The following is a 110,690-nucleotide window of genomic DNA, read 5'->3' as shown; positions in this document are numbered from 1 at the left end:
CACGGGCGCGCCTCCTTCTCGCGCGCCGCCCACCAGTCGCGGAACGAGCGCTCCGGGATCTCCGGCAGCTCCCGGCTGTCGGTCCAGGCCCGCCCGGGTCCCGGCAGCCGGCGCGGTCGCAGCCGGCGGGCGCGGGCGAGCAGCCGCTCCCCCGCACGCAGTGCGCCCGGGCGGTCGAGGAGGATCCGGGCGGCCCGCATGGCGGCCCGTTCCGCGGTGTGGCCGTCGGCGGGGCGGATCCGGACCCGGATGCCCTCGCGGGTCACCGGGCCGCCCTGGACCACGCGTTCGCGGAGGTGGACCAGTACCTCGGGGATGTCGATGGCGACCGGGCAGACCTCGTAGCAGGCCCCGCAGAGGGTGGAGGCGTAGGGCAGGGTGGCGTCGATCTCGCTCCCGGTGCCCCGGAGCTGGGGGCTGAGGATGGCGCCGATCGGGCCGGGGTAGACGGAGCCGTAGGCGTGGCCGCCGGCGCGCTCGTACACCGGGCAGACGTTGAGGCAGGCGGAGCAGCGGATGCACCGCAGGGCCTGGCGGCCCACCTCGTCGGCGAGGGTGTCGGTGCGGCCGTTGTCGAGGAGGACGAGGTGGAAGACGGAGGGGCCGTCGCCGTCGGCCCCTTTCGACGGCCCCAGGCCGGTCCACATGGTCGTGTACGGGTTCATCCGCTCGGCCGTCGAGGAACGCGGCAGCGTCTGGAGGAAGATCTCCAGGTCCCGGAAGGTCGGGACCACCTTCTCGATGCCGACGACGGAGATCAGGGTCTCGGGCAGTGTCAGGCACATCCGGCCGTTGCCCTCGGACTCGAAGACGACCAGGGTGCCGGTCTCGGCGACCATGAAGTTGGCGCCGGACACGGCGACTTTGGCGCGCAGGAACTTCTCGCGCAGGTGCAGCCGGGCCGCTTCGGCGAGCTCGCGCGGGTCGTCGCCCAGTCCCTCGGGGGCCGGACGGCCCCAGGCGCCCATCTCCGCGGCGAAGATGTCGCGGATCTCGCCGCGGTTGCGGTGGATGGCCGGGACCAGGATGTGGGAGGGCCGGTCGTGGCCGAGCTGGACGATGAGTTCGGCGAGGTCGGTCTCGTACGCGGCGATCCCGGCCGCCTCCAGGGCCTCGTTGAGGCCGATCTCCTGGGTGGCCATGGACTTGACCTTGACGACTTCCCGTTCCCCGGTGGCCCTGACCAGGTCCGTCACGATGCGGTTGGCCTCGTCGGCGTCGGCCGCCCAGTGGACGGTGCCGCCGGCGGCGGTGACGGAGGCCTCGAGTTGGAGCAGGTAGCGGTCGAGGTGCGCCAGCGTGTGGTCCTTGACCGCTTTGCCGGCCGCGCGCAGCCGGTCCCAGTCCTCCAGTTCGGCGACGGCCCGCGCCCGCTTGTCGCGGATGGTGTGCGTGGCGTGGCGGAGGTTGGCGCGCAGCACCTCGTCCCCCACGGCCTCGCGGGCCGCGTCGGGAAAGGGCGGCATGCCCAGGTACGTGCCCGTCATGTGAGGGGGTCCTCTTCCGTCGAGGCCAGGATCTCGGCGAGGTGCAGGGCCCGCAGCGGGGCGCCCTGGCGGCGCAGGATGCCGTCCAGGTGGGCGAGGCAGGAGTTGTCGGCCCCGCACAGCACCTCGGCGCCCGTGGACAGCGCGTGGGCGGTCTTGTCGGTGCCCATCGCGGCGGATACGTCGGGGTTCTTGACGGCGAAGGTCCCGCCGAAGCCGCAGCACTCCTCGGCGCCGGACAGTTCGCGCAGTTCCAGGCCGCGTACGGCGGCCAGCAGCCGCCGGGGCCGGTCTCCGAGTCCGAGGCCCCGCAGGCCGTGGCAGGAGGGGTGGTAGGTGACGGTGTGCGGGAAGTACGCGCCCACGTCCGTCACGCCGAGGACGTCGACGAGGAACTCGGTGAGCTCGTACACGCGCGGTACGAGGTCTTCGGCCAGCGCGGCCAGGGCCGGGCCCCGCCCCTCGGCCTCGGCGGCGCGCCCGATGCGCGGGTAGTGGGCGCGGACCATGGCGGCGCAGGAGCCCGAGGGGGTGACCACGTACGCGTGGCCGGCGAAGGCCTCGGCGGTGCGCCGGACCAGTGGTTCGGCCTCGCGCCGGTAGCCGGTGTTGTACTGCGGCTGCCCGCAGCAGCTCTGCGCCGCGGGGAAGTCCACGGTGACCCCGAGCCGCTCCAGGAGGCGGACGACGGCGATGCCCGTGCGCGGGTAGAGCGCGTCGTTGACGCAGGTGACGAACAGGGCGGCGCGCATGACGGGCAGAATAGCCCGGTGAAGAAGTTCTCAGTGATCGGCATAGGCGCGGGCGACCCGGACCACCTGACCCTCCAGGCGGTCAAGGCGATCGGCGCGGCGGACGCATTCCTCATCCTGGAGAAGGGCGAGGAGAAGGCGGATCTGACCGGGCTGCGGCGCGCGATGCTCGACGCGCACGCCCGCCCCGGACACCGGCTGGTGGAGGGCCGCGATCCCGACCGCGACCGGACGCCCTCCGACTACACCCCCACGGTGGACGGCTGGCGCAGCGCGCGGGCCGAGCTCTTCGAGCGGTTCATCGCCGAGGACCTGGCAGAGGGGGAGACCGGCGCGTTCCTCGTGTGGGGCGACCCCTCGCTCTACGACTCCACCCTCGCGATCCTCGACGAGGTGCTGGAGAAGGGCCGGGTCGCCTTCGAGCACGAGGTGGTGCCCGGCATCAGCAGCATCTCCTCGCTGCTGGCCCGCCACCGCACCAACCTCAACCGGGTGGGCCGTCCGGTCCAGATCACCACCGGGCGCCGGCTCGCGGAGGGCTGGCCGGCCGATGTGGACGACGTGGTGGTGATGCTGGACGCCCGGCACGCCTTCACGGCCCACCTCGACCAGGACCTGTACATCTACTGGGGTGCGTACGTGGGCACCCCCGACGAGATCCTGGTCTCGGGAAAGCTGGCGGAGGTCGCCGGCCGGATCGAGGAGCTGCGCACCGAGGCCCGTGCCCGCAAGGGCTGGATCATGGACACGTACCTGCTCCGGCGCGGCTAGGCCGCTGTGCCCGCCTGCCTTCGCTAGCGGAGGTAGGCGGGCAGTACCTCGGCGAGCCGTTCGTACTCCTCGGCCCGGTTGTAGATCTGCCCGCTCACCCGGATCCCGCCGCCGCCCGGCCAGGGCCAGATCAGGACCCGGATCCGCTGCTCGGCCGCGATCCGCTCGCGCAGTGCCTGGGCGGCGTCCGGGGTCTCGGCCATCCCGGGCGGCAGCCGCAGCGTTCGCAGGGCGAGGCCCTCGGTGTGCGGGAGCGCGGCGATCCCGGGGATCTCGCCGAGCAGGGTCGCGCCGTAGGCGGCCAGGGCGCTGTTGTGGGCCCGCACCTTGGCGGCGTCGAGCTCTTCCAGCAGGTCGAGCCCGTACGGGGCGGCGAGCCAGCCGGTGTAGTCGAAGGTGGCGCGGTTCTCCACGGAGCGCGGGAAGCCGTAGTGCGCCTCCCAGGAGGGCACCGGCGGCCGGACCCGGTCGCGGTGGTGCGCGGCGACGGACAGCAGCGCGGTTCCGGACGGGGCGTAGGCCCATTTGTGGAGGTTGCCGAACCAGAAGTCGGCGCCTCCGCCCAGCGGGTCGGGGATCATGCCGGGGGCGTGGGCGCCGTCCACGATGGTGGTGATGCCCCGCTCGGCGAGTTCGGCGAGCAGCCGGGGCGAGGCGATGAGCCGCGCGGTGGGCGAGCTGATGTGGTCGAGTACGGCGACCCGGGTCCGCGGGGTGACCCCGGCCAGCACGGTCTCCCGTACGGCGTCCTCGTCGGGGAGGTCGGTGCCCAGCGCCACGGTGGTGAGCGGGGCGCGCCGGGCGGCGGCCGCGACGACCGTGCCGTAGCCGTGGTCGGTGACCAGGATCTCGTCGCCGGCGGCGAACTCCACGGCGTCGAGGGCCACGTTGGCGGCCTCGGTGGCGTTCGACACGAAGGCGAGCCCGTCCGGGTCCGCGCCGAGCCGGGCGGCGATCCGGGTCCGGGCCTCGACGAGCCGGTCGGCGGCGCCGAGGAAGAAGGCGTCGGGGTCGGCGTGCGCCTGGACCCGGAGGGCGGCCTGCGCCTCTTGCACGGGCAGGGGCACCGCGCCGAAGGACCCGTGGTTCAGGTGGCTGACCTCGGGCGTGAGCCGGAACAGCTCCCGCCCGCCCGGGAATTCGGCGGGGCGGCGTACGGACCCGCCGCGTGAGGCGGCCGCGGCCTGCCCGGCGGCGTCTGCGGGGTCGACGCGGTCGGTGCGGTCGGTCGGCTCGGCGGGGTGCGTCACGTAGGGCCTCCGTGGGGTGCGGCTCGGCTGTCGGCCCGATCATGCCCCGCCGCCGACCGGAGCGACAGCCCCTCCTTCGGCCATCGACGCGCCCAGGTCCGCGAGCCAGGCCGTCCAGGTCGGCCATGACGGGCGGGTCCAGGAGGGCCGGGTCCACGTGGTGCGGAGCTGGTGGGGCACCCCCGAGGGGAGCAGGAGGCGCAGGAGGCCCTCGTGGTTCACGTGACCGCTCAAGCCGCCCCTACCACCAGCCCTTCAGGACGACGGCCGCGGTCGAGGAACATGTCCTGCGGCTGCGGCGGGAGCACGAATCGGACCGCTGCGGCTGGCCGCCCGCACCGGCATCGCGCCCTCGACCGCCCACCGGATCCTGATCCGGCACGGCCTGCCGCCACTCGCGGCCCAGGCCCCTGCGGACTCAGTTCCGGCCGCTGGTGGCCGCGTAGTACTGGAGGTCCTGGACCGCCACCGCGCGGTCCACCCGGTAGCGCAGCTCCACCCGGGCCCCGGCCCCGCCGTCGCGCACCACGGTCGCGGACCCGGCGCCCGGGCTCAGGGGCAGCAGCTCGGAGTGGATCCCGGCCGGGGCCGCGTGCGTGCCCCGCGCCGCCCCCACGGCCGTACGGATGCTCGCGGGCTCGGTCAGGAAGCTCAGCACCTCCACCGTGTCCCGGGCCGCGGCGCTGCCGCCCCGCAGCGACATCACGAGGGACTGCCCGCCGCTCGGGGCGGCGGCGGCGAACTGGGTGCGCGAGCTCAGGTACAGCGTGTCCCGGACGATCTTCGGCCAGCCGCCCGTCTTGAACCGGGTGAGGTAGTACGAGGAAAGGTCCAGGTAGGCGTGGCCGTTGTGCAGGGAGGGCGCGAACTGGCTGCCCTCGCTGTAGTCGTTCCAGGTGGTGAGCTGGACCCAGTCGGCCCCGTCCTCGATGGCACGGTTCCACGTGGCGCGCAGGGTCGCGGTGTTGCCCGCCTCGTCGTAGATGCCCTGGTTGGGCCGGGCGTCCTGGACCGATACGGGCTGCATCCAGATCTTGCCGGCGGCGTGGGCGCGCCGAACGTCGCGCGTGGAGCTCTCCTGGCCGACGTAGCTGCGGCTGCCCCACTCGGAGAATCCGTGGCTGATGGGCTCGAACTCGGCGCTGTGCGCGCCGAAGTCGAGGAAGAGCGGGACGAAGGCGGTGCGGATGCCGTGCCGGGACCTCAGGTCGTCGATGACCCGGGTCCACCAGGCGACGCTCTTCTCCTCCGCCTTGAACGGCGAGACGACCAGCCGCCCGTCGGGGAGCCGGTGGGCGGACGGGGCCCTGCCGAGGTCCGCGAGGAGGTCGGCGAGCACGCGCGGGTCGTCGGTGCCGAGGGAGGTCATGTCCGGCATCAGCATGACCTTGAAGGCCGGGTCCACCGAACGGGCGGCGTCCATCAGGAGCTTGCAGCGTTCGAGGTTCTTCCCGGAGAGGGAGAGCAGGTCGAGGGTGAATCCGTCGATGCCGGCGGCGCGGGCGGTGCGGACCTCCTGCTGGAGGTTGGCGAGTTCCCAGTCCCCGGCCTTGGGCGCGACGGGCGGCGGCCGGTCGCGCAGCAGGCCGCCGTAGCGCCGGTGCTTGCCGTTCTCGCCGTCGGGCTTCAGGTAGTTGCGGGTGTAGTAGTCGGCGTCGGCGCTCGCGTTGTCGAGGGAGAGCGGGTACGGGGTGAAGTAGTGGGCGAAGACCAGCTTCTTGCCGGCGGCTCCGGAGCGCAGGGCGGCCGGCTGGGGCAGGTCGAACGGCAGGGCTCCGGTGGGGCGGGCCGCTCCGTCCGTACCGGACCCCTGGGTCTTCGGGTCGGAGGCCTTCCCGTCCGGGCTCTGCGGGGCGGTGGTGGCCGGGCCGGTGGCGGCGGGGCCGGCGGCGACGGGCGCGGGGCTGTCGCCCGGGCTGCCGGGCGGGAGGCCGACCGGGCCCGGTGCCGAGGGGGCCCGCGCGCCGGCGACGGTGCGGGGTTCCCAGGCGATCCCCGTCGCGGCGCAGACGCCCACCAGGAGGAAGGCGGCCAGGAGGAGGCTCAGTAGGGGTCTTCGACGCCGGAAGCCCGCACGGTGCCGGTGCGACGCGGGTCTCGCGCCCCGCCCTGCCCGACGCCGGTCCGCACTCATCCTGGCCCCTCCCCCGCATATGCCCGCGCCATGCCCGCAGCTCGGGCCGCACAGCAGCAGTACAGCGGATTCCGGGCCCCCGGACAACCGTTCCCCGGGGGGCGGGACGGGGGCGGCGGGGCTACCGGAGCCCCGCCCGCGACGGGCGCTCGGCCGACGGACTCCGTGGCCTGCGCCTCCCCCTGAGCCCCATCGGGATACGGGCTGCGCCCGCACCTGCTTCCAGAGGCGATACCGATTGGACAAAGGCATGTGACCTGTACAACTGCTGCGATCACCGGGCGCCCCGGGCATTTCACCGGAATGGGGAATTCCCCTGGCCTTCCGACGAAAGTGGCGCATAATCATCTTCATGCGGCTTGAAACAACCCTCTTGCCGCGGATGGTCACGCATGTTGGGGGGCATCGTGCCGATGAGGGATTCCAGAGGCGCCGGTACGTTCCCGGCGACCTCCGCAGAGCTGTCCCGTCTCTTCACCGCCGTGCGGCGGGGCAAGGTGCTGACCGTCACCGGACGGTTCCGCGAGCCCCGGAGCCTGTTGGTGCGGGAGATCGGGCAACGGCTCGCGTCCAATTTCTACGACGGCGTGGCCGTGGTGTCCATGGACCAGCGGTTCGGGGTGCACGACCTGACCGCCGCGCTGGGCTGCGTACCGGGCATGCCCTTCCTGCCGTGCGGGACGTCGAACGCGGCGTCGTGGCTGGCCGAGCGCGACATGCTGCTCGTCCTCGACGGCTGCGAGCATCTCGCGTCCGAAGCCCTGGACTGGCTGCGCGAGCTGCTCGCCGTGGCCCCCGGGCTGCGGATCCTGGCCGCCGGGCGCGACCCGCTGGCCTTCGCACCGGAACACGTGCACCCGCTCTGACCGGGCGCGGAAACGGGTCCGCCCCGGTCGGCGACTGCCGACCGGGGCGACCCGTGCAAGCGGTGGGCCTCAGCCCTGCGGGACATCAGCCCCGGCGGACCTCAGCCCCGGCGACTTCAGCCGAGGATCGCGAGCGCCGCGTTCAGCGTCGCGGACGGCCGCATGATGGCCGAGGCCTTGGCGGCGTCGGGCCGGTAGTAGCCGCCGATCTCCGCCGGGGCGCCCTGGACGGCGATGAGCTCGCCGACGATCTTCTCCTCGGACTCGGCCAGCGTCTTGGCGAGCGGGTCGAACGCCGCGGCCAGCTTCGGGTCCTCGGTCTGGCGCGACAGCTCCTGCGCCCAGTACAGCGCGAGGTAGAAGTGGCTGCCGCGGTTGTCGATGCCACCGAGCTTGCGGCTCGGCGACTTGTCCTCGTTGAGGAAGGTGCCCGTCGCCCGGTCCAGGGTGTCGGCCAGCACCTGGGCGCGGGCGTTGCCGGTGGTGGTGGCGAGGTGCTCGAAGGAGACGGCCAGCGCGAGGAACTCACCGAGGGAGTCCCAGCGCAGGTAGTTCTCCTTGACGAGCTGCTGGACGTGCTTCGGGGCGGAGCCGCCGGCGCCGGTCTCGAAGAGGCCGCCGCCGTTCATCAGCGGGACGACCGAGAGCATCTTGGCGCTGGTGCCCAGCTCCAGGATCGGGAACAGGTCGGTCAGGTAGTCGCGCAGCACGTTGCCGGTCACCGAGATGGTGTCCTCGCCGCGGCGGATGCGCTCCAAGGAGTACGCGGTGGCCTCGACCGGCGACAGGATCTTGATGGTCAGACCGTCGGTGTCGTGGTCACCCAGGTACGTCTTGACCTTGGCGATCAGCTGCGCGTCGTGCGCACGGCCCTCGTCGAGCCAGAAGACGGCCGGGACGCCGGTGGCGCGGGCGCGGGTGACGGCGAGCTTGACCCAGTCCTGGATCGGCGCGTCCTTGGTCTGGCAGGCGCGGAAGATGTCGCCGGCGGCGACCTCCTGCTCCAGGACCGTGGCACCCGAGGCGTCGACGACGCGGACGGTGCCGGCGGCGGCCAGCTCGAAGGTCTTGTCGTGGCTGCCGTACTCCTCGGCCTTCTGGGCCATGAGGCCGACGTTCGGCACCGAGCCCATCGTGGACGGGTTGTACGCGCCGTGCGCGCGGCAGTCGTCGATGACGACCTGGTAGACACCGGCGTAGCTGCTGTCCGGGAGGACCGCGAGGGTGTCGGCCTCGGCGCCGTCCGGGCCCCACATGTGGCCGGAGGTGCGGATCATGGCCGGCATCGAGGCGTCGACGATGACGTCGGACGGAACGTGCAGGTTGGTGATGCCCTTGTCGGAGTCGACCATCGCGAGGGCCGGGCCCTCGGCGATCTCGGCGTCGAAGGAGGCCTTGATCGCGTCGGCCTCGGGCAGGGCGCCCAGGCCGTTCAGGATGGTGCCGAGGCCGTCGTTCGGGGACAGGCCGGCGGCCGCCAGGGTCTCGCCGTAGCGGGCGAAGGTCTTCGGGAAGAAGGCGCGGACCACGTGGCCGAAGATGATCGGGTCGGAGACCTTCATCATCGTGGCCTTGAGGTGCACGGAGAACAGGACGTCCTCGGCCTTGGCGCGCTCGATCTGGTCGTTCAGGAAGGTGCGCAGCGCGTCGACGTGCAGGACGGACGCGTCCACGACCTCGCCCGCGAGGACCGGTACGGAGTCGCGCAACACCGTGACGGCGCCGTCGGCGTCGACGTGCTCGATGCGCAGCGTGCCGGCCTCGGCGATCACGGCGGACTTCTCGGTGGAGCGGAAGTCGTTCTCGCCCATGGTGGCGACGTTCGTCTTCGACTCGGCGGTCCAGGCGCCCATGCGGTGCGGGTGCGCCTTGGCGTAGTTCTTGACCGAGGCGGGGGCGCGGCGGTCGGAGTTGCCCTCGCGCAGGACCGGGTTGACGGCGCTGCCCTTGATCTTGTCGTAACGGGCGCGGTTCTCGCGCTCCTCGTCGCTCTTCGGGTCGTCCGGGTAGTCCGGAAGCGCGTAGCCCTGGCCCTGGAGCTCGGCGACCGCGGCCTTGAGCTGCGGGATCGACGCCGAGACGTTGGGCAGCTTGATGATGTTCGCGCCCGGGGTCTTCGCCAGTTCACCGAGCTCGGCGAGGGCGTCCGCGATCCGCTGGCCCTCTTCCAGGTACTCGGGGAAGCTGGCGATGATGCGACCTGCCAGGGAGATGTCACGGGTCTCGACATTCACACCGGCCGTCGACGCGTACGCCTGGATGACAGGCAGGAACGAATACGTCGCGAGGGCCGGGGCCTCGTCAGTGTGCGTGTAGATGATGGTCGAGTCAGTCACCGGATGCTCCGCTCCACAGTCTGCGTCTCTCGTCTGCAACATTGCTCGACATCAAGATATCTCGTGATCGGGCTGGTCTGGACAGCCCCCGGGGGCAACCCCGTGCGAGACGCGCGTCACGCTCGCCGGCCCGGGCCGCCCGTGCCGCCCGGAAACGGCGAAAGCGCCGCCACCGGCTGCTTTCAGCCAGGGCGACGCTCAGGCGCTACCGGTTACGGACCCGCTCAGGCGTGGACGGCCTTCGGGCTCGGGCCGTACTGGTTCGGGTTCGGCTGACCCTCGGAGGCCCAGAAGACGATCAGCACGATCCAGCCGAGGATCGGGATGAGGTAGAGCAGCAGCCACCAGCCGGACTTGTCGGTGTCGTGCAGCCGGCGGGCGGCGACACCCAGCATCGGCAGGAGGACCGCGAGGGAGTACAGGCCGGAGACGATGCCGCCCGCACCCAGCACGCTGTCGAGGATCCCGACGACGATCGAGACCGCGAAGTTGATCAGCACGAACATCCAGAACTCCTGGCGGCGCGCGCGGCCGGAGAACACGACGTACTTCTTCAGAACGTCAAGGTAATAGTTCATGGGTCCCCCCAGAGGACGGTCCGTCGGCCCGTCCTGATGGAGCAAGCCGGGGCAGAACTTATGCCCCGCTTACGTCGCGGTCAAGCCACTTCACTGGGCAGCAAAATGGTTACTTTTCAGCACTCGGCGGCCTAAACACATGGGTACCGACGACAACTTGAGCCCCATCGATGCCAAATATTCACCGAACGTGACGAAATGAACTGACGGAAGTCTTACGGCAGGCGTGGGAGACCCCGCCCGCCGCCCGGATTCCGTAGCGTCCCGGCCATGCGCGTACTCGTCACCGGCGGATCCGGGTTCATCGGCTCCCACATCGTTACCACTCTGCGCCTTCGCGGCCACGACCCCCTCGTCCTGGACCTCGTCCCCCCGCCGGACGGCGGCGAGTTCGTACGGGCCGACGTCCGCGACCCCGAAGCCGTGCGCACCGCCCTGCGCGGGGTGGACTCCGTCTGCCACCAGGCCGCGATGGTCGGCCTCGGCAAGGACTTCGCGGACGCCCCCGCGTACGTCTCCCACAACGACCTCGGCACGGCGGTGCTGCTGGCCGCGATGGCCGACGGCGGGGTCCGGGACCTGGTCCTCGCCGGCTCGATGGTGGTCTACGGGGAGGGCCGGTACGAGTGCCCGCGCCACGGCGTGGTCCGCCCGGGTCCGCGGCGCGCCGCGGACCTGGCCGCCGGCCGCTTCGAACCGCGCTGCCCCGACTGCGACTCGGAGCTGGCGCCGGGGCTGGTCGCGGAGGACGCGCCGACGGATCCGCGCAACGTGTACGCGACCACGAAGCTGGCCCAGGAGCACCTGGCGGCCTCCTGGGCACGGTGCGCGGACGGGCGGGCGGTGTCGTTGCGCTACCACAACGTGTACGGCCCGGGGATGCCGCGCGACACCCCGTACGCGGGGGTGGCTTCCTTCTTCCGCTCCTCGCTGGCGCGCGGCGAGGCCCCGCAGGTGTACGAGGACGGCGGCCAGCGGCGGGACTTCGTCCACGTGACGGACGTCGCGGAGGCCAACGCCCTGGCCCTGGAGGCCTCGACGCCGCTCGGCGCGTGCACCGCGTACAACACCGGCAGCGGAACCCCGCACACCGTGGGCGAGATGGCCACCGCCCTGGCCACGGCCCACGGCGGCCCCGCCCCCGTCGTCACCGGCGAGTTCCGCCTGGGCGACGTCCGCCACATCACGGCCGACTCCCACCGCCTCCGCACGGACCTGGGCTGGCACCCCGACGTCGACTTCGCGAAGGGCATGACGGACTTCGCGCACGCCTGAAGCAGCCCCGGCGGCGTCGTGAGGCACGGGGGTCCGGGGCAGCGCCCCGGGCCCCTGGCCGGCCCGGCCTCAGGCCGACAGCGGCAGGGTCACCTCGAAGCGGCACCCGCCGGGAACGTTCCGCACCGCCGCCCGCCCCGCGTGCGCCTCCACGATGCCCCGTACGATCGCCAGCCCCAGCCCCGCCCCGGCCGGAGGCGCCGGCACCGACGCCGCCCCCGCCGGAGGCGTCCGCGCCGGGGTGCCCCGCCACCCCGTGTCGAAGACCCGCGGCAGGTCCTCGGCCGGGATCCCGCCGCAGCCGTCCGTCACGGAGACCACCACCGCGCCCCCGCCCGCCCGGACGGAGGCCGCGATCGCCACCGTGCCGTCCGCCGGCGTGTGCCGGATCGCGTTGATCAGCAGGTTGGCCAGGACCCGCGTCATCTCCTTGCCGTCCACCTCCACCGGCACCCGGTCCACCGCTCCGCCGTCGAGCCGCACCCCGCGCTCCCGCGCCAGCGGGTGCACCCCGGACAGCGCGTCGCCGACCAGGTCGTACACGGACATCCGGCTCGGGCTCAGCGCCAGCGCCCCCGCATGGATGCGGGACAGTTCGAAGAGGTCCCCGACCATGGAGTTCAGCCGGTCCACCTCGGTGCGGATCTGCCGGTGGTACCGCGCCGGATCCTCCGCCATGCCGTCCTCCAGCGCTTCGGACATCGCCCGTAGCCCCGCCAGCGGCGTCCGCAGATCGTGTGAGATCCAGGCCACCAGCTCGCGCCGCGAGGTCTCCAACGCCCGCTCCCGCTCCCGGGATACCGCCAGCTTCTCGCTCGTCGCCGCCAACTCCCTCGACAGGGAGGCCAGTTCGGCGGTCGCCAGTCCGGGTGGCGCCGCGAAGCTGCCGCCGTCGCCGAACTCCCGCGCGGCACGAGACAGTTCCCGGCTCCTGGCCACCACCCACCGGCCCAGCAGCAGCGCCACGGCCAGTGAGACCACCGCCGCCATCGCCACGACCAGGGTGACCACCCCGAGGTCGTGCCGGGAGAGGAACATCGCCTGGGCCACGGCGAGCGTTCCGGCCAGCATGGCGGTGACCGTCACGGCGGCGATCACCGCCAGGGACACCGCCACCGACCGGTGCCGCACCAGCCTCAGCACGACCGCGCCGAGCGCCCCCGCGCACACCGCCCCGCCGAACGCGAACAGCGCGATGAGCAGTATGTCCTTCATGCCGCCGCCACCTCGCCCGCTTCGAAGCGGTAGCCGACGCCCCACACCGTCTGGATCAGCTTCGGGCGCCCCGGGTCCTCCTCGACCTTCGCGCGCAGGCGGCGTACGTGCACCGTCACCGTCGACAGGTCCCCGAAGTCCCAGCCCCACACCTCGCGCATCAGCTCCTCCCGCCCGTGTGCCTGCCCGGGATGCCGGAGGAAGTGGGCGAGCAGGTCGAACTCACGGACCGTGAGCGCCAGTTCGCGCCCGTCCTTGGCGGCCCGGTGGGTGGCCGGATCGAGCGTGATCCCGGCCCCCGTGAGCCGGGGCTCCGCCGCGCCCGCCCCCGTGGCGGCCGCGGCCCCGGCAGCGGCCGCGCGCCGCAGCACGGAGGTGACCCGCAGGACCAGCTCGCGCGGGCTGAACGGTTTCGTGACGTAGTCGTCGGCGCCCAGCTCCAGCCCCGCGATCCGGTCGTCCTCGTCGCCCCGCGCGGTCAGCATGATCACGGGCACCGGGCTCGTCGCACGGAGCCTGCGGCACACCTCCAGCCCGTCCAGACCCGGCAGCATGAGGTCCAGTACGACCAGGTCCGGCCGGATCAGCCCGGCGCGGGTGAGGGCCGCCGGGCCGTCGGCGACGCTCTCCACCGTGTAGCCGGCCCGCCTCAGGTAGCCGGTGACGACCTCCGACACCGTCGGGTCGTCGTCGACGACCAGGATCCGCGCGGGCGCCGGTTCCGCACCGCCGCCCGCGCCCGGGCCCGCGCCACCGCTGCTGCTCACGCCGTCACCGCTCATACCGGCCAGCTTCCCACCCACGGGCGCCCGCCCCGGCCCCGGACCGCGTCCGTGGGGGCGACGTCCGCGTTTCGTAAGAAGTCCACGGCCCTTTTGCGAGGCCCCGGTTCCTACGGTGAAACCGTGAGCGAAACCGTGACGGTAGACGTCGTACTCCCCTGTCTGAACGAAGCCGAGGCCCTGCCCTGGGTCCTCGCGCGCATCCCGGCCGGCTGGCGGGCCCTGGTCGTGGACAACGGTTCCACCGACGGCTCCGCCGAGCTCGCGCGGACGCTTGGCGCGACCGTGGTCACCGAGTCCCGGCGCGGCTTCGGCGCCGCCTGCCATGCCGGGCTGCTCGCCGCGGAGGCGGAGGTCGTCTGCTTCTGCGACTGCGACGCCTCGATGGACCCCGGGCTGCTGTCCGGCTTGGTGGCGTCCGTCGCCGCGGGCGAGGCCGATATGGTGCTCGGCCGACGCCGTCCGCAGGGCCGCGGCGCCTGGCCCGCGCACGCCCGGGCCGGGAACCTGGCGCTGGCCCGGCTGCTGCGCCGGCGGACCGGGCTGCGGCTGCGCGATCTGGGACCGATGCGGGCCGCGCGGCGGGAGGCCCTGCTCGCGCTGGGCCTGTCGGACCGGCGCTCCGGCTACCCGCTGCAGATGGTGGTCCGGGCCGCGGACGCGGGCTGGCGGATCCGGGAGGTGGACGTGCCCTACCTGCCGCGCTCGGGGAAGTCGAAGGTGACGGGCACCTGGCGGGGCACCTGGCAGGCGGTGCGCGACATGAGCCGGGTGCTGGCCCAGCCGCCCGGCGATCAGCCGCCCGGCGATCAGCCGCCCGGCGATCAGGCGGCCGGCCGGGCCGGTGCGGACGCACCCTCCGGCGGTGCGCGATGAGCCCGACCACGCTGCTGGTGATCGCGAAGGAGCCGGTCCCGGGGCGGGTCAAGACCCGGCTCACCCCGCCCTTCACCCCGGCCGAGGCCGCCGCACTGGCCGAGGCCGCGCTCGCCGACACCCTCGCCGCCGTGGCCGCGGCACCCGCCCGGCGCCGGGTCCTGGTCCTGGAGGGCCGGCCCGGCCCGTGGCTGCCGCCCGGCTTCGAAGTGGTCCCGCAGTGCGCCGGGAGCCTGGACCTGCGGCTCGCCGCCGCGTTCGCGGCCTGCACCGGGCCGGCGCTGCTGATCGGCATGGACACCCCGCAGGTCACGCCGGAGCTGCTGGACGTCGACTGGTCGGCGTACGGGGCCTGGTTCGGGCCCGCCGTCGACGGCGGGTTCTGGGCGCTCGGACTGGCCGTTCCGGACCCGGCGCTGCTGCGCGGCGTACCGATGTCCGTCCCCGAGACGGGTGCGGTCCAGTACGAACGGCTGCGCGCGGCCGGGCTGCGCACCGGCCGGCTCCCCCTCCTGCGTGACGTCGACACCGCCGAGGACGCCCGCCTGGTCGCCGCCGGCGCCCCGGCGGGCGCCTTCGCCGCGCGCCTGGCGGGCATCAGCCGGCCGGTCCTGCGATGACCACGCTCACCTCGGGCGGGGCCCGGGCCGCCGGCCCGGTCACCGCCTGGTCGGCCGATCCGTACACGGTGGCCCTGCGCCGCGGCCGGGGGCCGCTCTACCTGCGGCGGGGCGACGGATGGCTGCTCCCCCTGGACGTGGAGCGCTGGTGCGAGGCTCCGGACGGCGCCGACCGGACGGTGCTGGGCCGCTGCCGGGGCGCCGTCCTCGACATCGGCTGCGGCCCCGGCCGGCTGGTGGCCGCGCTCGCTGCCCGGGGGCACCGGGCCCTGGGCATCGACGTCAGCCCGGAGGCCGTGGCCCGGACCGCCCGCGCGGGCGGCACGGCCCTGCACCGGTCGGTCTTCGACTCCCTTCCGGCGGAAGGCCGTTGGGACACGGCGCTGCTCATCGACGGGAACATCGGCATCGGCGGGGACCCCGCCGCGCTCCTGCGCCGGACGGCCGAGGTGCTCGCGGTGACCGGCTCGCTGATCGTGGAGTGCGCGCAGGCGGAGGCCGGGGCCGACGTGGACGAGCGCTGCGAGGTCCGGGTCGCCGACGGCAGCGGCGGCCTCGGGTCGCCGTTCCCCTGGGCCCGCGTCGGCCCGGCTGCCCTGGCCCGGCACGCGGCGGCCGCGGACTGGGCCCCGGCCGGCCACTGGACCGCGGCGGGCCGGTCCTTCACGGTACTGACGCGCGGGGCCGCGGCCCCGTAGCCGGGGGCGGCGGCCGCGCCCCCGGCTACGGGACGCCGTCAGTGCAGGCCGCCGTACGCGGCCATGACGATCTCCGTGCCGCGGTTGTCCTCCTGCCGGTCCCGGTCGGCCATCTGGTTCATGACGTAGGCCACCGTCATCCGCGCGTCGGGATCGCTCACGACGAGCGAGCCGCCCCAGCCGCCCCAGCCGAAGGTGTTGCCGAACTTCCCGAAGCCCGCCGTCCAGGACATCGGCGTCCCCAGAACGCGGTCCTCACCGCCGAACACCTCCTGCCACGCGGGCTCGCACCCGCGGGGGGACAGCAGGCGGACACCACCGGAGGCTCCCCGGTTCGCCAGTACCGACTGGACCAGGGCGACGGAGCGGGCGTTGCCGAAGCCGTTCACCGCGGGGATCTGCGCACGGCGCCAGGCCGGGGAGTTGACGTCCCTGACCCGGACGGCGACGCCCCCGCTCTCCCGGCGCGCGCCGTCCGGTCCGGACGGCGCGCGGGCGGCGTACGCGTCGGTCGATGGCGGCGGCGCGATGAGCGGTGCGACGCGGTGATCGTGCTCCGCGGAGAGCCCGATGTGGAAGTCCGCGCCCAGCGGCCCGGCCACCTCCTCCGCGAAGAACTCGCCGAGAGTGCGGCCGGTGACGCGGTGGACGATCTCCCCGACGAGGAACCCGAAGGTGAGCGCGTGATAGCCGGCGGCCGTTCCCGGTTCCCACGCGGGCGCCTGCGCGGCCAGCCCCGCCGTCACGCCCTCCCAGTCGTAGAGCTCCTCGACCGCCTTCAGCCCGGCCGGATCCGGCAGCCCGGCGGTGTGCGCCAGCACGTGCCGTACCAGCACGCCCTCCTTGCCCGCCGCGGCGAACTCGGGCCAGTAGGCGGCGACCGGCGCGGACAGGTCGAGCCGGCCCCGGTCGGCCAGGATCAGCGCGCACAGGGCCGTCATGTTCTTGGTCGTCGAGTTCACGCCGGTGAGGGTGTCGCGCTCCCACCGCACGGAACGGCCCGCGTCGGCGTACCCGCCCCAGAGGTCGACCACCGGCTCGCCGTCGACGTAGACGGCCGCCGAGGCACCCACGTCCCCGTTGGCCAGCAACCCGGCGAGTGCCTCGTGGACCGCGCCGAACCGCGGCTCGCAATATCCCTTAATGTCGTTCATGGACGTAAGCCTCGGGCAACGCCACGGCTTGCCGCCCGACAGTTCCCGCACGGGATGTGTCGGGTGGGCACGGAAGGACGGACAGCGTGCTGGAGCGGCTGAACCAGGCGTTGGAGCAGCTGGAGTCCCGCCTCGACCAGGACATCGACATGGCCGAGGTGGCCAGGACCGCCGCGGTGTCGGAGTACCACTTCCGGCGGCTGTTCTCCGCGCTCGCCGGGATGCCGCTCCCGGTCTACGTACGGCGCCGGCGGATGACGCTCGCCGGTGCGGAGGTGCTGGCCGGCGAGCTGACGCTGCTCGATGTCGCGGTGCGGTACGGGTACGGCTCCGGCGAGGCGTTCGCCAGGGCGTTCCGGTCGGTGCACGGCATCGGGCCGGGCGAGGCGCGGCGCACGGGCGCGGTGCTCACGGCGCAGCCCCGCATGTCCTTCCGTGTCGTCGTCGAGGGAAGTACGTCCATGCGGTACCGGATCGTGGAGAAGGAATCCTTCCGCGTCGTCGGCAGGACGGCCCGGGTCCCGCTCGTGCACGAGGGGCTCAACGCGGCTGCCACCGCCCACGTGGCGAGCCTGGACGAACAGGCGGTCGTACGGATGAAGGAGCTGGCCGGGCGGGAGCCGGAGGGCGTCTTCTCGGCGGTGGTGCACCTGACCGACAGCCGGGAGGAGGGCGCCGAGGTGGACTACTGGGTCGGCGTGGCGGCCGGCCCCGAGACGGCCGTCGAGGAACTCGACGCCCTCGACGTGCCGGCCGGGACCTGGGCGGTCTTCGACAACCACGGGCCCTATCCGGGCTCCCTCCAGGAGCTGTGGCGAGACGTGTTCACCCAGTGGTTCCCCTCGAACCCGTACGTGAGCCGGCCGGGTCCGGAGCTCCTGTTGACGCGGCCGGTGGAGATCGGCGCGGAGACCGGCTCCCAGCTGTGGGTCCCGGTCGAGCGGGGCGGCGGGAGCGCCGGCTGAGTCACTCGTCGCCGCGCGTCACGGTGCCTTCCGAAGAAGGGTGCCGTGAGCGCCGCCACCGCTCCACGACCGCCGCCGTCCCGGCGGCCACCGCCACCGCGGCGAGCACCAGGGCCAGGTTCCGCGCGTACGGCAGCGGCAGGGCCGACGGGTTCGGCGGCGTCCCCGGTCGCAGCAGCAGGGGCAGGGTGACCAGTACGAGCGCGCCCGCCGTCAGCAGGGCTCCCCGTACGAGGCCCCGCGCGGGCACGGCGGCGACCGCGAGGCCGGCCGCCAGGACGAGGGGCGCGATGATCCCGTCGTGCAGGACGACGGCCCCGCCCATCCACACCAGTACGTCGAGGGGGTCGGGCAGGTCCGCCAGCAGCCGGCCGCCGATGGCGATCAGCAGCAGCCCGGCGCCGCCGAGGAGCAGGCGCACGCTCTTCACAGCACCTCCAGCAGGGTGACCCATTTGGTCTGCAGGACTCCGGGCCGGTTCGGCGCGATGACGCGCGCCGGGTAGCCGTGGTCGGCGGTGAGGACCTGGCCGTTCAGTTCCAGCGCGAGCAGGGTCAGCGGGTCCCCGGCGTAGTCCCGGCCCATCTCCATCACCCGGTAGGCGCCGCCCGTTTCCAGCGAGGTGACCCTCAGGCCGGCCCCGGCCGGGGCGCCGGCCCGCGCCATCAGGTCGCGGATCCGGACGCCGCTCCAGCGCGCTTCCACGCTCCAGCCCTCCACGCACGCGATCGGCAGCCTCGCCCGCGCCCGCGGCATAGCCCGGAGTTGATCGAGCGTCAGGGTGTAGGGGACGGGGCCCCGCACCTCCAGCCGCCATTCCCGTACCGCCCGCTCGGTGACCCCGGCGGCCGCGGCCGTGCGGTTGACCGGGAGCCCCTGCGGTCCGTGGTCGGGGTGCCGGGGCGCGAGCAGGTCGAGCCGCTTCAGCGGGGTGAAGGACTGTCCGACGGTGGTGAGGGTGACGGCTCCGACGGCCGCGCCGACACCGAGCATCAGGGAGCGCCGGTCCGGGCCGTCCTGGACGGGCAGTTGCAGCGTTCCGGGTGACCGACGGCTCCAATGGGCTTGGATTTCCGGTGCCTTGACGGCGAGGTGCAGGAGCAGCGAACCGGTCACCACCCAGGCGAGCGCGAAGTGCGTCTGGATGAAGCCGAACGGCCACGGATACCACTCGGCGATGTTGAGGAGCCCGGTGAAGACCTGGAGGACGGCCGAGGCCACGAGCACCGCCACCGACAGCCGTTCCAGGCCGTGCCGGACACCGCGCACCGGGGGCCGGACGAACAGTCTCGGGTAGACCGTCCACAGTTTCGCCAGCAGCAGCACGATCGCCGCGAGGCCGGTGGCGATGTGCAGGCCCTGGCTGAGCCGGTAGCCCCAGACCGGGCGGCCGGGTAGCGAATCCGCGGCCCAGCCGGGCGGGTGCTGGAGGTAGTGGCTGATCAGGCCGGTCAGGAAGCAGACCGCGAAGGCCGCGCCGAGCCAGCGGCCGATGGCGGTGGCGGTGCGGGCGTCGTGCAGCCGGCCGCTGAAGGAGGGCGGCCGGAACGGGAAGCGGCGGGCGGGCTCCGGCGAACCGGGAGGCGGGGGCGGGGGTGGGGGCGGAGGCAGGGACGGGGGCGGAGGTGGAGGTGGAGGCGGCGCGGACGGCGGTGCGGGCGGGGGCGCGGGCGGAGTCATGCCCTCCATGAGAGCGCCCCCGGGCCCCGCACGGGCGGCCCGACACCTTACGAATCGCGGACGCCGGGCCGGGTCGCCCGCCCGGCGACGCCCCGCGCTGCCAGGCTGGCCCGTATGGACCACCCCCGCGCCCGGACCCTCCTCACCGTGCTGCTGCTCGCCGCGCTGACCGCCGTTCTCGTGCCCGCCGTCCGCGAGGAGGGCTACTTCGCCGACCCCGCGCGGCTCACCTGGTGGTACGCGGCCGCCTGGGCACTGTTCGGCGCGGCCGCCTGGTCGCTGCGGCGGGTGCCGGAGCGGTACGTGGTCCCGCTCGTGCTGGCGGGTGCGCTGGCCGTCTGCACTGCGGGACTCTCCGGGCCACCGCTGACCAGCACCGATTCCTTCCGCTACGCCTGGGACGGGCGGGTGCAGGCCGCCGGGATCTCCCCGTACGACCACGCCCCGGCCGATCCTGCGCTGCGCGCCCTGCGCGACGACTGGCTGTTCCCCCGCGGCGGGGCCGCCTGCGCCGGGCCCGACCGGGTGGCCATCGAGCCGGGGGTGTGCACCCGCATCAACCGGCCCACCGTGCACACCGTCTACCCGCCCGTCGCGGAGGGCTGGTTCGGGCTGGTCCACGCCCTGTCCCCGCCGGACGTGCGGCACAAGGCCCTGCAGACCGCGGGGGCCCTGTCGGCGCTCGCCGTCACCGGGGCGCTGCTGCTGATCCAGCGCCGGCGGGGCGCGCGCCTGCGTACCGCCGTGTACTGGGCCTGGTGTCCGGCGGTGGCGGTGGAGGCGGTGAACAACGCGCACGTCGACGTGCTCGCCGTGCTCCTGTCGGTGGCGGCGCTGGGGGTGGTGGTGCGCCGACGCCCGCTCGGCGGCGCCCTGTTCGGGCTGGCGATCGCCGCGAAGCTGCTGCCCGCCGTGCTGCTGCCGGGCGCGCTGGCCGGCGTACGGCGGTGGCGGGACGCGGCGGCGGTGCTGCTGCCCGCGGCCGCGGTCGTGGGCCTGGCGTACCTGCCGTACGTGCTGGTCTCGCGCGCCTCGGTCTTCGGCTACCTGGGCGGCTACGCCGAGGAGGAGGGGTACGAGGACCCGGGCGCGGGTAACCGCTACGCGCTGCTGCGCCTGGTGCTTCCGGACTCCTGGTCGGTGCCCGCGGTCGCGGTCGGGATGCTGGCGGTGACGGCGTACGTCTGGCGGCGCGGCGATCCGCAACAGCCGTGGAGTGCCGGACTGTTGGTGACGGGAACGGCGTTCCTGCTGATGACCCCGGGGTACTCCTGGTACGCGCTGCTGCTGATCGCGCTGGTGGCGCTGGACGGCCGCGCCGAGTGGCTGGGGGTGGCGCTCGCGGGGGCGGCGGCGTACGTCTCGGTGCGCGCGCTGGGCGGGGCGACGATCCCGGTGGCGTACGGGCTGGCGGGGGCGGCCGTGCTCGTGGGGTGGGTGCTGCGGCGGCGGGCGGCGGCCCGGGAAGGGAGGGGAGTTCGCCCCGGACCGCCGCCTCGCGCTCCTCGGAGCGGTCAGCCGATGTGGAAGGGGTCCCCGTAGACCTTCCAGCTCAGGGGGGTGTTGAGGTTGAGGTTGCCCTTCTTGAGCCACACCCGCTGGGCCGTGTCGACGCGGCTGGTGTCGCTGTGCGCCTCCTCCTGCTTCATCGCCCAGACCCGGGCGTCGAGGAAGGCGTGCAGCCAGGCGGTCTCGTTGCCGCCCTGGGCCGGGGGCTTGGCCTTGGCGAGGGCGCGCTTGCGGATGTTGCGGAAGCTGGTGGAGTCGGTGCCGTCGCCGTGCATGACGATGGCGTCGTAGTAGATGAACTGGCCGAGGACGCCGACTCCGTCGGACTTGCCCCGGCTCACGGACGGGTTGAAGTAGACGCGGTCGCGCTCGCGGTTCTGGGCCTTCTTGAAGTCGGAGTCGGCGGCCGCCTTCACCCAGTCCCTGGTGAAGTGGGGGTCGAGGCCGGCGTGTGAATCGCTGCCGTCGACCTTCCGCAGGGCGGGGAGGTACTTGGCGAGCACGTTGCCCGGCTTGATCTGCGTGTAGTACTCGACCAGTTCGAGCATGTCGTGGGTGCCGGAACAGAAGCCGATGATGCCGGCCGTGTAGCCGCGGCCGTCGCCTATGTCCTCGATGTACTTGTACTGGGCCTTCCAGTCCAGCGAGGAGTTCTCCGCACTGGAGACGATCTGCATGGCGATGTCCTTCTTCGCCGGGTCGTCGAGGCCGACGGCGGCGGCCGACGGCCGCGCGGAGGCCGGTGTCGCGGTGGGGGCGGCCACGGTCGCGTGGGCGGTGACGGGCGCGGCGAGAAGGGCGGCGCCGAGCAGGGTACTTACGGCCAGTCGCTTGCGGTGGGGGGTGAACACGTTGCCTCCATGAGGGAGTTGATGCTCGGGCGACTTCGTTAGGAAACTTTACTACCAGAAGTCCCGCCACCTCAAGGCCCCGTCGAGACGGCCGGGCTGCGGATCCACCCGCGCCGGTCCGACGCCGCCGACGCCCTGCCGGCCGCCCCCGCCCGGGATCGACGCGGCGGTCCTCTCCCCCGGGCACCACCCCGGCGTCGCCATCCCCGCCACCCCCGCCGCCCTCAGGCTCGTCGGGCCGGCACACCGGCCGCCGAAGTGCCCGCCCTCGCCCTGGAAGAGGGAGCCCGGCTGCTCACGGAGGCGGCAGGAACGACGGGCGGCGCCGGAGCCGGCCGTACCGACCCCGTGCTCGGCGGCGGCTCCGCGCCGCACGGGTTCCGCGTGGGCGCCGGTGGCCGGGGACTTCCGGTACCCGGCGAGGCCGACGGCGAACTGTTGCGCTGCTTCAGCGAGTTGATGGACGCGCGGGCCGAAATCACCGCCAGCCGGGCCTTCTTCCGGCCCCGGGCCGCCGCCTGGGAGGAGCGGTTCGCCTATCAGACCCGGCCTGCGAGGCCGCCGTCGCCCGGATGCGGCTGCGCCCCGGGCAGTGTGCGCCGGCCCTGGTCGGAGCCGGCGGCACGGTGATTCGCGTCGACCTCACGCACGCCAGGCTCGCGGCCGCCGCCCGCGCGGGCCACGGCGGCCCGGCGCGACTGCTGCCCACCGACTCGGGCGGCTCCCGCTGCCGGGCCGGCGCCGTCCGCGGCATCTTCGCCGCCGGGCTGCCGGACCACTTGCCGCGTCCCGTAGCGGCCCTGCGGGAGGGGGCCCGTGTCACCGCCCCCGGCGGTGAACTGCTGCTCTTCCACCCCTCCGGCCGTGCGGAGCGCGCGGCCCGCCACGGTCGCACCGTCGGCCCTGGCGACCCCGGCGCCCCGGCGCCCCGGCGCCCCGCCGGCCGAACCGAACCTCCGCCCGGCCCTCGAAGCGGCGGGCCGTCACGTGGCCCCGTACGAGGACGTCCCCGCCCACTTCCTGACCCGCGCCACCCGCCGACTCCGCCCGGGCGGGGCTCCGCTCAGCCCTCGGCGCGGCCGGCGGTGCGAGCCGCCAGGCGGTCCCGCAGGCCCCGCTTCACGTCCGGCCACTCCGGGCGCGTGATGCTGTACACCGCCGTATCGCGGATCCAGCCGTCGCGCATGACCATGTGGTGCCGCAGGACGCCCTCGTGCTGCGCGCCGATCCGGGTGATGGCCGCCCGCGACTTCGCGTTCCGCACGTCGGTGAGCAGCTCGACGCGGTTCATCCCCAGCGCCTCGAAGGCGTGCGTCAGCATCAGCAGCTTCGCCTCCGCGTTCGCACCGTTCCCCTGCCAGGACGCGGCGAGGAAGGTCCAGCCGATCTCCAGCCGCCGGTTCGCGGTGTTGATCACCATCAGCCGGGTGGACCCGATGACCCGCCCCGTCGCCGCGTCCACCGTCGCGTACGGGATCTGCGTGCCCGCCGTCCGCGCCGCGACCGCGTCCTCGATGAAGCCCCGGACATCGTCCGGGTGCGGGACGGCCGTCACCGCGAGCTCCCAGAGACTGCCGTCGCGGACGGCCGCGCACAGGCCGTCGTGGTGGCGGATCTCCAGCGGCTCCAGCCGCACCCGCTCCCCGGCCAGCTCCGCCGTCGCCGCCGCGTCCGCGTCCGCCTCTTGCATGTCCGACCCGCCCGTTCCTCGTGGTTGCGCGCCAACACGCGGACCCTATCGGCGTGGCCCGGCACCCTCATCCGGTTTTCCGCCGCCCGGGCAGGACGCCGTCAGAGCCAGCCGTTGCGCCGGAAGCCCCGGTGGATGACGAAGCACGCGACGGCCATCACGCCGAGCACGAAGGGATACCCGTAGGTCCACTTCAGTTCGGGCATGTGCTCGAAGTTCATGCCGTAGACCCCGCAGACCATCGTCGGGACGGCGATGATGGCCGCCCACGCCGTGATCTTGCGCATGTCCTCGTTCTGGGCGACGGTCACCTGCGCGAGATGGGCTTGCAGTATCGAGTCGAGGAGGGCGTCGTACGCCCCGATCTGGTCGGTGGCGCGGGTCAGATGGTCGGCGACGTCCCGGAAGTACGTGCGCATGTCCGCCGGGATGACCGGAATCGGCTGCGTGCTCAGCTGCTGGAGCGGGCGGCCCAGCGGTGCCACCGCCCGGCGCATTTCCAGCAGTTCGCGCTTGAGCTGGTAGATCCGGCCGGCGTCCCCGCGGCCGCCGTGCTCGCTGAACACCATGGTCTCGACGGCGTCTATGTCGTTCTGCACCGCGTCCGTGACCGCCACGTACTCGTCGACGACGTGGTCGGCCAGGGCGTGCAGGACGGCGACCGGTCCCTTGGCCAGGTGCTCGGGGAACGCCTCCAGCTCCTCGCGGACCGCCCCGAGGGTGCCCCGGCCGCCGTGCCGGATGGTGATGACGAAGTCGTTGCCGGCGAAGGCCATGAGTTCGCCGGTCTCCACCACCTCGCTGGTCGCGGTCAGTTCCTCGTGCTCCACGTACCGCACGGTCTTGAACACGGCGAAGAGGGTCTCGTCGTAGCGCTCGATCTTGGGCCGATGGTGGGACTGGACCACGTCCCCGACGGCGAGCGGGTGCAGGCCCAGCAGCTCGGCGAGTCCGGCGAACTCCTCCTGCGAGGGCTCGTGCAGGCCGACCCAGACGAAGCCCTCGCCGGTCTTGCGGACCCGGCGCAGCGCCTCGCCGACATCGGCGTGGCCGTGGCCGTCCTGGCGCACGCCGTCCCGGTAGACGATGCAGTTGACGACGGCGCTGCCGAGCGGGGAGCGGACCGGGTGACTGAGGTCGACCGCCCGCCGGTAACTGCGGCGCACGGCCCGGCGCAGGTTGCTGAACATGGACAACGGACGTACTCCCCTTCGGCGGATCAGCGGCCAGTGTGCCACCGCCGCGCGACTGCGGAACCCCTCACCCCGGGGCAGACCGGGGCGACGGCGCCCCGTAGGCCCTTTGGGACCGCGGGACCCGCTAGGCCCGCTAGGTCCTGGCCCCTGGGCCCGCTAGGCCCGGTCGATGAAGACGCTCGTGGACTTGACCCGCGCCGTCGCCCGCGCCCCCACCTCCAGGCCGAGTTCCTCCACCGCCTCCCGCGTCAGCAGCGACACGACGCGGTGCGGTCCGGCCTGGATCTCCACCTGCGCGTCGACCGTGCCCAGCTTCACACCGGTCACGATGCCGGGGAAGGCGTTGCGCGCCGAGGTGGACGGGGCCCCCTCGCCGTCGCCGCCCTCCTGCGCGACCTCCACGCAGAACGCGGCCAGGTCCGGCCCGTCGACCATCCGCCGGGTACCGTCCCGACGCGTCGGGAACCTCTCCGCGTCGGCCCACCGCCGGGCCGTGTCTACGCTGACGCCGAGCAGCCGGGCCGCCTGGCCGATCGTGTAGGACTCCATGCCCGCAGCCTAAGCCCTCCCCCGACCGGTCCTCGCAGGCCAAGGGCCCCGTCGCGGCTCCCGGCACGTTCCCGGCAAGGCCCCGGCCCCCGGCCCGGCCGGCCGCCGCCCGGCTCCGATCGGGGCAAGACCCCGCAGGGCTCCGGCCGTCAGTCGAGCGCCCCCGCGGCCGCCCGCGCGACCGCCTCCGCCACCATCGACAGCGCGGGCGAGTCGAGCTTCCACTGCTGCCAGTACAGCGGTATGTCCAGGGTCCGCCCGGGCGCGATCACCACCAGTTCCCCCGCCTCCAGCAACGGGTCGGCGTGCACCATCGGCAGCATCGCCCAGCCCAGCCCGGCGACCGCCGCGTCGCAGAACCCCTCCGACGTCGGCAGGTGGTGGCGGACCTCCGACGCCTTGGCGGCCGCGTCACCCGTCAGCAGCCGCACGAACTCGTCCTGGAGCAGGTCCAGCCGGTCGAACACGACCACCGGCGCCACCCTCAGGTCCCGCTCCACCTCACCCCGCAGGTGCCGCGCCGCGAACCCCGGGCTCGCCACCGGCAGGTACCGCACGAGACCCAGCCTGCGCACCGTGCACCCCGCCACGGGCACCGGCTGCGAGGTGACCGCCGCCATCACGCGCCCGTCCCGCAGCAGTTCGGTCGCGTGCGCCTCGTCCTCCCGGTGCAGCTCGAAGCAGACCGGCGGGTCCTGCGGCACCCCGGTCAACGCCGGCAGGAACCACGTGGCCAGCGAGTCCGCGTTGACCGCGATCGGCAGCCGTACCGGGCCCAGCCCCTCGGCCATGCCCAGCTCGGCCCGCGCGTCGCGCTCCAGCCGGACGAGCTGCCGCGCGAACCGCACGACGACCTCACCGGACTCGGTCGCCCGCACCGGCTTGGTCCGCATCAGCAGCACCCGACCGGTGCGCTGTTCCAGGGCCTTGACGCGCTGGCTGACAGCGGACGGGGTCACGTGCAAGGCGGCGGCCGCCGCGTCGAAGGTGCCCTCGTCGATCACCGCGAGCAGCGTCCGTACCTGGTCGGCAGGCAGCTCATCCATCACAGTGGCTAATGCTACGTAAGAATCTTTAGCTGTACTCCTCGACCCGCCGCTGCCTACGGTCGATGACATGACACACGGCATCATCCCGGCGGCCCTCGCGGGCTTCGGAACCGGGCTTTCCCTCATCGTGGCCATCGGCGCCCAGAACGCCTTCGTCCTGCGCCAGGGCGTACGCCGCCACTCGGTCTTCGCCGTGGTCGCCATCTGCGCCCTCTCGGACGCGGCCCTCATCGCCCTGGGCGTGGCCGGAGTCGGCGCGTTCGTCACCGCCTGGCCGCCGGCCCTCACCCTCGTCGGCCTCGTCGGCGGGGCCTTCCTGATCGGCTACGGAGTCCTCGCCGCCCGCCGGGTGCTGCGCCCCGATCCGGGCGCCGTCCTCGCCGCGCACGGCGGCGGCAAGGGCGCCGGCTCCGCCCGGCGTGCCGTGCTGACCTGCCTGGCCATGACCTGGCTCAACCCCCACGTGTACCTCGACACCGTGCTGCTGCTCGGGTCCATCGCCGCCGGCCGCGGCGACCTCCGCTGGGCCTTCGGCGCCGGGGCGATCCTGGCGAGCCTCACCTGGTTCGGCGCGCTCGGCTACGGCGCCCGGCTGCTCAGCGGCCCGCTCGGCCGACCCTCGGCCTGGCGGGCACTGGACGCACTCGTCGCGGCGACCATGGTCACGATGGGCGGCCTTCTCCTCGCCCGCGCCTGACCCCGGACGCCCCCGGCGCGTCGAGCGTCGCGGGCACCCCGGGCACTCCGGGCACCCCGGGCACCCCGGGCACCCCGGGCACCCCGGGCATCCCTGGCGTCCCTGGACCGCGCAGGACCGGAAGGGCCGGCAGCCCGGTGCCGGACCGCCGCTCGTGGCGCTGCTGGATGGCCCGCTCGGCGCGGTCGCTGCGGACGGTGAACTCGCTGGACATGAGGGTCTCCTTCCATCGGACACCAGACCCACTCCGCGCATCTGGTCTGCCACCGTCCACCGAGGTCCACCCCATGGACGCTCCCCGAGTGGGTACGGATCACCGTGCCCCGCCACCTCGCCGCCCTTCCCGGAGCCCGCCCCCGCCCCGTACGCCATCTCCCCGTACCACCAGGAGCCCCCGTGCCGGATCAGTCCCCGCCCCCGCCGCCGCGACCCGCGGCCCCGTACACCGACTCGGTCCGCGCCTACTACGCCGCCCAGCCGTCCCCCCTCGTGGCCGCCACCGGGATCGTGCTGGACCCGCGCGGGCGGGTGCTGGTCCTCACCACCTCGTACAAGGCGGAGCTGGAGCTCCCGGGCGGGGGCGTGGAGGACACCGAGACCCCGGAGGAGGGGCTGGCGCTCGAGCTGAAGGAGGAGCTGGACCTGAGCGTGCCGGTCGGGCGGCTGCTCGCCGTGGACTCCCGACCGCCGGGGCCCCTCGGCCGCTCCCTCGTCGTCCACGTGCACCTCGTCGGCCCGCTCACGCCCGAGGAGACCTCCGCGATCTCCTTCCCGGACGGGGAGGTCACCGAGGCGCAGTGGCTCACGCCGGAGGAGGCCTACGCGGCCCTGGACACCCGGGAGACGTCCCGCCTGCGCGCCGCCCTGGCCGCCCTGCACTCCGGGTCCCTCGCCCACCTGATCGAAGGGGTCCCGCAGCCCGGCTCCCCGGCCGGCTTCGACCCGGCGCGCCGGGCGGAGCTGGAACACGCGGGCGCCTACGACACCGCCGGCCACCGCGCCGCCCGCCCCAAGGCCCTCACGGCGGCGAGCGTGCTGTTCACCGACTCCGCGGGCGGGGTCCTGCTGGTGCGGCCCGCGTACGGCGATCCCGACCACTGGAACCTGCCCGGCGGCGGCATCGACAGCGACCTCGGCGAGATCCCGCGCGCCGCCGCCCGCCGGGAGGTCCTCGAGGAGCTCGGCCTCGACCTCGCCCCGGGCAGGCTGCTCGCCGTCAACTGGTCCCACCGGTCCGGCTATCCGGCCCGGGTCCGCTTCCTCTACGACGGCGGCACCCTCGACGCCGCGGCCCTGGCCCGGATCCGCCTGCCCGAGACGGAGCTCCTCGAATGGCGTGCGGTCACCCCGGCCGAACTGCGCCGGTTCGCCAAGCCGGCGCTCCGCCGCCAGATCGAGGCCTGCCTCACGGCCCGCACCACACCGGCCGGCCCCCTCGAACTGCATGCCGGCCGACCGGTGGCGCAGGGCTAGCCCGTCTCCATCGGGTCAGGACCCGGCGGCGGCCGGGAACTTCGATTCGAAGTCGAGTCGAGGTGATGGACGTTCCACGCCGGCGAACCGCTCCACCACACTTCCGTCCGCGCGCCGGATCGAGCCCCGTGGCCTCCAAGTCGACGACCACGTACTCGACACCGCGCGGATCCACGCCCCTCCGGGAGGATCGCGGGCCACAGCACTCCGGCGTTTCGGCCATCGCTTCCGGCCGCAAGACCCGTAGCCCCCAAGGGTGGGTGCGCCGTACACGAGGTGTCTTCCGAGCTCATGTACGGAATCCATCTCGGCTCAAATACGTGTGTTCGACGGTGCGACCGCAGTCGTTGACCGGGGTGAACCGGCTCCGGGGATCGGGGACATGACCATGGGGGACACGACCGGCAGCGAGGACCTGACACACGAGGACGTCCCGCCCGACGTCCCACGGGACGTCTCGGACGGCCAGGTCGCCGAGTCGGGCACCTTCACGGAACTCATGGACGTGGGCGCGTGCGTGGGCAGTGTCACGCCCGGCACCACGACCGAAGCGAAGACCGGAGATCTCTCATGAGCCGCCCCGCCGACCAGCAGACCGAGCAGACCGGGCCCGCGAACGCCTCGGCCCTGATCCACGACGGTCACGGCCGCTACCTGCTGCACCTGCGCGACGATCTGCCCGGAATCTGGGAGCCGGGGGCATGGTCCCTGCTGGGCGGCGGACGCGAGCCGGGGGACGTCTCGCTCGAGGGGACGGTCCGCCGCGAACTGCGGGAGGAGGCAGGCCTGGAGCTGCCCGTCCTCCGGCCCTTCGCCGTGGAGGCGGCCACGGGCACCGACGGCACGGCCGTACCGATCCACGTCTTCGAAGGCGAGTGGAGCGGCGACCCGGCCGAGCTCCACCTCACCGAGGGCGTCATGCTCGCCTGGTTCCACCCGTCCACGATGCCCCGCCTGCGGCTCAGCCCCTCCACGCTGGCCCTCGTACGCCGCCATGCGGCGGTACGGACACCCCCGCCGGCCCCGCCCGCCCCGCCGGAGGGGCGCCCCGAACCCGGCGCGGGCAGCGGCAGCGTCCTGAACATCGTCGGCGTCCACCTCTACCTGGAGCGCGACGGCCGGGTGCTGCTGGGCCTGCGCCACCCCGACTCCCCGTACGCGGGATCCACCCACCACTTCCTCGCCGGGCACTGCGAACAGGAGTCGGCCGTGACCTGCGTGATCCGCGAGGCGCGTGAGGAAGCCGGGCTGGTCATCGACCCGCGGGACGTGGAGCTGGTCCACCTCGTGCACCTCGTGGACGAGGCAGGCGGACAGCCCCGGATCCAGTTGTTCTTCCGGGCCCGGCGGTGGCGGGGCGCACCCGAGGTGCGCGAGCCCGACCGGTGTCTCTCCTGGGGCTGGTGGCCCGCCGACGACCTCCCCGGCCCGCTGGTCCCCTACGCCCGGGCCGCCGTCGAAGGCATCCTGGCCGGCCGGCCCTACACGGAACTCGGCTGGACCTGATCCGCACACCCCGCGCCCGGCCCCCTTCGCCCCCACCACCCTCCCGAGGAGCCCGCATGGCCGATCCCCACCCGGTCCCCGCCGCGACCGGGCCCGAGCGCTACAGACTCCCGGTCGACGTACACCTCCTCCTGGTGCGGGGCGGACCGAACGGACGGGAGGAGGTGCTGCTGTCCCGGCGCGCGGGCACCGTGTATGCCACGGGGTTGTGGCACGCGCCGTCCGGCCATCTCGACGGACCGCACGAGGACGTCGTCACCGCGGTGATCCGCGAGGCGGCCGAGGAGACCGGCGTACGGATCGAGCCGGCCGCGGTGCGGCTGGCCGTGACCGTCCACCACCGAGGCCCCCGGGGCAAGGCCCGCATCGGCCTGTTCTTCGAGGCCCTCACCTGGCAGGGCATCCCGGAAGTGCGGGAGCCGGACGTCTGCGACGCCATGGGCTGGTACCCCCTCGACGCGCTGCCGGAGCCGATGGTCGCCTACTGCCACGCCGCCCTCGACGCCTACCGGGCGGGCCTGCCGGGTGCCGTGCACTTCCAGGAGCCCGGCGACCCGGTCCGGCACAGCGCGGACGTTCCCGACCGGATCCGCCGGCTGCCCGGTCCCGCCCGGACCGCTGGGACACCGACCCGAAGGGAAGTCCCACACCCGTGAAGCCCATGAAGCCGACGCCGAGCGCCCAGGCCTGGCACGACCACTACGCCGCCGGTCGGGACTTCCGGCCCCTGTCCGACACCGAGGAGGCGGTCCTCCGCGAGCACCTGTCCCGGCCGGACGGCGCCGGGGAGGGCCGGGCTCTGGAGGTGGCCTGCGGAACCGGACAGGTCGCCCGCCTCCTCGCCGGTCTCGGGTACCGGGTCGACGCGGTCGACTTCGCCGAGGCCGCCCTCGAACGCGCCGCCGCCGCCTCGACGGCCGGGATCGCCTACCACTGCCTCGACGTCACCGCCGGGCAGCTCACCACGCTCGCGACCCGCGCCGGCGGACCGTACGACCTGATCACCGTCCGCCGGGCCCTGGCCCACCTCCCCGACCGCACCCGCATCGTCGCCGAGCTCGCCGCCCTGCTCTCCCCCGCCGGGACCCTGTGCGTGATCACCCCCCACGCCTCCCGACAGCCGGCCACCCTGCGCGACATCAGCCTGGACGACGCGGAGATCTCCCGGCTCGCCCACGGCTGGGAGCACACGACCCGCAGGGAGGCCGGCGGCTCCACCGTCCTCCTGCTCCGAGGCCCCGAGCCCACCGGGCCAACCGGGCCGACCGGGCAGGCGCGGCACCCCGTCTGACGGGAGGAGCTCTCCGCGCCCTGACCGCCGTGGGGCGCACCCTCGCCTTCTGGTCGGCCGGCCGGCTACTTCGGCTCGGTCGCGAGCTGGATCAGGTTGCCGCAGGTGTCGTCGAAAACGGCGGTCATGACGGGGCCCATCTCCAGAGGCTCCTGGGTGAAGCGGACGCCGAGGCCGCGCAGGCGCTCGTACTCCGCCCTCACGTCGTCGACGGCGAACTGGGCGAGCGGGATGCCGTCCTCGACGAGCGCGTCGCGGTAGGTCTTGGCGGCCGGGTGGCCCGCGGGCTCCAGGAGGAGTTCGGTGCCGCCGGGCTCCTCGGGCGAGACCACGGTCAGCCACCGGTCCGGCCCGCCCAGCGGGACGTCGTGCTTCTTCACGAACCCGAGGATCTCCGTGTAGAAGTGCAGGGCCTTGGTTTGGTCGTCTACGAAGATGCTGGTCAGGTGGATCTTCATGGGGTGCTCTCTTCCGGTCCGGACGGGTCGGGCGTGCGCCATCGCTCGGCGATCTGCCGCAGCGGGGCCGTGTTCAGGTCGTGGAACTTGTACCGGCCCTCCCGCCTGGTCTCTACGAGTCCGGCGGCTTCCAGCACGGCGAGGTGCTGGGAGACGCCCTGGCGCGAGATGCCGAGCTGGTGCTTCATCGTCAGCCGCGAGCAGATCTCGAACAGCGTCTGCCCGGACTGCTCGGCGAGCTCGTCGAGGATCGTGCGGCGGGTCGGGTCGGCCAAAGCTCTGAAGAGTTCGTCGGCCACCACCACAGGATAGGCAAGCAAACACTTGCCTATCAACCCGAGACACCGAACCCGCGCTCGGCCGGCCCGGCCCACTGGACGCCGATGGCGGCCAGATGGGGGACCTGCGACGGGTCCAGGTCGTCGCGGTAGGCGAAGGGCTCGCCCTCGGCCGGCCGGCGGGCCGAGCGGGCGCGGACCGTCGCCCACGGCCAGGCCGCGAGGGCGTCGTGCAGCGCGGTGGCGGCCGCTACGCCGGCCTTTGGAGCATCTCCCTGCCACCGGCGGCGGCATCCCGCTGATCCGTCCGCGGCGACCGTGTCGGGTGGCGGGGGTGCGCGTGAGGTCGGGTGAATCCTTTTCGGGGCTCCCCTCCTCTTGTCCCCGTACCGGCCGAACGGGCCGGAGGAACACAGGAGGAGACACCCATGATGGTCACCAGCGTCGTAGTGATCGGAGCCCTGCTGATGGGCGCCTGCACCTGGCACCTGATCCGGCGCTACAAGAGCCGAATCTGACCAGGGCCTGGCGCGGAACGCCTTCCGGGAGTGAGTAACCCATGAACCAACGCTTCACCTGGCCGGACGAGCGGCTGATCAAGGCCGCTCAGAACGGCGACGTCCCGTCGCTCACCACCGTCGTGATGGAATCGCAGCCCCACGTGCGCAAGTTCGCGCTGTCGCTGTGCGCCTCACCGCAGGACGCGGAGGACGCGGCGCAGGAGGCGCTGATCATCCTCTACCGGAAGATCGGCACCCTGCGGGCCACCGGCGCCCTCGCCTCGTGGATGTTCCGGATCGTGCGCAACGAATGCCTCCGGCAGTTGCGGACGCTCGGCTCGCGGAGCGACGGGGCGCCGGCCCGCCCGGCGTCCGCGGAACCGTCCGCCGAGGACGCCGTGCTGCACAGGCTGGAGGCGGAGCGGATCGCGGCCGCGGTCAGCGCCCTCCCCCGCGACCAGCGGCAGGTCCTGATCCTCCGGGACGTCCAGGGCCTGCCCGGCAAGGCCGTTGCCGATTCGCTCGGCCTGAGCACCGCCGCGATGAAATCGCGGCTGCACCGGGCGCGCGCGGCACTGCGTGACGCACTCGCCGCGATGGACCGACCAGTCGAAGGAGACCCACGAGCGTGAACACCACGAAGAACTTCGCCAGTACCTCCGTCCCGCGCCACCTGGCGCGCGGTGCCATCGGCTTCGGACTGATCATCGGCGCGATCGCCCTGGTGCCCGCCGTGGGCCCGGTCAGCCTGCTGGCGGCCCCGTTGGCCCTCGTCGCCTTCCGCGGCTGCCCCACGTGCTGGATGGTCGGCCTGGCGCAGACCATCTCCCGCGGCCGCCTGGAACGCCGGTGCGTGGACGGCGTCTGCACCCTCACCACGGCACACCCGGCGAAGAACTCGCATGCACCCGTACCGGGTTGAATCAGGATTCTCGCCCTACCGCCGACGCGTCGCGTGCAAGGATGTCGGCCGTGACCAGATCGTCCTCCTCGCCCGTGGCCGAGGGCACGCCCCACCCCTCCGGCATGGGCGCCCGTGCGGCCGCCGTGCTCGTGTTCGGATCGTCGGCCGCCGTCCTGGTGGTGGAGATCGTCGCCCTGCGGCTACTGGCTCCCTACCTCGGCCTCACCCTCGAAACCAGCACCCTGGTGATCGGCATCGCCCTCACCGCGATCGCCGTCGGCTCCTGGCTGGGCGGGCGCCTCGCCGACCAGGTCAATCCACGCCGGCTCATCGGCCCCTCGCTCGGGGTGTCGGGAGCCGTCGTGGCGCTCACCCCGGCCGTGCTGCGCACCACGGCCGAGTGGGCACCGGAGATGCTCTTCCTGATCGCGTCGCTGACCATCCTCGTGCCGGGCGCGCTGCTCTCGGCGGTGACGCCGATCGTGACCAAGCTGCGTCTCACCAGCCTCGCCGAGACCGGAACGGTCGTCGGCCGACTGTCCGGCGTCGGCACCGTCGGCGCCATCGTCGGCACCGTCCTCACCGGCTTCGTCCTCATCGCGCGCTTGCCGGTCAGCGGCATTCTGATCGGCCTGGGAACACTGCTGGTGGTCGGCTCGGCGCTGGTCGAGTGGCGGACGCGCGGCTGGAGCAGCGCCCCCGTCCTCGCACTCGTGGTCGTTGCCGGCGGCCTCGCCACGACGGTGGCGCCCGGCGCCTGCGACACGGAGACCAGGTACCACTGCGCCCGGGTGGTCGCGGACCCCGACCGGGGCAGCGGCCGCACGCTCGTTCTGGACGGCCTGCGTCACTCCTACGTCGACGTCGACGACCCGAGCTTCCTCAAGTTCGCGTACGTGCGCGCCATCGCGTCCGTAGTCGATTCCTCCTTTCCCAAAGGTGAGGCGCTCGCCGCCCACCACGTGGGCGGCGGTGGCCTCACCTTTCCCCGCTACCTCGCGGCCACGCGACCCGGGACGCGCAGCCTCGTGTCCGAGATCGACGGCGGGGTCGTGCGCATCGACCGCGACCAACTGGGCCTGAGGCCGGAAGGCGGTATCGACGTACGCGTCGAGGACGGCAGGATCGGCCTGCGGCGACTGGCGGACGGCAGTCGTGACCTCGTCGTCGGCGACGCCTTCGGGGGCGTCAGCGTGCCGTGGCACCTCACGACGGTGGAAGCGATGAAGGACGTACGGCGGGTGCTCAACGAAAACGGCCTGTACGTGGCCAACCTGATCGACCACGGCGGTCTGGCCTTCGCCCGTGCCGAGGTGGCCACCCTCAGCGAAAGCTTCGAACACGTGGCCCTCGTCGGCGAGCCCGCCGACATCGGGCTCGACCCGAAGGTCGCCCCCAAGGGCGGCAATCTGGTGGTACTCGCCTCCAACCGGCCGGTCGACGCCGTGGCGACCCAGGAAGCGCTGGACGCCCGGCAACCCGGCTGGAAGATCACCACCGGGGAGGGCCTCACCTCCTGGATCGGCGGTGCTCGACCGCTCACGGACGACCACGCACCCGTCGACCAGCTCCTCGAGGCCTACGGACCCCAGAGCGGCCGGTAACCCCAGACGCACGAAAGGCCGTTCCCTCATTCCATGAGAGAACGGCCTCCGACCTGCGTTTCCGCACAGTCGGGACGACAGGATTTGAACCTGCGACCCCTTGACCCCCAGTCAAGTGCGCTACCAAGCTGCGCCACGTCCCGATGCCCGTTGACCTGGGGTTTCCCCTGGTTGAACGCGCAGGAGAACGATACCGCACTTCCGGTGGTGGTCGCGCGCACCTTGCCCGTCCGCGGCGGGGTGCGAGGTGGCGGTTGACCTCAACCGCGCTTGAGGTTGCACGATCGGCTCATGACACGGACAGCAGCCGCGGACACCCGGTTCCGCTACGAAGACCTGCGGGCGCTCATGGCCCTCATGACCGGTGCCGAGAAGCACGGTCCCGCCGCCACCTCCACGCTCGACGCCCTGTGGGTGCTCTACGACCGGGTCCTGCGGGTCGAGCCCGCCGGCGCCGGGGATCCGGGGCGGGACAGGTTCCTGCTCTCGAAGGGGCACGGGCCGATGGCCTACTACGCCGTCCTCGCCGCCAAGGGGTTCTTCCCCGTCGGCTGGCTCAGCGGGTTCGGCGCGTACGACTCGCCCCTCGGGCACCACCCGGACCGCACCTTGATCCCCGGCGTGGAGATCGGCAGCGGCTCCCTCGGGCACGGGCTGCCGCTCGCCGTCGGGAGCACTCTCGGACTGCGGGCCCAGGGGCTCGCCGACCCTGCCGTGTGGGTGCTCATCGGGGACGCCGAACTGGACGAGGGAAGCAACCACGAGGCGATCGCGTACGCCGGCTCGGCCGGTCTGGAGCGGTTGCACACGATCGTGATCGACAACGACTCCGCGACCCACGGCTGGCAGGGCGGTATCGCCTCCCGCTTCGAAGCGGCCGGCTGGTCGGCGGTCACCGTGGACGGCCGCGACCACGCGGCGCTGCACGCGGCGTACACCGCACCTCATCCGGGCCGGCCGCACGCCGTGGTCGCCCGGGTCGAGAAGAAGCACTGAAAAAGCTCTGAAAAGCAGTTCAGAAAAGGCAGTTCTGCAAAGGCAGTAGCGACCTCCGAGGGGGAGACATGGACACCATGCGCGAACGGTTCGTTTCGGTCACATCGCGGGCACTCGACGAGGACCCCCGGCTGGCCCTCGTGCTGGCCGAGATCACCATGGACGGCTTCCGGCCCGCCCGGGACCGCCATCCGGACCGGGTGATCAACGTCGGCATCCGGGAGCAGCTGCTGGTCGGCGTCGGCGGCGGCCTGGCCCTCACGGGGCTGCGGCCCGTGGTGCACACCTTCGCCAGCTTCCTCGTGGAGCGGCCCTTCGAGCAGGTCAAGCTCGACTTCGGGCACCAGGGCACGGGCGGGGTGCTCGTCAGCGCGAGCGCGAGCTACGACTGGCCGGCCGGCGGGTTCACCCACATGGCGCCGGGTGACGTGGCCCTGCTGGACACCCTGGACGGCTGGACCGTGCACGTCCCGGGCCACCCGGACGAGGCCGAGGCACTGCTCCGCCACGCGTTCGCCGCCGAGGACGACAAGGTCTACGTACGGCTCTCCGAGCAGTCGAACACGGCGGCCCGCCCCGTCACCGGCTTGGGCTTCCAGACCGTACGGGAGGGACGTGCGGGCGTCGTCGTGGCCGTCGGGCCGCTGCTCGACAACGTCCTCGCCGCGACCGAGGGCATGGACGTGGGCGTGCTGTACGCGCCGACCGTACGGCCCTTCGACGACGCTGCGCTGCGCGCCGCCGTCGGGCACGGCCCGGCCGACGTGGTGCTGGTCGAGCCGTATCTCGCCGGGACCTCCACGGCTGCCGCGAGCCAGGCACTCGAAGCGGTCCCGCACCGGGTGCTCGGCCTCGGTGTCGGCCGCGCCGAGCTGCGCCGCTACGGCACGGCCGACGAGCACACGGCGGCCCACGGACTCGACCCCGCCGCGCTGCGCGCACGGATCGCCGCCTTCAGTCCGCGGTGACCGGCCCCTTCGGCCCGGGGCGGCCCAGTTCCGGATGGGCCTCCGCCAGGCGCTTGGGGGCCGCCTGGCGCCAGGAGTCGGTCAGGATCGAGCGCAGCTCCGCCGCGTCCTCCAGCGCCGCCAGCCGGACGCGGAGCCACGCGTAGTTGTCGTCGTGGCCGGGCCGTATGAAGAACTTCTCCGGCTCCGCCGCGATCAGCTCCTCGCGGTCCTCCTGGGGACACTTCACCCCGATCGAGGTGTCGTCGTCGGCGAGCGCCGCGAAGATCCTGCCGCTCTTGCCGCTCTTCCCGTTCGTTCCGTTCGTTCCGTTCGTACCGCCCACCCTGAAGGTGGGCATGCCCCAGGCCAGTTTCTCGCTGCTGTCCGGGAGCGACAGCGCGATCCTCCGGACGTCGTCCGCCGTCATGGCCATCCCCCGGCTCCTCTCCGGTCCACTCCAGTCCGCTCCGATCCGACCGTAGCCCCGGGCACTGACAATCACCCGCGGGCCGCGAGGTCCTCCCGTTCGTGCACCAGCTCCACCAGCTCCGCCGCCAGCGCCTTCACGGCCGCGAGCCCCGCCAGCCCCCACCGCCTCGGCACCACGTCCACCGCGCACACCGTCCCCAGCACGATCCCGCGCCGGTCGGTCAGCGGCGCGCCCGCGTAGGAGCGCACCCCGCTCTCGTCCACGACGGCGTTGCCCGCGAAGCGCGCGAAGTCCCGTACGTCCTCCAGCACCAGCGCGCGCCGCCGTACCACCACGTGCGGGCAGTACCCGTGGTCGCGGGGGAGCGCCCGCGCCGGGTAGCCGCTCGCCGGGGCGTCGGCGGCGTGGTGCAGGCCGGCGAAGAACTGCCGCTCCTCGCTGATGAAGTTGATGCCGGCGTACGGCGCCGCGAGTTCGTCCGCGACCCGCCGGGCGAACGCGTCCAGCTCACTGTCCACCCGCTCCCCCAGGCCCAGTTCACGCAGTCTCAGCACGCGCGCGGGCGCCTCCCTGTCCACCGGGGTGAGCAGCAGGTGTCCGGTCGATTCGTAGTAGGTCATGGTGTCTCCCCCACATCACGTCACTCCGCGCGCTGCGCGGACCTCATAGACATCACGTACGTCGGATACGTCGGGTACGTCGCGCGGGCCGCCCGCTTCGGGTGCCGCGCGTCGAGCAAGTGGTGGACCAGGGCGGCCAGCACCCCCGTCGCGGAACTCCGCAGGCGTGCGTCGCAGCGCACGACGGGCACGTCCGGGCCGAGCCCCACCGCTTCCCGCACCTCGTCGGCGGTGTAGCGGTGCCCGCCCTCGAATTCGTTGACGGCGACGATGAAGCCGATCCCCCGCCGCTCGAAGAAGTCCACGGCGGGGAAGCAGTCGGCGAGGCGGCGCGTGTCGGCGAGCACCACCGCCCCCAGCGCGCCCGCGCACAACTCCTCCCAGAGGAACCAGAAGCGCTGCTGGCCGGGGGTGCCGAAGAGGTAGAGCACGTGCCGCTCGTCCAGGGTGATCCGGCCGAAGTCCAGCGCCACGGTGGTGGTCGTCTTCGCCTCGACCCCGTCCAGCGGGTCGGCGGTCTCGCTCAGCCCGCTCAGCAGTTCCTCCGTGCTCAGCGGCTCGATCTCGCTCACCGCGCCCACGAAGGTGGTCTTGCCCGCCCCGAAACCGCCCGCGACCAGGATCTTCAAGGTCGCGGAGGGTCCGCGGGCGGCTGGTTCAGAGCCGTTTGCGCAGGCCATCGAGCACCGCCCTGAGCAGGGACTGGTCGTCGTCGGCGAAGGAGCCGCCGGTGGGGAAGCAGGGCGCCCGCACGGTCACGGCGCCGTGTTCCATCAGATCGCCGAGGACGACCTTGACCACCACCGCCGGCAGCCTCAGGTGCCCCGCCACTTCGGCGACGGTGACCGCTGCCGAGCCGGCGCACAGCCGGAGCGCGAGGGCGTGCTCGGCGCCGAGCGGCGCACGCGGGCGCACGCCGGTCGCCGTCACCAGCGACAGCAGGTCGAGGGCGACGGACGGCCGTGTCCGCCCGCCGCTCGCGGTGTACGGGCGGATCACCCGGCCCGCCGAATCGTCCAGCCACGGCGTGTCACGCGGTCCCCCCGGTGCCGTTGCCCCCCTCGCGCGGGCCCTCATCGCTCCGCGTCGGCGGCGGGGTGCCTCGGCGGGGCCGCCAGGTACGGGCGCACGCTCTTGACCAGCATGGCCATCTCGTAGCCGAGCACGCCCGCGTCGGCCTCGCGGTCGGCCAGTACGGCCAGGCAGGTGCCCGATCCGGCCGCCGAGACGAAGACGAGGGCGGTGTCGAGCTCGACCACGACCTGCCGTACTTCGGCACCCTCCGCGAACCGGGAACCGGCGCTGCGGCCCAGCGAATACAGCCCGGAGGCGAGGGCCGCCAGGTGGTCGGCGGCGTCGGCGTCGAGTCCGTGTACGCAGGTGACGAGCCCGTCCGCGGTCAGCAGGACCGCGCTGCGCGTGTACGGCACCCGCTGGACCAGGCCGCTGAGCAGCCAGTCGAGGTCCGAGAGCCGACTGGTCGTGGTCGCCACTTCGCCGCCCATGGGGGTGCGCTCCTTAGCTGTCGGGTGAGAGGCCGGGGTCACGTCTGGTGCTCCGACTGGGCGAGGCCGAAGCCCCGTTGGAAGGCGGCCATCAGGCCGGGGTCGTGCACGGGCCGCTCCGCGCCCTCGGCGCCGCCGGGCCGGGGTGCGGGGGCCTCGCGCAGCTGCGGCGCGAGGTGTTCCTGGGCCCGCCGGCGGGGCAGTGGCGGCCGTTCTCCGCCGTCCCGGGCGGCCGGCACGGGCAGCGGCGACACGACGGGTGCCACCACGGTCTCCGCCGGTGCGGCGAACGCGGGTGTGGCGAACGCCGGTGCCGCGAACGCCGGTGCCGCGACCGCAGGTGCCACGACCGCAGGCCCCGTACGAGGCACCGTGCCCGGTGCGCCGGCGTCCCGGCCCGGCAACCCCGGCGGGGCGCCGGAGGGCTCCGGCCCGGGCAGGGGCACCCGCACCGGCTCCAGCCGTGGCGCGCCCGCCCCGTCGCCGGTGCCCCAGGAGGTGGCCCGGGAGCCGCCCAGGGCGTCGGCGGCGCCCGGGGCTTCGGCCCCCAGCAGCTCCTGGGGCAGGACCAGTACGGCGAGCACGCCGCCGTAGATGTTCGACTTGAGTTCGACGGCGATCCCGTGCCGGCGGGCCAGCGCCGAGACGACGAACAGGCCGATCCGCCCGTCGGCCAGCAGTTGCCGGACGCTGATCTGGTCGGGGTCGCCGAGCAGGGCGTTCATCCGGTGCGCTTCCTCGGGCGGCATGCCCAGGCCCCGGTCCTCCACCTCGACCGCGATCCCGGCGGTGACCCGTTCCGCGCGCACCACGACATCGGTGTCGGGGGCGGAGAACACGGTGGCGTTCTCGACGAGTTCGGCCAGCAGGTGCACGACGTCGGCCACGGCGTGGCCGCGTACGGAGCCGCCCGCGGGGGGCACCACCTTGACCCGGGTGTACTGCTCGACCTCCGCGACCGAGGAGCGCAATACCTCGCTCAGGTCGACGGGCCGCGTCCACTGGCGGCGCGAAGCGGCTCCGCCGAGCACCGCGAGGTTCTCCGCGTGGCGCCGGATCCGGGTGGCGAGGTGGTCGACGTGGAAGAGCTCCTTGAGCAGGTCCGGGTCCTCGACCGTGTCCTCCAGGTCGTCCAGCAGCGAGATCTCGCGGTGTACGAGGGACTGGAGGCGGCGCGCGAGGTTGACGAAGACCTCGACCTTGCGGTCGCTGTCGGAGGGTGGGACGGGGCCGCCGAGGCGGACCAGGGTCGCGTGGGCCTGTTCGCGGGCGCCGCGCAGTTCCTGGGAGAGCAGCCAGAACTCGTCGACTCCCGCCGTCTCGGAGCCGAAGGACGGCGCGGCCGGTCCGCCGCGGACCGGGCGGGCGGGCAGTTCGCCGCGCTCCAGCCGGTCGGCGGTGGTGTGCAGTTCCTGGCGGCCCCGGAGGCTGGACCGGCGCAGCGCCTCACACCGGTCGCGCACGGTCTTGGCCGCGCGCTGGGCCCCGAGCAGGGCGGCCGCGAGGGCGCCCGCGAAGAGCAGGGCGCAGCCGCTGAGCACCGGCCACAGCCGGGGGTCGCGGGCGCCCGCACCGCCGCCGAGCTGGAGCGCGAAGATCACCGCGGCGGCGCCGCTGAGCCCGGCGGCGAGCGTGGGCAGCAGGGCGGCGCGGATCAACTGGGGCCGTATCTGCCGGCCGGGACCGGTGACGGCATGTCTCGACGGGGAGTGGCGGGCGGCGCGGAGTCCGGACATCGGCGTCCTCGGTATGTGGGGCCCGGCCCCCGGACTTCCCGGGATCCGGTGTTGATCACCGGTTACCCACGCTAGACCGCATGCTCGGCCCCAGGACGGCCAGTTGGGGAACTTCGCCCGGGTGCTTCCCGCTCCCGATGGAGCGCTCGCACGACAGCCCGAATGCGCCGGGAGCGCACACGCCCCGGCGCGCCACGGGCACGCGCCACCTCGCGGAGCCCCCGCCCCCCACCTCGCCCCTCTCCTGCCCCACCGACGGCGTCCCGCCCCGCGACCCCTGCACCGGGGCCTCCTCGCACGCGGACTGCCCCGGCGGCCTGGTCTCCGGTGGTGGGGCGCTGTGCCTGGACGTGCGGCGCGGACACGAGCGGCAGCTTCCGAGACATCCGCGGCACAGCGGAGCGGGCCCTCCCGCATCAGGAGGGCCCGCTCCGCCACGGTTCCGGCCGGGGAGCCTTAGGAGCCCACCGCCTCCGGCTCCTCACGGGTCGCGGCTGCCGGCCGCACGGCCGCGGCGGGGCGCACTGCCGTGAGCGGCGGGGGCGAACCGGCGGCCACGAAGGGGCGCCACCACGGTGCGCTCGGCGCGTCGGCCGCGCCCGGCTCGAACGGCTGCCCCGGCACCGGCAGGGCGATCGCCGCCCCGGCCACGTCCGCGGCGGTCACCGTGCCCTCGCCCGGCTCGTCCCACGGGTGCGGGGCCAGGTTGAAGGTGCCCCAGTGGATCGGCAGCATCGTGCCGCGCGCGGCGCCGCCCTGGAGGTCGAGGTGGGCGCGCACGCCCTCCTCGGGCGTCATGTGGATGTCGGTCCAGAACTCCGAGTACGCCCCGATCTGGATCATCGTGGCGTCGAAGGGGCCGTGTGCCGCACCGATCTCCTTGAAGCCGGGGAAGTAGCCGGTGTCCCCGCTGTGGTAGATCCGGTGCGCGTCGCCCGCGACGACCCAGGACGCCCACAGGGTGAACTGCTGGTTGCGCAGGCCGCGCCCGCAGAAGTGCTGGGCCGGGGTGGCGGTGAGCGAGAGCCCGGCGACCTTGGTGGTCTCGTTCCAGTCGAGCTCGCGCAGCCGGTCGGCCGGGACGCCCCAGCGCTCCAGGTGCGCGCCGACGCCCAGCGGGACGGCGAAGACCGTGTCCGTGCCGGCCAGGGCCTTGATCGTCGGCAGGTCGAGGTGGTCGTAGTGGTCGTGCGAGATCACCACCACGTCCACCTCGCCCAGCGAGGCCAGCGGTACGGGCACCGGGTGCAGGCGCTTGGGCCCGGCGAAGGGGAAGGGGGAGCAGCGGTCGCCCCAGACCGGGTCGAACAGCACCCGGCGCCCGTCGATCTCGGCGAGCACGCTGGAGTGGCCCATCCAGGTCAGCCGCAGGCCGCTGACCGGGGGCTTCGACAGCTCCGCGAGGGTCGTCGGGTAGACCGGGATGGGGGCGCCCGGGCTGCGCCGGAGCCGCTGCTCCTTGTGGAAGTAGATCTTGGCGAACTCCGCCATGGACCCGGAGGGCCTGGTCCGGGTCCCGGCCGGGTTCTGGAAGACCCCGTCGGCGAAGTTCGGCGAACGCCGGATCCGGTCCAGCCGGGCGCCGGAGGGGTCCGCGCCGAAGGCTTCGGGCCGCAGTGCGCGCAGCCGTGGACGCAAGGGACGGGAGCCGGTCAAGGCGCCTCCAGTGTGGGGGTTCGGGCGGGGCGTTCTCATGGATACCACCATCCCAACGCGCGATACTCCCCGAGGATTCCGTTACGCGCCTCCGAACGCGCCCCGGCCCCCTCCCCGCCCGCCCCGACCGGCCCCTACAGCGGCAGCAGGTCCGGCCGCTTCGCCTCCACGTGGTCCCCGGAGGACTCCCCGCGCAGCCGTCGGCCGATCCACGGCACCAGGTGCTCGCGCGCCCAGTGGATGTTGTCGCGGGTGGTGTCCACCGACCCGCGCGGGCGCATCGGGGGCCAGGGCTGGTCCGGATCGGCGGGCGTGTCGAGGCCGAGCACCTGTGCGGCGCGCAGGGCGACCCGGGTGTGTCCCTCGGGCGAGAGGTGCAGCCGGTCGTCGTCCCAGGCCCGCCGGTCCTGTATGGATTTCAGCGACCAGAGGTCGAGCACGGGGCATTCGTACCGGTCGGCGATCGACCGCACGTGCGCGCTGAACGTCGCGATCTTGCCCCGCATGTGCTTGAGGACCGGCACGTCTCGCGTGTCGAAGCCGGTGGTGATCACGACCAGGCCGACGGATCCGGTGAGGTCGCGCACGGCCGCCTCGTACCGTTCGGCCACGTCGTCCGGATCGCTGCCGGGCCGGATGATGTCGTTGCCGCCGGCGCAGAAGGTGACCAGGTCCGGCGCGAGCTCCTTCGCCCTGGGGACCTGCTCGGTCACGATCTGGTCCAGCAGCCGGCCCCGTACGGCCAGGTTCGCGTAGCGGAACCCGCCGGAATCGGCGTACGCGCCGGAGCCGCCCGGCTCGCCGGAGCCGCCGGATTCCTCGTGCCGCTCTTCGCGCCGATCGGCCAGGAGGACGGCCAGCCGGTCCGCCCAGCCGAGGAAACCGTCTCCCGGTCCCGGGTCCCCCACGCCCTCGGTGAAGCTGTCTCCGAGCGCCGCGTACGAGCCGATGGTCTTCGTCTTGGATGTCGTCGTCGCTGCCACGGGACCCCATACTTCACCGCGGATCATGACCTACGCGACCGTAGCCAGCACCTTACGGACCGTGATCTTCGCCACCCGCCGTGCGAGGAATAACGCGGGGCCCTCCTCGGTGCGCCGATGGTCTCGGGTTTCCGGGAGGCCGTAACAGCATGCGCCAGGCAGGCTGGTCCCATGGGGTCACACCCTCGCCCGCCCGTTCGACCAGGACCGTTCCCGCGAACGGGAGTGGCCGGTCACGGCGCGCTCCTGTTCGCACTGGCCAAGTGCGCGCCCTTCGCGATCGCGCTGGGCGTGCTGGCCATCGAGCTCTCGCCCGCACACGATCTGGTCACCGGCCCGGTCCTCACCACGACGCCGGCGCTGGCCGCGCTGACGATGGGCCCGGGGGGCACGCTGTCCGCGGCAGCCCTCGCCGCGGGGGTGAACGCGACCTCCGCGACGTACAACCAGTCGTGGGGAACCCAGACCCAGCTGATCATCGGCAACTTCCTGGGGATCATCGTGGTCTCCGTGGCCGGCGTCATCCTGAGCAAGGCGGTGCGCGCGCGCAGGCAAAACGAACTCGACCAGGTCCGCCGGATCGCGGTCGCGGCTCAGGAGGTCGTCCTGCGGCCCGTCCCCGAGCTCCTGGGCCCGGTACGGGCGGCCAGCATGTGCCTCGCGGCCGGGACGGGAGCGCAGGTGGGCGGAGATCTGTACGAGGCCGTGCAGACGCGCTACGGCGTCCGCCTGATCGTGGGGGACGTGCGGGGGAAGGGGCTGTCGGCCATACGCGCGGTCGCGGTCGCGCTGGGCGCGTTCCGGGAGGCCGTCCACTACGAGGTCGAACTGCAGGAGGTCATGAACCATTGCGCGGCCGCGCTGCGGCGAGAAGCCGCCGTGCCGGGTACCTACTCTCAGGCGGAACTTCCCGAAGTCCTCCTGGAGGGATTCACCACCGCGCTCATCGCCCAGGTGCCGGACGAGCACGTGGTGCACCTGGTCAGCCGCGGCCATCCCCCTCCGTTGGCGCTGCGCCAGGGCACGGTCCAGGCCCTGATGCCCGCCTCGCCCATGCCGCCGCTCGGTCTCGAAGACCTCGTCGACGGCCCTCCCGCCGGACCTGAGAGCTACCCGTTCCTGCCCGGCGACCGGCTGCTGCTCTACACCGACGGCGTGATCGAAGCCCGCAACCGTGCCAACGACTTCTTCCCTCTGCCGGAGGCCATGGGGCGGATACCCGTGGACACCTCCCCGCAGGAGTTCCTGGACGAACTGCACCGGGCCTTGATCCGCCACACCGAGGGCCTCTTGACGGACGACGTGGCGATGATCCTCATAGACCGGCGCGCATGACGCGGCAAGAGGCACGGGCGGCACGGGCACCCCTTGAACTCCCGATTGCGGAAACGTAACGTAACTTACCGACCACTCGCTAGGTTTTCGTGGCGGCGACCGCGCTGGTGCGGGAGGGCGGCGAACCCACGGAGCGGGACGGAAGAGGTGTGATGGCTCCGTTCGAGCTGCCTTTCGAGTGGGCCGACGAGGAGGAGCATCTGGTCGGCCACCTCTCGAACCTCGTACGCGTGGACACGTCCAACCCTCCCGGGAACGAGATCGCGGTCGCCCGGTACCTCTCCCGGGAACTGCACCTCAGCGGGATCGGGCACACCGTGCTGGAGTCCGCGCCCGGGCGGGCCAATCTGGTCGCCCGGCTGCCGGGCTCGGGCGACGAGCCGCCGCTCATGCTGCTCGGACACGCGGATGTGGTGGGTGCCCAGGCCGAGAACTGGAGCCGGCCTCCCTTCTCGGGTGAGGTGACGGACGGCCGCGTCTGGGGCCGGGGCTCGCTGGACATGAAGGGGCAGATCGCAGCGAGCCTGCTCATCATGCAGCTGCTGGCAGCGCACCGAGTGCCGCTGCGCCGTGACGTACTGATGGTCGTCACGGCCGACGAGGAAGCGGGGAGCGGACTGGGGGCCTACTGGCTGTGGGAGCACCACCGTTCGCTCGTGGAGGCGGACGTGGCGTTCAACGAGGGCGGCGGACAGCGCTTCCTCACGCCCGGCGGTCCCGTCTACACGGTGCAGGTCGCGGAGAAGGGCAGCGCCAGGATGCGGATCACCGCGACCGGCGAGGGCGGCCACGCTTCCCTCCCCCGCCCCGACGCGGCGGTCTTCCGTCTGGCTGAAGCCCTGGTGCGGCTCCGTGACTTCGCGGCCCCGTCGATCCTGCAGCCCACCTCACGCCGGATGCTCCACACACTGGCGGAACTCCACCCGGGCGACGTTGGAGAGGAAATCCGGCGCCTGGTGCAGGAAAAGACCTGGGAAGGAGCCCGCAGTCTGCCCATCGACCCCCTGCTGCGCGAGTTCGTCGTCGCCGGGCTGCACAACACGGCGACCCCGACCCTGCTGTCCGGCGGGCGGCGCCTGAACGTCGTGCCGACCGAGGCGTCCGTCGTGCTCGATGGGCGCCTGCTGCCCGGCGAACGCCCCGAGGAATGGGCGGCCCAGGTGCAGGCGGCGGTAGGCGGCGGAGTCGAAGTCAGCCTGCTGCAGGGGCGCGTGAGTGCCGGAGTGCATGACGATCCAGAACTCCTGAGAGTGCTGGACCTCGTGGTAGGCGGGCCAGGAGGCCGGTGCGCGGGTCCTTCCGTACATCAACTCCGCTTCCACGGACGCCCGCGCGTTTCCCGAAACGAAGGTCATCGGATTCTTCCCGTCGGCGAGCGACGCCGACATCATGCGGTTGATCCATGGAGTCGACGAGCACGCCCGGGTGAGCGACGTGATGTTCGGCGGGCGGTGCCTGCTCGAAGCTGTCGTCAGACTCGCCACCTGAGCCTTCGCCGACGGCCGGTAGTTACGGGCGAACACCGCCCCGGTCCTCGCCGTCACCGGCGCGGGACCGCCGCCGATAGGCCCCGGGCGGGGCGCCGAAGTGCCGCTTGAAGGCCTTCGCGAACGCGAATTCCGAGGTGTAGCCGGCCTGCCCGGCCACGGCGCTCAGCGAGTCGGCCGTCTCGCGCAGCATCCGCGCCGCGATGGCCATCCGCCACGTCGTCAGGTAGCCGAGCGGCGGCTCGCCGACCACCGCGGCGAACCGCCGGGCGAACGCGGCGCGCGACAGCCCGGCCCGGCTCCCCAGGGATTCGACGGTCCACGGATGCGCCGGGTCGTCGTGGATCGCCTTCAGCGCCGGGGCGATCAACGGGTCGCTCAGTGCCGAGGCCCAGCCGTGCGTCTGCTCCCCGGGCAACTCGGCGTACCAGGACCGCAGGATGTACAGAAGCAGCAGATCGACGAGGGCCGTGACCACTGAGTCCGAACCCGGCTGAGGCCGGTGGATCTCGGCGCAGAGCTGGTCGACCGCCGAGCGCAGCGCCGGATGGCGACCGGGGCCGGCCGGGAGGTGGATGACCTCCGGGAGTTCGCCGAGCAGCGGATGCGGCCGGTCGACGTCGAGGTGGTAGGCCCCGCACACCAGCACGCTGCGCGCGCCGCCGCCCTCGACGGTGAAACACCCGATCGGTGAGGAGGTGTCGACGCGGTCGGGTTCGAAGGCGACCGGCTCGCTGGTGACCGCGTCACAGAGGGCGTGATCGGTGCCGCGCCGCAGGAACACGACGTCGCCGGGGCCCAGGGCTATCGGATCGCCGCCGACCGGCAGGAGAAGACAGCGCCCTTCGACGACGACGTGAAATCCGGCTCCGGCGATGGGCTGGAAGCGCACGCCCCACGGCGCCCGCGCGTCGGTGCGGACGACAGAGGGACGCCCGGTGCGCAGGGCCGCGAGCGTGTCGCTGAGTATGTCCATGCACGCACCCTAACGCGCCCCCGCCAAGACGATCAGACATGGAATCGAGACTTCGGGCCATTCGCCGTCTCGCCGGCGACACGTAGCGTCCTCGCCATGAACAACACAGCAGACACCCGGAGTGTCGTCGTCATAGGTGGTACCTCCGGCATCGGATTCGCCGTTGCGCAGGCCGCAGCGGCTCTGGGCTCGAACGTGGTCGTCGCCTCCAGCAGCCGGGCCCGGGTCGACCTGGCGGTGAAGAAGCTCGGCGGCCCGGCCGAAGGCGTCTTGCTGGACGTCGCCGACGAGGCCGCGCTCGCCGCCTTCTTCGACCGGATCGGCGCGTTCGACCACCTCGTCTACACGGCCGGCGAGTCCCTGCTGCTGAAGCCGCTCGCCGACCTCACCGCCGAGGAGTCCCGAGCGTTCTTCGAGCGCCGCTTCTGGGGTGCCCTGCTCGCCGCGAAGTACGCGACGCCGAAGCTCCGTCCCGGCGGCTCGATCACCTTCACCTCCGGCGCCTTCGCCACCCGGCCCGTCCCCGGAGCCGCGCTCGGCGCGAGCATCACGGCAGCCGTCGAGGGCCTGACGCGAGCCCTGGCCCTGGAACTCGCCCCATTGCGGGTCAACGCGGTCCGCCTCGGTGCGATCCGCACCGAGCTCTGGGACAGCACCGTGCCCGAGCCGGAGGCCTTCCTCCAAGCGCACGGCAGCGGTCTTCCCGTGCAGCGCGTCGGCAGCCCCGAGGAGGCCGCGGCGGCCTACCTCTACCTCCTGAGCAACGGCTTCGCGACCGGTACGGTGCTCACCCTCGACGGCGGAGCCGCACTGGCCTGACACCGATTGCCGCCGGACCGGCCGTTCCGGTCCGACAGCCTCGGGCTGTCGCGGGGTTCCGTCGGCGGCATCCGCTCGTTCTTCGATGACGCCGGCGTACTGCCCTGGTGAGGCCGGGACCCCCCTCCGGTCCCGACCCCACGGCTCAGACGAGCAACCGGGTCTCGGCGCTCGGCAGTTTGCTCCACCAGTGGCCGTAGCGCCGGTAGACCTCCGGTTCGCGGTCGGCCAGGAAGGCCGTCAGCGCCCGGGCCTCGCCGGCGAGCCCCTCCCAGACCTCGTCCGGCAGGGGGTGGAAGGCTGTCGCCTCGATCCCGCCGTCGGCCCCGGCCGGGCGCCACACCCCGGCGACGCGGCCGTCGACCAGCAGGGTCGCCAAGGTGTCGCCGTTCATGCGCGCGACGAGCTTGCGGTACTGCGGCGGCACGATGCGGCTCCGGTCGGCGTAGGCCAGCAGCACGCTGTCCCACATGGCCATCAGCCGGGGCGGGGCCGGCGCGTCCGCCTGCGGACGCGGCGCGCCCTGGACGTCGAACAGTTCCTCGCCGTCCGGCCCGGTCAGCCGCTCGAGCCGTCCGGAGTGCTCCAGCGCGCGCAGGGCCTGGCGGACCCTGCCCCGCTGGACCAGGGAGAACTGCGCCACGTCCGCCGCCGACGCCGGCCCGAATCCCTCCAGGTAGCGCAGTACGAGCGTCCGCAGGGACTCCTCCGCCGCCTCCGGGTCCGCCGGTACGGTGCGCGGCCGGCTCGGGGGCGCGACGTAGGAGGGGCGCTCCCCGAACGACCAGGGCGCGGCGGTGGGCGCGTGCTGCAGGGGTGCGTACTGCCGCAGCCCCCACCACGCTCCGGGCCTCGGCGGCGCTCCCAGCCGGTGTCCGAGCCAGGCCTCGCACTCCGCCGTCGTACGGGGCCGGTCGGCGAAGTCCAGCAGCTCCGGCACCAGGACGTCGGCGTCCTCGGCCGTCAGCCCCGAGTCCGTGAAACGGGTCCCGAGCCTGGCGGCCCGTACGGAGGGCTGCACCGCCTCCCGGAAGGGCCGGTAGTCCTCCGCGTGCACGGCGTGCAGGGTCAGCCGCATCAACGTCGACTTGACGACCTCGCGCCCCGCGAAGGCGGCGTCGAGGTCTGCCGGGTCGAAGCCGGCGAGCCGGTTCCACAGCGCGAGATAGGGCGAGGCCGCGTGCTGCGCCTGCAGGGCGACCACCCTGCGGACCGCGTCCCCTACGTCCATCACCTCACGCCGCAGGAGCAACTGCCGTGCGAGCGTGGAGCGGTTGAGCTCCCCTGCGCTGACCTGCATGCCGTGACCGCCCGTCCCCCGTCGAAACGGGCAGCCTAACCGGCACCTCCGACAGTGCCCCGGATTCAGATGGTGACGCCCTTCGACCGGAGGTAGGCCAGCGGGTCGATGTCCGAGCCGTACGAGGGGCCGGTGCGGATCTCGAAGTGCAGGTGCGGGCCGGTCGAGTTGCCCGTGGAGCCGGAGAGGCCGATGGTCTGGCCGCCGGTGACGCTCTGGCCGGACGAGACGGACAGCTGGGAGAGGTGCGCGTACTGGCTGTACTTGCCGTCGGCGTGCCGGATGACGACCTCGTTGCCGTACGAGCCGCTCCACCCGGCGGAGACGACGGTGCCGGCGCCGACCGCCTTGACGGTGGTGCCGGTGCTCGCGGAGAAGTCGACACCGGTGTGGTAGCCGCTGGACCACATGGCGCCGGAGGCCCTGTACGCGGTGGACGGGCCGCCGCCGACCGGGGCGACGAAGCCGGTCGACGTGGAGCCGCCCTGCTGCTTGGCGGGAACCTTGGCGGCGGGCGCCTTGGCGGCGGGCGCGGCGACCTCATCGGAGGAATCCGATGAATCCGACGAATCGCCAGAAGTGGAAGAACCGGAAGAAGCGGACTTCTTCGCCGGCTTCGGCGATGCGGCCGGCGCGGACTCGGCCGCCGCCGCCGGAGCCTTCGCACCGAGGGTGAGCTTCAGGCCCGGGTGGATCAGCGACGGGTCGGTGCCGACGGCCTCGCGGTTGTCCGCGTAGAGCTGCTCCCAGCCACCGGTGAGGTGCTGACGCTCGGCGATCTTGGAGAGGTAGTCGCCCGGCACCACGGTGTAGACGGTGGGGACGCCCTGCGCGGCGGCGGGAGCCGCCTGGAGGGCGGGCGCGGCCTGCGGGGCCTGCACCGGAGCGGCGGCGGTCGCGGCGGCCGGGGCCCCCGCGGCGTGGGCGCCGGTGGCGCCGAGCAGCGGAAGCGCGAGGGCCGCGCCACCGGTGCCCGCGGCGGCGAACCCGCGGGATATCGAGCGGGACTTGGGACGGCGGTGCTTACCCGTTCCGGACATGGCGAATTCCTCTCCGACGCCTGCGAGGTGAGCTGTCGGGTTCGGACTGGAGATGTCCGGCCGTGCACGTGCCGTTGAACGGCACGTGCACGGCTTCACCCCGAGCTGTCCCGTTGTAAAGATCCCGAAGGAACTCCGGAACAGCGGCTTACCTGGTTCCCCCGCTCCTGCCGCGCGCGTGAATAGTCGGGTGCGGTTTCCGGACGGCGGCAGGATTAGGCGGTCCATCCGGATCGATCGCGAAGGTAATCGAGCCTGCCCGCACGGAACAAGTCCCGAATTCCCCAATGGATTCCCGGGGATGATGGACCGACGGAATTCCGGTCACCCTCCGTCCATTCCCCACCCCCAACAGCCGTCCCGACAGGGGAATTCGCCATTCGCGATCAGGCACTCACGGTCACCGTATGATCTGGCTCACGGGGAGGTGTCCGATCTCGCCTCTCGCTATGGCAAGTTGTCAGCAAGTGGCGTAATTCGGACACGCGCGGCGACGACCGCACGGACGATACGGACGACACGGAGGAGCCCCTGTGACCCAGCAGATACCCCAGAGCCCCCACACCGGTCCAATACCGGTGGAACCGGCACTGACCGGCGTGCGCAACTTCCGTGACGTGGGCGGGTTGCCGACCGTGGACGGCCGAAGGGTCAAGTCGGGACGACTGTTCCGAAGCGGACATCTGGCGCATGCCACCGAAAGCGACGCGGAATTCCTCGGATCGCTGGGACTGCACACCGTCTTCGACTTCCGCAACGGCGCCGACCACGCGCTGGAGGGTCCGGACGTGGAGCTGCCCGGTGTGCGCAACGTCGGCATTCCGCTGTCGGATCCGGCCGACGGCGGGGAGTTCTGGAAGATGGTCCGCGAAGGGGACCTGGCGCAGCTCCGCGAGATCCTCGGCGAGGGCAAGGCCGCCGCGCGGATGTCGCGTTCGTACCGGACGATGATCCGGACCCGTACGGCCGAGCACAGCCGGGTCGTGCACGCGCTCGCCGAGGACAGCGTCCCGGCCCTCATGCACTGCGCCGCCGGGAAGGACCGGGCAGGCCTGTCGATCGCCGTCACCCTGCTCGCGCTGGGCGTCGAGCGGGAGGCGATCGTCGCGGACTACCTGGAGTCGAACGCCCCGCACAACCGCTACCGGGTCCGCCGGGGCAGCGACTCGCCCGAGGCCCGCGCCCCCGAGGTGATGGAGCTGCTCGCCCCGCTCTTCGACGCCCGCGCCACATATCTGACCACGGCCTTCGACGCGATCGACGAGGAGTGGGGCGGGGTGGAGCGCTACCTCGCCGACGGCCTCGGACTCACGCCCGAGACCCTCGGCCGGCTCCGCTACCGGCTGCTGGACTGACGCCCCACGAGGCGGGCCGCCGCCCGCTGAACCGACGGGCGGTTCAGCGGTTGGCGACGGCCTGCCTCACCAGTGTCCGGCCGAAGTCCCACATCAGCGCGCCGCCCCCGTGGGCCTCGTCCATGACCGCACGGAAGGCGCCGACGAACCGGTCGACGTCCGCCTCGTCCACGATCAGCGGCGGGATCAGCTTGATCACTTCCAGGTGATCGCCGGAGACCTGCGTGAGGATCCGGTGCTTCTGCAACAGCGGCACCACGACCATCTGCGCGAACAGCCCCTTGCGCGCCGCCTGCAGCATGCTCCAGCGGCTCCGCAGGCCCAGCGAGGACGGCCGGCCGAACTCGATGCCGATCATCAGCCCGCGCCCCCGTACCGCGTGGAGCAGTTCGTACTCGTCCACGAGCGCGGCGAGCCGCCCGCGCAGCAGGTCGCCCATCGAGCGGGCGTTGGCCACCACCCGCTCGTCCTCCATGACGGAGAGGACGGCGAGCCCGGCCGCCATCGCCTGCGCGTTGGAGCCGAAGCTGGCGGAGTGGACGAGCACCCGGTCCATGGAGGAGTAGACCTTCTTGAAGATCCAGTCCTTGCCCAGGGTCGCACCGACGGGCACGTAGCCGCCGGACAGGGCCTTGGCCACGCAGACCAGGTCCGGTTCGACTCCGGCCTCGTGCTGGTAGGCGTAGAAGTCGCCGGTCCGTCCGAGGCCGGTCTGCACCTCGTCCGCGATCAGCAGCGCCCCGTACCGGTGCAGCAGCTCCTGCGCGGCGAGCAGGAACCCGGGCGGGGCGGCGAGCACCCCCTTGCCCTGGATCGGCTCCACGACGAAGGCCGCGACGTCCCCCTTCTTCAGCTCCCGCTCCAGCGCGGCCAGGTCCCCGAGCGCGATCCCGGTGTCCGGCAGCAGCGGCGCGAAGCCGTCGCGGAAGCCGGCCTCGCCGTTGACCGAGAGCGAGCCCGTGGTGAGCCCGTGGAAGGCGTGGTCGCAGTAGAGGACCCTGGGGCGCCCGGTGGCGTACCGGGCGAACTTCAGGGCGGTCTCCACGGCCTCGGTGCCGCTGTTGCCGAAGAAGACCCGGTCCAGGTGCGGACTGTGGGAGAGCAGCTTCTCCGCCAGCAGCCCGGGCAGCGGCTGGCAGTCGAAGCGGGTGAGGTCCGCGAGCTGGGCGTCCAGCACGTCGTGCAGGGCCTGCCTGACCACCGGGTGGTGGCGGCCGAGGCCCATCACCCCGAAGCCGGCCAGCATGTCGAGGTAGTCGTTCCCCTCGGCATCCCAGAAGTGGGCTCCCTCGGCCCGCACGTAGACCTTGTCGAAGCCGATGGTGTGCAGCATCCGGGGCAGCTGGTGGTTGAGGTGGCGGGCGTGCAGTTCGTACCGCTCGCCGCCCCGCTCGGCGAGCAGGGCGGCGAGGTCGAAGCCGGTCATGCCGGCTTGCCCCGGTTCCCGCCCACGGTCTCGCGGGCCGCCCGCAGCGACTCCTTCAACGAGCCCATGGTGGCCAGGACGGCCGTGGGCTCGTAGCCGCAGTGCGCCATGCAGTTCGCGCAGCGCGGGTCCTTGCCGCGGCCGTACTTGCTCCAGTCGGTGTCCTCGATCAGTTCCCGGTACGAGGGCACGTACCCGTCGCTCATCAGATAGCAGGGGCGCTGCCAGCCGAAGAGCGAGTAGTTCGGAATGGCCCAGGCGGTGCAGGGGAAATCGGCTTTGCCTTCCAGGAAGTCCAGGAAGAGCGGGGAGTGGTTGAGCCGCCAGCGCCGCCGGTTGCCGCCCGAGAAAGCCTTCTTGAACAGTTCGCGAGTCTGTTCGACGCCGAGGAAGTGCTCCTGGTCGGGGGCCCTTTCGTAGGCGTAGGCAGGCGAGATCATCATCTCGTCGACCTGGAGATCGTCATTGAGGTAGTTGAGGACCTCGATGATGGTCTGCGGGGTGTCGGTGTTGAAGAAGGTGGAGTTGGTCGTCACCCGGAATCCGCGCCGCTTCGCCTCCTTGATGGCCGCGACCGCCTCGTCGAAGACGCCTTCCTTCGCCACCGACTCGTCGTGGCGCTCGCGCAGTCCGTCGATGTGGACGGCGAAGGCGAAGTACGGGGAGGGCGTGAACTTCTCGATCTTCTTGCGGAGCAGCATCGCGTTGGTGCAGAGGAAGACGTACTTCCGCTTCGCCACCAACTGGCGCACGATCTCGTCGATCTGCGGGTGCATCAAGGGCTCTCCGCCCGCGATGGACACCATCGGCGCGCCCGATTCCATCACGGCGCCCACCGCCTGGGCCACGGGCATGCGCTGCTTGAGCACCCCGGCCGGGTGCTGGATCTTCCCGCACCCCTCGCAGGCCAGGTTGCAGGCGTAGAGCGGTTCCAGCTCGACGATCAGCGGGAACTTCTCACGCTTGCGGAGCTTCTGTTCGAGCAGGTACGTCCCGACCCTGATGGTCTGTCGCAGTGGCATGGCCATCTGGCTCACCTCCTGGGGAGCAGCAAAGAACGGTGCCATTCATAAAACGCGGGCAGTACGGCACGCAGTACGCGAAAGGCCGATATTCCCCCGCGAACGGTGCCGATGCGGACGAGCTCATGCTCCGGAGCGTCCACGATCACCCGGACGGCCGCAACCGGACGGTCCGCGGCCCCCGGGGCGCTCCCGCCGCGGGTCGCCGCCCAGAGGGTGGCGGCTGATTCCATGTCGACTCCGATGGCGCCGCCGGCGCGCAGCCGGGCGCGCTCCTGGCCCCGGACGACGTGGTCGGATCCGGTCAGTGCACCGAGGTGTACGGTCCGGCCGGGTACGGCCCGGGCCAGCGCCTCGGCGAGCAGGGCGGTACCGGCGCAGGCGACCGTGCCGCGCGGGTCCCGGGTCTCCTCGGCGACGATCAGGTCGCCGGGGCTCATGCCGGGCAGCAGCCCGGCGCAGAATCCGGTGGCGAGCACCGCCGCGCCGTGCAGCTGCGGCTCGGCCAGCTTCCGGCCGACGGCGCGCTCGGCCGCGCGCGGGCCCATGCCGGTGCGCAGCACCTCGTACCGCTCGGGCGCGCCCCGCTCTCGGCCGCCGCGGTACGAGGTGCTGCGCAGGGCCGTCCGCTCGATGCGCAGCGCGCAGGCGACGAGCAGCGGCGGCGGGTCCGCGGCCGGGCCGCCGGACATCACGCCTCCCCGGCGGAGGGGGCCGTGTGCCGGCGGGCGGCCGGATCCGCGTACCGCCCGCCCGGGCCGAACGGTTCTCCGTGCAGGTAGCGGCCGAGGGCGGTGAGCGGGAACACCTGGCGGTACAAGTGGTAGTTGATGGAGAAGTCCCAGGGGAATCCGGTGCCGGTGAAGTACGGCTCGTCCCAGGTGCCGTCGGAGTGCTGCGTGGAGACGAGGTAGCCGATGCCCCGCTCCACGGACGGCGCGTCGCGCTCCCCCGCCGACAGCAGGGCCATCAGCGCCCACGCCGTCTGCGAGGCGGTGGAGGCGCCCTTCCCCGCCCAGGACGGGTCCTGGTAGGAGCGCTGGTCCTCGCCCCATCCCCCGTCCTCGTTCTGTACGGATTCCAGCCAGACCACGGCCCGCCGGATCGCGGGGTGCGAGGGGGCGAAGCCGGCGGCGGTCAGGGCCGGGACCACCGAGCCGGTGCCGTAGACGTAGTTGGTGCCCCAGCGGCCGAACCAGCCGCCGTTCGGGTCCTGTTCGGCGAGGAGCCAGTCGATGCCGCGCCGGGTGCGCGCGTCGCCCGCCCGGCCTTCGACGGCGAGCATCTCCACGACGTGGGCGGTGACGTCGGCCGAGGGCGGGTCGATGACCTCGCCGAAGTCGCAGAAGGGCAGCTTGTTGGGGAAGGGGCTGGTGTTGTCGGCGTCGAAGGCGCCCCAGGCCCCGTTCTTCGACTGCATGCCGAGGTTCCAGGACACGCCCCGGGCGATGGCCCCCTCCACCCGTGCCGGGTCGGGATGCTTGACGCGGCGCAGGGCGAGGACGACCTCGGCGGTGTCGTCGATGTCGGGGTAGTTGTCGTTGTGGAACTCGAACGCCCAGCCGCCCGGGGCCAGTCCGGGCCGGCGCACGGCCCAGTCCCCGCTGCGCACGATCTCCTCGCCGAGCATCCAGTCGGCGGCCTTGACCAGGGCGGGGTGGTCGGGGCGCAGTCCCGCGTCGGCCAGCGCGATGGCCGCGAGGCAGGTGTCCCACACCGGGGACTGGCAGGCCTCGATCATGCGGGCGCCGTCCGCGCGCCAGACGGCGAACCGGTCCAGGGACTCCAGTCCGGCGCGCATCACAGGGTGCCGGAGGTCGTAGCCGAGCAGGTGCAGGGCGATGACGGAGTACACGGCGGGCGGCTGGATCCCGCCCCAGCAGCCGTCGTTCTCCTGCCGTTCCACGATCCAGCGGCCGGCGCTCGCCATCGCCGCCGCGCGCAGCCGGCGCGGGGCGAACCGCCGGTAGACGTGCAGGGCCTTGTCCATCCGCTGGAAGGCGCCGTCCCAACTGGCCAGCGGCGCCAGCTTCTTGACGGGGTACGGGGTCCGCGCGTCGGTGTGCAGCTCGTCCAGGGCGAAGGGGGCCGGGCGGACCGGGCGCAGGGCGGAGACCACGGTGAGGGGGACGATCGTCTGGCGGGCCCAGCAGCCGAAGTCGTAGATGTTCAGCGGCACCCAGGGCGGCAGGAACAAGAGTTCGGGCGGGAGTTCGGGCAGGTGGTCCCAGCTCCACCAGCCGAACAGCGCGAGCCAGATGCGGGTGAACACCCGGGCGCCCGCGAGTCCCCCGTGGGCCCGGATCCAGGCCGAGGCGCGGGCCATGTGCGGGGCGTCGGGCGCGTCTCCGGCGAGGCGCAGGGCCACGTAGGCCTCGATGGTGGCGGAGAGGTCGCAGGGGCCGCCGTGGAAGGTGGCCCAGGTGCCGTCGTCCCGCTGCTCTCCGCGGATGAACAGGGCCGCGGCCCGGGTGGTGGGCTCGTCCCGGATCCCGAGGAACTGGCGCAGCAGCAGGTCCTCGGCGTCCATGGTGACGTTGGTCTCCAGGTCGCCCTTCCACCAGCCGGCCTCGTCCTGCCGCTCCAGCAGGTCCCGGACCGCCCGCTCGATGGCCTCGCGGACCCCGCGCAGCCCGGCGGGGCCGGGGTCCGGGCCGGCGCCCGGGACCGGGCCCGGCGGCCCGGCGGTCCCGGTGTCGTTCGGGTCGGCGCCGCAGGCATGGGCGCCGCCGTTGGTCGTCGCAGTCATGGCTTCCCCTTTGCGTGCAGTGTTCTCTGCTGTCCTCCGCTGTACTGGGGGCCGCCGTCGGCCGGTACTACTGGCAAGCAGTACCGGCCGGCGACTCGCGATTCATATGCGCGTACGGGTGGCGATCACCTCTTGCGCACGACGACGAAGTCGGCGAGCGCCACGAGCTGGTCGCGCACGCGCTGGTCCATGTCCACGTCGTCGAGGGCCTTGATGGCGATCTCGTACTGGCGGCGCGCCTCGTCGGCGGTCCACCGGCGGCCGCCGGCCGCCTCGATGAGCGCGGCGCGGGCCGCGAACTCCTCCTCGGAGAAGTTCTCGAAGTCGTTGCTCTTGGCGTCGGCGGCGAGCAGCTCGGCGAGTTCCTCGCAGGCCGGTCCGCCCGCGGCGAGCGCGGCGACGACGGGCAGCGACTTCTTGCGCTGGCGCAGGTCGCTCCACGTCTGCTTGCCGGTGGACTCCGGGTCGCCCCAGATGCCGAGGAGGTCGTCGACGGCCTGGAAGGCGAGGCCGAGGTGGTAGCCGTACTCCTCCAGCTTGTCGGCCGTCCGGTCGTCCGCGCCGCCGAGCACGGCGCCGATGGAGACCGCGCAGGCGAGCAGGGCGCCGGTCTTGTTGCCCTCCATCTCCAGGCACTCTTCGACGGTGACGCTCTCGCGGTGCTCGTAGGAGATGTCCTGGGCCTGGCCGTCGATGAGCTTGCGGCTCGCGGTGGTCAGGCGGCGCGCCGCGCGGCCGGCCTCGACCGTGCCGAGCTCCAGCAGCACCTCGTTGGCCAGGGCGAACAGCGCGTCGCCGACCAGGATGGCGAGGGCGGGTCCGTGGACCTTCCACACGGTGTCGCGGTGGCGGCGCTGCTCGTCGCCGTCCATCAGGTCGTCGTGCAGCAGGGAGAAGTTGTGGACGAGCTCGACCGCGACGGCGCCGGGGATGCCGACCTCGGCGGCGGCGCCGGCGGCCTCCGCCGAGAGCAGGGCGAGGGCGGGGCGGACGGCCTTGCCGCCGTCGCCGTCAGCCGGGTTGCCCTGGGCGTCGATCCAGCCGAAGTGGTAGGCGGCGACGGTGTCCATGGGCGCGGCGAGCCGGTCCACGGCGGCGCGGAGCACGGGCGTCGAGAGCGTACGGCCTCGTTCGAGGAGGGCGCGCGTGTCCGCCTTCTCCCCGCCGGCCGGGCCCGCACTGGCGTCCGTGTTCTCGACGGCCGGATTCCCCGGGTTCACTGGCTCTCCTCTGGTTCCTGTACGTACGGCGGTGCTTGGTGCCGCGGTGCTCTGTGCTGCGGTGCTCTGTGCTGCGGTGCTCTGTGCCGAGTCGCGTGGTGCTGCGGTGCCGGTGATGGTCATACCGCCTCCTGCAAGGGGTGTTCGCGGTGGCGGCCCAGCGGGACGAGCGCGGCACAGGCCGCGCCGAGTCCGCTGCGGACGGCGCTCTCCATGGTCGCGGGCCAACCCGTCGCGGTCCACGCACCGGCGAGGTAGAGCCCCGGCGTGTCGGTCCGGGTGCCGGGCCGCAGCCGTCCGACGCCGGGGGTCGGGGCGAAGGTCGCGGTGCGCTCCCGGGTGACGAAGAAGTCGCGCACCTTGGCTCCGCGCGCGGCGGGCAGCAGCCGTTCCAGCTCGGGCAGGTACTTGGCGCGCAGGACCGAGACGGGTTCGTCGATGTCGTCGTGGGCGACCGACTGGGACAGCGCCAGGTACTGGCCGCCGTCGGGGAGGCCGGAGGAGTCGGTGCGGTCGAAGACCCACTGCACCGGTGATCCCAGGGCGGCGAAGAACGGCTGCTTGAGCACCTTGCGGTCGTAGACGACGTGCACGTTGAGGATCGGCGCGGTGCCGATGTCGAGCAGCTTGTCGGGGTCGGCGAGCGCCCCGGCGGGCAGCAGTCCGTGCGCCTCGCGCTGCGGGACGGCGAGGACGACCGTGCCGGCGTCGAACGAGCCGCCTTCGGTGCTCACCCGCCAATCACCCTCCGGGGTACGGGAGATGTCCGTGACCCGGGTGCGCAGTTCGGTGCGCACCCCGGCGGCGTCCAGCGCCTTGCGGGCGAGGGTGTCGTGCAGGTCGCCGAGCGGTACCCGGGCCCAGCCGATGTCGGCCGCGCCCTTCTCGGAGAGCAGGCCGGTCTTGAAGACCATGGCGGCCAGGCCCAGCGAGGACTGCGCGGCGGTGGCGTTGAGCGTGGCGATGCCGACGAGGTCCCACAGCGCCTCGATGGTGCGCGGGGACTGGCCGTACCGGCCGAGCCAGGTCGCGAAGTCCACGCCGTCGAGCGCCGGGTCGGCGGGGTCGAGGCGGCGCAGCGCGAGGGCGGCGCGCCCGACGGACGCCCGCTCGGCGAGCGAGAGGTGCGGGTAGCGGGCGAGGGAGCCGGCCAGGTGCAGCGGTACGGGCAGGGCGCTGCGCCGCAGCCGGCCGAGCCGGGGGCCGCCGGGGTGGGCGACGTCGAGCACGGGTACGTCGAGCCGGTCCTGCAGGGGCGCCAGGTCCGTGCCGTCGACGCGGTCGAGGAACCACCGGTAGGCGGTGCAGCAGCGCAGGTAGACGTGCTGGCCGTTGTCCACGGTCAGTTCCCCGCGCTTGAAGGAGAACGCCAGGCCGCCGAGGCGGGGCCGGCCCTCCAGCAGGGTCACCCGCAGGCCCGCGTCGGCGAGTTCCAGCGCGGTGGTGACGCCGGCGAGCCCGCCGCCGACGACCACGGCGTGGTGCTCGGTCATGCACCCTCCTCTGTCGCTCCCACAGACGCCGCCCGGCGCCGCGGGGTTGCTCCCGCCGGCCCCGCCGGCACGGCCCGCCGGCCCGCCGTCATCAGAGCCGCCTCCTGGTGCTCTGGCGCGCGATGGTCCGCGCGTCCAGGCCGGAGAGGCCGCGGACGGCCACGTACGCCTTCTCGTGCGGCGGCAGCGAGACCCGGCCGCGGAGCACGGCCTCGGGCTCGCGCTCGATGCGGTCGAGCAGGCGCCGGTAGATGCCGGCCATGGCCGCGACGCAGGCGCCGCTGCGCCGGTCGAGCAGCGGCAGCAGCCGGTAGCCCTCCACGAACAGGGCGCGGGCCCGCCGGACTTCGTGGTGGACGAGCCCGGCGAAGTCCGCGCCGCTGGGCATCCGGTCGCTGTGGAAGCCGTCGGAACAGCCGAACTTGGCGAGGTCCTCGGCGGGCAGGTAGGTGCGCCCGTTGCCCGCGTCCTCGCGAACGTCCCGGAGGATGTTGGTGAGTTGCAGGGCGAGGCCGAGGGTGTCGGCGTACTCGCCGGCCCGTGCGGCGTCGTGCGCGCCGAGCCCGGCGGGTCCGGCGTTCCCGCCGGAGTGCGCGGTTCCGAAGACGCCGAGCGAGAGCCGGCCGATGGCCCCGGCCACGCAGCGGCAGTAGGCCTTGAGGTCGTCCCAGGTCTCGTACGTCTCGCCGCGGACGTCCATGAGGACGCCGTCGATGAGTTCGTCGAGCCCTTCGAGCGGGATCGGGAAGCGGCGCGAGGCGTGTGCGAGGGCGACCGCGACCGGGTCGGTGTCGTCCTCGTCGATCTCCTCGGCACGGATCCGGCCGAGCAGGGTGCGGGTCTCCTCGAGCCGGATCAGTTTGACCTCGTGCGGCAGCGTGCCGTCGCCGATGTCGTCGACCCGCCGGGAGAAGGCGTACAGCGCGGACATCGCCTGCCGCTTGTCCGCGGGCAACAGCCGGATGCCGTACGCGAAGTTGCGCGCCTGCGAGCCGGTCACCGCCTCGCAGTAGCCGTAGGCCGCCGCGATCAGTGAAGACGTCGCGGCCGGTGCGGACATCGCTGTCGGCACGGACGGCGCACCCGGTGCGGAAGCGTGTGTGGGGCCCTCCACGGTCGGGCTCACCCCTTTCTCGGCGCTGAGCGCAGGACGGCGGCCACTTCGCGGAGCAAGCCGCTCTTGGTGGCCTTGGGCGGGCCGGGAAGGACGTCGAAGCCGGCGGCGGTGACGGCTCGCAGGGCGGCGCGTCCGCCTCCCACGAAGCCCGCGAGCAGCAGCCGGAGCCTTCCGTGGACGCTGCCCACGAGGGGCGTGCCTTCGTCGAGGAGCTCCCGGGCCCGTTCGGTCTCGAAGGCGACGAGGGCGCGTACGGACGCGCCCGCGGTCGGGGCCTTCAGGTCGGTCTCCGTGACGTGGAAGCGGCGCATGTCCTCGCCCGGGAGGTAGATCCGGTCCCGGGCGAGGTCCTCGGCGACGTCCTGGAGGTGTTCGGCGATCTGCAGGGCGGTGCAGACGGCGTCGGAGCGGCGGATCCGCTCGGGGGTGCTGGTGCCGGTGAGGTCGAGCACGAGCCGGCCCACCGGGTTGGCGGAGAGCTCGCAGTAGCCGACGAGGTCGCCGTACGTCGCGTAGCGCGCGACCCGCTGGTCCTGGCGGTTGGCTTCGATGAGCCCGAGAAACGATTCGGGGGTGAGCCCGTGGGCGCGTACGACGGGCTGGAGGGCCAGCATCAGGGGATGGCGCGGCGGCCCGTCGGTGCCGCCGAAGACGCGCCGGAGGTCGGCTTCGAGGGCGTCGAGCATGGCGGGCCGGTCGTCGGCGGCGGCGGGGTCGAGTCCGAGCAGCACGGCGTCGTGGCCGCCCGGGGCGAGGTCGCCGTCGCCGATGTCGTCGACCAGGCGGGCGTACCCGTAGACCGCCATCAGGCCGTCGCGCCAGGCGCGGGGCAGGAAGGCGGGGGCGACGGGGAAGTTCTCGGAGCGCGCCTTGCCGAGGGTGGCGGCGCCCGGGTGGGCGGGGAAGGGGCCGGAGGCGTCGGGCAGCGCGTGCGGCCGGGGGCTGGTGCCGTGCCCCGGGGTCACCGCCCGCCGCCCGCGGCGGGGACGGCCGTCGTGCCTGGGGGCCGGAGAATTCCCGTAGCCATTGCCGTCACATCTCCCGTTCTACACTGCCAACCCAATACATCCTATTTCGGACACGCCGCCGCGTTTTCCCCGGGGCGTCCTGGGCTATTCGCCTTTGGGGGAATCGCCCCCTCTTGCCCGCGATTGGGGCCCGGCCCAGCTTACGCTGTACAACGCCGCCGGGGCTCGACGGGTATTCGCTCCACCGCACAATGTCGCCCGCGCGCCACCCCGGCGAAAAGAAGGCCGCGAAGTGCGCCCGGCAGCCGTACGGCATGCGACGGCCCCCGCCGCCGGACGCGGTGGGGGCCGTCGGCGGAAATCCGTCAGCCGGTCGCCTTCTCGTACGCCGCGACGACCTCGTCGGTGGGGCCGTCCATCAGGAGTTCGCCCCGTTCCAGCCACAGCACCCGGTCACAGGTGTCGCGGATGGAGTTGTTGTTGTGGCTCACCAGAAAAACGGTGCCGGCCTTCTTGCGCAGTTCGCGGATGCGCGCCTCGGAACGCACCTGGAACTTCCGGTCACCGGTGGCCAGCGCCTCGTCGATCATCAGGACGTCGTGGTCCTTCGACGCGGCGATGGAGAAACGCAGACGGGCGGCCATGCCCGAGGAGTACGTGCGCATCGGCAGGGAGATGAAATCGCCCTTCTCGTTGATGCCCGAGAAGTCGACGATGTCCTGGTAGCGCTCCCTGATCTGCTCGCGGGTCATACCCATCGCGAGGCCGCCGAGGACCACGTTGCGCTCGCCGGTGAGGTCGTTCATCAGCGCCGCGTTGACACCCAGCAGCGAGGGCTGGCCGTCGGTGTAGACCTTGCCGGACTCGCAGGGCAGCAGGCCCGCGATGGCGCGCAGCAGGGTGGACTTGCCGGAGCCGTTGGAGCCGATGACACCGATGGCCTCGCCCCGGTACGCGGTGAAGGTGACCCCGCGCACGGCGTGGACCCGGCGGACGCCCGGTGCGTCGCCGCCCCGGCGGACTATCTTGCTGAGCGCCGCCGTGGCGCTGCCCTTGCCGGAGCTGCCGGTGTTGACCCGGTAGACGATGTGCACGTCGTCGGCGATGACGGTGGGGACGTGCCCCTGGTTGTTCTCAGCCACGGCCGTAACGCTCCTCAGCCTTCCAGAAGTACACGAATCCGCCGAGTCCGATCAGGACCGCCCACGCGACGGCGAAGGCCCAGACGTGGGGCGGAAGGTTCTCCCGGCCGTACCCGTCGATGAGCGCGAAGCGGATCAGGTCCATGTAGATGGCGGCCGGATTCCACTGCAGCGCGTCCGCGATCCAGGTGGGCTTGCCCTTGAGCATCTCGCTGATCGAGAACATGACGCCCGAGGCGTACATCCACGTACGCGTGACGAACGGCATGAGCTGCGCGAGGTCGGGGGTCTTGGAACCCATCCGGGCGAAGATCAGCGCGAGACCGGTGTTGAAGGCGAACTGGAGGACCAGCGCCGGGAGCACCAGCAGCCAGGAGAGGCTCGGGTAGTTGCCGAAGCCGACCGTGACCACGAACACGACGATCATCGAGAACATCAGCTGCTGGAGCTGCTGCAGCGAGAAGGAGATCGGCAGTGAAGCGCGCGGGAAGTGCAGGGCGCGGACCAGGCCGATGTTGGACGGGATGGCCCTGACACCCGCCATCAGCGAGCTCTGCGTGAAGGTGAAGACGAAGACGCCGATCACCAGGAACGGGATGTAGTCCTTCTCGTCGATGCCTCGGCCTGCGTCGAGGATCAGCCCGAAGATCAGGTAGTAGACCAGCGCGTTCAGCAGCGGGGTCGCCACCTGCCAGATCTGGCCGAGCTTCGCCTGGCTGTACTGGGCCATCAGCTTGGCCCGGGAGAACGCGATGATGAAGTGGCGCCGGTCCCAGAGCTGGCGCACGTACGCGACCAGGCCCGGCCGGGCTCCGCTGACGGACAGGCCGTACTTCCTGGCGAGCTCCGCGGGGCTCAGCCCGGCGTCTTCGGACGGCCGCTTGCTCGTGGCAAGGGCTCCGTCCCGGGTTGTGTCACTCACAAGATGAAACTTTCCGTCTTCATGATGCGGCAGAAGGTGGCATCGGGCCTGAGTCGATCGGTTCGTGATCGCGCCATGGTCTCAGACCCGGACGTGTCAGATGACAGGCGGTCTGCCCAGCCGGGTCAGCCGCCAGACCGTACGCCATCTCATGGGGCGCCGGGGACCGCAGGAGGTGGTCCAGCCCTCCTTGAACCCGCCGAACCAGGCCTTGAGCGCGGGCCCCGAGGGCTTGCGCAGGAGCGTCAGCAGGAGCCAGACGCCCACGTAGACCGGGACCAGCGGGGCGGGCAGGTTGCGGCGGGCGAGCCACACCCGGTTGCGAGCCACCATACGGTGGTAGACCGCGTGCCGGGAGGGGGCCGTGGCGGGGTGCAGGAGCACCATGTCGGCCCGGTAGTCGATCAGCCACCCGGCGTCGAGCGCCCGCCAGGCCAGATCGGTCTCCTCGTGCGCGTAGAAGAACAGCCCCGGCAGGTCTCCGACCTGCTCGAACACCTTCGTGCGGACGGCGTTGGCGCCGCCCAGGAAGGTGGTGACGCGCGAGGAGCGCATCGGGTCGGCGGCCCGCAGCCTGGGGACGTGCCGGCGCTGGGTCTCGCCGGTCTGCGGATCGGCGATCCGGAAGCTGACGATGCCCAGCTCGGGGTCCTCGGAGAAGGCCTGCCGGCACAGCTCGGCGGTGTCGGTGCGCTCCAGGAGTCCGTCGTCGTCCAGGAAGAGCAGGACGTCCACGTCGAACCCGTCCGAGCCCGTGCCGCCCGCGGTGCGGAACGCGTCGATGCCGACGTTGCGGCCGCCCGGGATGCCCAGGTTCTCGGGCAGCTCGACGGTGCGCACGCCCGCCGCCGGGTCCGCCAGGCCGGGGAGCCGTACGCCCTGGCCCACGACGACCACCTCGACCGGGGCCCCGTCCTGGCGGGCCACGGAGTCGAGGAGCGCCTTGAGGTCGTCCGGGCGGTTGCCCATGGTGATGATGACGGCGCCCAGCCGCAGCGGCGCCGTCACTTGAGCCTGCTGGAGGCCAGGACCGACACCAGGTGGAGCACGGTCTGCAGCAGTGCGATGCCGGCGAGCACCGCGACGCCGAGGCGGGAGAAGTAGAGGTCGCCGCGGACCTGGTCCAGGACGGCCAGCACCAGGATGAGCAGCGAGGCCTCGATGCCGAGGACCAGGCGGTGGAACTTGAGCGCGGCGGCGGCCCGGCGGGCGAGCGCCATCCCGGACGAGCGCGGCGTGGCCGCCGCGTCCTGGACCACGGGCTTCCCGGCCTGGTGGCGGGCGACGCCGACCAGGTCGGTCTCGGCCTTGATCAGGATCGCGCCGAGCGCCGCGAGGGTGCCCAGGAAGGCCCACAGCCAGTCGATGCGCCCGGTGCCCCACAGGTCGGAGGCGCGCAGGCCGAAGCCGACGAGCACCGCCGCGTCGCACAGGTAGGCGCCGACCCGGTCCAGGTAGACCCCGGACAGCGAGAACTGCTTCTTCCAGCGGGCGACCTCGCCGTCGACGCAGTCGAGCAGCAGGTACATCTGGACCGCGACCACGCCGAGGACGGCGCCCCATACGCCGGGCACCAGCAGGGCCGGGGCGGCGAGGACGCCCGCGAGGGTCATCACGTAGGTCAGCTGGTTCGGCGTGACCTTGGTGGTGACCAGGAGGCGGGTGATGCGCAGGGAGATCTCGCGCATGTAGAGGCGCCCGCCCCAGTGCTCGCCGCTGACCCGGTCCTTGACGCCCGCCGGGTGAACGACGGGCCGGAGTTCAGCTACGGATGGTCTTGGCATAGTCGGCGTAAGCGTCCCTGATCTCGGCTGCGGACAAGTTGAGGTGTTCCAGGATCGTGAAACGTCCCGGACGGGTCTGGGGGGCGTACTCGACGGCCGCGACGAACTCGTCCACGCTGAACCCGATCTCCTCGGGCAGCACGGGCAGGCCGTGCCTGCGCAGTACCTCGACGAAGAGCCCGGACTTCTCGGCGGCGCCGCGCAGGTGCATGGCGAAGGCCGCGCCGATGCCGACCTGCTCGCCGTGGAGCGCGGAGCGTCCCGGGTGGAGCAGGTCGAAGGCGTGGCTGATCTCGTGGCAGGCGCCGGACGCCGGGCGGGTGTCCCCGCTGATCGACATGGCGATGCCGGTGAGGACCAGCGCTTCGGAGAGCACGGTGAGGAACTCGTCGTCGCCGCAGCCACCGGGGTGGCGCAGCACGGACTCGCCGGCGGTACGGGCCATGGCGGCGGCCAGGCCGTCCACGGGCTCGCCGTTGATCTCGTGCGAAAGCTCCCAGTCGGCGATCGCCGAGATGTTGGAGATCGCGTCGCCGATTCCGGAGCGGACGAACCGCACCGGGGCGTCGCGGATCACGTCGAGGTCGATCACCATGGCGATCGGCGTCGGGACTCCGTAGGATCCCCGGCCGTTGTCGTTGTCCAGCGTGGCGACCGGCGAGCAGATACCGTCGTGCGCCAGGTTGGTGGCGACGGCCACCATGGGCAGTCCGACCCGCGCCGCGGCGTACTTCGCCACGTCGATGATCTTGCCACCGCCCAGGCCCACGACCGCGTCGTAGCGGCGACCCTTTATGTCGTCGGCCAGCTTGACCGCGGAGTCGATGGTGCCGTCGACGACGGGGTACCAGTCGGCGTGCGGCAGCACGGCTTCCAGCTTGGCGCGCAGCACCGCGCCGGAGCCGCCGCTGATGGCGATCGCGAGCTTGCCGGACGCGGAGACGCGCTGGTCGGCCAGGAGGCCGGCCAGGTCGTCCATCGCGCCGCGGCTGATGTCGACGACGAGGGGCGAGGGGATGAGCCTCGTCAGTACTGGCATGCGATCGTCCGGCCCTTGGCGAGGTCGTCGTGGTTGTCGATCTCGACCCACTTGACGTCACCGATGGGGGCCACGTCGATGGTGAAGCCGTCGTTGACGAGCTGCTGGTAGCCGTCCTCGTAGTAGAGGTCGGGGTCGCGCTCGAAGGTGGTCTTCAGGGCCTCGGCCAGCGCCTCGGCGGCCTCCGGCTCGATGAGGGTGACGCCGATGTACTCGCCGGTCGCGGTGGCCGGGTCCATCAGCTTGGTGATCCGCCGGACACCCTTCTCGCCGTCGGTGATGACCTTCATCTCCTCGTCGGCCAGGCTCTTGACCGTGTCGAGGGCGAGGATGATCTTCTGGCCCTTGCCGCGGGCGGCGAGCAGGGTCTTCTCGACGGAGACCGGGTGGACGGTGTCGCCGTTGGCGAGGATCACACCCTGCTTGAGGACGTCACGGGCGCACCACAGGGAGTAGGCGTTGTTCCACTCCTCGGCCTTGTCGTTGTCGATCAGCGTGATCTTGACGCCGTACTTGGCCTCCAGGGCCTCCCGGCGCGCGTACACGGCTTCCTTGCGGTAGCCGACGACGACGGCGACCTCGGTCAGACCGACCTCGGCGAAGTTGCCGAGCGTCAGGTCGAGGACCGTGATGCTCTCCTCGTCGCCTTCGGGTCCGACGGGCACGAGGGCCTTGGGCAGGGTGTCGGTGTAGGGACGCAGCCGGCGTCCGGCTCCGGCAGCGAGGACGAGGCCGATCATGCTGGTTCTCCTTCGTCATGTACGGCGGGTGCCCCGGAGGAAACCCAGAAGCGGATGCTCTCCACGAGCACCACGAGTGCCACGAACACGGCGAGGGCCGTGAGCGCGACGGGGAAGTCCACGGCGCGCGACGCCAGGACGGAGGCCAGGACCGCGATGACCAGGATCCGGCCTTCGTGCCCGCCGATCGTCCGCACCAGCCAGTGCGGGGGCGCGCCGGTGCCACCGCGGATGCGGTAGACCGTGTCGTAGTGATGGTAGGCGACCGCCGCGACCAGTCCGAATGCAGCGGGAAGGGCCCCGGGGACGTCCGCCTTGGCGGCGAGGATCAGGACGGTCGTGTATTCGGCGGCCCGGAAGACGGGCGGCACGAGCCAGTCGAGCGCGCCCTTGAGGGGGCGGGCGACGGCAGCGCCGGCGAGTACGGCGTAGAAGACGGCGGCGACGATCACCTGGCGGGCGCCGAACTCGTACGCCCAGGCCGCCCACAGCAGCGCGGCCGAGCCGATCACGGCGGCGGCGATCCCCGCGCCGGGGGCCATCCGGCCCGCCGCGCGGCCCGTGAGCTCGGCGACCGGACCCGAATCCGCGAGGTCCGCCAGCGCCCGGGCAGCCCGGTCGGTCCGCTTCGCCTTGCGGGTCAGCGAGCGCAGGACCCGGCCGGCGGTGGTGTAGAGGGCGCCGAAGGCGCAGCCGACGAGCAGGGCGTAGAAGACGATCCGCGGGGTGGTGAAGGCGATGAGGACCGCGATCATGGCCCAGCGCTCGCCGATCGGCAGGATGATCATGCGGCGGACCCAGACCGTCCAGCCCCGGCTGTCGAGCTTGTCGGACAGGGCCGCGGTGGGGCTCGTATTCGCGGTGGCGTCGTGGTTGGCCTCGTTGAAGGCGAAGTCCACGACGTGCCGGCAGGTCATCAGGATCATGGCGCCGAGGGCCAGGGCCCAGACGTCATCGCCGTTCCTGGCCGCGCCGAGCGCGAGGCCCGCGTAGAAGGAGTACTCCTTCGCACGGTCGAAGGTGGCGTCGAGCCAGGCGCCCATCGTCGAGTACTGGAGCGAGTAGCGGGCGAGCTGCCCGTCCGCGCAGTCCAGGACGAAGGAGACCAGGAGCAGTACGCCGGACGCCACGTAGCCCCAGCGGTCGCCGGTGGCGGCGCAGCCGGCCGCGATCAGCGCGGTGATCAGCGAGGCGGTGGTGACCTGGTTGGGGGTCAGTCCGCGGCGGGCGCACCAGCGGGCGAGGTAGCGCGAGTACGGGCTGATGAAGAAGGTGGTGAAGAACCCGTCGCGGGACTTCACGGCGGTGCGCAGCCGGACGGCCTCCTCGTCGACCGCCGCGACGGCGGCGGCCGCCGTCGCGCGCTCGGCCGCGGTGGCGGGCACGGCGGCGACGAGGGTGCCCAGCTCGGGGCGGTGCACGGGGGTGCCGGCGGCCTCGACCACGGCGGCGAGCCGGTCGGGGTACGGGCCGTCGCCCACGGGGGCGGACACGTCGAGCGCGGCGGCCCGGTCCAGGGCCGCGCGGGCGCCCGGCTGGACGGCGAAGGCGCCGGTGACGGAGCAGGCGTCGAACCGCGGGTCGGTCAGCGCGAGGCGCAGGGCGTGCAGGTGCCCGACGAACTCCCCGTCCACGACGGCCACGCGCTGGTCGGCGGGTACGAGCGCCAGCGCGGCGGTGGCGTCCGACGGGGTGGCCGCGGGGCGGACGTCGAAGCCGAGGGAGCGCAGCTCGTCGGCCAGCGCTGATCCGGGCACCGGCAGGCCGGTAAGGATGACGGTCGGCAGACGAACTCACTCCTTGCACGCACACGGATAACGAGCGCCGAGTGGACCGGCGGCACGTCGGCAGAGGCTATCGGATGAACGGAAGCGGGGGTTCACCGCCTGTTTACGCTCCGATAGGCCGAAAATCACGGGCCTGTCGACCCTGTGCCGATCATCATCGACGATCAGGAGGAGCGATCACAAACCGCCGGCGGCGCCGCTGCTGTTAAGCTCGCCGCAGACGCGTACGAGTTTCGCAAAAGCGTCCCAATCGCCCGAATGTCACGCGTGATGTGACGAAGGAAAGAAAGAGGTGGGGTTGATGACCGTCGCAGGCGTCGCCGCCCAGCGCAGCGCACTCCGGTTCGTCCCCCTCTCCTTCCGGGCGTCCGGCCGGGTCTGATCACACCGATCGTCCCCGTCGGCCGGAGCCCCCTTTCAAGGGTTCACGTTGACCGACCACACCGGTAACACCAGCAACTCCCACTCCACCGATTTCAGCACCCAGAGCGACCTGTTCTTCGAGGCGTTCTTCGCGCTGCACCGCGGCCTGCCCCGGCAGTCCCCCGGTTCCGAGGCGACCACCCGCCACCTGCTGTCCCTGTGCGGACCGCTGCCCGAGCGGCCGCGCGTCCTGGACCTGGGTTGCGGTCCCGGCCCCAGCGCCCTGCTGCTCGCCGCCGAGGCGGGCGGACACGGGGCCGAGGTCACCGCCGTCGATCTCAACGACGGCTTCCTCGACGAGCTCCGTGCGGCCGCCGCGGCCCGCGGGCTCACCGACCGCGTCCGCGCCGTCAAGGCGGACATCGGCGACCTCGCGTATCCGGGACGGCTCCTTCGACCTCGTCTGGGCCGAGGGGTCGGCCTACAACATCGGCTTCGCCACCGCGCTCGCACGGTGGAAGCGGCTGCTCGCCCCCGGCGGCACCCTCGTGCTCAGCGAGTGCGAGTGGACCGTCGACGAACCCTCCGCCGGGGTCCGCGCCTTCTGGGACCCGCACTACGCGCTGCGCTCCACCGCCGACAACCTGGCCGCCGTCCAGGCCGCCGGCTACCAGGTCCTCGGCGTCCACCGGCAGCCCGACTCCGACTGGGCCGCCTACTACGGTCCGCTCGGCGAGCGGGCGGCCGGGGCGCCGGAGCACGCGGGGCCCGATGCCGCGGCCGCGCTGGGCTTCGTACGCGAGGAGATCGGCGTACGGGAGCGGTACGGGCACGAGTACGGATACACCGCCTACGTCCTGCGGCCGGTGACGGCCGGGGACGGCGGTGCCTGGCCCGTCCGCCCCGAGGCGGCCGGGGACGCGGCCGCCGTGCACGCGCTGAACTCCGCCGCCTTCGAGACCCCGGCCGAGGCCGACCTCGTGGACGCGCTGCGCGCCGACGGTTCCTGGCTGCCCGGCCTCTCCTACGTGGCCGAGGGCCCGGACGGGTCGGTCGCGGCGCACGCCCTGCTGACCCGGTGCGAGGTGGACGGGGTGGCCGCGCTCGCGCTCGCCCCGGTGGCCACCGCCCCCGCGCTCCAGCGCTCGGGCGCCGGCAGCGCGGTCGTACGGGCGCTGCTCGCGGCGGCCGCGGAGCGCGGGGAGAAGCTGGTGCTCGTCCTCGGGCATCCCGAGTACTACCCGCGCTTCGGGTTCGTGCCGGCTTCGCGCTTCGGGATCAAGGCGCCCTTCGAGGTGCCGGACGAGGCCATGATGGCGCTGGTACTCGACGATTCGGTGCCGGTTCCCGCGGGCACGATCACGTACCCGGCCCCGTTCGGGGTATGACGCCGGGACCGGCCCGCGGCCGGATGAATTGACCGATCGGCACGTTCCGCCCCCCGTCGCATATCACGCGGCGGGGGGCGGACATGCGCGGATCACCGAAGTCGGGGCAATCCCCATTTGTACGGCAGACTGAAAGCCGAAGTCCGAAGCGAAGGATGGGTATGCCGACCACACCAGCCACCGCCGCGAACAGTGCGACCACCGGCACCGGCGCTCAAGAACCGATCATGCTCGAACTGGTCGACGAGTCCGGCAACACCATCGGTACGGCGGAAAAGCTCTCCGCCCATCAGGCGCCCGGTCAGTTGCACCGGGCGTTCTCGGTGTTCCTCTTCGACGAGCAGGGCCGGATGCTGCTCCAGCAGCGCGCCCTCGGGAAGTACCACTCCCCCGGTGTCTGGTCGAACACGTGCTGCGGCCACCCCTACCCCGGGGAGTCGCCGTTCGCGGCGGCGGCCCGGCGGACCCACGAGGAGCTGGGCCTCTCGCCCTCGCTGCTCGCGGAGGCGGGGACGGTGCGCTACAACCATCCGGACCCGGCGTCCGGGCTGGTGGAGCAGGAGTACAACCACCTCTTCGTGGGACTCGCGCAGCGGTCGGTGCGGCCGGATCCGGAAGAGATCGCGGACACCGCGTTCGTGACCGCGGAGGAACTCGCGAAGCGGCACGCCGAGGTCCCGTTCTCGGCCTGGTTCATGACCGTGCTGGACGCCGCCCGGCCCGCGATCCGCGAGCTGACGGGCGACGCGGCGGGCTGGTAGCGGCAGGAGGCGGCCGGAGACGGACTGCCCCGAAGGGTCGCGCCCGATCGCGCCCGCGAGCGGGCTCAGACCGCCGAGGTCGGGGTGGCGGCGGGTGACGCGGCGGCCGTGGTGAGCGGCAGGGCCGCCCAGATCACCTTGCCGCCCGTGGAGGTGTGCTCCACGTCGCAGACCCCGCCGGCCTCCAGCGTGATCTCCCGGACGAGGAGCAGGCCGCGGCCCCCGGTCTGGCCGAAATCGGCCTCGAGCGCCTTGGGGCGGTACGGGTGGTTGTCCTCGACGGCCACCCGTACCCACTCCCGGCCGATGGCGACCTCGACCGCGACCTCCGGCGAGAGCAGGGCCGCGTGCCGGACCGAGTTCGTCACCAGTTCGGAGACGATCAGCAGCAGGGAGTAGACCAGGTCCCGGTCGGCCGGCACCTCCTGGCGGCCGAGCAGGTCACGGACCGCACGGCGGGCCTGCGGAACGGATTCTTCTACTGCGGGTGCCGTGAATCGCCACACTCCCTCGTACGCGAGGGGGGCGGCCTCGACCTCCGGCTCCTCCCCCTTGACTGGCGGGACGCTCCCGCTCACATCCATCTCCCGGCCCCCGTCTTCACGCTCGATCGTCTGCACACGTCAAGAGTGGGGACCGGACCGCTCCGGCCCGGACCGCTGACCAGAAGTCAGCATCAATCGGACACTTTCTGACCACTGGCGTATGACAGAGTCAGTTGTTCGACCGTTCCTGATCTTCTGGGGAACCCTTCTCGGCCGCCCCGTACGTCTCGGGCGCCGCGACTCCCGCCCCTCCCGGCGTCACCGGAACCTCGTCGTCCCTGACCAAGCCCAGGATGCGGCGTGCCCCCATGCCCACGGCGATCAGACTCAGGCCGTCGAACAGCAGCGCGAGGGAAAAGAACGCTCCGATCACGTACAGGCTGCTGCCGGGCCAGTTGGCGAGGATCAGGAGGCCCAGCAGGATGCCGAAGGCACCCTGGACGAGGGTCAGCCCGAGGTGCGCGCCCCGCACCACGACGGCGCCGGCCAGCCGGAACACCCCGCCGGTGAGGAACAGCAGCGCGGCGAACATGGTGAGCGCCTCCGCGCTCGCCTCAGGGCGGCGCAGGATCACGAATCCGGCGGCGATGTTGATCGCGGCGACGATCACGGCGAGCCAGAAGTAGTTGCTCTTGCGGGACTGGATCGCCTGGAGCAGGCCCACCACGCCGCCGGCCAGCAGCAGCCAGCCGAAGAGGAACATCGTGGTCAGGGTGGCGACACCGGTGTAGACGAGGCCCACCAGCCCGGCCACCACCAGGAGCACCCCGAGCAGGGCCATCAGCGCGAAACTGCGGCTGACCTTCTTCTTGTCGTCCTTCATGTCCTGCGGACCCGTACGGTCCGCTCGCTCGGCACGGTCTGCGCCCATGGACGCGCCACCTTTCAGCTGCCCCCGACGGACCCCGCGGACCCCCTCGACTGCCTGCCGGTCCACCGAGCTGCCGGGTACCGGTCTCTTGATCATAGGTTTGACCGTCCGGGATAGCATCCGGCGCATGGACGCAGCCCTCCTCTCCTCCGTCGCCGACGGGGTCGCCACCGTGGTGATCTCGCACCCCGCCAAGCGCAACGCCATGACGGCCGCGATGTGGCGCGGGCTGCCGGAGCTGCTGACCGGGCTCGCGGCGGATCCCGCCGTACGGGTGCTGGTCCTGACGGGGGCCGGCGAGACCTTCTGCGCGGGCGCCGACATCTCCTCGCTCACCGGGGACGAGGATCCGCAGGCCCTGGCCGTGGCGGCGGAGGAGGCGCTCGCCGCCTTCCCCAAGCCCACGCTGGCCGCGATCCGCGGGTTCTGCGTGGGCGGGGGCAGTCAGCTCGCCGCCGCCTGCGATCTGCGCTTCGCGGAGGAGGGGGCTTCCTTCGGGGTGACGCCGGCGAAGCTGGGCATCGTGTACGCGGCCTCGTCCACCCGGCGCCTCGCCTCTCTGGTGGGCCCGGCGGCCGCCAAGTACCTGCTCTTCTCCGCCGAGTTGATCGACGCGGAGCGGGCGCTGCGCATCGGACTGCTGGACGAGCTGCTCCCGGCGGGGCAACTGGCCAAGAGGGTGGTGGAGTTCACCCGGATCCTGGCCACGCGTTCCCAGCTCACACAGAGTTCGGCGAAGGAGTTCGCGGACGGCCGCACGGACCGGGACGCGTACTGGGCCGCGCAGTCCGCCGCGAGCGGCGACATCGCGGAGGGGGTCGCCGCCTTCCTGGAACGCCGCGCGCCCGCCTTCACCTGGACTCCGCCGGCGGAGTGAACGCGCGCCGGACCCGACCTGCGCGGAGTCCCCGGGCGGCGACTCCCGCACACGGGCGGGTACGGAGCGTCACTTCTCCCCGTCGGCGCGTGACCCCTCGGGCCTGCCGCCGCTGCACCCCGGGCCCGGGACCCGGACGCGCGGGGCGCGGATAGGATCGGGGCATCATGACTGCAACCCTCGTCGCCAAGAAGCTCACCGCCGCGCACGGTGAGCGCACGCTCTTCGCCGATCTCGACCTCGTCGTCGCGCCCGGCGACGTCATCGGCCTCGTCGGCGTCAACGGCGCCGGGAAGTCCACCCTGCTGCGGATGCTCGCCGGGCTGGACACCCCCGAGACCGGTGAGCTGCGCCTCTCCCCGCCCAGCGCCGCCGTCGGGCACCTCCCGCAGGAGCCCGAGCGGCGCCCCGGCGAGTCCGTCCGCGAGTTCCTGGCGCGGCGCACCGGGGTGGCCACCGCACAGGCGGAGCTGGACGCGGCGACGCAGGGCCTCGTGGACGGAGACCCGGGCGCCGACGACGCGTACGCGGACGCCCTCGACCGGTGGCTGAACCTCGGCGGGGCCGACCTCGACGAGCGGGCCCTGCAGGTCGCCGACGACCTCGGGCTGTCCGTCGGCCTCGACCTGCCGATGACCGCCCTGTCCGGCGGGCAGGCCGCCCGCGCCGGACTGGCCTCGCTGCTGCTGTCCCGCTACGACGTCTTCCTGCTCGACGAGCCCACCAACGACCTCGACCTCGACGGTCTGGAGCGTCTGGAGCAGTTCGTGAAGGGGCTGCGCGCCGGCACGGTCGTGATCAGCCACGACCGCGAGTTCCTCACGCGCACCGTCACCAAGGTCCTCGAACTCGACCTGGCCCAGCAGCAGATCAACCTCTACGGCGGCGGCTACGACGCATACCTGGAGGAGCGCGAGCGGGCCCGCAACCACGCCCGCGAGGAGTACGACGAGTACTCCGACAAGCGCTCCGCCCTGGAGGACCGGGCGACGATGCAGCGCGGCTGGATGGACAAGGGCGTGAAGAACGCGAAGCGCAAGTCCACCGACAACGACAAGTCCGCCAGGAAGTTCAGCGCCGACGCGAGCGAGAAGCAGGCCTCGAAGGCCCGCCAGACGCAGCGCGCGATCGAGCGGCTCGAGGTGGTCGACGAGCCGCGCAAGGAGTGGGAGCTGCGCATGGAGATCGCGGCGGCCCCGCGCTCCGGTTCGGTGGTCGCCACCCTGCGCGAAGCATCCGTCCAGCGCGGGGACTTCGTCTTCGGACCGGCCAGCCTGCAGATCGACTGGGCGGACCGGGTCGCCATCACCGGCGCCAACGGGGCCGGGAAGTCGACCCTGTTGGCCGTTCTCCTGGGCCGCCTCGCCCCGGACTCCGGCTCCGCCACCCTCGGCTCGGGCGTACGGGTCGGCGAAGTCGACCAGGCCCGCGGCCTGTTCCTCGGTAACGAACCCCTCATCGACGCCTTCTGCGCCGCCGTGCCCGACACCGAACCGGCCGAAGTCCGCACCCTGCTCGCCAAGTTCGGCCTGAAGGCGGCGCACGTGACCCGCCCGGCGGCCACCCTCTCCCCCGGCGAGCGCACCCGGGCGGCCCTGGCGCTGCTCCAGGGGCGCGGGGTGAACCTGCTGGTGCTGGACGAGCCGACGAACCACCTCGACCTGCCGGCGATCGAGCAGCTGGAGGCCGCTCTCGAGGCCTACGAGGGCACCCTGCTGCTGGTCACCCACGACCGCCGGATGCTCGACGCGGTCCAGGTGACCCGCCGGCTGCACGTCGCGGACGGCAAGGTCGCCGAGCTCTGAGTGCCCGGCGACCCGCCGGTCCGTGGATCTCCACGGGCCGGCGGGTCGCCGGCGGTTCGGCTACAGCCCCTCGTTCTGGGCGGCCGCCCGCTGGGCCTCGAAGTTCTTCACGTACTCGGAGAAGACCGTCCCGTCCGCGTCGTCCCACTTGAGCAGCGACTCGTCGTTGTACCGGAGCGCCGTCATCGTGTACGTGTGGCTTCCGGTGAAGACGATCTTCTTGTTCTTGGCGCCGCCGTACGCGCCCTCCACCAACAGGTACTTGGTGTGGCTCATCGTGCCGCCGCGCTCTTCGTTGTTCAGCTGGTGCAGGGCGATGCGGCCCTTCGCGGTCGGCCTGGCCAGCCAGTCGGCCACCTGCAGACCCTGCTCCGACTCCAGCGTGTCGACCGCCGGTGCGGGCTTCCAGTTGTCGAGCTTGCCGTAGACGATCTCCACGTAGCAGCCCGCGTTGGCGAGGTTCCAGAGTTCCTTGGCCACCGCGGGGCGGGTGATGTGGCCCTGAGCGATCCGGATCTTCGTCCGGCCGTCGGAGGTGCCGAAGCCCGCACCGTTACCGCCGCAGGAAATCGGGTCCGACTCACCTGTGGCCGGCTTGCCCACGTTCATGAGGATGTTGACGATCACATCGTTCTTGCTGGCACTCGCTTCGACGTACTTCTTCGGAAAGAAGTAGACCTTGGCGTTGCCCGCCTGCGTGTCGATCGGATAGTCGTCGACCTGCAGCGCCGTCCCCCCGGCGGCTGCGGCGGCCTGCTTGGTGAAGTATACCGAGTAGCCGTCGAACAGCTCCTTGTTGCCGGCCACCGTCATCGCGTCGTTCCACCTGGTGTACAGATCCTGCGCGGTGAGGTTTCCGGAGGACTGCACCACCACGTTGTCCACCGGGACGTCGCCGTTGCCCTTGGTGCGGGAGAACAGGAAGAACTTGTCGTGGTTGACGTTGTCGTACGAGCCGTCCGGGTCCGTGGGCGTCGTGTCCGGGTCCTTGGCCAGGCAGGCCTCCCCCACCTGCTTGCATCTCCGCACCCAGGAAGCATCGCCCTCGCTGGCATTCAGCGATTTCTCCAGTTCGGTGGTCGCAGGGCTGGTGCCCCTGGCGTCGAGGACCACCTGAACGGAGACACCCCGGGCGTGGGTGGCAATCAGCTTCTTGGTGAGCCACTCGGACTGGTACAGGAACAGGGATATCCGGATGGACGACTCCGCCTCGGCGCCGTCGACGAGGTTCCCCAGGTGGCCGAGGATCCGGGCCTGCTCGGCCACCTTCGTCGGGTCGTTGAACACGGGGCCGGTCTTCACCGCGAGAACGGGCTCCGCACTCGCGGCCGGGGCGCCCACCAGCATGGACCCCAGCGCGAGCGCGATGACGGCCGTTCTGAACTTGCTCTTGATCGTTGTCACGCGAGCATTGTCAACCAGCGCGACGACCGGCCCGTCAGCGGGTGTTCCCGGCCTGCCCGGAGCCCGCCGGGGGGCGGCGCGTGCGGGCCATCTTCCGGGCCACGAAGGCCCGCGGGAGGTGGCGGGCGGCCAGCGCGTACGCCTGGTAGCGGCGGCCCGTGATGCTCACCGGGCGGCGCCGGGCCAGGTCCTTCAGGGCCTGGGCCACCACGTCGCGCGGCTCCAGCCACACCGCGTCGCGCAGGGCGGTGACGTCCATCCCGGCACGCTCCTGGAACTCGGTGCGGGTGAATCCCGGGACCACCGCCAGCACCCGGACCCCGTACGGCTCCATGTCCACGCGCAGCGACTCGCTGAAGGCCGTGATCCAGGCCTTCGCCGCGCCGTAGGTCCCGGTCGGCAGCAGTCCGGCCACCGAGGAGACGTTGAGCACCGCGCCGCGGCGGCGTTCGCGCAGGCCCGGGAGCGCGGCGTGGGTGAGCCGGAGCGGCACCTTCACCAGCAGGTCGAGCATCCGCTCCTCGTCCTCGACCGGGTTGTACGGGAACGGCGCGGGGAGTCCGAAGCCGGCGTTGTTGACCAGGATGTCGACGGGCCGGGTCCGGTCCGCGAGCCGCTCGGCGACGGCGGCGAGCCCGTCCGCGTCGAGCAGGTCGGCGGGCAGCACCTCGCAGACGGTGCCGAATTCCCGGGCGAGGTCCGCGGCGACGGCTTCGAGGCGGGCTTTGTCGCGGGCGACGAGGACGAGGTCGCAGCCCTTGGCGGCGAAGCCGCGGGCGAAGGCGGCGCCGAGTCCGGCGCTGGCCCCGGTGATCAGTGCGGTGGTGGTCAAGAGACGTTCACTTCCTGGCTGTCGAGCGCGTTCGGGGACTCGCGGATTCGCGGGGTTCACGGGTTCACGGGGTTCACGGGGTTCGCGGGGCGAAGCCGGCCGTGGCCGGTGAGGCGTAGGCCTGGGCCACGTCCACGAGGAAGCGGGTCTCGCCCTCCAGGTCCCCTCCCTCGGCCGAGGTCTGGAGGGCCGCGGGCAGCTCCAAGGGGTCTTCCTCGCACCGCTGCTGCGGGATCCCGGCGAGCTTCGCCTGCCGCGCCTCCTTCAGTACGCAGGCCAGCGCGGCCGCACTGGCCCGCTGTTCGGGTACTCCGCTGCCGGCCACGTGGCTGCGCGCGAGCTCCGGCACGCCCGGGGCCACGTACTCCCCCAGGATCAGGATGGCGTCGCGGGTCTCGATGACCTTGCGGTAGACGAGCAGGTTGCGCGGGACCGGCGGCCACAGCAGTTCCAGCACCCGCCCGGCGCGCGGCTTGTTGAGGGCGACGTGCGGGACGGCGTGCACCAGGTCGCGCCAGAGCGGCCACAGCCGCCAGGCGGTGGCGATGTCGGCGGCCGTGCTGCGGAAGGTGAACAGCGTCGGGACGAGGATCGCGGCGGCGCGGAGCAGTCCGTGCACGTTCATCAGCAGCGGGTTCGCGGGCATCGCCCAGGTGAAGCCGAACAGCGCCTTGAGCAGGTACACGAACCAGAACACCCCGGCGAGCGCGGTGCCGAGGCCGAACAGCAGCAGTCCGGCGGCGAGGCCCCGGCTCTCGGCACGGCGGCTGTAGCGCCAGCAGACGGACACGCAGATGGTGTTGGCGAGCAGGTGGGCGGAGATCAGCACCAGCCAGTACGCGAGGGAGGGCACCGGGTCGCCGGCGGGCGGGATGGTGTGCGTGCCGTGGTCGGGCGCGGCCGTGTCCAGGACGACGAGGACGGTCAGCCAGAGGACCGTGCCCGCGCCGGAGGCGATCTGGAGCCGGCGGCCCCGGGTGGCGGCCGCCACGAAGTAGAGCACGGCGCCGGCCGAGAGGACGCCGATGAGGTTGCGCACCAGCCCGATGGTGTGCGCGTAGCCCGGGTCGCGGCCCATGGCGTAGGCGACGACGTCGGGGAGGTTCAGCGTCATCGCGGCCGCGGCGGTGGCGACGGCGAGCCACAGGCCCCGCTGGTGCGGGGCGCGCAGGGCGCCGGGCGCGCGGAGCAGGACGGCGATCCAGAGGCAGGCGACGCTGGGGACTGCGAGCGCGTCACCGAAGGCGATCAGATCAGAAGCCACGGTGGACGTGCCCCCGTCCACGCCGCTCGTAGCCCATCGCGGACTCCAGCCGGGCGAGCGTGTCCCTGCCTCCGGCGTCGTGGCCGGGGTGCGGGTCGCGGGTGCCCGTGCGCATGCGGATCATGCTGGCGAGCATCTCCGCCTCCCGCTCCTGGCGGGTGGTGTAGTTGGTGCGCCCGAGCACGGTGGGGACGGATCCTTCTCCACCGCCGGCGCCCGGGGAGTCCTCGGCGGGGGCTTCCAGCGAGTGGTGCCCGAAGAGGATGTGGCCGATCTCGTGGAGCACGATGTGCTCCCGGTGCAGCGGGGTGGTCTGGGCCTCGTAGAAGACGAAGTCCACGTCGGCGGTGCCGACCCACAGTCCGCACACTCCGGACTCCGCAGCCTCTCTGGGCAGCGGGTGGAGCCGGATGGGGCGGCCCCGTTGCTCGGCTATCCGCTCGCACAGTCCTTCGAGCGAGAAGGGGTGTGTCAGTTCAATACGGCCGAGAATCGCCTCGCACCGTTTGCGCAGACTGGATTGAGGGTGGCGCATGTGTTCCCTCTTCGGACCCTTTCTCGGGCAACGGCGGTACGCGTGCGTGGGCTGGGGCATGACGTCCTTAGCCTTCAAGGCGACCTCGGGAGGGCGGTCCTGAGGGGAAACACGGAAGCCCGCTCGCCGAAAGACGAACGGGCGTTCCGTCATGCCTACAGATCATCCGGATGAGTTGGCAAGGTTTGTCCCCATGTCGGGTGCCTATTCAGCCAATCCGGCACGCGCTGCCACGAGCGGCTAGCGCTTGCGGCCGCCCCGCTCGTCGGGGCCGCTGAGCCCGGCGCGGCGCAGGGCGTCCGCCATCGCACTGTTGGCGGGGGCCGGAGCACTGCCGCCCTGACCGCCCTGACGCTGGCCGCCGCCGCCCTGGCCGCTCTGACCGCCCTGGCGACGGCCCTTGCCGCCGTCCCGGGAGCCGCCCTGGCCACCCTGGCCGCGCTCGGCGCCGCCCTGACCGCCCTGACCGCCCGCCGCGCCGCGCTGCTGCGGGGGCCGGCCGCCGCCTCGCCGCTCGCCCCCCTCACCCCGCTCGCCCCGCTCCTCGCGCTGCCTCGGCGCACCGCCGCCGGCGCCGCCCGCGCCACCGCGCTCCGCCTCGTCCTCGAGTCGCAGCGTCAGCGAGATCCGCTTGCGCGGGATGTCCACGTCCATGACCTTGACCCGGACGATGTCGCCGGGCTTCACCACGTCCCGCGGGTCCTTGACGAAGTTCTTCGACAGCGCCGAGACGTGCGCCAGCCCGTCCTGGTGGACGCCGATGTCGATGAAGGCGCCGAACGCGGCCACATTGGTGACCACGCCCTCCAGGATCATCCCGGGGGCCAGGTCGCCGATCTTCTCGACGCCCTCCTTGAAGGTCGCCGTCTTGAACGCGGGCCGCGGGTCCCGGCCCGGCTTCTCCAGCTCGCGCAGGATGTCCGTGACCGTCGGCAGACCGAAGGCCTCGGTGACGAACTGCTCCGGCCGCAGCGAGCGCAGCACACCGGTGTTGCCGATCAGGGCCGCCACCTCGCTGCCCGCCGTCTTGCCCATCGTGCGGACCACCGGGTAGGACTCGGGGTGCACGCTGGAGGAGTCCAGCGGGTCGTCCCCGTCCCGGATCCGCAGGAAGCCCGCGCACTGCTCGTACGCCTTCGGGCCGAGCCGGGCCACGTCCTTGAGCCCCTTGCGGTTGCGGAAGGGGCCGTTGGCGTCGCGGTGCGCCACGATGTTCTCGGCGAGTCCGCCGCTGATGCCCGACACGCGCGAAAGCAGCGGCGCGGAGGCGGTGTTGACGTCGACGCCGACACCGTTCACACAGTCCTCGACCACCGCGTCGAGCGATCGCGAGAGCTTCACCTCGGACAGGTCGTGCTGGTACTGGCCGACGCCGATCGACTTCGGGTCGATCTTCACCAGTTCGGCGAGCGGGTCCTGCAGCCGCCGGGCGATGGAGACCGCGCCGCGCAACGACACGTCCATGTCCGGGAGTTCCTGCGAAGCGAAGGCGGACGCCGAGTACACGGAGGCGCCGGCCTCCGAGACCATCACCTTGGTGAGCTTCAGCTCGGGGTGGCGGGCGATGAGGTCCGCGGCGAGCTTGTCGGTCTCCCGGGAGGCGGTGCCGTTGCCGATGGCGACGAGCTCGACCGCGTGCTCCTCGGCGAGGCGGGCCAGCTTGGCCAGCGCGTCGTCCCACTTGTTGGCGGGCACGTGCGGGTAGATCACCTCGGTGGCGACCACCTTGCCGGTGGTGTCCACCACGGCCACCTTCACGCCGGTGCGGAAGCCCGGGTCCAGCCCGAGCGTCGCGCGGGTGCCGGCGGGTGCGGCGAGCAGCAGGTCGCGCAGGTTGGACGCGAAGACCCGTACCGCCTCGTCCTCTGCGGCAGCGCGCAGCCGGGAGCGCAGGTCGATGCCGAGGTGCACCTGGATCTTCGTGCGCCAGGCCCAGCGGACGGTGTCGGCGAGCCACTTGTCGCCGGGGCGGCCGCGGTCGTTGATGCCGAAGCGGCGGGCGACCATGCCCTCGTACGTGGAAGGCCCGGGCGTTTCGCTCGGCTCTTCCGGCTCCAGCGTCAAGTCGAGGACGTCCTCCTTCTCCCCGCGGAGCATGGCGAGCACGCGGTGCGAGGGGAGGGCGGTGAAGGGCTCGGTGAAGTCGAAGTAGTCGGCGAACTTGGCGCCCGCCTCCTCCTTGCCCTCGCGGACCTTCGCGGCGAGCCGGCCGCGGCCCCACATGCGCTCGCGCAGTTCGCCGATGAGGTCGGCGTCCTCGCCGAACTTCTCGGTGAGGATGGAGCGGGCGCCCTCCAGGGCGGCGGCCGCGTCGGCCACGCCCTTGTCGGCGTCGACGAACGCGGCGGCCGCCACGGCCGGTTCCTGCGAGGGATCGGCCAGCAGCCCCTCGGCGAGCGGCGCGAGACCGGCCTCGCGGGCGATCTGCGCCTTGGTGCGGCGCTTTGTCTTGAAGGGGAGGTAGATGTCCTCCAGCCGTGCCTTGGTGTCGGCCGCGTTGATGCGGGCCTCCAGCTCGGCGTCGAGCTTGCCCTGCTCCCGTACGGCGTCGAGGATCGCCGCGCGCCGGTCCTCCAGCTCCCGCAGGTAGCGGAGCCGCTCCTCCAGGGTGCGCAGCTGGGCGTCGTCGAGCATCTCGGTCGCTTCCTTGCGGTAGCGCGCGATGAACGGCACGGTCGAACCGCCGTCGAGCAGCTCGACGGCGGACTTGACCTGCCGTTCCCGTACACCGAGCTCCTCGGCGATCCTGCCTTCGATGGACATCGTCACTGTGCGGTCCCGCCTGCCTTCGTACGTATGCGTGATGCTGGTGCGTGCTGCGTGCTGTGTGCTGCGTCGGAAGGCTGCCAATTGTGGCAGGTGGCGGCCGCGGACGTCGGGAGCCGGGCCCGGTCCGGGTCTCAGGCCTTGCCCATCAGGTCCCCGGGGAAGGCTCCGGCGACGAAGGCCTGCATGGTGAAACCGCCGCCGATCTCCGCGAGCCGGGCGGTTCCGGCCGCGCCGAGGTGCTCGTACGGAGCCTCGTCCAGGCGGTCGGTCTCCGCTTCCAGCTCTTCGCGCAGGGCCGCGCCCTCCGGTGTGAGCTCGCCCGCGGCATCGAGCAGACCCCGCTCGCGGAGGCGGTCCGCGGCCGCGTCGAGGTCGGACTGGTCCCAGCCGCGGATGTACTTGAGGTACTTCGGGGTCATGCCGTGGCCGCTGGCCGTGTGACTGACCAGGGCCTCGACCGGGTCCAGGCCGACGGTGAGCAGGGCGACGAGGTGCCCGTCGCCGCGGTGTTCGCGCAGCAGGGTGGTGGCGTGCCACAGCTTGAGGTGCGGCTCCTCGGGTACGGGGAGGTCCGCGTGGGCCGAGTAGAGCGTACGGGCGTGCCGGGTGCAGGCCTCGGTCGCGCGCATCGCCAGCCCGGCGGCCTCCGCGATCTCGGGGGAGGCGATGGTTTCCCCGCCGAGGAGCCGGCGCAGGGTGGTGTCCACGGCCCGCAGCCGGGCGGCGAGGACCTGCTCCGGGGTGGCGGTCTCCCAGACGGCGGGCAGGTGCCGGGCGATGAGGTCGTGGCGGTAGTTGTAGAAGGTCGCCGTCACCGTGCCCGCGCCGACCGCGCCCATGGCGGCGGAGCGGGAGGCGAGGTTGACGGCGTTGTGGTCGGTGATCCCGAGGGCGGCGAACTCCATGCCGAGGTCGGGCGAGAAGTAGACGGTGGAGTGCAGCGGGTTGATCGCCCCGTGCCAGCAGCTGCGGGCGGCGCGCGCCGGAAGTGTCATGGCGTGCAGGCTAACGACTGCTTGGTATGGAGAGAAGAGCGGGGCGCCGCGCCTCCGGTGAACCGGTGGCGGAGAGGGACCTTCCGCTACATGCCCGGCTCGTAGTAGCCGTCGGGCTCCTGCTGGGGCGTCCACCAGCTCATCAGCCCCCACCCCGCCAGGCCGGTCGCCACCGGTCCTGGTCCTCGTTCTCCACCCCGCCGTTGAGGGAGCAGGCCGCCCTCGATGCCCAGATCACCCCGCCGGTCACCGCGCCGAGACCGGCGAGGACGGCGAGGACGGTCGGTATGGTCTCGACTCTGTTCCGCATGGCGTGGATCCGATCATCGGTGTGCCGGGCCGGCACGCTACCCAGCCGGAGCCGGGGAAGCCCCCTCTCCGGCAAGGCCTGGTCGGAGAGGGGGCGGTCCGGCCCTACTTCAGTTCGGCACCGGTGGCCACGACCACCCCGTAGAGCTCGGTGACCGTGGCGAGGGCCGCCTGGTGGATCTGCCGCGCCGAAAGGGCGCCGGCCGGGCTCTCCAGCGCCCGCGTGGCCGAAGCGTCGGCGACGACGGTCGGGGCGTAGCCGCGCAGGAAGGCGCCCTCGGTGGTGAACAGGGTGCACATGTTGGTCATGAACCCGGCGATGATCAGGTTCTTGCGGCCGGCGGCTTCGACGATCTCGTGGAGATCGGTCCCGTGGAAGCCGTTCGGGACCGATTTGGTGACCACGGCCTCGCCGTCGCGGGGAGCGACGGAGGCGTGGATGGAGCCGGGTTCGGTGTCGACTCCGTAGCCGCCGTCCCGGACGTGGACGACGGGGGTGCCGGCCTCGCGGGCCCGGGCGAGGAGCTGGGCGGCGGAGGCCAGCGCGGGTTCCCAGCCGTCGAGTTCCATGACGCCGCCGGTGTAGGTGTTCTGGTAGTCGACCAGGACCAGGACCGCGTTCTCGAAGGTCGCGGGGGTCTCGTCGAAGCCGTTGAGCTGACGCAGGGTGGTGGTAGCCATGGGGGTGCCGTTCTCACGAGGGTGGGGTGGCGGCCCGACTCGGGGCCACAACGGCAACGCTAGGACGCCGCGAACGCGCGGGCAATGACGGCCGACCCGCAGATACGGACATCGATCCGCGCAGGCCGGAGGCGGTGCGCGGGGTGTCACCGGCGCCCGGATCGGGCGGGTTCCGCACGGGCGCTTTTCAGACGCGTGGCGATCGTGTGACAGGAGGGGCCATGGACATGACGCGGGGTCCCGGGCCTGAATACGGTCGAACGGAAGCCACTCCCCTACCCATTGGAGTTCAAGGTGCACCGCAAAGTCATCGCCCCGAGCGTGCTCGCCGCCTCCCTTCTGCTGGTGATCCCGGCGTCGGCGGCGAGTTCCGTGCCGGGCGCACCGGGTATCGGCGATCCCTACTACCCGGCCAGCGGCAACGGCGGGTACGAGGTCTCCCATTACGACCTGCGCCTCCAGTACCAGCCGAAGACCGACCTGCTGGAGGGCACCGCCACCCTGCTCACCACCGCCAAGCAGGACCTGTCCCGCTTCAACCTCGACTTCGGCCTGGACGTCAGCGAGATCCGGGTCAACGGCGTCAAGGCGAAGTTCGCCAAGTCCGGCGCCTCGGAGCTGGAGGTCACCCCGGCCTCCCCGCTCCAGCGCGGCCGGCAGTCGAGCGTGGTCGTCAAGTACGCGGGCAAGCCTTCGGAGTTCAAGGTCGACGGCTGGTCGGCCTGGCAGCGCACCCCGGACGGCGGCGTGGCCGCGCAGGAGCCCGATTCGGCGGTCTGGTGGTTCCCGAGCAACGACCACCCGCTCGACAAGGCCACCTTCGACGTGTCGGTGAACGTCCCCGACGGCACCCAGGCCATCAGCAACGGCGTGCTGCAGTCGCAGAGTTCGCGCCTGGGCTGGACCCGGTACAACTGGCGCTCGAACAAGCCGCAGGCCACGTACCTGGCCACGCTCGCGATCGGCAAGTTCGACATCACCACCGACAAGACGGCGAGCGGGTTGCCGATCTTGAACGCCTACAGCCGGGACCTCGGCGACAACGCGGGCGCGGCGCGCGCCAGCGTGGAGCGGACCGGCGAGGTCGCGGAGTGGCTGGAGGGGGTCTTCGGGCCGTACCCCTTCAACGCGCTCGGCGGGTACGTGCCGAACGTGCCCAGCGGGTTCGCGCTGGAGACGCAGACCCGGCCGTTCTACAGCCCCCGGCAGTTCGCGAACGGCGCGAACGTCTCCGTGGTCGTGCACGAGCTGGCCCACCAGTGGTACGGGGACAGCGTGTCCGTCGACGGCTGGAAGGACATCTGGGTCAACGAGGGCTTCGCCCGCTACAGCCAGTGGCTGTGGTCGGAGAAGGAGGGCGAGGGCACCGCGCAGGAGCTGGCCGACTGGGCGTACGGGCTGCGGGCCGCCGAGGACCCGTTCTGGCAGGTCAAGCCGGGTGACCCGGGTCCGGAGAACCAGTTCCACGGGGCCGTCTACGACCGTGGCGCGATCGCCCTCCAGGCGCTGCGCAACCAGATCGGCGACGAGAAGTTCTTCCGGATCCTGAAGGGCTGGCCGACCGAGCGGGCCTACGGCAACGCCAAGGTCGGCGACTTCGTCCGCTACGCGGAGAAGGTCTCGAACCAGCCGCTCGCGCAGCTCTTCGAGACCTGGCTGTACACCCCGGGCAAGCCGGACGCCTCGGCCCTGAACCCGGCGGCGGCCACCGCTCCGGGGGCCCGCACCCTCCGCTCCCCGGCCGCGAAGCCCGCGGCCGAGCCGAAGTCCTGGAAGAAGATCGCAGAGACGAACACCGTGCACGACCACTGACCCGCCGCCCTACGGAGCCGCACGCCCAAACCGCGCGCCGTCGCCCCTCAGCGGGCGGCGGCGCGCGCCCGCGCCCGGGCGGCGCGGGCGATCGGGAGGTAGCGCAGGCGCTCCGGCAGGAGCGGTACGAGGAGGCGTACGGCCGTGCTGAAACGGCGCAGCCGGCGTTCTTGGGCCGGGGTCCACTCCAGGCCGATGGCGGCGCGCGCCTCGGGCGGCATGTAGCCGGCGGTGACGAAGGCCCGGAAGTGCAGGAAGGCGGTCCGCAGGACGGGCCAGGTCAGGCGCAGCAGGATCCGGACCGGCAGCGGACCCCCGGCGGGGCGGGGCAACGGCGCGTCGGTGGCGAGGAGTTCGCGGGCGACCTTGGTGGGCTCGATCTCCTCGGCCAGCATCCGGTGGTAGTACGGCCAGTACTCCTCGATGCTCCGCGGCATGTCCCGGTCGCGCAGACCGAGGATGCGGCCGACCTGGAGCCACTCGCGGTAGAGCTGACGCTCCTGGTCCGGGGTGAAGGGGCGCAGCAGGTAGCGCCCGGCGTACAGGTAGACCGGGAAGCCGGTGGCGTGCACCCAGGCGTAGCAGGCCGGGTCGAGGGAGTGGTAGCGGCGCCCCCGGGTGTCGGTGCCCTGGATCTCCTTGTGCAGGCGGCGCACCCGGCGCCCCTCGGCCGCGGCGTCCGCCCCGCCGTACACCCACAGTTGGACGGAGCGCAGGGAGCGCTCGCCGCGGCCCCAGGGGTCGGTGCGGAAGACGGAGTGCTCGTCGACCCCAGCGCCGATGGCGGGGTGGGCGACCTGCAGGGTGAAGGCGGCGGGCAGCATGAGCAGCGCGCGGACGTCTCCGGCGATGGTCCAGAGCACTCCCCCGGGCGGCGGGGGCTCGGGGTCGCTCCGGCCGCCGGACGCGCGGGGCGCCGCCCCGTCCGGTCCGTCCGCCCGGTCCGGCCCGCCCGGTCCCTCGAAGGGCGGCTCCGTCGTGCTCATCAGTGTGCCCCCAAGGTGTCGACCAGCCGTTCTCCCAGTATGCAGGGGTCCCGTGGCTTCCCGCGCACCCTGTGGACGATGCATCCTGCGCCCATGAACCTGTCCCCCTCGGCCTGGCTGCAGGACCTGGCCCCCTGGATGCTGGCCGGCACCGCCGTGACGCTGGCCCTGGTCTTCGCGGTGCTCTTCGCGCTGTCCGCGGCGGCGTACTTCCTCCTGCGGCTCCGGCGGCACCGGGAGAACGCCTCCGGGTCCCGCGAGGCCTCCAGCGCCTCGGAAGCGGACGGTCTCGGCGGCTTCACCTGGACCGCCGCGCAGGACGAGGAGCGGCGGGCCGACTGAGGGACCGGCCCCCAACGCCGAAGATGTACCCCCTGCGTCCAGAAACCCGTGTCACAGGTGTTACCGCGAAGTAACCCTGGCTGCTTGGATGGCGGAGCCGATCTTCCCCCACAGGAACGAGGGAACCTCCATGCCCCAGATCCAGCCCCGCAGGGCCCGCGCCGCCGCCGCGGCCGTCGCCGCGATCGCCGTCGGATCGCTCGTCGCGACCACGGCTCCGGCCGCCACCGCCGCCGAGAGCGCCGCCGCACCGCGGCTCAGCGTGCTGTCGTACAACGCGTTCCTGTTCAGCAAGAGCCTCTACCCGAACTGGGGCCAGGACCACCGGGCGGCCGAGATCCCCAAGGCCTCCTGGTACCAGGGCCACGACGTGGTCGTGCTCCAGGAGGCCTTCGACAACGGCACCTCCGACGCGCTGAAGGCCAACTCGGCCGCGCAGTACCCGTACCAGACCCCCGTCGTGGGCCGCGGCAAGACCGGCTGGGACGCGACGGGCGGCGCCTACTCCTCCACCACGCCGGAGGACGGCGGCGTCGCGATCGTCAGCAAGTGGCCGATCGTGCGCAAGGAGCAGGTGGTCTTCAAGGACGCCTGCGGCGCCGACTGGTGGTCCAACAAGGGCTTCGCCTACGTCGTGCTGAACGTGAACGGCACCAAGGTCCACGTGGTCGGCACCCACGCCCAGTCCACCGACCCCGGCTGCGCCGCCGGCGAGGCCGTGGAGATGCGCGCCCGCCAGTTCCGGAACATCGACGCGTTCCTTGACGGCAAGAACATCCCGGCGAGCGAGCAGGTCATCGTGGCGGGCGACTTGAACGTCGACTCGCACACCCCGGAGCTCGCCACCATGCTGGCCAACGCCGACCTGGCCGGCTCCGACACCCGCACGGGCCACACGTACTCCTTCGACACCGCGATGAACTCGATAGCGAAGTACCGCTACCCGACCGACCCGCGCGAGGACCTGGACTACGTGCTCTACCGCAAGGGCAACGCCCGCCCGGCGAACTGGGAGAACCACGTGGTCCTGGAGCAGTCGGCGCCGTGGACGGTCTCCAGCTGGGGCACCTCCTACACCTACAACAACCTTTCCGACCACTACCCCGTGATCGGCCGCTGATCCGCCGCTGATCCACTCCCGCGAAAGGGGGGTGCCCGCCGCGATCCGGCGGGCACCCCCCTCCCTCGGGCCTCGGGCCTCGGGCCTCGGGTCGTCAGCCGTTCGCCTTCGCCCGCTCCCACTCGCTCGCGTAGTCGTTGAAGATCGCCCGCAGGTGGTGGCCGATCTTCAGATAGTCCAGGTCGTCGAGGTTGGCCAGCGAGACGCGCACCGACCACTGGGGGCCGTCGAAACCGCCGCCGTTGAGGAGGACCACCGAGGTCTGCTCGGCGAGCCGGAAGAGCGGGTCGACCGGCTCGTAGTTCTTCTCGAGGAAGTCCGCGAAGTCCTTGCCGTGGACCCGTTCCGCCTCGGCCAGCAGGTCGAGCTCGATGTAGTACCCGGCCCGCTTGTCGTCCTCGGAGATCTTCATCTGGGCGCCCTCCAGCAGCAGGTCGAGCCTGCGGTGGACGATCTGCCGGATGCGCTCCTTGTACGCCTGGCCCTCGTCGAGCATGTCGAAGAGCGAGAAGAGCACCATCATCGTCTGCTGCGGCAGCGAGAGGCCGGCCGTGTGGTTGAGGGCCACCGACCGGGAGTCCGCGACGAGCCGGTCGACGAAGCGGATCTTCTCCGGCTCCAGGCTGAGGGTGCCGTACCGCTTGGCCAGGCGGTCCTTCTGGTCCTGCGGGAAGCCCGCGACCATCTCGTCGATGACGTTGTCGTCGTGCAGGCCGATGACGCCGAGCCGCCAGCCGGTGCAGCCGTAGTGCTTGGAGTACGAGTACACGAGCAGGGTGTTGCGGGGCAGGTCGGCGGCGATCGAGCGGAAGCCGGGCACGAAGGTGCCGTACACGTCGTCCGTGACGATCAGCAGGTTCGGGTTGGTGGTGGCGACGATGTCCTTGATCTGGTTCGCCACCCGGTCGCTCAGCGCGAGCGAGGGCGGGTTGGACGGGTTGACCAGGCAGACGAGCTTCACCGAGGGGTCGGCCAGCTTGGCGACCTCCTCCTCCGGGTAGCGCCACTGGCGCACCCCGGTCTCGGCGAAGAGGCTCGCGGAGACGTTGACCACCTCGAACTCGAAGGTGTCGAGCTCGGGGATCTCGATGTACGGGGTGAAGACCGGTGTCATCAGGGCGATCTTGTCGCCCTTCTTCAGGATCCCGTTCTTCATCAGCGAGTCGAAGATGTAGCACATGGCGGCGGTGCCGCCCTCGGTCGCGAACAGCGACAGGTTGTTGCCCTCCGGCGGGTTCTTGCCGAACATCTCGTCGGCGACGTAGCCGCGCACGATGTGCTCCGCGTGCGTCAGCATCCGGTCCGGCACCGGGTAGTTGTCGCCGGTGATGGAGTCGGTCAGCTCGTGGACGAAGGCGTCCTTGTCGAACGGCCAGCGCGAGAGGGCGTACTGGACGCAGGCGGAGAGCATCTCCACGCCCGGCAGGTCCGGATGGCGCCGGGTCCAGGACTCGAACCGGTCCCCGATGCCCTTCTTCTCCGGCATCCCGCCGAGGTTGTCGGCGGTCCACACTCGCCGGGACTCCTCCAGAGCGAAGTAGCCCAGCGCGTAGAAGGCCTCGCGCGGCCCGGTGGCGATCCAGTTCGGGTTGCCGCGGCCCGCGTTGAGCATGGCCCGGGCGGTGGTGTCCTTCTGGCCCGGCTTGTCGGCCTGGGCGGCCGTGGCGAGCTGGATGAACTTGTCCTTCAGCTCGAACGGGCTGAGCTGCGCGAAGGACTGGATCTCCTCGCGGCTGAAGGTGGTCTCCGGCACGGTGGCTTCCTTTGGTTAGAGGGGGGCTTTGATGGGAGGGGTCGTTCAGAGCGGTCGTTCAGAGCGGTCGTTCAGAGCGGTCGTTCAGTGGTTGAGGATGACGATGACGGCGCCCCAGATGGTCAGCAGCACGTTGCCGATCGCGTAGGGGATCGTGTAACCGAGCGTCGGTACCTGCGATTTGGACTGTTCGTTGACCGCGCCGATCGCTGCCGTGGTGGTCTGGCCGCCCGCGAGGACGCCCATCAGGATCGGGAAGCGGATCTTCTGGACGTGGTGGCCGACGAGGAAGCCGACCAGGAGCGGGATCAGCGTGGCGACGGCTCCGAAGAGCAGCAGTCCCCAGCCCGCGGTGGCCAGGCCGCTGGTGAAGCTGGGCCCGGCGTTGATGCCGACGACCGCGATGAACAGGCAGAGCCCGAGGGTGTCCATGAACCACTGGGCGCCGGGCGGTACGTTTCCGTAGGTCGGGTACCTGCCGCGGATCCAGCCGAAGAACAGCCCCATGATGAGCGCGCCGCCCGAAGTGGACAGCGAGATCGGGACCCCGCCCGCGGTGAGCGCCGGGATGCCCAGGCAGCCGCCGAGGAAGATGCCCAGGCCCACCCAGATCATGTCGGTGGCGAAGCTGGTGGGCACCGGCTTGCCGATGGCCTTGCCGGCCGGGTCGACCAGCCGCTTCGGGCCGGTCAGGATCAGGGTGTCGCCGCGCTCCAGCCGGGTGGCGAGCCGGTAGGGGAACTCCGTGCCGGAGCGGTAGAGCTTGTCGATGTAGACGCCGACCATGAAGGGCTCGGCGCGCAGCTCGGCGATGGTCTTGCCCAGCTGCGCCTTCTCCGAGGCGACCACGTGCAGCGTCTCGGTCTGGTAGCCGAGGAGTTCGACGTCGTCGGTCTCGGGTCCGATGTGGGTGCGGGCGTCGAAGTCGACCAGGGAGCCGCGCAGGGCGCTGACGGCGACGACGTCGCCTTCGAGGAGCGTGGTCTGCTGGGTGTGGTCGAGGATCTGCCCGTCCCGGCGGACCCGGGTGAGGTAGATGCGGTGGCCCAGGACCTTCTGCTGGTTCTCGAAGTCGTCGATGGTCCGCCCGACGAGATCGGGCCGCTGGATGGTGTAGGCCCGCAGCACGATCTCGTAGTAGCCCTCGTGCAGATCGGGGTTGTCGTCGGGAGCGTCCATCTCCTTGGCGATCTGGGCGCTCTCGGCCGCCAGGTTGCGCCGGTAGAGCCGGGGCAGCACGTTGGCCAGCAGCATCGCGCAGAGGATGGTGCCGAGCGGGTAGGTGACCGCGTAGCCGACGGCGACGAAGTCCTGCTGCTCCTTGATCTGGTCGGCCGAGAGGCCCGGAAGGTTCCCGATGGCGTCCTGGGCCACGCCGATGACGGCGGACTGGGTGAGGGCGCCGCCCAGCAGGCCCCAGCCTGACAGAGCGGCGAAGCCCCAGGAGACCAGCAGACCGGCACCGCAGACGCGGCTGGTGCTGCGACCCTGGGGCAGGCCGTCGTTCTTCGGGTCCCGCAAGAACTGCGAGCCGACCTTGCAGTCGGTGGCGAAGAGGAACATGTTGAATCCTCCCCCTCCTAGTGGAGGGGGATTCCTGGCTCACGCTGCCTGGCGGACCAGCGGTCCGCCAGGACTTCCACGATCAGCGCCAGCCGGGTTGAAACCAGCCCGGGAAACAGCAACGCCAAAGCGGATGTGCGCACTTGGTTCTCGTAACGCACTGCTCGCAGTGCACGATACCCGAAATCGAGGTTCATAAGGGGCCGTCCGTGCCAGAGGGGGTCAAGCGCCGAGGATCCCGACGAGGATCGGTCCGGTGAGTGGGAGCAGGAAGTTCGACAGCGCATAGGTGATCGTGTAGCCGAGCATCGGCACGGAGCTCTGCGCGACCTGCGTGACCGAGGTGATGGCCGGTGTGGAGCACTGCTGTCCGGCGATGGCGCCGATCAGCAACGGCTTCTCGATCTTGAGGAGCTTGCGCCCGACGACCAGCGAGATCGTGGCCGGTACGAGGACCATGGCGATGCCGGCGAACGGCAGCAGGGCCCCGTACTCCTTGAGCAGCGGCCAGGCCTGCGGGCCCGAGGTCAGCCCGGTGCAGGCGATGAAGACCGCGAGCCCCATGTCCTTGATGGTGGTGGCGGCTTGCGGCGGGAAGGCGCCGAAGGTCTGCCGGCGGGAGCGGAACCAGCCGAAGAGCAGACCCGAGATCAGGCAGCCGCCGCCGGTTCCCAGCGAGAGCGGGACCCCTCCGAGGCGGACCACGATCTGGCCGATGAGCGAGCCGACCGCGATGCCGAGACCGAGGTAGATGAAGTCGGTGGCGTCGTTCTTGGCCACCGTGCCGATCTTCGAGACGATCCGGTTCAGGCCGGCGCGGGCGCCCACGAGGGTGACGACGTCGCCGCGCTGGACGACGGTGTCCGGGTTGGCGGGCAGGTGCTGCTCGCCGCGGAGCACGTCGGTCACGTACACGCCGCTGCGCCCGAACTCCGCGTGGGTGGCGCGGAGCTCGTTCAGCGTCTTGCCGGCGACCGACGGATCGGTCATGGCGACCTGCCGGGTGGCCAGCGGGGTGTCCACCCCCGGGATGCCGGGGGTCTCCGGGCCGATGGCCCGGCCCGCCGCGATGGCTGCGGAGCGCCGGCCGACGACGAGGACGAGGTCGGAGAGCACGAGTTCGAGGTCCGGGGCGGGGGTGAGGTCCTTGGAGCCGCGCCGGACGGCCTCCACGGTGACCCCGCCGTCGAAGGCCGCCTCCAGGTTCCCGACGGTGCGGCCGTCGGCGAGGGTGACCAGGTGCGTACGCCCGACCAGGCCTGGCATGGCCTCGCGCTCGTCGCTCTCCAGGCCGCCGCCGGAGCCGCCCCCGCGCATCTTCTCCCACAGGGCGCGCGAGGCGTCCGCCAGGTTGATGCGGAGCAGCATCGGCATGATCTGGCTGGTGTAGATGACGATGGTGACGAGGCCGAAGAGGTAGCAGACCGTGTACGCCGTGGCCACGTGGCCCTGGTACGTGGAGATCTGCTCCGCGGTCAGGTCGGGCAGCTTGCCGATCGCCTCGGTGGCGGTGCCGACCACGGCGGATTCGGTGGCCGCGCCGGCGAGGATGCCGGAGGCGGTGCCCACGTCGAGGTCGAAGGCCTTGGCCAGCAGGTAGGCGAGGCCGAGCACGCTGACGAGCTCGATGATGCAGAGCGCGAAGAAGCGCATGCTCTTGCGGTTGAGGTTGGCGAAGAACTGCGGTCCGGCCATGTAGCCGAGGGCGAAGATGAAGAGCGCGAAGAAGACCGTCTTCACGTCGGCGTCGATCTCGATGTGGGCCCAGGCGCCGAGCAGCAGCGACACGATCAGCGTGCCGCAGATGCCGCCGAGGGTGATCGGGCCGACGCGCACCTTGCCGAGTAGGTAGCCGGCCGCGAGGCAGAGGAACAGGGCGAGTTCGGGGTGGTCTTGCAGCACACCCATGGGCGATCAGCCGCCCTTGCCGGGCGGCATGGCGAATTCAGGGCATATGCACATTCCCCCACCCTTGCCCGGTGAGTGATCGTCCGCTCACCGGGCAGGGCCGTTCGTGTGACGGACCTTCCTACGAAGCTTCGTGCGGCTCCGATCGCGGCCCGGCCTGCGACTCCTCCTGCGGCTCCTCCTGCGGCTCCTCCTGCGGCTCCTCGTGCGGCTGCGCGTACAGCCCCTCGATCAGCTCCGCGTACTTCTCCCGGATCACCCGGCGGCGCAGCTTCAGGGACGGCGTCAGCTCCCCCGACTCCGGACCCCACTCCTCGGTCAGCAGCCGGTAGCGCTTGATCTGCTCGGTGCGGTTGAGCCGGGCGTTGGCCGCTTCGACGGCCCGGGCGATCTCCTCCCGCACCGCCGGGTGCGCGGCGAGCTCCGCGGGGGTGGCGGCCTCGATGCCGTGGGCCTCGGCCCACGCCGGGGCGAGTTCGGGGTCGAGGACGAGGAGGGCGACCAGGTAGGAGTGGCCGTCTCCGTGCACCAGCGCCTGCCCGATCAGCGGGTGTTCCTTGACGGTGTTCTCCACCAGGGCGGGCGAGACGTTCTTCCCGTTCGAGGTGATGATCAGTTCCTTCTTGCGGTCGGTCAGCCAGAGGAAGCCCGCCTCGTCGAGCCGCCCGATGTCCCCCGTCGGGAACCAGCCCGCCTCGTCGGAGGCGCTCTCCACCGAGCCGTCCGGGAGGAGGTACCCGCCGAAGACCGTCTCCCCGCGCGTGAAGATCTCCCCGTCCTCGGCGATCCGCAGCTCCAGCCCCTGGATCGGGCGCCCCACGGAGCCCAGCCGGAAGCCGTCCGGGGTGTTGACCGTGCACACGCCGGAGGTCTCGGTCAGCCCCCACGCGTCCATGATGGTGATCCCCCAGCCGGCCCAGAAGCGCACCACGTCGATCGGCATCGGCGCGGTGGCACTGGCCGTCCAGATCAGGCGGTCCATCCCGGCCAGCGTCAGCAGCGGGTCCAGCACGTGTTCCTTGGCCCCGGCGTACGAGGCTTCGAGCGCGGCCGGGATCTCCTCCCCGCGCTCCCGGTGGCCCGCCCGCTCCCGTGCCAGGTCGTTGGCGGCCGCGATGGCGCGGCGCTGCTCCTCGGGCAGCCGCCCGAGCACCGCCCGTACGGAGGCGGCCAGCTTCTCCCACACCCGGGGCACGCCGAAGAACTGCACGGGGTGCAGCTCCCGCACCGCGACCGCCACGGCCGCCGGATCGGCGCACAGCCGGACGTGGGCGGCCCGCAGGAGGGGGAGGTAGATGCCGAGGATCCGCTCGGCGATGTGCGCGAAGGGCAGGTAGCAGAGGTGCTCGGCGTGCTCGGGCAGCTCGATGTGCCGGTCGAGGCGGACGGACTGGAGCACGATGTTGCGGTGGGACAGCCGCACCCCCTTGGGGTCACCGGTGGTGCCCGAGGTGTAGACGACCGTCAGCGGGTCATCGGAGCGGGACTCCCGCCAGGCCTTCTCGAAGGCCTCGGAGCGGTGCAGCCGGGCGCCGCCGGCGTACACCGACCCGTAGGTCGAGTGCGGGCCCGCCTCGGCGGCCTCGGCCACGACGAGCCGCTCCAGCGGGGTGCCGGGGTCGGCCAGCAGCGGCTCCCACCGGACCAGCTCCCGCGCCCCCTCGACCACGGCGAGCCGGGCCCGGCTGTGGCGGGCTATGTGGGCGATCTGCTCGGGCGCGGAGGTCCCGTACACCGTGACGGGGACGGCGCCGAGGTGGACCAGGGCGAGGTCGCTGAGCCAGTGCTCGGGGCGGTTGCCCATCATGAGCAGGACGTGCTCGCCGCGTTCGACGCCCAGTGCGGCGTAACCGGCGGCGAGGACGGCCACCTTGCGGCGCACGTCCGACCAGCTGAGGGTGGTCCAGCCCTCGCCCTCGCGCCAGGAGAGGGCGGGCAGAGCACCGTGCTCGGCGGCGTTGCGCGCCAGCAGGGCGGGCAGGGTGAGCTCGTCGGGAGGTGCGGGCAGTCGCAGTTTCGTGGGCATGGGCAGCTCCTTGCCGTTTCACATCGTTGGTGCGACAGCAATACTGTTGAACACGAACGGAGTCGACGCGCTGATCAGAGAGCAAGGCGGAGAGCCCATGACCACCCAGGCACCGGAGCCGGCGTCGCTGACCGTCGACGAACTGGCGGCCAGGGCGGGTGTGACCGTCCGCACCGTACGGTTCTACAGCACCCGCGGGCTTTTGCCCCCTCCCGTGATCGGACCCCGTCGGGTCGGCCGCTACGGTCCGGAGCACCTGTCCCGCCTCGCGCTCATCGAGGAGTTGCAGCACCAGGGCATGACCCTCTCCGCCATCGAGCGCTACCTCGACGCCCTGCCCGACGACCTGAGCGCGCACGATCTGGCCATCCACCGCGCGCTGGTGGCGACCTGGGCGCCGGACGCGGCGCTGGACTCCTCGCGCGCGGAGCTGGAGAAGCGGGCCGGGCGGACCCTGACGGAGGGCGACATCCGGCGGCTGGCGGCCATGAACGTGCTGACGCCGACCCCGGAGGGCTTCCGGGTGGACGTGGGGCTGCTGCGGCTCGGGGTCGCGCTGCTCGACGTACCGATCGCCCACGAGACGATCCTGGTCGCGCGCGAGGTGCTGCTCGGGCACGCGCGGACGGCGGCGCACCAGCTGACCGCGCTGTTCCGGGACGAGGTGTGGGGGCCGTTCACGGAGGGCGAGAGCGATCCGGAACGGGTGGAGTCGATGAAGGCGCTGTCCGCGCACATGCAGCCGATGGTGGTACAGGCCCTGGTGACCGCGTTCCAGCGCTCGCTGAAGGAGGAGTTGCGGGCGGCCTTCGTCTCGGAACCGGTAGGTTCGAGCCATGGCGATGATCTACAAGACCACCGTGAAGCCCGGTAAGACGGAGCTTCTGACTGCCTGGCTTCCGACGCGGCCGTGGTACGCGTCCACGGGACACGCCCCCGAACTCGACCGCTCGGGCGGGTTCCGGCTCGACGACCCGGAGGGCGAGGTCGGCATCGAGTTCATGGTGCTCACCGACCGGTCCGGCGGCCGGGAAACCTCCTACCTGGTGCCGCTGACCTACCGCGGCGCCCCGCTCGACGGCGCCGCGGGCGCGCTGGTGGGCACCTCCGAGCACGGCGTGCTCGGCACCCGCTGGATCTACGACGGTGCCCACGACCCGGTGCTCGTAGGCCAGTTGCTCGCACTGGTCCAGGGCCGCGCGGTGGCGCAGGACCAGTGCGACAGCGATGTGGCCGACCCCTCGGTCACCGCCCGGTTCGAGGGCCCCGGCCTCCCGGCGGTCCGCCCGGAGGCGCGGCTGGAAATCACCGACACCGCGCGGGGCACGGACGTGCGCGTGCCCGGCGGCCCGGTGGTCGCTCTGACGCGCGTCCTGCGGCCCGGGGACGCCGGGCCGGCGGACGCCTCGGGGGCCGTGGGCCGGCTCACCGGGGGATGGACCGCTCCGGACGGCGCGTCGTACCGGGGCCTGTTCGCGGAGCTGCGCACCGCCGGACACGCCACCGGGGAGACCACCCGGCAGACCAGCGCCTGATCCGATCCCCTCCCGGAAACGGAACGCGCACGGCGCGGGGAGCGCCTGTTCACGTGCCCCGGGGAACCGCCCGTTCACGTGCGAAGAAACGGCGAGCCTCATGAAGAAATCCCTGGTGGCCGCACTTGCCACTTCCGCGATGGCCGTCCTGCTGGCCGCGCCGGCGACGCCCGCGACCGCTGCTTCACCATGTTGCAACCAGACCACCCCGAACACCTCGATCCTCTTCTACAACAAGGACACCGGTTCGACGGGGACCGCCACTTTGGCGGCGGGGAGGTACCGCTACACGGGGGCACTCGACCTTCCCACCGGTTACACCCACGCAGCAGCGAGCCGCGACTCGCTGTACAACGAGAACACCGGGGAAGGCGAGACCGGCACCTTCACCGGCGGGCGCTACAACCGCGTCGAGAGCTACGACGACTTCTCGACGGACTGGAGCCTCATCGAGGCGTCCGGCGACTCGGTGCTCTTCTACAACGCCGGTTCCGGCTTCGGCATCACCGGCACGCTGAAGAACGGCAAGTACCAGGAGGTCCGCCAGTACGGCGACTTCAGCAAGGGCTGGGCGTTCATGGCCGCCTCCTGCGACACCCTGCTCGCCACGACGGCGAGGAAGGGGTCGACCGAGTTCCCCAAGAGCAACATCGGGTACGGGAGCCTCAAGAGCGGCGTCTACACCAACGTGGGCAACAGGGACGGGGAGGTGTTCCTGGGGTCTCTGGTCGCGACCAAGGACTCGGTGCCGGCCCTCGCGAGGAACGCCTCCGAACTCCAGAACAAGGTGTCCAGGGCGACCGACGGCTCGGTCGGCGGTTTCCGCGACACCGGTACGTCGGGCGTGTGGAACCTCGTGGGCAGGACCGCGGACAGCCTGTTCTTCTACAAGGACGACGGGACGGCCTGGATCTCGAAGCTCAGCGGGGGCAACTACGCCAACGTCGGTCCGCTGAACGAAGTTTCCTCGGGCTGGACGATCATCGAAGGCGGCGTCTGAGCCCGTAGCGCGTGCGGTTCCGGGGGGATGCCCCGGAACCGCACGCGGCCCGTTCGAGCAGAGAGCGGCTCAGTCCGCTACTCAGTCGGCGTACCTCTCTCCCCGCCCGGCCTTCTCCACCAGGGAGGCGGGCGGGGCGAAGCGCTCGCCGTACTTCTCGGCCAGCTCGCGGGCGCGGGCCACGAAGCCCGTAAGACCGCCCTCGTAGCCGTTGATGTACTGGATCACCCCGCCGGTCCAGGCCGGGAAGCCGATGCCCATGATGGAACCGATGTTGGCGTCGGCGTACGAGGTCAGGACCCCCTCGTCGAAGCAGCGGACGGTGTCCAGCGCCTCGGAGAAGAGCATCCGCTCCTTCATGTCTTCGAACGGGACCTCGACGTGTCCGTCCCCGGGGGCCTTGGTGAAGTGCTCGCGCAGCCCCGGCCAGATCCCGGCGCGCTTGCCGCTCTCGTCGTACTCGTAGAACCCGGCGCCGCCGCTGCGCCCGGGGCGCCCGAACTCGTCGACCATCCGGTCGATGACGGTGTCGGCCGGGTGCTCCGGCCAGTCCCGGCCCTCGGCCTCGAAGGCCTTGCGGGTCTCGTTGCGGATCTTGCGGGGCAGCGTGAGGGTCAGCTCGTCCATCAGGGAGAGCACCTTGGCCGGGTACCCGGCCTGGGCCGCGGCCTGCTCGATGGAGGCGGGCTCGATGCCCTCGCCGACCATGGCGACGCCCTCGTTGATGAACTGGCCGATGACCCGCGAGGTGAAGAACCCGCGCGAGTCGTTGACCACGATCGGGGTCTTGTTGATCTGCCGTACGAGGTCGAAGGCGCGGGCGATGGCCTCGTCGCCGGTCCGCTCGCCCTTGATGATCTCCACCAGCGGCATCTTGTCCACGGGCGAGAAGAAGTGCAGTCCGATGAAGTCGACCGGCCGCGAAACCCCTTCCGCGAGGCCTGTGATGGGCAGCGTGGAGGTGTTGGAGCAGAGCAGCGCGTCGGGGGTGAGGTACTCCTGGATCTCCTGGAACACCTTGTGCTTGAGCGCGGTGTCCTCGAAGACGGCCTCGATGACCGCGTCGCAGCCCGCCACGTCGGCGGCCTCGGCGGTCGGGGTGATCCGGGCGAGCAGCTCGGCCCGCTTGGCCTCGGTGGTACGGCCCCGGGACAGGGCCTTGTCGAGCAGCTTCTCGGAGTACGCCTTGCCCTTGGCGGCGGCTTCGGGGGTGACGTCCTTCAGCACCACCTCGATGCCCGCGCGGGCGCAGGAGTAGGCGATGCCGGCGCCCATCATGCCGGCGCCGAGCACGGCCACCTTGGCGACCTTGCGGGGCGCGACGCCCTGCGGGCGGCTGCGGCCTGCGTTGACGGCCTGGAGGTCGAAGAAGAACGCCTGGATCATGTTCTTGGCGGTCTGCCCGGTGACCAGCTCGGTGAAGTAGCGGGCCTCGATGGTCAGCGCGGTCTCGAAGTCCACCTGGGCGCCTTCGACGGCGCAGGCCAGGATGTTGCGCGGGGCCGGGTACGGGGCTCCGTTCAGCTGCTTCTTCAAGTTGGCCGGGAAGGCCGGGAGGTTGGCGGCGAACCGCGGGTTGGACGGCGTACCGCCCGGGATCTTGTAGCCGGGGACGTCCCACGGCTGCTTCGACTCCGGGTTGGCGTCGATGAAGGCGCGCGCCTTGGCGAGCATCTCCTCGGGCGTGGCGGCGAGTTCGTGCACCAGTCCGTTGTCCAGGGCCCGCTGGGGGTTGTACTGGGTCCCCTGCAGCAGCACCTTGAGCAGCGCGTCGGCGATGCCCATCAGGCGGACGGTCCGGGTGACGCCGCCGCCGGCCGGGAGCAGGCCGAGGGTGACCTCGGGCAGGCCGATCTTCGAGCCGGGCGCGTCGAGGGCCACCCGGTGGTGGGAGGCCAGGCAGATCTCGTAACCGCCGCCGAGGGCCGTGCCGTTGACGGCGGCGACGACGGGCTTGCCGAGGGTCTCGATGCGGCGCAGCGAGCGCTTGATCTCGGTGCCGGTGTCGAAGGCCAGCTGCGCGTGCTCGGGGCGCAGCTGGATCATGTCCTTGAGGTCGCCACCCGCGAAGAAGGTCTTCTTGGCGGAGGTGAAGATGATGCCCCGGATGGAGTCCTTCTCGGCCTCCGCGCGATCGGCGATCGCCGCGATCGAGTCCTTGAAGGCCTGGTTCATCGTGTTGGCGGACTGGTTGGGGTCGTCGAGGACCAGGGTGACGACGCCGGTCTCGTCCTGTTCCCAGCGGATCGTGGTGGACTCGCTCATGTTCGCAACTTCCGTGTCAGGGGTGGGATCAGGGATCGGGGATCAGGACGGGATTCAGAGGCGTTCGACGATGGTGGCGACGCCCATGCCGCCGCCGACGCAGAGGGTGACGAGGCCGTAGCGCTTGTCCTGGCGCTCCAGTTCGTCGACGACGGTGCCGAGGATCATCGCGCCGGTGGCGCCAAGGGGGTGGCCGAGCGCGATGGCGCCGCCGTTGACGTTGACCTTGTCCAGGGAGACGCCCATGTCCTTGACGAAGCGCAGCACGACGCCGGCGAAGGCCTCGTTGATCTCGATGAGGTCGATGTCGTCGATGGTCAGGCCGGCCTTGGCGAGGGCCTTGCGGGTGGCCGGTGCCGGGCCGGTGAGCATGATGGTGGGCTCGGAGCCGGAGACGGCGGCCGAGACGATCCGGGCGCGCGGCGTCAGGCCGTTGCGCTCCCCCGCCTCGCGGGAGCCGATGGCGACGAGGGACGCCCCGTCGACGATGCCGGAGGAGTTGCCCGCGTGGTGGACGTGGTCGATCTTCTCGACCCAGTGGTACTTCTGCAGGGCGACGGCGTCGAAGCCGCCGATGTCGCCGATGTCCGCGAAGGAGGGCTTCAGCCGGGCGAGGGTGTCGGCGGTGGTGCCGGGGCGGACGAACTCGTCGTGGTCCAGGACCACCAGGCCGTTGCGGTCGGTGACCGGGACGATCGACTTGGCGAAGCGGCCGTCCTTGATGGCGGCGGCGGCCCGCTCCTGGGACAGGGCCGCGTACTCGTCCACCTCGCGCCGGGAGAAGCCCTCGATCGTGGCGATCAGGTCGGCGCCGATGCCCTGCGGGACGAAGTCGGTGTCCCAGCCGGTCATCGGATCGTTGAACCAGGCTCCGCCGTCCGAGGCCATCGGGACACGGGACATCGACTCCACGCCGCCCGCGAGGACCAGGTCCTCCCAGCCGGAGCGGACCTTCGCGGCGGCCAGGTTGACGGCCTCCAGGCCGGAGGCGCAGAAGCGGTTCTCCTGGAGTCCGGCCACGGTGTCCGGCAGCCCGGCGGCGATCGCCGCGATGCGGGCGATGTCGGAGCCCTGGTCACCGACCGGGCTGACGACGCCGAGCACGATGTCGTCGATGGTGGCGGGGTCCAGGCCGGGGTTGCGCTCGCGCAGCGCGTGGATGAGGCCGACGACCAGGTCGATCGGCTTGGTGCCGTGCAGGGAGCCGTTGGCCTTGCCTCGGCCGCGCGGCGTGCGGATCGCGTCGTATACGTACGCTTCGGTGCTCACTGGTCAAGCCTTTCGGGGGTGCGGAGGCGTGGGGAAGGTCGGGGGAGTTCGGGTCGGCAGGGCCGGGGAGTTCGGGTCGGCGGGGCCGGGGAGGTCAGGCCAGCAGGGAACGGCCGATGATCTCCTTCATGATCTCGGTCGTGCCGCCGTAGATGGTCTGAATGCGGCCGTCTGTGAAGGCCCGCGCGACCCGGTACTCGGTCATGTATCCGTATCCGCCGTGCAGTTGCAGACAGCGGTCGGCGACCCGCTTCTGGAGTTCGGTGGCCCACCACTTCGCCATCGAGGCGTGGACGTGGTCCAGCTCCCCGTTGGAGTGGTCGGTGATGCAGCGGTCGAGGAAGGTACGGGTGACCGCGCACTCGGTGGCCATCTCCGCGATCTCGAAGCGGACGTGCTGGAGCTTGGAGAGCGGCCGCCCGAAGGCCTCGCGCTCCTTCACGTACTGCGTGGTGATCTCCAGCAGGTACTCGGCGGCGGCGATGCCGGCCACGGCGATGCCCATCCGCTCCTGCGCGAGATTGGTCATCAGGTGGACGAAGGCGCCGTTGAGTTCGCCGAGCAGGTTCTCCTTGGGGACGCGCACGTCGTTGAAGAACAGCTCGGCGGTGTCCTGCGCCTTCTGGCCGATCTTGTCGAGGTTGCGGCCGCGCTCGAAGCCCTCGGTGCCGCGCTCCACGACCAGCAGCGACATCCCGTGCGCCCCGCCCTCCGGGGTGGTCTTCGCCACGACGATCACCAGGTCGGCGAGGATGCCGTTGGAGATGAAGGTCTTGGATCCGTTGAGCACCCAGTGGTCGCCCGCGTCCTCGGCGGTGGTCCGGATCCCCTGGAGGTCGGAGCCCGCGCCGGGCTCGGTCATCGCGATGGCGGTGACGATCTCGCCGGAGCAGAAGCCGGGCAGCCAGCGGCGCTTCTGCTCCTCGGTGGCCAGCGAGGTCAGGTACGGCCCGATGATGTCGTTGTGCAGGCCGATCGCGAGCCCGGCGGCGCCCGCCCGGGTGAACTCCTCGGCGATCACCGCCGCGTACCGGAAGTCGGCGTTCCCGCCGCCCCCGTACTCCTCCGGGACGGCCAGGCCCAGCAGACCCTGCCGGCCGGCGGCCCGCCAGGCCTTGCGGCTGACGATCCCGTCCTTCTCCCACTGCTCGTAGTGCGGCAGCACCTCCTTCGCGAGGAAGGTGCGGACGGTCTCGCGGAACGCCTCGTGGTCGGCGTCGAAGATCTGGCGTTTCATCAGACGGCTCCTTAAAGCCAGTTCTTCACGGTTTCGATGAGCCGGGCCGGCTCGGGGCCCACGGGCGTGACGTTGAGCATGGTGACCCCGGCGGCCCGGAAGGCCTCGACGCGCTCCCGCACGTAACCCTCCGGCCCGCACAGCGTGGTGAGCTCGCACAGTTCGTCCGGTACGGCGGCCGCCGCGTCGCGCTTGTGCCCGGCGAGGTAGAGCTCCTGGATCTTCCGGGCCTCCTCCTCGTACCCGTAGGCGACGGCCAGGTCGTTGTAGAAGTTCTTGCCGACCGCGCCCATGCCGCCGACGTACAGGGCGATCTGCGGCCGGGCGAGGTCCCGCAGGGCCGCCGCGTCCTCGCCGATCGCGAGCAGTCCGCCGGCCACCGTGCGCAGCGGGCCCAGTTCCGGCGCCCGCAGGGCCGCGCCCTCGGCGAGCGCGCTCCCCCACACGGCGCCGGCCTTCTCCGGCACGAAGAGGGTGGGCAGCCAGCCGTCGGCGATCTCGGCCGTCATCTTCACGTTGGCGGGCCCCAGCGAGGCCACGTAGACGGGGATGTCCGCGCGGACCGGCCGGGTCAGCATCTTCAGCGGCTTGCCGTGCCGGCCGCCCTTCTCGGGCGGGAGCGGCATGTCGGTGATGCCGTGGTGGTCGATGGTCTCGCGGCGCCAGATGCGGCGGCACAGCTCTACCGTCTCGCGGGTCCGGCCGATCGGCCTGTCGTACGGCTTCCCGTGCCAGCCCTCGACCACCTGCGGGCCCGACGCACCGAGGCCGAGCAGCGCCCGGCCGCCGGACATCGCGTCCAGGCCGGCCGCCGTCTGGGCGATCAGCGCGGGGGTGCGCGAGTAGACGTTGAGGATGGCCGATCCGATCTTCATCCGCTCGGTCCGGGCGGCCAGGTACCCCATGATCGTCGGGGCGTCGAACCCCCAGGCCTCGGCCACCCACACGGCGTCGAGCCCGGCCGCCTCCAGCTCCGCCGCCGCGTCGGCGGCACGGCGCGGGTCCGCGGAGTAGTCGAGCATCATCGAGAGTTCCATCAGGCGCCGGCCTCCTTCCCGAGCAGCCCCGGCACGCCCCAGTCCGCCGCCACGGACTCCGTGTGCGCGCCCGGCATCGCGGGCCCGCCCACGGTGGTGGCCGGGGTCGCGGAGAAGCGGGGCGCGGGGGCGGGCTGGGTGATCCCGGCGGCCTCGACGAAGGTGCCCCGGGCGGCCAGGTGCGGGTGGTGCGGAGCCTCGCGCAGCGAGAGAACGGGTGCCACGCAGGCGTCGGTTCCCGCGAAGACGTCCGTCCACTCCTCGCGGGTACGGGACTTGAAGCGCGCGGCGACGGCCTCGCGGAGCTCGCCCCAGCGGGCCAGGTCCTTGCGGGCGGGGGCCTGGTCCTCGATGCCGAGGAGCTCCACGAAGGTGTCGTAGAACTGCTGCTCCAGTGCGCCGACCGCCATGTAGCCGCCGTCGGAGGTCTCGTAGCTGCCGTAGAAGGGGCAGCCGCCGTCGAGCAGGTTGGCCCCGCGCCGGTCCTGCCAGCCGCCGGCCGCCATCATCCCGTGGATCATGGCGGTGAGGTGGGCGGTCCCGTCGACGATGGCCGCGTCGACGACCTGGCCGGAGCCACCTGGGGTGCGGGCGTGCTGGAGGGCGGCGAGCACGCCGATGACGAGGTAGAGCGAGCCGCCCGCGTAGTCACCGACCAGGTTGGCGGGCACGGCGGGGGGTTCGCCCGGGCTGCCGATCATGCCGAGGGCGCCCGTGACGGCGATGTACGCGATGTCGTGCCCGGCGGTGTGGGCGAGCGGGCCGTCCTGGCCCCAGCCGGTCATCCGGCCGTAGACGAGCCGGGGGTTGCGGGCGTGGCAGTCGGCCGGGCCGACGCCGAGCCGTTCGGCGACCCCGGGGCGGAAGCCCTCGATGAGCACGTCGGCGCGCTCGACCAGGTCCAGCACGCGGGCCGGGCCGTCGGCGGACTTCAGGTCGACGAGGACGGAGCGCTTGTTGCGGTTGGTGATGTCGTAGGCCGGGTTCACGGCCAGGCCGCCGCCGCCCGGGCGGTCCACCCGCACCACGTCGGCCCCGAGGTCGGCGAGGACCATGGCGGCGAACGGGCCCGGCCCGATGCCCGCCAGCTCGACGACGCGCACGCCCGCGAGCGGCCCCCCGCCGCTCCCGGGCATGTTCCCTGTCACTGCCATCGAGCCCCCAGCATCCGGTGGCACCACTGCCGCCACTGTGTGACACAACTGATGTAACACCAGTGATGCTAGGAACCTGTTCCACTCAGCACAAGAGCAAGCGCTTAGCCGGTTGGGGCGTTTCCCCCGTCGGTCATCGCGTCGGGCCGCGCGTCGGTCCTCGCGTCGAGCTCCTTGAGGTCCCGCTTGAGCGCGACGGTCCGGTAGCTCTCCTCCACCCATTCGCACAGCACCTCGGCGGAAGGCGCACCCTTCTCCCCCAGCGGCACGGAGACCCAGCCGGCCTTGCCCAGCCCGTATCCGGTCGGCTCCGCGCCGGGCGCGGTCATGGCGTGACCGTGCAGGGCCTCGTCCTTGAGCTTCACGGAGATTCCGGGCGACGGCCCGCCGGTGTTCCCCAGGAAGACGAAGATCTTCTTGTTGACCTTCACCACACAGTCCTCGGGACCCCACGGGAACTCCTCCCGCGCCTGCGGCAGCCCCAGGGCGAACTCCCGGACCGCCTCCCACGTGCGCACCCCAGCCTTCACGCGAACCTCCAGTCGCCACGGGCGTCGCCCGCTCGCACGGACCCGTCCCTCCTCACGCTAGACCGGCAGGCCGCGACGAGGTCGGAGGAATCGGACCGCGCGGCCCAATCGGTGCAAACGCAAACAGATAAACCCGGGTGATCCACGGCCCGGTGCCTCTGTAGTCTGAGCAGGCTTTCAGCCCTGTTGCAGGGCTCACAGACATTTGGGGGGGCTCGGTGTCTCATCGCCGACTCGTAGCATCCGCGACCATCCTCGCGGCAGGCATTTCTCTCATACCGGGGCTGGCCCAGGCGGCCGACCCCGCGACGGGCAAGGTGCAGGGGGTATCCACGCCCGACCTGGACTCGGCCATCAAGGCCCAGAGCACCACGTTCGACAGCCCGGCCGACCGCTCGGTCAAGGTCCCGGCCGCCGGCAAGGGCAAGGCGGCCGGCACGCTGGCGGCCTCCGAAGGGAACCCGGGCCTCGCGGTGGCCCTGCACGGCACCACGTTCAACGCGCACTCGCTCGAACTGAGCATGGGCGTCACGAGCGCGGACGTCGACGTCGAACTCAGCATCGACTGGGGCGACGGCACGTACGGCACGGCGAGCGCCCACGGCACCGAAGCCGCGCACGTGGAGCACGTGTACCGCGAGGTCGGCACGTACACGGTCAAGGTCAAGGTGACCGACGCCCTCAACGGCGTCTCCGCCGAGAACTCCCTCACCATCACCACCGAGGGCTCGGACTTCACCCCGTACACCCCGACCCGCCTGCTGGACACCCGTAACGCCGCGGACAGGGTCCTCCCGTACAAGTCCACGCGGGTGAAGGTCGGCGGCTTCGGCACCATCCCGGCCGGTGTGACCGCGGTGGCCCTCAACGTCACCGTCACCACCACCTTCAGCGGCGGCCACATCACCGCCTTCGCCTCGGGCACCGAGCGTCCGACCACCTCGAACCTCAACTACGAGCCCGGCCAGACGGTCCCCAACCTGGTCATCGTCCCGGTCGGCGCCGACGGCTACGTCGAGCTCTACAACGGCGGCTGGCTGGGAGTCGACCTGATCGCCGACATCACCGGCTACTTCACCCAGTCCGCCTCCAGCGGCTACACCGCGCTCGCACCGGAGCGCCACGTCGACACCCGGGAGGGTCTCGGCACCCGCAAGGGCCAGGTCCCCGGCTACGGGACCATCACCACCAAGATCGCGGGCAACCGCGGCGTCCCCGCCGGGGCCAAGGCCGTGGCGCTCAACGTGACGGTCACCAACCCGCGGAGCGACGGCCACCTGACCGTCTTCCCCGCCGGGAGGGCCGCGCCGAACGCGTCCAACCTGAACTTCAGCACGGGCCAGACCATCGCCAACTCGGTGATCGTCCCGGTCGGCACAGACGGCCAGATCAGCCTCCGCAACGGCGGCTGGAACCCGGCCGACGTGATCGTCGACGTCGTCGGCTACTACAGCCCCGACAGCGTCAGCGCGTACCTCCCCTTCGCGCCGGAGCGCGTGAAGGACACCCGCGAGACCAAGCCGCTGCCCGGCCGCTACTACAGCGCGCTCGGACTCGGCGACGGCTACCCGAACACCACGGCCTTCGTACTGAACACCACGGTGACCAACACCAAGGGTGCCGGTTTCCTCGCGGTCGCTCCGGACCCGAACACCATCGCGGACTACGAGAACGGGACCGACGTCGAGGTGCCGATCCCGACGTCCTCGAACCTGAACTTCACCGCGAACAAGACCGTCCCGAACCTGGTGCAGGCGGGCCGCGGCAACACCGGTGTCATCGACTTCTTCAACTGGAGCGACGCCAACATCGACCTCGTCGTCGACATCTTCGGCATCTACATGGACAACTGATCCGACTGATCCACCCATAGGCACGGGAGGCGGCCCGACTCGGCCGCACCTCCGTGCAGCACGGTGGATCACGGTGCCCCCGGGGGCGCGGCCGTCCAGGCCGCTCCCCCGGGGCACCACCCGCCGCACGCCGCGCCAGGGAGGGCCCGCGTGCGGCCACCCGCGGGTCAGGGAGGCCGGCGGGTTGTCCGGCCCTGCTCAAGGGCCGGCAGACATACGACATTTGGGGGGCTCGGTGTCTCATCGCCGACTCGTAGCATCCGCGACCATCCTCGCGGCAGGCATGTCGCTCGTACCGGGGCTGGCCCACGCGGCCGATCCCGCGCCGGTCAAGCCTCACGGGCTCGAGCTGCCCGAGCAGGACCTGCGCGAGGCGATGGCCTCCAGGACCTTCACCAGCCCGGCCGAGCGCAGCACCAAATCGGTGGCCCCGGCGGCCGGTACGCCCAAGGCGGCCGGCACCCCGCAGGCGCAGGCCGCGGCCGATCCGACCTACAAGGTCGGGCTGACGGCCGGGAGCACCAGCGCGCACGGGATCGAGCTGGCGGCCAGCCTCACGGCCGAGGCCGACCAGTCCCTCTACGTCACCATCGACTGGGGCGACAACGGGAGCCAGGACGGCTACTTCGCCACTGGTTCCGGGCAGGAGAAGCGACAGCGCGTCTACGCCGAGGTCGGTACGTACCTCGTCACCGTCACCGTCCGGGACGACGTCGCCGGCACCTCGGTCACGAACACGGTCTCGGTCACGACGCTCGGCTCCGAGTTCACCCCGTACGCCCCGACCCGGCTGCTGGACACCCGTGACGGCACGGGCGCGCCGAAGGCGGCCAAGGTCGCCCCGTACACCTCCGCGCGGGTCAAGGTCGGCGGCCACGGCACCATCCCCGCCGGCGTGACCGCGGTGGCCCTCAACGTCACCGTCACCAACACCAAGAGCGGCGGCCACGTCACCGCGTTCGCCGAGGGCACCACCCGCCCGACCACCTCGAACCTCAACTACGAGCCCGGCCAGACGGTCCCCAACCTGGTCATCGTCCCGGTCGGCGCCGACGGCTACGTCGAGCTCTACAACGGCGGCTGGGAGTCGGTCGACTTGATCGCCGACGTCACCGGCTACTTCACCCGGTCCGCCGCCAGCGGCTACACGGCGATCGAACCGGCGCGCCACGTGGACACCCGCACCGGCCTGGGCGCCCGCCAGGGCCAGCTCGCGGGCTACGGGACGCTCAGCACCACGATCTCGGGCGCCGGCTTCATCCCCTCCGGGGCCACCGCGGTCGCGCTCAACGTGACGGTCACCAACCCGAAGGACGCCGGCCACCTCACCGTCCACCCGGCCGGCAAGAAGGCCCCCACCGCTTCCAACCTGAACTTCAGCGGTGGCCAGACCGTCGCCAACGCGGTGATCGTCCCCATCGGCGCCGACGGCAAGATCAGCATCCGCAACGGCAGCTGGAAGGGGACGGACGTCATCGTCGACGTCGTCGGCTACTACAGCCCCACCAGCCAGGCCGCGTACGTGCCGTTCCAGCCCTACCGGCGGATCGACACCCGCGACCCCAAGCTCTGGAAGCACGGTCCGCTGCAGGGCCGTTGGTACATCTACATGAAGCTCAGCACGATGAACCCGGGCGTCAAGGCATTCGTCATGAACACGACGGTGACCAACCCCAAGGACGCCGGCTTCCTCGCGGTCGCTCCGGACCCGAACTCGAAGGAGGCCTATGCCGGGGGCTACGCGTCCGCACCCGGCTCTCCCTCGTCGTCGACCCTGAACTTCACTCCCGGCAAGACCGTCCCGAACCTGGTCCAGGCGAGCACCGGCATGAACGGCATCGTCGACGTCTTCAACCAGAGCGACCGCAACATCGACGTCATCGTCGACGTCTTCGGCCTCTACGACGACTTCTGATCCCCGCCGAGCGATGAACGCGGCCGGCGCCGGCCGTACGACAGCGCCCCGGGAACGGCCGTCCAGGCCGCTTCTGGGGCGCTTCCGGGGCACTGTCCGTCGCCCTCCCGGCGGCGGACGGCAAGGGTGGGCAACAGGACGGCAACGGGACGGCAACGGAAAGACCCCCATGTCAGGCCGGTCGGCGGGCTCTGTAGCCTGAGCGCTCTTTCAGTCCTGATCAGGGGCTCACTGACATTTCGGAGGCTCGGTGTCATACCGCCGACTCGCTGCATCCGCGGCCGTTTTCGCCGCGGGCATTTCCCTCGTACCGGGCATGGCTCAGGCGGCCGGGCCGGCCAACGGCGGCGCCCAGGGCATCAGCACTCCGGACCTGGCCCAGGAGGCCCTGGAGG

Annotated in this window: 102 protein-coding genes, 1 tRNA gene, 3 pseudogenes and 1 riboswitch (3 of these 107 running past the window's edge); of the genes and pseudogenes, 38 read left to right on the top strand and 68 right to left on the bottom strand. The window is 72.2% G+C overall.

The genetic code is table 11. From position 1 onward, the window contains the following. Positions 1–3 carry the beginning of a LutC/YkgG family protein gene (locus AC6CKD_RS29860; RefSeq protein WP_498331545.1) on the bottom strand. Its footprint begins 630 nt before the window's first position, so the window shows 3 of its 633 coding nt (coding positions 1–3); its start codon is at positions 1–3; the stop codon falls past the left edge of the window. Continuing rightward, positions 1–1,487 carry the 5' portion of a lactate utilization protein B gene (locus tag AC6CKD_RS29855; RefSeq protein WP_498331543.1) on the bottom strand. It extends 1 nt beyond the left edge of the window, so the window shows 1,487 of its 1,488 coding nt (coding positions 1–1,487); it begins with the start codon at positions 1,485–1,487; its stop codon straddles the left edge of the window (only 2 of its three bases are visible, at positions 1–2). Before AC6CKD_RS29855 ends, AC6CKD_RS29860 begins: the two co-directional genes overlap by 4 nt. Then, positions 1,484–2,239 carry a (Fe-S)-binding protein gene (locus AC6CKD_RS29850; protein WP_498331541.1) on the bottom strand — a complete coding sequence of 252 codons (756 nt, stop codon included), beginning with the start codon at positions 2,237–2,239 and terminating at the stop codon, positions 1,484–1,486. The genes AC6CKD_RS29855 and AC6CKD_RS29850 overlap by 4 nt, the downstream gene beginning before the upstream one ends. Before the next feature lie 18 nt (positions 2,240–2,257). Between AC6CKD_RS29850 and cobF the strand changes: the two genes are divergently transcribed. Continuing rightward, positions 2,258–3,010, top strand: coding sequence for a precorrin-6A synthase (deacetylating) (gene cobF, locus AC6CKD_RS29845; RefSeq protein ID WP_478684195.1), 753 nt, complete (start codon positions 2,258–2,260; stop codon positions 3,008–3,010). A 23-nt stretch (positions 3,011–3,033) separates the two neighbouring features. Here cobF and AC6CKD_RS29840 read toward each other — a convergent pair whose 3' ends face one another. Together AC6CKD_RS29840 and AC6CKD_RS29835 are read right to left on the bottom strand one after the other, a co-directional pair. Further along, positions 3,034–4,260 (bottom strand): aminotransferase class V-fold PLP-dependent enzyme, encoded by a 1,227-nt coding sequence (locus tag AC6CKD_RS29840; protein WP_498331540.1) that lies wholly within the window; start codon positions 4,258–4,260, stop codon positions 3,034–3,036. A gap of 39 nt (positions 4,261–4,299) precedes the next feature. Then, entirely contained in the window at positions 4,300–4,494 is a 195-nt protein-coding gene (locus tag AC6CKD_RS29835; protein WP_498331538.1) for a hypothetical protein, read from the bottom strand. On the opposite strand from AC6CKD_RS29835, the pseudogene AC6CKD_RS29830 reads away from it, so the two are divergent. After that, positions 4,467–4,670: pseudogene (locus AC6CKD_RS29830) on the top strand (IS481 family transposase); the annotation flags it as partial. The gene AC6CKD_RS29835 and the pseudogene AC6CKD_RS29830 sit on opposite strands and share 28 nt — an antisense overlap. Positions 4,671–4,678: 8 nt before the next feature. Here AC6CKD_RS29830 and AC6CKD_RS29825 read toward each other — a convergent pair. Then, positions 4,679–6,277, bottom strand: coding sequence for a glycoside hydrolase family 71 protein (locus AC6CKD_RS29825; RefSeq protein WP_498331536.1), 1,599 nt, complete (start codon positions 6,275–6,277; stop codon positions 4,679–4,681). Positions 6,278–6,807: 530 nt separating this feature from the next. On the opposite strand from AC6CKD_RS29825, the gene AC6CKD_RS29820 reads away from it, so the two are divergent. After that, positions 6,808–7,260, top strand: coding sequence for a hypothetical protein (locus AC6CKD_RS29820; protein WP_498331534.1), 453 nt, complete (start codon positions 6,808–6,810; stop codon positions 7,258–7,260). Between the two features lie 116 nt (positions 7,261–7,376). Here AC6CKD_RS29820 and AC6CKD_RS29815 read toward each other — a convergent pair whose 3' ends face one another. Then, positions 7,377–9,596: an NADP-dependent isocitrate dehydrogenase gene (locus AC6CKD_RS29815; protein ID WP_498331532.1), complete on the bottom strand. Its 2,220-nt coding sequence runs from the start codon at positions 9,594–9,596 to the stop codon at positions 7,377–7,379. A 224-nt stretch (positions 9,597–9,820) separates the two neighbouring features. Beyond that, positions 9,821–10,174 (bottom strand): DUF805 domain-containing protein, encoded by a 354-nt coding sequence (locus AC6CKD_RS29810; RefSeq protein WP_498331531.1) that lies wholly within the window; start codon positions 10,172–10,174, stop codon positions 9,821–9,823. 270 nt (positions 10,175–10,444) lie between these two features. On the opposite strand from AC6CKD_RS29810, the gene AC6CKD_RS29805 reads away from it, so the two are divergent. Beyond that, the gene (locus AC6CKD_RS29805) at positions 10,445–11,449 is read left to right on the top strand and encodes an NAD-dependent epimerase/dehydratase family protein (RefSeq protein WP_498331530.1); all 1,005 of its coding nucleotides are present in this window, start codon (positions 10,445–10,447) and stop codon (positions 11,447–11,449) included. Between the two features lie 69 nt (positions 11,450–11,518). On the opposite strand, the gene AC6CKD_RS29800 is transcribed toward AC6CKD_RS29805, so the two are convergent. Continuing rightward, positions 11,519–12,664: a sensor histidine kinase gene (locus AC6CKD_RS29800; protein WP_498331529.1), complete on the bottom strand. Its 1,146-nt coding sequence runs from the start codon at positions 12,662–12,664 to the stop codon at positions 11,519–11,521. Beyond that, a complete protein-coding gene (locus AC6CKD_RS29795) occupies positions 12,661–13,368 on the bottom strand; it encodes a response regulator (RefSeq protein WP_498331586.1) in 708 nt (235 codons plus the stop codon). Before AC6CKD_RS29795 ends, AC6CKD_RS29800 begins: the two co-directional genes overlap by 4 nt. Before the next feature lie 201 nt (positions 13,369–13,569). Here AC6CKD_RS29795 and AC6CKD_RS29790 point away from each other — a divergent pair, with 201 nt between their 5' ends. Genes AC6CKD_RS29790 through AC6CKD_RS29780 form a run of 3 tightly spaced genes read left to right on the top strand, consistent with a single transcriptional unit; the run spans position 13,570 to position 15,640 of the window. Continuing rightward, a complete protein-coding gene (locus tag AC6CKD_RS29790) occupies positions 13,570–14,322 on the top strand; it encodes a glycosyltransferase family 2 protein (RefSeq protein ID WP_498331528.1) in 753 nt (250 codons plus the stop codon). Then, complete coding sequence (locus tag AC6CKD_RS29785; protein ID WP_498331526.1) at positions 14,319–14,942, top strand: TIGR04282 family arsenosugar biosynthesis glycosyltransferase; 624 nt, start codon at positions 14,319–14,321, stop codon at positions 14,940–14,942. Before AC6CKD_RS29790 ends, AC6CKD_RS29785 begins: the two co-directional genes overlap by 4 nt. After that, on the top strand, positions 14,939–15,640 hold the full coding sequence (locus AC6CKD_RS29780; RefSeq protein WP_498331525.1) for a class I SAM-dependent methyltransferase: 702 nt from the start codon (positions 14,939–14,941) through the stop codon (positions 15,638–15,640). The genes AC6CKD_RS29785 and AC6CKD_RS29780 overlap by 4 nt, the downstream gene beginning before the upstream one ends. Before the next feature lie 38 nt (positions 15,641–15,678). On the opposite strand, the gene AC6CKD_RS29775 is transcribed toward AC6CKD_RS29780, so the two are convergent. After that, positions 15,679–16,794, bottom strand: coding sequence for a serine hydrolase domain-containing protein (locus tag AC6CKD_RS29775; protein WP_498331524.1), 1,116 nt, complete (start codon positions 16,792–16,794; stop codon positions 15,679–15,681). A gap of 86 nt (positions 16,795–16,880) precedes the next feature. Here AC6CKD_RS29775 and AC6CKD_RS29770 point away from each other — a divergent pair, with 86 nt between their 5' ends. Next, positions 16,881–17,759: an AraC family transcriptional regulator gene (locus tag AC6CKD_RS29770; protein WP_498331523.1), complete on the top strand. Its 879-nt coding sequence runs from the start codon at positions 16,881–16,883 to the stop codon at positions 17,757–17,759. 1 nt (position 17,760) lies between these two features. On the opposite strand, the gene AC6CKD_RS29765 is transcribed toward AC6CKD_RS29770, so the two are convergent. Both AC6CKD_RS29765 and AC6CKD_RS29760 read right to left on the bottom strand, forming a co-directional pair. Next, on the bottom strand, positions 17,761–18,189 hold the full coding sequence (locus tag AC6CKD_RS29765; protein ID WP_498331521.1) for a hypothetical protein: 429 nt from the start codon (positions 18,187–18,189) through the stop codon (positions 17,761–17,763). Next, on the bottom strand, positions 18,186–19,439 hold the full coding sequence (locus AC6CKD_RS29760; RefSeq protein ID WP_498331518.1) for a molybdopterin-dependent oxidoreductase: 1,254 nt from the start codon (positions 19,437–19,439) through the stop codon (positions 18,186–18,188). The genes AC6CKD_RS29765 and AC6CKD_RS29760 overlap by 4 nt, the downstream gene beginning before the upstream one ends. A 114-nt stretch (positions 19,440–19,553) precedes the next feature. Between AC6CKD_RS29760 and AC6CKD_RS29755 the strand changes: the two genes are divergently transcribed. Continuing rightward, the gene (locus AC6CKD_RS29755; protein WP_498331514.1) at positions 19,554–20,981 is read left to right on the top strand and encodes a glycosyltransferase family 87 protein; all 1,428 of its coding nucleotides are present in this window, start codon (positions 19,554–19,556) and stop codon (positions 20,979–20,981) included. Here the strand turns inward: AC6CKD_RS29755 and AC6CKD_RS29750 are convergent. Next, entirely contained in the window at positions 20,954–21,799 is an 846-nt protein-coding gene (locus AC6CKD_RS29750) for a chitosanase (protein WP_498331513.1), read from the bottom strand. The genes AC6CKD_RS29755 and AC6CKD_RS29750 overlap by 28 nt on opposite strands. Positions 21,800–22,057: 258 nt before the next feature. Here AC6CKD_RS29750 and AC6CKD_RS29745 point away from each other — a divergent pair, with 258 nt between their 5' ends. Further along, positions 22,058–22,429: a hypothetical protein gene (locus tag AC6CKD_RS29745; protein WP_498331511.1), complete on the top strand. Its 372-nt coding sequence runs from the start codon at positions 22,058–22,060 to the stop codon at positions 22,427–22,429. A 433-nt stretch (positions 22,430–22,862) separates the two neighbouring features. Here AC6CKD_RS29745 and AC6CKD_RS29740 read toward each other — a convergent pair whose 3' ends face one another. The 4 genes from AC6CKD_RS29740 to AC6CKD_RS29725 all read right to left on the bottom strand — a co-directional run bounded on the left by AC6CKD_RS29740 (position 22,863) and on the right by AC6CKD_RS29725 (position 26,280). Beyond that, positions 22,863–23,489: a GNAT family N-acetyltransferase gene (locus AC6CKD_RS29740; RefSeq protein ID WP_498331509.1), complete on the bottom strand. Its 627-nt coding sequence runs from the start codon at positions 23,487–23,489 to the stop codon at positions 22,863–22,865. Positions 23,490–23,590: 101 nt separating this feature from the next. Then, positions 23,591–24,679, bottom strand: a complete 1,089-nt coding sequence (gene corA / locus AC6CKD_RS29735) for a magnesium/cobalt transporter CorA (RefSeq protein ID WP_498331585.1) — start codon at positions 24,677–24,679, stop codon at positions 23,591–23,593. 162 nt (positions 24,680–24,841) lie between these two features. Further along, on the bottom strand, positions 24,842–25,234 hold the full coding sequence (locus tag AC6CKD_RS29730; protein ID WP_498331507.1) for a TOBE domain-containing protein: 393 nt from the start codon (positions 25,232–25,234) through the stop codon (positions 24,842–24,844). 149 nt (positions 25,235–25,383) lie between these two features. Then, positions 25,384–26,280 (bottom strand): LysR family transcriptional regulator ArgP, encoded by an 897-nt coding sequence (locus AC6CKD_RS29725; RefSeq protein WP_498331506.1) that lies wholly within the window; start codon positions 26,278–26,280, stop codon positions 25,384–25,386. Between the two features lie 70 nt (positions 26,281–26,350). On the opposite strand from AC6CKD_RS29725, the gene AC6CKD_RS29720 reads away from it, so the two are divergent. The 6 genes from AC6CKD_RS29720 to AC6CKD_RS29695 all read left to right on the top strand — a co-directional run bounded on the left by AC6CKD_RS29720 (position 26,351) and on the right by AC6CKD_RS29695 (position 31,250). Then, entirely contained in the window at positions 26,351–26,980 is a 630-nt protein-coding gene (locus AC6CKD_RS29720; protein ID WP_498331504.1) for a LysE/ArgO family amino acid transporter, read from the top strand. Positions 26,981–27,376: 396 nt separating this feature from the next. Beyond that, on the top strand, positions 27,377–28,453 hold the full coding sequence (locus AC6CKD_RS29715; protein WP_498331502.1) for an NUDIX domain-containing protein: 1,077 nt from the start codon (positions 27,377–27,379) through the stop codon (positions 28,451–28,453). 382 nt (positions 28,454–28,835) lie between these two features. Then, positions 28,836–29,027, top strand: a complete 192-nt coding sequence (locus tag AC6CKD_RS29710) for a hypothetical protein (protein ID WP_498331501.1) — start codon at positions 28,836–28,838, stop codon at positions 29,025–29,027. Continuing rightward, positions 29,024–29,959 carry an NUDIX domain-containing protein gene (locus AC6CKD_RS29705; RefSeq protein WP_498331499.1) on the top strand — a complete coding sequence of 312 codons (936 nt, stop codon included), beginning with the start codon at positions 29,024–29,026 and terminating at the stop codon, positions 29,957–29,959. Before AC6CKD_RS29710 ends, AC6CKD_RS29705 begins: the two co-directional genes overlap by 4 nt. 56 nt (positions 29,960–30,015) lie before the next feature. Continuing rightward, positions 30,016–30,615 carry an NUDIX hydrolase gene (locus AC6CKD_RS29700; protein WP_498331497.1) on the top strand — a complete coding sequence of 200 codons (600 nt, stop codon included), beginning with the start codon at positions 30,016–30,018 and terminating at the stop codon, positions 30,613–30,615. Between the two features lie 5 nt (positions 30,616–30,620). After that, positions 30,621–31,250 (top strand): class I SAM-dependent methyltransferase, encoded by a 630-nt coding sequence (locus AC6CKD_RS29695; protein WP_498331583.1) that lies wholly within the window; start codon positions 30,621–30,623, stop codon positions 31,248–31,250. Positions 31,251–31,315: 65 nt separating this feature from the next. Here AC6CKD_RS29695 and AC6CKD_RS29690 read toward each other — a convergent pair whose 3' ends face one another. Next, positions 31,316–31,708 (bottom strand): VOC family protein, encoded by a 393-nt coding sequence (locus AC6CKD_RS29690; RefSeq protein WP_498331495.1) that lies wholly within the window; start codon positions 31,706–31,708, stop codon positions 31,316–31,318. Next, positions 31,705–32,007: an ArsR/SmtB family transcription factor gene (locus AC6CKD_RS29685; protein ID WP_498331493.1), complete on the bottom strand. Its 303-nt coding sequence runs from the start codon at positions 32,005–32,007 to the stop codon at positions 31,705–31,707. The genes AC6CKD_RS29690 and AC6CKD_RS29685 overlap by 4 nt, the downstream gene beginning before the upstream one ends. A gap of 538 nt (positions 32,008–32,545) precedes the next feature. Here AC6CKD_RS29685 and AC6CKD_RS29680 point away from each other — a divergent pair. From AC6CKD_RS29680 to AC6CKD_RS29670, 3 genes are read left to right on the top strand one after another with little or no spacing between them, the layout of a single operon-like run. Next, a complete protein-coding gene (locus AC6CKD_RS29680; protein ID WP_498331491.1) occupies positions 32,546–33,118 on the top strand; it encodes an RNA polymerase sigma factor in 573 nt (190 codons plus the stop codon). Further along, a complete protein-coding gene (locus AC6CKD_RS29675) occupies positions 33,115–33,408 on the top strand; it encodes a hypothetical protein (RefSeq protein ID WP_498331490.1) in 294 nt (97 codons plus the stop codon). The genes AC6CKD_RS29680 and AC6CKD_RS29675 overlap by 4 nt, the downstream gene beginning before the upstream one ends. A gap of 50 nt (positions 33,409–33,458) precedes the next feature. Continuing rightward, complete coding sequence (locus AC6CKD_RS29670; protein WP_498331489.1) at positions 33,459–34,994, top strand: fused MFS/spermidine synthase; 1,536 nt, start codon at positions 33,459–33,461, stop codon at positions 34,992–34,994. A gap of 69 nt (positions 34,995–35,063) precedes the next feature. On the opposite strand, the gene AC6CKD_RS29665 is transcribed toward AC6CKD_RS29670, so the two are convergent. Continuing rightward, positions 35,064–35,137: transfer RNA gene (locus tag AC6CKD_RS29665), tRNA-Pro, on the bottom strand. 148 nt (positions 35,138–35,285) lie between these two features. Between AC6CKD_RS29665 and AC6CKD_RS29660 the strand changes: the two genes are divergently transcribed. Both AC6CKD_RS29660 and AC6CKD_RS29655 read left to right on the top strand, forming a co-directional pair. Further along, on the top strand, positions 35,286–35,990 hold the full coding sequence (locus AC6CKD_RS29660; RefSeq protein WP_498331487.1) for a thiamine pyrophosphate-binding protein: 705 nt from the start codon (positions 35,286–35,288) through the stop codon (positions 35,988–35,990). 68 nt (positions 35,991–36,058) lie between these two features. After that, positions 36,059–36,958 carry a transketolase family protein gene (locus tag AC6CKD_RS29655; protein WP_498331485.1) on the top strand — a complete coding sequence of 300 codons (900 nt, stop codon included), beginning with the start codon at positions 36,059–36,061 and terminating at the stop codon, positions 36,956–36,958. On the opposite strand, the gene AC6CKD_RS29650 is transcribed toward AC6CKD_RS29655, so the two are convergent. The 8 genes from AC6CKD_RS29650 to AC6CKD_RS29615 form a co-directional block, all read right to left on the bottom strand. Beyond that, positions 36,945–37,373, bottom strand: a complete 429-nt coding sequence (locus AC6CKD_RS29650) for an MmcQ/YjbR family DNA-binding protein (protein ID WP_498331483.1) — start codon at positions 37,371–37,373, stop codon at positions 36,945–36,947. The genes AC6CKD_RS29655 and AC6CKD_RS29650 overlap by 14 nt on opposite strands. A 65-nt stretch (positions 37,374–37,438) precedes the next feature. After that, positions 37,439–37,990, bottom strand: a complete 552-nt coding sequence (locus AC6CKD_RS29645) for a GAF domain-containing protein (protein WP_498331481.1) — start codon at positions 37,988–37,990, stop codon at positions 37,439–37,441. Between the two features lie 20 nt (positions 37,991–38,010). Beyond that, positions 38,011–38,670, bottom strand: coding sequence for a GTP-binding protein (locus AC6CKD_RS29640; RefSeq protein ID WP_498331479.1), 660 nt, complete (start codon positions 38,668–38,670; stop codon positions 38,011–38,013). Then, complete coding sequence (locus AC6CKD_RS29635) at positions 38,648–39,067, bottom strand: DUF742 domain-containing protein (RefSeq protein ID WP_478684140.1); 420 nt, start codon at positions 39,065–39,067, stop codon at positions 38,648–38,650. Before AC6CKD_RS29635 ends, AC6CKD_RS29640 begins: the two co-directional genes overlap by 23 nt. Next, positions 39,064–39,495: a roadblock/LC7 domain-containing protein gene (locus AC6CKD_RS29630; RefSeq protein ID WP_498331477.1), complete on the bottom strand. Its 432-nt coding sequence runs from the start codon at positions 39,493–39,495 to the stop codon at positions 39,064–39,066. The genes AC6CKD_RS29635 and AC6CKD_RS29630 overlap by 4 nt, the downstream gene beginning before the upstream one ends. A 38-nt stretch (positions 39,496–39,533) precedes the next feature. Continuing rightward, positions 39,534–41,231 (bottom strand): sensor histidine kinase, encoded by a 1,698-nt coding sequence (locus tag AC6CKD_RS29625; RefSeq protein WP_498331475.1) that lies wholly within the window; start codon positions 41,229–41,231, stop codon positions 39,534–39,536. Between the two features lie 456 nt (positions 41,232–41,687). Continuing rightward, positions 41,688–42,887, bottom strand: coding sequence for an MBL fold metallo-hydrolase (locus AC6CKD_RS29620; RefSeq protein ID WP_498331474.1), 1,200 nt, complete (start codon positions 42,885–42,887; stop codon positions 41,688–41,690). A 134-nt stretch (positions 42,888–43,021) separates the two neighbouring features. After that, entirely contained in the window at positions 43,022–43,897 is an 876-nt protein-coding gene (locus tag AC6CKD_RS29615) for an SGNH/GDSL hydrolase family protein (protein ID WP_498331473.1), read from the bottom strand. 198 nt (positions 43,898–44,095) lie between these two features. Between AC6CKD_RS29615 and AC6CKD_RS29610 the strand changes: the two genes are divergently transcribed. Both AC6CKD_RS29610 and AC6CKD_RS29605 read left to right on the top strand, forming a co-directional pair. Then, the gene (locus AC6CKD_RS29610) at positions 44,096–45,205 is read left to right on the top strand and encodes a PP2C family protein-serine/threonine phosphatase (protein WP_498331472.1); all 1,110 of its coding nucleotides are present in this window, start codon (positions 44,096–44,098) and stop codon (positions 45,203–45,205) included. An 89-nt stretch (positions 45,206–45,294) separates the two neighbouring features. Then, positions 45,295–46,803 (top strand): M20/M25/M40 family metallo-hydrolase, encoded by a 1,509-nt coding sequence (locus AC6CKD_RS29605; protein ID WP_498331470.1) that lies wholly within the window; start codon positions 45,295–45,297, stop codon positions 46,801–46,803. Here the strand turns inward: AC6CKD_RS29605 and AC6CKD_RS29600 are convergent. Next, entirely contained in the window at positions 46,715–47,668 is a 954-nt protein-coding gene (locus tag AC6CKD_RS29600) for an AraC family transcriptional regulator (protein ID WP_498331468.1), read from the bottom strand. The genes AC6CKD_RS29605 and AC6CKD_RS29600 overlap by 89 nt on opposite strands. Positions 47,669–47,764: 96 nt before the next feature. On the opposite strand from AC6CKD_RS29600, the gene AC6CKD_RS29595 reads away from it, so the two are divergent. Further along, the gene (locus AC6CKD_RS29595; protein WP_498331466.1) at positions 47,765–48,487 is read left to right on the top strand and encodes an SDR family oxidoreductase; all 723 of its coding nucleotides are present in this window, start codon (positions 47,765–47,767) and stop codon (positions 48,485–48,487) included. Between the two features lie 145 nt (positions 48,488–48,632). Here the strand turns inward: AC6CKD_RS29595 and AC6CKD_RS29590 are convergent, their stop codons facing one another. Then, positions 48,633–49,787: a winged helix DNA-binding domain-containing protein gene (locus AC6CKD_RS29590; protein WP_498331464.1), complete on the bottom strand. Its 1,155-nt coding sequence runs from the start codon at positions 49,785–49,787 to the stop codon at positions 48,633–48,635. Positions 49,788–49,852: 65 nt separating this feature from the next. After that, a complete protein-coding gene (locus AC6CKD_RS29585; protein ID WP_498331462.1) occupies positions 49,853–50,827 on the bottom strand; it encodes a M23 family metallopeptidase in 975 nt (324 codons plus the stop codon). Between the two features lie 2 nt (positions 50,828–50,829). Continuing rightward, positions 50,830–51,026: riboswitch (cyclic di-AMP (ydaO/yuaA leader) on the bottom strand. 334 nt (positions 51,027–51,360) lie between these two features. Between AC6CKD_RS29585 and AC6CKD_RS29580 the strand changes: the two genes are divergently transcribed. Next, complete coding sequence (locus AC6CKD_RS29580; protein WP_498331460.1) at positions 51,361–52,182, top strand: tyrosine-protein phosphatase; 822 nt, start codon at positions 51,361–51,363, stop codon at positions 52,180–52,182. 43 nt (positions 52,183–52,225) lie between these two features. Here AC6CKD_RS29580 and AC6CKD_RS29575 read toward each other — a convergent pair whose 3' ends face one another. The 15 genes from AC6CKD_RS29575 to AC6CKD_RS29505 all read right to left on the bottom strand — a co-directional run bounded on the left by AC6CKD_RS29575 (position 52,226) and on the right by AC6CKD_RS29505 (position 69,591). After that, entirely contained in the window at positions 52,226–53,608 is a 1,383-nt protein-coding gene (locus AC6CKD_RS29575; protein WP_498331458.1) for an aspartate aminotransferase family protein, read from the bottom strand. Continuing rightward, positions 53,605–54,636 carry an adenosyl-hopene transferase HpnH gene (gene hpnH, locus AC6CKD_RS29570; protein WP_498331457.1) on the bottom strand — a complete coding sequence of 344 codons (1,032 nt, stop codon included), beginning with the start codon at positions 54,634–54,636 and terminating at the stop codon, positions 53,605–53,607. The genes AC6CKD_RS29575 and hpnH overlap by 4 nt, the downstream gene beginning before the upstream one ends. Before the next feature lie 5 nt (positions 54,637–54,641). Next, positions 54,642–55,322, bottom strand: a complete 681-nt coding sequence (locus tag AC6CKD_RS29565; RefSeq protein ID WP_498331455.1) for a phosphorylase family protein — start codon at positions 55,320–55,322, stop codon at positions 54,642–54,644. Beyond that, positions 55,322–57,379: a squalene--hopene cyclase gene (gene shc / locus AC6CKD_RS29560; protein ID WP_498331453.1), complete on the bottom strand. Its 2,058-nt coding sequence runs from the start codon at positions 57,377–57,379 to the stop codon at positions 55,322–55,324. Before shc ends, AC6CKD_RS29565 begins: the two co-directional genes overlap by 1 nt. A gap of 125 nt (positions 57,380–57,504) precedes the next feature. Beyond that, positions 57,505–58,599 (bottom strand): polyprenyl synthetase family protein, encoded by a 1,095-nt coding sequence (locus tag AC6CKD_RS29555; protein WP_498331451.1) that lies wholly within the window; start codon positions 58,597–58,599, stop codon positions 57,505–57,507. A 119-nt stretch (positions 58,600–58,718) separates the two neighbouring features. Beyond that, positions 58,719–60,092 carry a hydroxysqualene dehydroxylase HpnE gene (gene hpnE / locus AC6CKD_RS29550; protein ID WP_498331449.1) on the bottom strand — a complete coding sequence of 458 codons (1,374 nt, stop codon included), beginning with the start codon at positions 60,090–60,092 and terminating at the stop codon, positions 58,719–58,721. A gap of 91 nt (positions 60,093–60,183) precedes the next feature. After that, positions 60,184–61,218 (bottom strand): presqualene diphosphate synthase HpnD, encoded by a 1,035-nt coding sequence (gene hpnD / locus AC6CKD_RS29545; RefSeq protein ID WP_498331447.1) that lies wholly within the window; start codon positions 61,216–61,218, stop codon positions 60,184–60,186. Beyond that, positions 61,215–62,135, bottom strand: coding sequence for a squalene synthase HpnC (gene hpnC, locus AC6CKD_RS29540; protein ID WP_498331581.1), 921 nt, complete (start codon positions 62,133–62,135; stop codon positions 61,215–61,217). The genes hpnD and hpnC overlap by 4 nt, the downstream gene beginning before the upstream one ends. 407 nt (positions 62,136–62,542) lie before the next feature. Next, a complete protein-coding gene (locus AC6CKD_RS29535; RefSeq protein WP_498331445.1) occupies positions 62,543–63,319 on the bottom strand; it encodes an ABC transporter ATP-binding protein in 777 nt (258 codons plus the stop codon). Further along, positions 63,312–64,241 (bottom strand): ABC transporter permease, encoded by a 930-nt coding sequence (locus AC6CKD_RS29530; protein ID WP_498331443.1) that lies wholly within the window; start codon positions 64,239–64,241, stop codon positions 63,312–63,314. Before AC6CKD_RS29530 ends, AC6CKD_RS29535 begins: the two co-directional genes overlap by 8 nt. A 96-nt stretch (positions 64,242–64,337) precedes the next feature. After that, a complete protein-coding gene (locus AC6CKD_RS29525; RefSeq protein ID WP_498331579.1) occupies positions 64,338–65,210 on the bottom strand; it encodes a glycosyltransferase family 2 protein in 873 nt (290 codons plus the stop codon). 35 nt (positions 65,211–65,245) lie between these two features. Beyond that, positions 65,246–66,025 carry a CDP-alcohol phosphatidyltransferase family protein gene (locus AC6CKD_RS29520; protein WP_498331441.1) on the bottom strand — a complete coding sequence of 260 codons (780 nt, stop codon included), beginning with the start codon at positions 66,023–66,025 and terminating at the stop codon, positions 65,246–65,248. Beyond that, a complete protein-coding gene (locus AC6CKD_RS29515) occupies positions 66,003–67,064 on the bottom strand; it encodes an iron-containing alcohol dehydrogenase family protein (RefSeq protein ID WP_498331440.1) in 1,062 nt (353 codons plus the stop codon). Before AC6CKD_RS29515 ends, AC6CKD_RS29520 begins: the two co-directional genes overlap by 23 nt. Continuing rightward, complete coding sequence (locus tag AC6CKD_RS29510) at positions 67,052–67,804, bottom strand: phosphocholine cytidylyltransferase family protein (protein WP_498331439.1); 753 nt, start codon at positions 67,802–67,804, stop codon at positions 67,052–67,054. The genes AC6CKD_RS29515 and AC6CKD_RS29510 overlap by 13 nt, the downstream gene beginning before the upstream one ends. Further along, on the bottom strand, positions 67,801–69,591 hold the full coding sequence (locus AC6CKD_RS29505) for a DUF5941 domain-containing protein (RefSeq protein WP_498331577.1): 1,791 nt from the start codon (positions 69,589–69,591) through the stop codon (positions 67,801–67,803). The genes AC6CKD_RS29510 and AC6CKD_RS29505 overlap by 4 nt, the downstream gene beginning before the upstream one ends. 493 nt (positions 69,592–70,084) lie before the next feature. On the opposite strand from AC6CKD_RS29505, the pseudogene AC6CKD_RS29500 reads away from it, so the two are divergent. Then, positions 70,085–71,342 (top strand): annotated as a pseudogene (locus AC6CKD_RS29500) (bifunctional class I SAM-dependent methyltransferase/N-acetyltransferase). A gap of 161 nt (positions 71,343–71,503) precedes the next feature. Further along, positions 71,504–72,103, top strand: coding sequence for an isopentenyl-diphosphate Delta-isomerase (gene idi / locus AC6CKD_RS29495; RefSeq protein WP_250740854.1), 600 nt, complete (start codon positions 71,504–71,506; stop codon positions 72,101–72,103). Positions 72,104–72,168: 65 nt separating this feature from the next. On the opposite strand, the gene AC6CKD_RS29490 is transcribed toward idi, so the two are convergent. Next, on the bottom strand, positions 72,169–72,687 hold the full coding sequence (locus AC6CKD_RS29490) for an ATP-binding protein (RefSeq protein ID WP_498331575.1): 519 nt from the start codon (positions 72,685–72,687) through the stop codon (positions 72,169–72,171). Between the two features lie 130 nt (positions 72,688–72,817). Further along, complete coding sequence (locus AC6CKD_RS29485; RefSeq protein WP_498331573.1) at positions 72,818–73,471, bottom strand: HdeD family acid-resistance protein; 654 nt, start codon at positions 73,469–73,471, stop codon at positions 72,818–72,820. Positions 73,472–73,646: 175 nt separating this feature from the next. Between AC6CKD_RS29485 and AC6CKD_RS29480 the strand changes: the two genes are divergently transcribed. Further along, positions 73,647–74,396, top strand: a complete 750-nt coding sequence (locus tag AC6CKD_RS29480; RefSeq protein WP_498331437.1) for an enoyl-CoA hydratase/isomerase family protein — start codon at positions 73,647–73,649, stop codon at positions 74,394–74,396. 167 nt (positions 74,397–74,563) lie between these two features. Continuing rightward, the gene (locus AC6CKD_RS29475) at positions 74,564–76,201 is read left to right on the top strand and encodes an ABC-F family ATP-binding cassette domain-containing protein (protein ID WP_498331435.1); all 1,638 of its coding nucleotides are present in this window, start codon (positions 74,564–74,566) and stop codon (positions 76,199–76,201) included. A gap of 60 nt (positions 76,202–76,261) precedes the next feature. On the opposite strand, the gene AC6CKD_RS29470 is transcribed toward AC6CKD_RS29475, so the two are convergent. The 8 genes from AC6CKD_RS29470 to AC6CKD_RS29435 form a co-directional block, all read right to left on the bottom strand. Beyond that, a complete protein-coding gene (locus AC6CKD_RS29470; protein ID WP_498331434.1) occupies positions 76,262–77,605 on the bottom strand; it encodes a phospholipase D-like domain-containing protein in 1,344 nt (447 codons plus the stop codon). 34 nt (positions 77,606–77,639) lie between these two features. Continuing rightward, on the bottom strand, positions 77,640–78,437 hold the full coding sequence (locus AC6CKD_RS29465) for an SDR family NAD(P)-dependent oxidoreductase (RefSeq protein WP_498331433.1): 798 nt from the start codon (positions 78,435–78,437) through the stop codon (positions 77,640–77,642). Positions 78,438–78,510: 73 nt separating this feature from the next. After that, entirely contained in the window at positions 78,511–79,701 is a 1,191-nt protein-coding gene (locus AC6CKD_RS29460; protein WP_498331432.1) for an MAB_1171c family putative transporter, read from the bottom strand. Continuing rightward, positions 79,691–80,236, bottom strand: a complete 546-nt coding sequence (locus tag AC6CKD_RS29455) for a hypothetical protein (protein WP_498331431.1) — start codon at positions 80,234–80,236, stop codon at positions 79,691–79,693. Before AC6CKD_RS29455 ends, AC6CKD_RS29460 begins: the two co-directional genes overlap by 11 nt. 240 nt (positions 80,237–80,476) lie before the next feature. After that, positions 80,477–83,005: a Tex family protein gene (locus tag AC6CKD_RS29450; RefSeq protein WP_498331429.1), complete on the bottom strand. Its 2,529-nt coding sequence runs from the start codon at positions 83,003–83,005 to the stop codon at positions 80,477–80,479. Positions 83,006–83,136: 131 nt separating this feature from the next. Beyond that, complete coding sequence (locus tag AC6CKD_RS29445) at positions 83,137–84,000, bottom strand: SCO6745 family protein (protein WP_498331427.1); 864 nt, start codon at positions 83,998–84,000, stop codon at positions 83,137–83,139. Between the two features lie 142 nt (positions 84,001–84,142). Continuing rightward, entirely contained in the window at positions 84,143–84,310 is a 168-nt protein-coding gene (locus AC6CKD_RS29440; RefSeq protein ID WP_498331425.1) for a hypothetical protein, read from the bottom strand. Between the two features lie 104 nt (positions 84,311–84,414). After that, positions 84,415–84,990, bottom strand: a complete 576-nt coding sequence (locus tag AC6CKD_RS29435) for an isochorismatase family protein (protein WP_498331423.1) — start codon at positions 84,988–84,990, stop codon at positions 84,415–84,417. 294 nt (positions 84,991–85,284) lie between these two features. Here AC6CKD_RS29435 and AC6CKD_RS29430 point away from each other — a divergent pair, with 294 nt between their 5' ends. Then, positions 85,285–86,802, top strand: a complete 1,518-nt coding sequence (locus AC6CKD_RS29430) for a M1 family metallopeptidase (protein WP_498331421.1) — start codon at positions 85,285–85,287, stop codon at positions 86,800–86,802. A gap of 47 nt (positions 86,803–86,849) precedes the next feature. Here AC6CKD_RS29430 and AC6CKD_RS29425 read toward each other — a convergent pair whose 3' ends face one another. After that, a complete protein-coding gene (locus AC6CKD_RS29425; RefSeq protein WP_498331420.1) occupies positions 86,850–87,788 on the bottom strand; it encodes an oxygenase MpaB family protein in 939 nt (312 codons plus the stop codon). A gap of 93 nt (positions 87,789–87,881) precedes the next feature. Here AC6CKD_RS29425 and AC6CKD_RS29420 point away from each other — a divergent pair, with 93 nt between their 5' ends. Continuing rightward, positions 87,882–88,130: a hypothetical protein gene (locus tag AC6CKD_RS29420; protein WP_498331419.1), complete on the top strand. Its 249-nt coding sequence runs from the start codon at positions 87,882–87,884 to the stop codon at positions 88,128–88,130. A gap of 130 nt (positions 88,131–88,260) precedes the next feature. Continuing rightward, positions 88,261–89,250 carry a sphingomyelin phosphodiesterase gene (gene sph / locus AC6CKD_RS29415; protein WP_498331418.1) on the top strand — a complete coding sequence of 330 codons (990 nt, stop codon included), beginning with the start codon at positions 88,261–88,263 and terminating at the stop codon, positions 89,248–89,250. Between the two features lie 94 nt (positions 89,251–89,344). On the opposite strand, the gene AC6CKD_RS29410 is transcribed toward sph, so the two are convergent. From AC6CKD_RS29410 to AC6CKD_RS29395, 4 genes and pseudogenes are all read right to left on the bottom strand, one after another. Beyond that, complete coding sequence (locus AC6CKD_RS29410) at positions 89,345–91,003, bottom strand: bifunctional aspartate transaminase/aspartate 4-decarboxylase (protein ID WP_498331417.1); 1,659 nt, start codon at positions 91,001–91,003, stop codon at positions 89,345–89,347. Between the two features lie 84 nt (positions 91,004–91,087). After that, positions 91,088–92,572, bottom strand: a pseudogene (locus AC6CKD_RS29405) (aspartate:alanine exchanger family transporter); the annotation flags it as partial. A gap of 216 nt (positions 92,573–92,788) precedes the next feature. Beyond that, positions 92,789–94,474, bottom strand: coding sequence for an aspartate-alanine antiporter (aspT, locus tag AC6CKD_RS29400; RefSeq protein WP_498331415.1), 1,686 nt, complete (start codon positions 94,472–94,474; stop codon positions 92,789–92,791). Positions 94,475–94,595: 121 nt separating this feature from the next. Next, a complete protein-coding gene (locus tag AC6CKD_RS29395) occupies positions 94,596–96,500 on the bottom strand; it encodes an AMP-dependent synthetase/ligase (protein ID WP_498331413.1) in 1,905 nt (634 codons plus the stop codon). Positions 96,501–96,597: 97 nt separating this feature from the next. Here AC6CKD_RS29395 and AC6CKD_RS29390 point away from each other — a divergent pair, with 97 nt between their 5' ends. The 3 genes from AC6CKD_RS29390 (at position 96,598) to AC6CKD_RS29380 (ending at position 99,035) form a co-directional block, all read left to right on the top strand. Continuing rightward, positions 96,598–97,374 carry a MerR family transcriptional regulator gene (locus AC6CKD_RS29390; protein WP_498331411.1) on the top strand — a complete coding sequence of 259 codons (777 nt, stop codon included), beginning with the start codon at positions 96,598–96,600 and terminating at the stop codon, positions 97,372–97,374. Then, a complete protein-coding gene (locus AC6CKD_RS29385; protein WP_498331409.1) occupies positions 97,337–98,035 on the top strand; it encodes a maltokinase N-terminal cap-like domain-containing protein in 699 nt (232 codons plus the stop codon). Before AC6CKD_RS29390 ends, AC6CKD_RS29385 begins: the two co-directional genes overlap by 38 nt. A 100-nt stretch (positions 98,036–98,135) precedes the next feature. Next, complete coding sequence (locus tag AC6CKD_RS29380; protein ID WP_498331408.1) at positions 98,136–99,035, top strand: hypothetical protein; 900 nt, start codon at positions 98,136–98,138, stop codon at positions 99,033–99,035. A gap of 81 nt (positions 99,036–99,116) precedes the next feature. On the opposite strand, the gene AC6CKD_RS29375 is transcribed toward AC6CKD_RS29380, so the two are convergent. From AC6CKD_RS29375 to AC6CKD_RS29350, 6 genes are all read right to left on the bottom strand, one after another. After that, complete coding sequence (locus AC6CKD_RS29375; RefSeq protein WP_498331406.1) at positions 99,117–101,300, bottom strand: 3-hydroxyacyl-CoA dehydrogenase NAD-binding domain-containing protein; 2,184 nt, start codon at positions 101,298–101,300, stop codon at positions 99,117–99,119. A 54-nt stretch (positions 101,301–101,354) separates the two neighbouring features. Further along, positions 101,355–102,569 (bottom strand): acetyl-CoA C-acetyltransferase, encoded by a 1,215-nt coding sequence (locus AC6CKD_RS29370; protein WP_498331404.1) that lies wholly within the window; start codon positions 102,567–102,569, stop codon positions 101,355–101,357. Between the two features lie 94 nt (positions 102,570–102,663). After that, entirely contained in the window at positions 102,664–103,806 is a 1,143-nt protein-coding gene (locus AC6CKD_RS29365; protein ID WP_498331403.1) for an acyl-CoA dehydrogenase family protein, read from the bottom strand. A gap of 11 nt (positions 103,807–103,817) precedes the next feature. Then, the gene (locus AC6CKD_RS29360) at positions 103,818–104,843 is read right to left on the bottom strand and encodes an LLM class F420-dependent oxidoreductase (RefSeq protein WP_498331401.1); all 1,026 of its coding nucleotides are present in this window, start codon (positions 104,841–104,843) and stop codon (positions 103,818–103,820) included. Then, entirely contained in the window at positions 104,843–105,997 is a 1,155-nt protein-coding gene (locus tag AC6CKD_RS29355; RefSeq protein ID WP_498331399.1) for a CaiB/BaiF CoA transferase family protein, read from the bottom strand. Before AC6CKD_RS29355 ends, AC6CKD_RS29360 begins: the two co-directional genes overlap by 1 nt. Before the next feature lie 104 nt (positions 105,998–106,101). Beyond that, the gene (locus AC6CKD_RS29350; protein WP_498331571.1) at positions 106,102–106,539 is read right to left on the bottom strand and encodes an MmcQ/YjbR family DNA-binding protein; all 438 of its coding nucleotides are present in this window, start codon (positions 106,537–106,539) and stop codon (positions 106,102–106,104) included. Positions 106,540–106,745: 206 nt separating this feature from the next. On the opposite strand from AC6CKD_RS29350, the gene AC6CKD_RS29345 reads away from it, so the two are divergent. The 3 genes from AC6CKD_RS29345 to AC6CKD_RS29335 form a co-directional block, all read left to right on the top strand. After that, positions 106,746–108,380, top strand: a complete 1,635-nt coding sequence (locus AC6CKD_RS29345; RefSeq protein ID WP_498331397.1) for a PKD domain-containing protein — start codon at positions 106,746–106,748, stop codon at positions 108,378–108,380. 283 nt (positions 108,381–108,663) lie between these two features. After that, on the top strand, positions 108,664–110,295 hold the full coding sequence (locus AC6CKD_RS29340) for a hypothetical protein (protein ID WP_498331395.1): 1,632 nt from the start codon (positions 108,664–108,666) through the stop codon (positions 110,293–110,295). 316 nt (positions 110,296–110,611) lie between these two features. Further along, positions 110,612–110,690 carry the 5' portion of a hypothetical protein gene (locus tag AC6CKD_RS29335; protein WP_498331394.1) on the top strand. The gene runs 1,505 nt beyond the window's last position, so the window shows 79 of its 1,584 coding nt (coding positions 1–79); its start codon is at positions 110,612–110,614; its stop codon lies off the right edge, out of view.

This window comes from Streptomyces sp. GQ60 (assembly GCF_059758875.1).
The sequence above is the reverse complement of the archived record's forward strand: the minus strand, read 5'-3'. Positions and strand labels throughout refer to the sequence as shown.

Bases quoted from the DNA above. Each gene is read 5' to 3' on its own strand.
- AC6CKD_RS29850 (WP_498331541.1), bottom strand. From the start codon at position 2,239: ATGCGCGCCGCCCTGTTCGTCACCTGCGTCAACGACGCGCTCTACCCG.
- AC6CKD_RS29820 (WP_498331534.1), top strand. From the start codon at position 6,808: ATGAGGGATTCCAGAGGCGCCGGTACGTTCCCGGCGACCTCCGCAGAG.
- AC6CKD_RS29810 (WP_498331531.1), bottom strand. From the start codon at position 10,174: ATGAACTATTACCTTGACGTTCTGAAGAAGTACGTCGTGTTCTCCGGC.
- AC6CKD_RS29805 (WP_498331530.1), top strand. From the start codon at position 10,445: ATGCGCGTACTCGTCACCGGCGGATCCGGGTTCATCGGCTCCCACATC.
- AC6CKD_RS29800 (WP_498331529.1), bottom strand. From the start codon at position 12,664: ATGAAGGACATACTGCTCATCGCGCTGTTCGCGTTCGGCGGGGCGGTG.
- AC6CKD_RS29785 (WP_498331526.1), top strand. From the start codon at position 14,319: ATGAGCCCGACCACGCTGCTGGTGATCGCGAAGGAGCCGGTCCCGGGG.
- AC6CKD_RS29780 (WP_498331525.1), top strand. From the start codon at position 14,939: ATGACCACGCTCACCTCGGGCGGGGCCCGGGCCGCCGGCCCGGTCACC.
- AC6CKD_RS29775 (WP_498331524.1), bottom strand. From the start codon at position 16,794: ATGAACGACATTAAGGGATATTGCGAGCCGCGGTTCGGCGCGGTCCAC.
- AC6CKD_RS29760 (WP_498331518.1), bottom strand. From the start codon at position 19,439: ATGACTCCGCCCGCGCCCCCGCCCGCACCGCCGTCCGCGCCGCCTCCA.
- AC6CKD_RS29755 (WP_498331514.1), top strand. From the start codon at position 19,554: ATGGACCACCCCCGCGCCCGGACCCTCCTCACCGTGCTGCTGCTCGCC.
- AC6CKD_RS29740 (WP_498331509.1), bottom strand. From the start codon at position 23,489: ATGCAAGAGGCGGACGCGGACGCGGCGGCGACGGCGGAGCTGGCCGGG.
- corA (WP_498331585.1), bottom strand. From the start codon at position 24,679: ATGTTCAGCAACCTGCGCCGGGCCGTGCGCCGCAGTTACCGGCGGGCG.
- AC6CKD_RS29730 (WP_498331507.1), bottom strand. From the start codon at position 25,234: ATGGAGTCCTACACGATCGGCCAGGCGGCCCGGCTGCTCGGCGTCAGC.
- AC6CKD_RS29725 (WP_498331506.1), bottom strand. From the start codon at position 26,280: ATGGATGAGCTGCCTGCCGACCAGGTACGGACGCTGCTCGCGGTGATC.
- AC6CKD_RS29720 (WP_498331504.1), top strand. From the start codon at position 26,351: ATGACACACGGCATCATCCCGGCGGCCCTCGCGGGCTTCGGAACCGGG.
- AC6CKD_RS29710 (WP_498331501.1), top strand. From the start codon at position 28,836: ATGACCATGGGGGACACGACCGGCAGCGAGGACCTGACACACGAGGAC.
- AC6CKD_RS29705 (WP_498331499.1), top strand. From the start codon at position 29,024: ATGAGCCGCCCCGCCGACCAGCAGACCGAGCAGACCGGGCCCGCGAAC.
- AC6CKD_RS29700 (WP_498331497.1), top strand. From the start codon at position 30,016: ATGGCCGATCCCCACCCGGTCCCCGCCGCGACCGGGCCCGAGCGCTAC.
- AC6CKD_RS29695 (WP_498331583.1), top strand. From the start codon at position 30,621: ATGAAGCCGACGCCGAGCGCCCAGGCCTGGCACGACCACTACGCCGCC.
- AC6CKD_RS29690 (WP_498331495.1), bottom strand. From the start codon at position 31,708: ATGAAGATCCACCTGACCAGCATCTTCGTAGACGACCAAACCAAGGCC.
- AC6CKD_RS29680 (WP_498331491.1), top strand. From the start codon at position 32,546: ATGAACCAACGCTTCACCTGGCCGGACGAGCGGCTGATCAAGGCCGCT.
- AC6CKD_RS29660 (WP_498331487.1), top strand. From the start codon at position 35,286: ATGACACGGACAGCAGCCGCGGACACCCGGTTCCGCTACGAAGACCTG.
- AC6CKD_RS29655 (WP_498331485.1), top strand. From the start codon at position 36,059: ATGGACACCATGCGCGAACGGTTCGTTTCGGTCACATCGCGGGCACTC.
- AC6CKD_RS29650 (WP_498331483.1), bottom strand. From the start codon at position 37,373: ATGGCCATGACGGCGGACGACGTCCGGAGGATCGCGCTGTCGCTCCCG.
- AC6CKD_RS29645 (WP_498331481.1), bottom strand. From the start codon at position 37,990: ATGACCTACTACGAATCGACCGGACACCTGCTGCTCACCCCGGTGGAC.
- AC6CKD_RS29640 (WP_498331479.1), bottom strand. From the start codon at position 38,670: ATGGCCTGCGCAAACGGCTCTGAACCAGCCGCCCGCGGACCCTCCGCG.
- AC6CKD_RS29635 (WP_478684140.1), bottom strand. From the start codon at position 39,067: ATGAGGGCCCGCGCGAGGGGGGCAACGGCACCGGGGGGACCGCGTGAC.
- AC6CKD_RS29630 (WP_498331477.1), bottom strand. From the start codon at position 39,495: ATGGGCGGCGAAGTGGCGACCACGACCAGTCGGCTCTCGGACCTCGAC.
- AC6CKD_RS29625 (WP_498331475.1), bottom strand. From the start codon at position 41,231: ATGTCCGGACTCCGCGCCGCCCGCCACTCCCCGTCGAGACATGCCGTC.
- AC6CKD_RS29615 (WP_498331473.1), bottom strand. From the start codon at position 43,897: ATGATCCGCGGTGAAGTATGGGGTCCCGTGGCAGCGACGACGACATCC.
- AC6CKD_RS29600 (WP_498331468.1), bottom strand. From the start codon at position 47,668: ATGGACATACTCAGCGACACGCTCGCGGCCCTGCGCACCGGGCGTCCC.
- AC6CKD_RS29595 (WP_498331466.1), top strand. From the start codon at position 47,765: ATGAACAACACAGCAGACACCCGGAGTGTCGTCGTCATAGGTGGTACC.
- AC6CKD_RS29590 (WP_498331464.1), bottom strand. From the start codon at position 49,787: ATGCAGGTCAGCGCAGGGGAGCTCAACCGCTCCACGCTCGCACGGCAG.
- AC6CKD_RS29585 (WP_498331462.1), bottom strand. From the start codon at position 50,827: ATGTCCGGAACGGGTAAGCACCGCCGTCCCAAGTCCCGCTCGATATCC.
- AC6CKD_RS29575 (WP_498331458.1), bottom strand. From the start codon at position 53,608: ATGACCGGCTTCGACCTCGCCGCCCTGCTCGCCGAGCGGGGCGGCGAG.
- hpnH (WP_498331457.1), bottom strand. From the start codon at position 54,636: ATGGCCATGCCACTGCGACAGACCATCAGGGTCGGGACGTACCTGCTC.
- AC6CKD_RS29565 (WP_498331455.1), bottom strand. From the start codon at position 55,322: ATGTCCGGCGGCCCGGCCGCGGACCCGCCGCCGCTGCTCGTCGCCTGC.
- shc (WP_498331453.1), bottom strand. From the start codon at position 57,379: ATGACTGCGACGACCAACGGCGGCGCCCATGCCTGCGGCGCCGACCCG.
- hpnE (WP_498331449.1), bottom strand. From the start codon at position 60,092: ATGACCGAGCACCACGCCGTGGTCGTCGGCGGCGGGCTCGCCGGCGTC.
- AC6CKD_RS29525 (WP_498331579.1), bottom strand. From the start codon at position 65,210: ATGGGCAACCGCCCGGACGACCTCAAGGCGCTCCTCGACTCCGTGGCC.
- AC6CKD_RS29520 (WP_498331441.1), bottom strand. From the start codon at position 66,025: ATGCCAAGACCATCCGTAGCTGAACTCCGGCCCGTCGTTCACCCGGCG.
- AC6CKD_RS29515 (WP_498331440.1), bottom strand. From the start codon at position 67,064: ATGCCAGTACTGACGAGGCTCATCCCCTCGCCCCTCGTCGTCGACATC.
- AC6CKD_RS29510 (WP_498331439.1), bottom strand. From the start codon at position 67,804: ATGATCGGCCTCGTCCTCGCTGCCGGAGCCGGACGCCGGCTGCGTCCC.
- idi (WP_250740854.1), top strand. From the start codon at position 71,504: ATGCCGACCACACCAGCCACCGCCGCGAACAGTGCGACCACCGGCACC.
- AC6CKD_RS29490 (WP_498331575.1), bottom strand. From the start codon at position 72,687: ATGGATGTGAGCGGGAGCGTCCCGCCAGTCAAGGGGGAGGAGCCGGAG.
- AC6CKD_RS29485 (WP_498331573.1), bottom strand. From the start codon at position 73,471: ATGAAGGACGACAAGAAGAAGGTCAGCCGCAGTTTCGCGCTGATGGCC.
- AC6CKD_RS29480 (WP_498331437.1), top strand. From the start codon at position 73,647: ATGGACGCAGCCCTCCTCTCCTCCGTCGCCGACGGGGTCGCCACCGTG.
- AC6CKD_RS29475 (WP_498331435.1), top strand. From the start codon at position 74,564: ATGACTGCAACCCTCGTCGCCAAGAAGCTCACCGCCGCGCACGGTGAG.
- AC6CKD_RS29455 (WP_498331431.1), bottom strand. From the start codon at position 80,236: ATGCGCCACCCTCAATCCAGTCTGCGCAAACGGTGCGAGGCGATTCTC.
- AC6CKD_RS29445 (WP_498331427.1), bottom strand. From the start codon at position 84,000: ATGACACTTCCGGCGCGCGCCGCCCGCAGCTGCTGGCACGGGGCGATC.
- AC6CKD_RS29440 (WP_498331425.1), bottom strand. From the start codon at position 84,310: ATGCGGAACAGAGTCGAGACCATACCGACCGTCCTCGCCGTCCTCGCC.
- AC6CKD_RS29435 (WP_498331423.1), bottom strand. From the start codon at position 84,990: ATGGCTACCACCACCCTGCGTCAGCTCAACGGCTTCGACGAGACCCCC.
- AC6CKD_RS29425 (WP_498331420.1), bottom strand. From the start codon at position 87,788: ATGAGCACGACGGAGCCGCCCTTCGAGGGACCGGGCGGGCCGGACCGG.
- AC6CKD_RS29420 (WP_498331419.1), top strand. From the start codon at position 87,882: ATGAACCTGTCCCCCTCGGCCTGGCTGCAGGACCTGGCCCCCTGGATG.
- sph (WP_498331418.1), top strand. From the start codon at position 88,261: ATGCCCCAGATCCAGCCCCGCAGGGCCCGCGCCGCCGCCGCGGCCGTC.
- aspT (WP_498331415.1), bottom strand. From the start codon at position 94,474: ATGGGTGTGCTGCAAGACCACCCCGAACTCGCCCTGTTCCTCTGCCTC.
- AC6CKD_RS29395 (WP_498331413.1), bottom strand. From the start codon at position 96,500: ATGCCCACGAAACTGCGACTGCCCGCACCTCCCGACGAGCTCACCCTG.
- AC6CKD_RS29390 (WP_498331411.1), top strand. From the start codon at position 96,598: ATGACCACCCAGGCACCGGAGCCGGCGTCGCTGACCGTCGACGAACTG.
- AC6CKD_RS29385 (WP_498331409.1), top strand. From the start codon at position 97,337: ATGGCGATGATCTACAAGACCACCGTGAAGCCCGGTAAGACGGAGCTT.
- AC6CKD_RS29380 (WP_498331408.1), top strand. From the start codon at position 98,136: ATGAAGAAATCCCTGGTGGCCGCACTTGCCACTTCCGCGATGGCCGTC.
- AC6CKD_RS29375 (WP_498331406.1), bottom strand. From the start codon at position 101,300: ATGAGCGAGTCCACCACGATCCGCTGGGAACAGGACGAGACCGGCGTC.
- AC6CKD_RS29365 (WP_498331403.1), bottom strand. From the start codon at position 103,806: ATGAAACGCCAGATCTTCGACGCCGACCACGAGGCGTTCCGCGAGACC.
- AC6CKD_RS29360 (WP_498331401.1), bottom strand. From the start codon at position 104,843: ATGGAACTCTCGATGATGCTCGACTACTCCGCGGACCCGCGCCGTGCC.
- AC6CKD_RS29355 (WP_498331399.1), bottom strand. From the start codon at position 105,997: ATGGCAGTGACAGGGAACATGCCCGGGAGCGGCGGGGGGCCGCTCGCG.
- AC6CKD_RS29340 (WP_498331395.1), top strand. From the start codon at position 108,664: ATGTCGCTCGTACCGGGGCTGGCCCACGCGGCCGATCCCGCGCCGGTC.